The following is a 113,860-nucleotide window of genomic DNA, read 5'->3' as shown; positions in this document are numbered from 1 at the left end:
ATAGCCCAGGCGCTAGCACAGTCGCAGGCGCTGGCCCGAACCCAGGCGCTGGCCCGCGGCGGTCCAGCCGCCGACCCCGTCGTGCATGAGGCGTACGCGTTCGCGTGCATGCGGTGCGGGTACGGCTGGGAGCAGGCGTACGACATCGAACACCACGTGGATGCCCTGGGGCGGGCGTACGTCACGTACCACGCGAACGGTGAACGCGTGCCCTCCCCACTCACCCACCCCACCTGCCTCAACTGCGACGCGCACCTGGTCCGCATCATGCGCTCGGGTCAGGTCTCCTCGGTCTCCTCGGCATGGGACGACATGCGGCGGCCGCGCCAGGACCGGCACCCGCCCAAGCAGCGCACCGGGGCGACCCGCGAGCCCGCCGAGTCCTCCGGGCAGCCCGCGCCCAGCGCCGGTACGGCGGCCGGTACGGAGCCAGGGCCGCTGACCGAGCCCCCCGCCGGGCCGCCCACCAAGGGGCACGGACACCACTGGCACCTCGCCGACCTGCTGCATCCGTTCCACCGCAAGTGAGCGAGCCCGCCGCAGCCGGTCACCGCCCAGCCCGTACGTCGTCCGTACGTCGCCCGTACGTCGTCCATGGCGGTGCTTCCTGGAATCGTGGCTTCCTTAGAATCATGGCCATGGCGGCAAAGGCAGGAACCACCGGCGGCAACGACGCGTCCGGCACTCCCGGCGGCAACGGGAAGCAGAGCGGCGCGCAGTCCAAGGACGCGCCGCCGCCGCTCCCCGAGCCGCTGCGGGGGCCCGTCGCCGATTCGCACACCCACCTGGACATGCAGCAGGGCACGGTCGAAGACGCGCTCGCCAAGGCGGCCTCCGTCGGCGTGCGGACCGTCATCCAGGTCGGCTGCGACCTGGCGGGCTCGCGCTGGGCCGCGCGCACGGCGGCCGCCCACGAGAACGTGTGGGCCACCGTCGCCCTGCACCCCAACGAGGCGCCGCGCATCGTGCTCGGCGACCCCGGAGGGGACCGGTCACGGCACGGGGCGCGCGAACCGGGCGGCGACGCCGCGCTGGACGCCGCGCTCGCCGAGATCGACGAGCTCGCGGCGCTCCCCGAGGTGCGCGGCGTCGGCGAGACCGGCCTGGACTACTTCCGTACGGGCCCCGAGGGCATCGCCGCGCAGGAGCGGTCCTTCCGCCGCCATATCGACATCGCCAAGCGGCACGGCAAGGCGCTGGTCATCCACGACCGGGAGGCGCACGACGACGTGCTGCGGGTGCTGGACGAGGAGGGCGCCCCGGACACCGTCGTCTTCCACTGCTACTCCGGCGACGCCGCCATGGCCAAGGTCTGCGCCGAGCAGGGCTACTACATGTCGTTCGCGGGCAACATCACCTTCAAGAACGCCCAGCCACTGCGCGACGCCCTGGCCATCGCCCCGCTCGACCTGGTCCTGGTCGAGACGGACGCCCCGTTCCTGACGCCGATGCCGCACCGGGGGCGGCCGAACGCGCCGTACCTGATCCCGCTCACGCTGCGGGCGATGGCCGCCGTACGCGGTATCGACGAGGACACCCTGGCCACCGCCATCGCGGCGAACACGGCACGCGTCTTCGCTTACTGAGCCCGAGCCCGAGCCTGAGCCCGCTGACCTCCCGTCGGCGTTCTCCCGTCGGCGCGTTCTCCCGCTGCTGCCTCCTCACCTCCTGACGCGTCCGCCTCCCCGCCCGCGCCGGCACCGTATCCTCCGCACGCGCGCGGGCGCGTACGCGTGCCTCGGGCAGCCGCGTACGAGCGCCTCGGTGTGCCAGGTGAGGCGCTGCCGCCGGGCGCTTCGGTGACGCGGCGCGACCCTATGACTTTGGAGAGTGACCGTCCGCTCCGCTACAGTCCCGCCCCGACCGACTGTGAAGTGGTGGGAGCGTCGTGAGTCATGCGCAAGGCAGTCACCGCACAGCACCGGACGACGGCTGCCCACCCGGCACCGCGCAGCCGCACCTCGCGCACACGCCGCCCGCCCATGCTCCCGAGGGCTCGTCGTATGGCTCGTACGGCTCATGGGACGCCTATGGCTCGTACGACGCGTATGGCTCGTGCGCGTCGTTCGTTTCCCATGAGCCCTACGGGTCACATCAGCCGTACGTGTCGTCGCAGGGGTCCTTCGGGTCGCCTGGGTCCACCGAGACGCACCAGGCGCATCAGCCGCATCAGGCGGCTTGGGTGCCTCAGCCGTATGCGCCGTATGCGCCGTATGCGCCGCGCGCACCCTACGCGCCGTCGTCCGTGCCGTACGGGGCCGACGCGCCGTCCGATGTGCATGAGGGGCGGCGGCCTGAGGCGGGGCAGGAGTACGAGCCGTACGCGCCGTTCTCGTCGTATGAGACCGGGTACGGGCACGCATACGGGCCGCCGCCTTCTTCGTGCGAGGCGTATGGGCCGTCCGGGCCGACCCAGGGTTATGAGGCGTACGAGTCGTACGCGTCGTACGGCGCGTCCGGGTACGGCGAGGGCTACGAGCACGACGCGTCCGGCGGGATCGTGCCCGCGCCGCGCCCCGCACCGGCCGCGTCAGTCGCGCCATCGGGCGAGAACGGCGGCCTGGCCGCCGCGCCACCACCCGGCCAGGGCGGCCAGGGCGGCCAGGGTGAGCAGTGCGGGGAATCCGGGGAGTGCGGGCCGCTCGCGCAGCCCGGGCGGCGCCACCGTGCGCGGCCCGTGGTGCGGCGCGCGGCGCCGGTGCGCAGGCTGCTGCCGCAAGCGCTGGTCGTCGCCTTCCTCGCGGGCGGCACCTCCGCCTTCGTGGCCAATGACAAGATCGTCATGCTGAACGTCGACGGCCGGTCGCGGACCCTCCACACGTTCGCCGACGACGTCGGCGAACTGCTGGCCGACGAGGGCGTGCCCCTCGGCGAGCACGACGTCGTCTCCCGGGACCCCCGGGCGGAACTCGACAGCGGCGACGAGATCGACGTCGACTACGGCCGCCTCCTCCATCTCACGCTCGATGGGGAAAAGCGCCGCGTGTGGACGACGGCCCGCACCGTCGAGGAGGCCCTGCGGAAACTCGGGGTGCGCACCGAGGGGGCGTATCTGTCGTCCGCCCGGTCCGCCGCGATCGCGCGCGAGGGCCTGACCCTGGACGTACGGACCGAACGCGCGGTCACCTTCATGGCCGACGGCCGCGAACGCACCGTCCGCACGAACGCGGCGACCATCAGCGAAGCCCTGGAGCAGGCCGGGATCACCTTGCGTGGCGAGGACGCCACCTCGCTGCCGCTGGGGCACTTCCCGCGCGACGGGCAGACGATCTCGGTGCTGCGGATCACCGGCCGCGAGGAAGTACGCGAGTGGCTCATCCCGTACCAGACGGAGCGGCACGCGGACCCTTCCCTCTTCAAGGGCATCGAGACGGTCGAGCGCCAGGGCAGGCAGGGCGTACGGCGGACCACGTACACGATTCGCACGGTCAACGGGGTGAAGGGGCGGCCACGGCCGGTGCGCAGCGAGATCCTTCGGCAACCGGTGAACCAGATCGTGAAGGTCGGTACGAAGGACAGGCCCATGGCCGTGGCGGGGGCGGACGGGCTCAACTGGGAGGCGATGGCGCGCTGCGAGTCGGGAGGGCGGCCGAACGCGGTGGACCCATCGGGCATGTACGGCGGGCTCTACCAGTTCGACGCGGGCACCTGGCGGAGCCTCGGCGGCAGGGGGCGGCCGCAGGACGCGCCCCCCGAGGAGCAGACCTACCGGGCGAAGAAGCTCTACGTGCAACGGGGGGCAAGCCCGTGGCCGCACTGCGGCCGTAAACTTCAGCAGTGAGCTCCGCCCCTGAAGCCGATTCCCCCGCCTCCGACCCCGCCCCGGGCCCCGGCCCGCAGCCGGGTCCAGGCGCCGCCCCCCAGCCGGACCCCGGCACCGACGTGCCGCCCGCGCCGGGCACCGACGCGCCCTCCGGCGCCGGTCCCCGCGCCGCCGGTGACCCGTCGGCTGCCCTGCTCGGCCCCGCCGACATCCGCGAGCTGGCCACCGCGCTCGGGGTACGCCCCACGAAGCAGCGCGGCCAGAACTTCGTCATCGACGCCAACACGGTGCGCCGCATCGTCCGTACCGCCGGCGTCCGCGCCGACGACACGGTGGTCGAGATCGGCCCCGGGCTCGGCTCGCTGACACTTGCCCTGCTGGAGGCGGCGGACCGGGTCACGGCGGTGGAGATCGACGACGTGCTCGCCGCCGCGCTCCCGGCGACGGTCGCCGCGCGGCTGCCGGAGCGCGCCGACCGGTTCGCACTGGTCCACTCCGACGCGATGCGGGTCACCGAGCTGCCCGGCCCGGAGCCCACCGCCCTGGTCGCCAACCTGCCGTACAACGTCGCCGTGCCCGTCCTGCTGCACATGCTCGCGACGTTCCCCTCGATCGAGCGGACGCTGGTCATGGTGCAGGCCGAGGTCGCCGACCGGCTCGCGGCTCCGCCCGGGTCGAAGGTGTACGGGGTGCCCTCGGTGAAGGCGGCCTGGTACGCGGACGTGAAGCGGGCCGGGTCGATCGGCCGCACGGTCTTCTGGCCCGCGCCGAATGTCGACTCCGGCCTGGTCTCGCTCGTACGGCGCCGGGAACCGGTGCGGACGACGGCCACGAAGCAGCAGGTCTTCGCGGTGGTGGACGCGGCGTTCGCACAGCGCCGCAAGACGCTGCGCGCGGCGTTGGCCGGCTGGGCGGGGTCCGCGGCGGCGGCCGAGGCGGCGTTGGTCGGGGCGGGCATTTCGCCGCAGGCGCGGGGGGAGTCGTTGACGGTGGAGGAGTTCGCGGCGATCGCGGAGGCTCGCGGCGCGTGAGCCGATGGTGATGTCCCCTGGCCCGCCCCTTCCCGGGTTTGTCCTCAAGCGCCGGACGGGCTGGGTTTCGGCGGCGGGGTGGGCTGGGGTTCGTCCGCGAGGGTCAGGCGGGTGGGTGGTGTCCTCAAACGCCGGACGGGCTGGTTTTCAGCTGTCGGCGGGCTGGAGGCCCGGTCGGCGGGTCGGGAAGATCGTGCCGGGTCGGCCTGGGCTGGTCCGGTGGGCGAGACGCGTGATCCCGGCCGCGCGTCGGCAGTCCGTAAGGTGCGATCGGCGAAGCGCCAGCAAGCAGATCCGTAGAGCAGATCCGTAGAGCAGATCCGTAGAGCAGATCCGTAGAGCAGATCCGTAGAGCAGATCCGTAGAGCAGAGTTGTCCGGACACCGCGAGTCAGTTAACCGAGGAGACCAGAGCCCGTGACCGCCTCCATCGCCGTACGTGTCCCTGCCAAGGTCAACGCCCAGCTCGCGGTGGGCGGGCGCAGGCCGGACGGTTTCCATGACCTGGCCAATGTCTTTCTCGCCGTCGGGCTCTACGACGAGATCACGGTCACCCCGGCCGACGCGTTGCGCATCACCGTCGAGGGGCCCGACGCCCACCAGGTGCCGCTGGACCGTACGAACCTCGCGGCGCGCGCGGCCGAGCTGCTCGCCGCTCGGCGCGGCATCGAGCCACGGGTTCATATCCACATCAACAAGGACATCCCCGTCGCCGGCGGCATGGCGGGCGGCAGTGCGGACGGGGCCGGGGCGCTCGTCGCCTGCGACGCGCTGTGGAGCGCTGGGGCATCGCGTACGGAACTTCTGGAGATCTGCGCCGAATTGGGCAGCGACGTACCGTTCAGCCTGGTCGGCGGGGCAGCCCTCGGCCGGGGCCGGGGGGAACTGCTCACTCCGCTCACCGTCGGCGGCACCTTCCACTGGGTCTTCGCCGTGGCCGATGGCGGACTGTCCACCCCGGCCGTCTACGGCGAGTGCGACCGGCTGCGCGCCGAGCGGGGCGGCGGGGACACGACGGACGACGTGCCCGACCCCGAGCCGTCCCCCGCGCTCCTCGGCGCCCTGCGGGACGGCGAGGCGGCCGCTCTGGCCGCCTCGCTCATGGCGGGTGCGGACCGTTCGAGCAACGATCTCCAGGCGGCGGCGATCTCGCTGCGCCCGTCGCTGGCCGAAACGCTGCGGGCCGGTACGGACGCGGGCGCGCTCGCGGCGATTGTCTCGGGATCGGGCCCGACCTGCGCGTTCCTGGCCGGGGACGCGGCGGGCGCGGCGGATGTGGCGGCCAAGCTGCTGGCCTCGGGGACCTGCCGGGCGGCTCGTACGGCACAGGGCCCGGCGGCGGGGGCGACGGTGGTGCCGACCGCTCAGGCCTGAGCCGGGTCCGGCGGAGCGTGCTGGGGAGGGGGCCCTGTCCGCGCGTCGCGGAGTGTGGGGGCGCCGTGGCTGGTCGCGCGGTTCCCCGTGCCCTTGACGCGGCACTTCCTGTGCTGTCCGCCCGCCCGCTTCGCGCGTTTTCAAGATCACGGCACGGTGCGCGGGGTGGCCCGGCGGAGTGGTCGTACGGCTGCTCAGGCCGCCTCCTCAGCTCCCGCTCAAGCTCCCCGCTCAGCCGCCCGCTCAGGGCGCTGCGCGTGGCGACTACGCTGGAAGCCGATCGATCCGCGTCCCTGGAGTGAGATGGCAACGAACCTCGTCAATCTGGAAACCGTCAGCAAGGTGTACGGCACCCGTGCGCTGCTCGACGGCATCTCCCTCGGTGTGAATGAGGGCGACCGGATCGGCGTCGTCGGCCGTAACGGAGACGGCAAGACCACCCTTATCCGGATGCTCGCCAAGCTGGAGTCCCCCGACGAGGGGCGGGTCACACACTCCGGTGGGCTGCGGTTCGCCGTGCTCAGCCAGCAGGACGCGCTGGACCCCGCCGCCACCGTCCGGCATGAGGTCATCGGCGACCTCGCCGACCACGAGTGGGCGGGCGACGCCAAGATCCGCGATGTGCTGACGGGGCTGTTCGGCGGGCTCGACCTGCCGGCGTTCCCGCAGGGCCTCGACACCGTGATCGGCCCGCTGTCCGGTGGGGAGCGGCGGCGTATCGCGCTGGCCAAGCTGCTCATCGGCGAGCCCGAGCTGATCGTCCTCGATGAGCCGACCAACCACCTCGACGTGGAAGGCATCTCCTGGCTCGCCGCCCACCTGCGGGCGCGGCGGTCCGCGCTCGTCGTCGTCACCCACGACCGGTGGTTCCTCGACCAGGTCTGTACGCGGATGTGGGACGTGCAGCGCGGTGCGGTGCACGAGTACGAGGGCGGCTACAGCGACTACGTCTTCGCGCGCGCCGAGCGTGAGCGCATCGCGGCCACCGAGGAGAGCAAGCGGCAGAACCTGATGCGCAAGGAGCTGGCGTGGCTGCGGCGCGGTGCCCCGGCCCGTACGAGCAAGCCGCGCTTCCGCATCGAGGCGGCGAACGAGCTGATCGCCGACGTGCCGCCGCCGCGCGACTCGGCCGAGCTGATGAAGTTCGCGGGCTCCCGGCTGGGCAAGACCGTCTTCGATCTGGAGGACGTCACGGTCACCGCCGGGCCCAAGACCCTGGTCAAGCATCTGACGTGGCAGCTCGGCCCCGGTGACCGGATCGGCCTGGTCGGGGTGAACGGCTCCGGCAAGACGTCGCTGCTGCGCGCGATGGCGGAGGCTTCCCGTACGGACGGGGAGCGGCAGCCGGCGGAGGGCAAGGTCGTCGTCGGCAAGACGGTGCGGCTGGCCTACCTGTCGCAGGAGGTCGCCGAGCTGAACAAGAACCTGCGGGTGCTGGAGGCCGTGGAGCAGGTGCGCGGCCGGGTCGACCTCGGCACGGGCCGGGAGATGACGGCCTCGCAGCTGTGCGAGAAGTTCGGCTTCGCGAAGGAGAAGCAGTGGACGCCGGTCGGTGACCTGTCCGGTGGTGAGCGGCGGCGGCTTCAGATCCTGCGGCTGCTGATGGACGAGCCCAACGTGCTGTTCCTCGACGAGCCGACCAACGACCTCGACATCGAGACCCTGACCCAGCTGGAGGACCTGCTCGACGGCTGGCCCGGCTCGCTCGTGGTCATCAGCCACGACCGGTACTTCATCGAGCGGACCACGGACCGGGTGTTCGCGCTGCTCGGTGACGCGACGCTGCGGATGCTGCCGCGCGGCCTCGACGAGTACCTGGAGCGCCGTCAGCGCGCGCTGGCCGCCGAGTCCGCCGCCCCGGCCCAGGCGGCCAAGGGGCAGGCGGGTGACAAGCCGGGGGAGAAGGCCAAGGAGAAGCCCACCGGCGACACCCGGGCGGCGAAGAAGGAGCTCCAGCGCATCGAGCGGCGCCTGGACCGGATCAGCGAGCAGGAGACGAAGCTGCACGCGCAGATCGCCGAGCACGCGACGGACTTCGGGCGGGTCGCGGGTCTCGACGCCCAGCTGCGCGAACTGTCGGGCGAGCGGGACGAGCTGGAGATGCGCTGGCTGGAACTCGCCGAGGACGTCTGACCTGTTGGGGGCCGGTGGGGCGCTGACTGGCGGTCTCCGGACCCGCTGACGTGTTCAGGGACCGGCGGGGCCGCCGGAGCGGCCCGCCGGTGGTCTCCGGTGCAACAGTCTCGTCACGGGCCGGTATCAGCTGTCTGGTGCGGTTGCCACCGGTCCCTGTCATGACACGGCCGAGTGATACAAAGAACTCCCGCTCGCCTGCCGTTGGCCGGTGGAATTCATGTCCGATTCGCTCCTTCCTGGTGGGTTTTCAGCCACTGGGATCGCGGGGGAAGCCGGTCGAGCCATGGACCCGCACGAGAAGGAACTCTGATGTCGCAGCCGCCCCAGCCCCCCAATCAGCCTCCCCCTGGCTCCGCCGGGGGCGGCTTTGGCGCACCCCAGGACGGGACACCCGCCGCAGGCCCCGGTGGCGCTACGCCGCCAGGCTTCGGTGAGGCCCCCAGCGGCTATCCGCAGCAGCCCCCGACTCAGCCGGGTCACGGCTACCCGCAGCAGCCGCCCGCCCAGGCAGGTGGCTACGGCTACCCGCAGCAGCCGGCCCAGCCTGGCGGGTACGGCTCTCCGCCGCCGCCTCCCGGTCCCCCCGGTCCTCCCGGGGGTACTCCGCCGCCTCCGCAGAGCTCGCCGCCCGCCGCGGGCGCCCCCGCGGCCCCGCAGGGCTACGGCTACCCGACGCAGCCCGCCGGGCAGCAGGCATACGGGCAGCAGGCGTACGGGCAGCAGCCCGGGGCCTATCCGCCGCCCGGCCAGTTCCCCGGCGGCACCCCGGCCGGAGGTGCCGGAGGCGGCAACCGGCCGGGCAGGCAGCGGACGATGATCATCGTCAGCGCTGTCGCCGCCATCGCGCTGATCGTCGCCGGTGGCATCTTCCTCGCCACCAAGGGCGACGACGGCGACTCCGAGGCCAAGAAGAAGGACGACGGCGCCAGCCAGGGCAGCACGGGCGACAAGGGTGGCAAGGACGGCGTCAAGAAGCGGCCCAAGCCGAAGGTCTCCGGCGCCACGGTCGTGGGCAAGGTCCCGATGCCGAAGGTCAAGGAGCAGGTGAACGCTCCGGGCATCTGGGCCACCGACAAGGTGTGGGCCAAGGCCGGCATCGACAAGATCTCCGGCTTCCCGCTGAACAGCAGCTCCCCGCAGTGGGAGGTCCCGCTGGACGGCGAGGTGTGCGCGTCGAGCCGTCAGGTCACCAAGGACGGCATGACCGCCGTGATCTTCGAGGACGGCAAGCCGACCAAGGAGAACAAGTACCCGCGGTGCTCCGAGATCGGCCTGGTGGACCTGAACAACGGCAAGCTGGTCTGGCAGCGGAGCGTCAAGGAAGCCGACCAGAAGATCGACTACGAGTCGGTGACCGTCGGCGGCGGAACCGTCGCCGCGGGTGGCCTCGACGGCGGTGCGGCCTGGTCGCTCAAGGGCAAGGAGCTGTGGAAGCCGAAGCCGAACGACTCCTGTACCGACTACGGCTACGGCGGTGGCGAGAAGCTGGTCGCTGTGCGCGGTTGCGGCGAGTACGGCGAGGCCCGGATGTCGGTCCAGACGCTCAACCCCGCGACGGGCGCGATCCGTTCGGAGTACAAGCTCACCGACGGCATCGACAGCGTCTACGTGGCGTCCACCAGCCCGCTGGTCATCGCCGTCGACGCGGGCGCCTCCGCCTCCTCGGTGTCCGACTTCATGGCGGTCGACGACTCGAAGCGCAAGGGCACGCTGATCAGCAAGATCGCGACGAGCAACGGCAAGTACACGCCGGACTGCTCGACGAGTGAAGTCGAGTCGTGCGCGCAGTTCGCCGTCACCAAGGACAAGCTGTTCATGGCGTCCAAGGAGCGGTACAGCAGCTCGGACACCCTGCCGGAGAACGAGGTCGTCGCCTTCTCGCTGAAGACCGGCAAGATGGTGGGCAAGACCGACGGGGTGGCGAAGGCGAGCATGACGCCGCTCCAGTTGGACGAGGACGGTTACCTCATCGCCTACCAGGAGCCCACGTACGACCAGGGCGGCGCGGTCTGGCAGATCGACCCGGAGACGTACGAGAAGTCGAAGCTGCTCCAGAACGCGACGGCCACCATGGAGACCGAGTCGAACTTCAGCCCCGATCACGAGTGGGTCGTCTACAAGAACAAGCAGCTGTACATGGGCGACATCTACATCACCGAGCCGCGTGACTACGGGCGCGGTGAGGACCTGCTCGCGATGGTCTTCGGGGCAGGCAGCTGACCTTCACCCCCCGATGCACCTACAGTGGCCCCGTCCGTACTCTCCGTACGGACGGGGCCGTTGTTGTGCCGGGACGATCCGATTGCGCCGCGAAGTAAGCGCTATTGGATGGATTTCGGCATTCCAGGACGCTTCTTCCCACTAAGGGGCGCGCGATGTCGAACAAGCGTGTAGCTTCCGGGGGCAAGAGACTCAAGGGCTGTGGTGGTGCAAGGGGGGCTTGCGTACCCGCGGCGGATGCACATGGGGGTCACGAAGGCCCGGGACGTCGTTCCCAGGGCGAATGGGGGGGAGTTCATGGGCGTGCGACTCATGGTGGTCGATGACCACCGGCTGCTCGCCGAGGCGCTCGCCTCGGCGTTGAAGTTACGCGGGCACCGCGTGCTCGCCGCTGCCGCGCCGAGCGCGGGCGCCGCGGAACTTGTGGTGAGCCGGGTGCCGGAAGTGTGCCTGCTGGGCACGGGAACGCCCGCTGAGCCAGGGGCCTTCGACCCGGTCGTGCGCATCAAGAAGGAGCGGCCCCAGGTCGCGGTCGTGGTGCTGGGCCCGGTGCCGAGTCCGCGCGGCATCGCCGCGGCGTTCGCCGCCGGAGCGTCGGGCTATGTGCGTCACGACGAACGCATCGAGGGTGTCGAACGAGCCATGATCAAGGCTCGCGCGGGCGACGCGGCGGTGTCCCCGCAACTCCTCCAGGGAGCCTTCGCCGAACTGCTCAACCCGGCCGCCCAGCCGGACGACGAGGGCGCCCGGCTGCTGCAACTGCTCACCCCGCGCGAGGTGGAGGTGCTGGTGCGGGTCGCCGAGGGCGAGGACACCCGGCTGATCGCCGCGGGCATGGCCATCGCGCCGAGCACCGCGCGTACGCATGTGCAGCGTGTGCTGATGAAACTGGGCGTCGGCTCCCGGCTGGAGGCGGCCGCGCTGGCCGCCCGCACCGGCCTGCTGGACCGTGCGGCGGCGAGCAGGCGCGCCGCCGTGTCCCTGCCGGGTCCGGGCCCGGCAGGCCAAGTCCTGGGCGGTGGCCGGGCCGACGTCGTGCCGGGCGGCGGCAGCCAGGCCGGCCCGCCGGGCGGCACCCCCAACGGCGGAACCGGCAGTCCGGGCGGGCCGGGCGGCCCCGGCGGGTCGAGCGCACGGCCGGAGCTGCGCAGTTGAGACAGGACCCGGTCGTACGGAAGTGAGCCGGGGCGAGCGGCCCCGAACCCACGGCCCACAGCCGCGTGTTACGGCTTCGGCTCCTCCTGCGGCGTGGGTGGGACGATGGGGCGGAGCCAGAGCCAGGTCAGGAAGAAGAGGCCGAGGGCGAGCATGCCGAGGCCCGTCCACAGGTTGATGTTGATGTTCTCGGCCTTCTTCAGGTCGGCGTCCGACGCGGTGATCCCGGCGATCGTGACGATGACGCCGTAGACGACGAACAGGCCGCCGATGATGCGGCGGATGTCGAAGAGCCGGGCCGCGGTCGCCGACTTGCGCGTCAGTTCCTCGACCTCGTGCTGGTAGTCGCTCATGCGGGGTGCTTCCTTCGCGTGAGATGGGCGCGCGGGATGGGGCGCGGGAGAGGTGCGCGTACGAGTGCCGTGCGGGCTGGAGCTCCGGTCGTCGCGGGCGGTCGTGCCCTGGGCATCATGCCCAGGACGACGCGCCTCGGTCGCCCGGGTCAGAACGAGAACGGGATGTAGCACAGCGCGGCGAGCACGACCGCGCCCCAGCCGAGCAGGGCGGGCTTGCGGTACCACGCGTCGTCGCCCTCGGCCGGGGGTTCCTCGGCGCCGGGGGACCTGGTGCCGTAGACCAGTCCCGCGAGTGCTTCCACCGGCTTGGGCCTGGTGACCAGGGTGACCACGAACATCACGACCGCGCCGACCACGAACGCCACGATCGCGGACACGAAGTTGGCGCCCTGCTCGCTCGGGATGTCGATGACGCCCTGCTTGTAGAACCAGAAGTAGTTGATCATCGCGGCCACCGTGCCGGAGAGCAGTCCCCAGAAGCCCGCCGCCGGTGAGGTGCGCTTCCAGAACATGCCGATGATGAAGACCACGAACAGCGGCACGTTGAAGAAGGAGAACAGGGTCTGGAGGTAGTTCATGATGTTGCTGAAGCTGGAGGCGATGAACGCCGTGCCCATGCCGATGATCACGCCGATGGCGGTGACCCAGCGGCCGGTCGCCAGGTAGTACGCGTCCTCGCGGCCCTTCTTCACATACGCGCCCCAGATGTCGTTGGTGAAGACCGTGTTGAACGACGAGACGTTGGCGGCCATACCCGCCATGAAGGCGGCCAGCAGACCGGTCACCGCGATGCCGAGCACACCGTTGGGCAGCAGGTCGCGCATCAGCACCGGGATGGCGTCGTTGTAGTCGAGACCGCTGCCCTCCTTGCCCAGCGTCGGCTCCATCACCAGGGCGATCAGGCCCGGCACGATGACGACCATCGGAATCAGGATCTTCGGGAAGGCGGCGATCAGCGGGGTGCGCTTGGCGGCCGAGAGGTTCTTGGCCGACAGCGCGCGCTGCACCTCGGCGAAGTTGGTGGTCCAGTAGCCGAAGCTGAGCACGAAGCCGAGGCCGAGGACGATGGTCAGCCAGTTGGCGCCCAGCGGGTTGGCCTCGCCGATGCCGGTGCCGCCCCACGCGCTGAGGAAGTCGTCCCCGTGTGAACCCTGGCTGTGGGCGTCGCCTGTGAGCGAGTCGGTCAGGCCGCCCCAGCCGCCGACGCGCTTGAGGCCGACGATCGTCAGCGGAATGAGCGCGGCGAGGATGACGAAGAACTGGAGGACCTCGTTGTAGATCGCCGAGGAGAGCCCGCCGAGGGTGATGTAGCCGAGCACGAAGAACCCGGCGACGACGATGGCGACCCACTGGGGCCAGCCGAGCAGCGCCTCCAGCACGATCGCCATCGCGTACAGGTTGACGCCCGCGATGAGCACCGACGAGAGCGCGAAGATGACGGAGCTGAGCAGGTGCGAGGACGGCCCGAAGCGGTGCAGCAGGAACTCCGGCACGGACCTGACCTTGGACCCGTAATAGAACGGCATCATCACCAGGCCGAGGAAGACCATGGCGGGGATGGCGCCGATCCAGTACCAGTGCACGGTGTACGCGCCGTATTGCGCGCCGTTGGCCGCCATGCCCAGGATCTCCGTCGCACCGAGGTTGGCGGCGACGAAGGCAAGACCGGTGACCCAGGCGGGCAGCGACCGGCCGGACAGGAAGAAGTCCAGGCTGGTCTTCACGCTGCGCCGGGCGGCGAAGCCGATGCCCAGCACCACGACGAAGTAGATGCCCAGGATCGAGTAGTCGAGCCAGTTGGTGGAGAGCCGGAGTCCTTCGGCTAGCTGATGCATGGGCTTCCCGCTTCTTCGCGCGACCAGAACGCAAAAAACGTACGCGCTATTGTTGGAATCTGAAAGCTTATGTTGGAATGTTTTCGGATCGTGACAGGGGTGCCAGGGTGAAGAAGACGACGGGCAGACTCGCCGACGGCCGCGAGCTGATCTATTACGACTCCCGTGACGACGCCGTACGCGACGACGTGGACCAGCGCCCGCTGGAGCCTGTCTCGACCGCCGCCGAGATCCGCGCCGACCCGCTCCTCGGCGACGCCGTCGCCATCGCCTCCCACCGGCAGACACGCACCTACCACCCGCCCGCCGACGCGTGCCCGCTGTGCCCCTCCAGCCCGGGGCGGTACAGCGAGATCCCCGCCGCCGACTACGACGTCGTCGTCTTCGAGAACCGCTTCCCCTCCCTGGTGGGCGACTCAGGGCGGTGCGAGGTGGTCTGCTTCACCTCCGACCACGACGCCTCCTTCGCCGACCTCACCGAGGGGCAGGCCGCGCTCGTCCTCGACGCGTGGACCGACCGCACCGCCGAGCTCGCCGGGCTGGCCGCCGTCGAGCAGGTCTTCTGCTTCGAGAACCGGGGTGCGGAGATCGGCGTCACCCTCGGCCACCCGCACGGCCAGATCTACGCGTACCCCTTCGTCACACCCCGCACCGAGCGCATGCTGCACTCGGCCGCCGGGCACCGCGAGCGCACCGGCCGCAACCTCTTCGACGACGTGGTCGCCGACGAGACCGCCGACGGGCGGCGGATCGTCCTGGCGGGGGAGCACTGGACGGCCTTCGTGCCGTACGCCGCGCACTGGCCCTACGAGGTGCACCTCTACCCCAAGCGCCGGGTGCCCGACCTGCGGGCGCTCGACGAGGCCGCGCGCGCCGAGTTCCCCCGCGTCTATCTGGAGTTGCTGCGCCGTTTCGACCGGATCTTCGGCCCCGGCGAGCCGCCCACGCCCTACATCGCCGCCTGGCACCAGGCGCCCTTCCGCGCGCCTGACCGGGACGATTTCGGGCTCCACCTTGAGCTTTTCACCATTCGCCGCACTGCCGGCAAGCTGAAGTTTCTCGCGGGTTCCGAATCCGGCATGAATGTGTTCATCAACGATGTGCCGCCGGAGGCGGCGGCGCGGCGACTGCGAGAGGTAGCGACCACGTGAGCAATGGACAGAAGTACCTGGTGACCGGTGGAGCGGGTTACGTCGGGAGCGTCGTCGCCACGCACCTGCTGGCGGCGGGCCACCGGGTGACCGTCCTCGACGACCTCTCGACCGGCCACCGGACGGGCGTCCCCGAGGGCGCCGAGTTCATCGAGGGACGCGTTCAGGACGCCGCGCGCTGGCTGGATTCCTCCTACGACGCGGTGCTGCACTTCGCCGCCTCCTCCCAGGTCGGCGAGTCGGTCGTCAACCCCGAGAAGTACTGGCTCAACAACGTCGGCGGGTCCACCGCGCTGCTCGCCGCGATGCGCGACGCGGGCGTGCGCACCCTGGTGTTCTCCTCCACCGCCGCCACCTACGGCGAGCCCGCGGCGAGCCCCATCACCGAGGACGCGGCGACCGCGCCGACGAGCCCGTACGGTGCCACGAAGCTCGCCGTCGATCACATGATCAGCGGCGAGTGCGCGGCGCACGGGCTGGCCGCGGTCTCGCTGCGCTACTTCAACGTCGCCGGGGCGTGGGGCAGCGCCGGTGAGCGGCACGAGCCCGAGTCACACCTCATCCCGCTCGTCCTCCAGGTCGCCCAGGGCAGGCGCGAGGCGATCTCCATCTACGGTGACGACTACCCGACCCCGGACGGCACGTGCGTACGCGACTACATCCACGTCGCCGACCTCGCCGAGGCCCACCTGCTCGCGCTCACCGCCGCCACCAGCGGCGAGCACCTGATCTGCAACCTCGGCAACGGCAACGGCTTCTCGGTCCGCGAGGTCATCGAGACCGTACGCAAGGTCACCGGGCACCCGGTGCCCGAGGTGGTGGCGCCGCGCCGGGGCGGTGACCCGGCGGTGCTCGTCGCCTCGGCGGAGCGCGCCAAGGACCGGCTCGGCTGGCAGCCGAGCCGGTCGGGGCTGGCCGGAATCGTCGAAGACGCCTGGGAGTTCGCCAGGCTGTGTGAACGGGAGAGCGTGTGACACAAGAGCGCGTGACTGGCGAGCCGGCGAACGGGGCGGGGACCGGCGCGGACCGGGAGTCCCCCGTGGCTCGGGAGCGGGCTGGCGGGGCCGGGGAGCACGGGGACGTCGCGGGAGCCGTCGCCGGATTCCGCGAGGTGTACGGCGCCGCGCCCACCGGGGTGTGGGCGGCGCCGGGCCGGGTCAACCTGATCGGCGAGCACACCGACATCAGCGAGGGCTTCGTGATGCCGCTGGCGCTGCCGCACCTCACCCTCGCCGCCGCCTCGGCCCGCCACGACGGGGTGCTGCGGCTGCACTCGGGCGACATGCCGGGCGGCGTCGTGGAGCTGGGCACCGATGAGCTGACGCCTCGGCCCGACGGCGGCTGGGCCGCTTACCCGGCGGGTGTGGTGTGGGCGATGCGCGAGGCGGGGCTGCCCGTGGGCGGCGCCGAGCTGCACTTCCGGAGCACGGTGCCGACCGGCGCCGGGCTGTCCTCGTCGGCGGCGCTTGAGGTGGCGACGGCGAGCGCGCTCAGCGACCTGTACGGGCTCGGTCTCCCGGCCGAGCGGATCGCGCGGCTGGCCCAGCGTGCCGAGAACGCCTTCGTCGGGGTGCCTTGCGGGATCATGGACCAGATGGCGGCCGCCTGCTGCCGCGAGGGCCACGCCCTCCATCTCGACACCCGCGACCTGACCCAGCGGCATGTCCCGTTCGATTTGGCGGCCGAAGGGCTGCGGCTGCTGGTGGTCGACACCCGGGTCAAGCACGAACTGGGCGACGGCGCGTACGCGAACAGGCGCGCTGATTGCGAGCGCGGCGCGCGGGCGCTTGGAGTGCACGCCCTGCGTGATGTGCCGTACGCACTTCTGGACGCGGCTCTGGAAAAACTCACCGATGAGCCGGTCGTACGGTCCCGGGTGCGGCATGTCGTGTCCGAGAACCGGCGGGTCGAGGAGGTGATCCGGCTGCTGGAAGCGGGCGATACGCGGGCGATCGGCCCGGTCCTCACCGCCGGGCACGCCTCGCTCCGCGATGACTACGCCGTCTCCTGCGCCGAGCTCGACCTGGTGGTGGAGACGGCGAACGCGGCGGGCGCGCTGGGGTCCCGGATGACCGGCGGCGGTTTCGGCGGTTCGGCGATCGTCCTGGTCGGCGAGGCGGACGCGGACCGGGTGGCGGCGTCGGTCACGGAGGCGTTCGAGGCGGCCGGGCACCGGGCCCCGCGGATCTTCACCGCGGTTCCGGCCCAGGGGGCCCGGCGCCTTGTGATGGCCTAGTCAGCGGCTGGGCTGTGCCGTGCCCGGCACAACTCAGCCGGCCGTCGAGGGCCCGTCGGCGATGCGCTTGACCAGCAGATGGTCCTGCTCACCCGGCGGGTAGTCCTCAATCACGGCCACGATGCGGTAGCCCAACTTCTCGTAGAACCGGGGTGCTTGGAAGCCCCAGGTCTCCACTCGCGAGTGCACGCAGTCGAGTTCGTCGCGTGCGACGCGCTCGGCCTCGTTCATCAGCCGCGAGCCAAGCCCGGTGCCGCGCTGCCGCTCGGCGACCCAGAGCAGGTCCACGTGCAGCCAGTGGCCCCAGGCGTATCCGACGAGCCCGCCGATCAACTCGCCGGTGTCGTCCAGTGCGTACAGCTGGACAGGCCGCTCATCGTCCACGTCGGTGTCGCTGAGGGTCCGCATGACGGAGGAGCGAGCGGCGTTGCTCTCCTCCAGACGCTGCTCGATCAGGCTTTTACGTTCTTGATTGACTTCTGCCTCAATATGGAACACAAGCCTCAGCCTAAACAGTTGGGCGAGCCAGTTTTGCAAATTCGCTTCCGTTGCTGCACCCCAGTCGTAGTCTGATGCACAGTGCCGGTGGGGGCCGGCGCTTATCAGGGGGCGAGACAGTCAGGTACGACGCCTGGGACGGCGTCATCGTCACCGCACGGCGGCGGCCGTGGGGTCGACGGGCGTTTCCCCGGGGTCAGCCCGGGGGACTTGAGTTCCGGGCGCCGTACCCGCACTGTATTCACCGCTCGCACCGCTTCGTTCGCACCGCTTCGTTCGCACCGCTTCGTTCGCACCGCTTCGTTCGCACCGCTTCGTTCGCACCGCTTCGCTCGCGCTCCACTCGCTCGCGCTTCACTCGGTCTCGCTCGGCTCGAACCGCTTTCCGGAACTACCGGTTCAACGTTCTCCTTTCTTCGCACTCGTTTCTCGGTATCCGCGTCGCGCGGGACATGGGCAGTACATGGGGGTGGCTATGGCACGAATACGGGTATTGGTAGCCGACGACCATCGCATCTTCGCCGAGTCGCTCGCCGCCGCCCTCGCGGCGGAGCCGGACGTGGACGTCGCCGCGGCCGGGAGCGGCCCCGCCGCGATGCGCTGCCTGGAGCGCGCGTCAGCCGAGGGCCGCCGCTTCGATGTGCTGCTGGTGGACGCGGACTTGGGCGGCGCGATCAGCGACATCGCCCCATCGCGCCCCGAGCGGCTTCCCGAGGGCGCCGTGGAGCGCGCGGAGCGCCGCGTCGTGGACGGCATCTCGCTGGTCGGAGGGGTGCGCACGACCCAGCCCACGGTGCGGACCGTGGTGCTCGCCGAGCGTGACGACCCGCGCCGGGCGGCCGTCGCCCTCCAGGCCGGGGCCAGTGGCTGGGTCGCGAAGGACTGCTCGCTCTCGCGGCTGCTCGCCGTCATCCGGGGCGTGCTCAGAGACGAGACGCATCTGCCGCCCGCCCTGCTCACGGGGGTGCTGCGTGAGCTGACAGCGGCCCGTAAGCACCGCACGGAGAGCGAGCGGCTGGTCGAGTCGCTGACGCCCCGGGAGCGCGAGGTGCTGCGCTGCATGGTGGCCGGACTCGGGCGCAAGGCCGTCGCGGAACGGCTCTACCTGTCCCCGCATACGGTGCGTACGCATATGCAAAACGTCCTGGGCAAACTGGGCGTGCACTCCACACTTGCCGCGGTCGCCCTGGCCCGCCGCGCGGGGGTCGGCCCGGTCGACCTAGCCGGGGAGGTTGTCGAACGGGGCGGTCAGCTGGCGTAGGAGATCGGCCAGTTCACGGCGCTGCGCGCCGGACAGCTCGGCCAGAATGGCCCGCTCCTGAGCCAGCAGTCCGGCCAGTGCCTGATCGGCGCGGTCGCGCCCCTCCGGCGTGAGCCGGACCAGCACACCGCGCCGGTCGCTGGGGTCGGGCAGCCGCTCGACCAGGCTCTTCTTCGCGAGCCTGTCGATGCGATTGGTCATCGTCCCCGACGTGACCAGAGTCTGGGTGAGCAGTTGTCCAGGAGAGAGCTGATACGGGGCGCCCGCGCGACGCAGCGACGTCAGGACGTCGAACTCCCAGGGCTCCAGATGATGCTCGGAGAAGGCGATCCGCCGCGCCCTGTCCAGGTGTCTGGCGAGCCTGCTCACCCGGCTCAGCACCTCCAGCGGTTCCACGTCGAGGTCCGGGCGTTCCCGACGCCACGCCGCGACCAGCCGATCGACCTCGTCCTCCATGTCGATCAGTGTAGAGGGTCTGTCGATGTGAAGTCTCTTGACGTCGAGAGATATTTGCGAGGATGGTTGGGCATCGAAGGCGGGAAGCGTCGCTCCGCTTCGGAACCGTCTTGAACCTGCAAGGGGGCTCGAACATGCACGTCGCACCAAACTGGGACCCACAGCAATATCTCCGGCATGCCGGACATCGCACTCGCCCCTTCCTTGATCTCCTCGCCCGCATTCCCGAACTCCCGGCAACCCATGCACGAGCCGACACCGCCGCACAGGCTCCTCGGATAGCGGATCTGGGCTGCGGCCCGGGAAACGTCACCGCCCTGCTCGCCACCCGATGGCCCGACGCCCACATCACCGGATTCGACAACTCCGCCGACATGCTCCGCGAGGCCCGCGCCCACGCCGGACCGACCGGCGGCGGTGGCCGCCTCAGCTTCCGGCGCGCCGACGCCGCCGACTGGGTCCCCACCGAGACGTACGACCTGATCGTCTCCAACGCGGCCCTCCAGTGGGTGCCCAACCACCCGGAGTCCTTCGAGACATGGGTGAGCGCCCTGGCCCCGGGCGGCACCTTCGCGTTCCAGGTCCCGGGCAACTTCACCTCGCCCAGCCACGCGCTCCTCGGCGAACTCTGCGACACACCCCGCTGGCGCGACCGCCTCGACGGCCACGGCAGGCGCTTCGTGCACATCCTCAACCCCGCCGACTACCTCGAACGGCTCGCCGGACTCGGCTGCGAGGTGGATGCCTGGGAGACCACCTACGTCCAGCTCCTGACCGGCCCCGACCCGGTGCTCGACTGGGTCAAGGGCACCGCGCTGCGCCCCGTCCTGACCACCCTCGCGGGCGACCCCGAGGCGACCGAGGACTTCCTCGCCGAGTACCGGGACCTGCTGCGCAAGGCCTACCCACAGGGCCCGCACGGCACGGTCTTCCCCTTCCGCCGGATCTTCGCCGTAGCCCGCAGGACGGACACATGACCCCCACCACCGGCCACGGACCCCGCCCCGCCGGTCGGCCCGCCCCACGCCGACGGCTAGGTCACCCGTTCGGCTGACAGACCGCCATCAGCCCGCGCGGGCGCCCGGCGGCCCCATAGCGTCCCCGTGTCGCTTGTGCCGCAGTGGCGCCCGCGCCCACACTGACGGAGGAGGTGCTTCACGATGACCGCTCTCGCACACGAGGCGTGCCCCCCTGTCCCCGCTGACGACGGGGAACCCTGTGCCCTGGACGAGGTGCTGTGGCAGACGTGGAAGGCCATGGAGCTTCCCGAGGGATACCGGGCCGAGATCATCGAGGGGTCCATCGAGGTGTCACCTACAGGTCGCCGTCGCCATACGGTGCTGATCAACCGTCTTCGCCGCGCTCTGGAAGCCCACCTGGAGGGCGGTGATGACGCGGTCTACCACGACGGCAATGTCATCCACCGCCGCAAAGCCACGGTGCCGGATCTTTTCGTCGCTCCGCTCGACCTGGACGAGATTTCCGACGAGGAAGACCTCGGCGTGGACGCGGCCGGTGTCAAGGTGGTCATCGAGGTGGCCTCCCCCGGTTGGCGGAACCTGGAGCGCGACCGGGTCCGCAAGCGCCGCGAGTACGCCCGCGCGGGCATCCCGCTGTACATCCTCATCGACGACTTCGACGGTGCCGGGACCGTGGTCCTGCTGTCCGCGCCTGACGCCAAGAACGCCGCCTACGCCGACGAGCACTGCGTCTCCTACGGCACCGACGCGGTGGTCCCCAGCGGCCCCGCCAAGGGCTTCGTCATCGGCGAGGACATCGTCAGACACTGACAGCCGTGCGATGGCGAGCCCGCGGCACGGGTGGTGCGCGCGGCCTGCGTCGCGCGAGCCGGCCCACGCGACGCCGCCACGGTACGCCCCGGCGGTGCACCCTCGCCCGTTACGCGTCGAAGATCTTCCGCAGGTCGATCTCGGCAGGGAACGGGACTGTCGTGGCGAGCAGCCCGGTGTGAACGGGGCCGTCGGCGGCAGGCGCGTACACGCCGGTCCGTGAGTCGAGGTGGAACTCGTGGACGACCGGTGCGCTGTCCTCGCCGCGTTCGACGCGCCAGAAGTACGGCACGCCCGCCTCCGCGTACATCGCGGGCTTACGGAACCGGTCCTCGCGGCGCGAGCCCTGCGAGACGACCTCCACGATCAGCTTCACGGCCGCCACCGGTACGCACTCCAGGGTGAAGAAGTCCAGCCCCGTCCGGTCGAAGACGACCACGTCCGGCTTCGGCGGGTTGTACTCGTCGACCAGGACGCAACGCTCGGCGTTGACCGCGTACGGCGCCCGCTGTGCACCCCGCAGGGCGTAATACAGCTCGTCCCGCACCGTGTCGTGCCATTGACACGTCATCCCCCGGACCACGATCGCTCCGTCCACCAGTTCCCATTCGAAGGGCAGATCGAGATCTTTGACCTGCTCATAGGTCCAGCCTTGGGAGGGCGGATGCATCCAGTCGATCGACTCGGCGGTCATGGCCACCTCCTTCACTGTCGCTTCATTCCAGCCTAGTGGCGGCGTCTGCCGGAAGATTCGTTCCGGCAGCGGCCTCAACCCCGCGGCGAGAGCGCTGCCGGGCAGCGTCCGCAGGCTGAGGGCCAACGGCTGGCCTGATCCCGCACGCCCCGGAAGCCGGGCCGCTCCCTCTCGGAGCGATCCGGCTTCCCGCGCCGACGAGGGCGCCCGCGCCTAGTCCGGCGGAGCGTGCTGGGGGGAGCCCCTGTCCGTGCGTCGCGGACTGTGCGGGCGCGTCGTGGCCGGTCGCGCAGTTCCCCGCGCCCCTGACGGGGCACACCCGCTGCGCTGTGTCAGGGAAGGGGGCTGCTTGCCTGGGCCTGGCGGCCCGGGCACAGCCCTCCCGCCCGGTCTCAGTTTCTCCGGTGGCCGATCAGCCGGGGCTTCGGTTCCAGGCCGTCCAGGCCGTGCCAGGCCAGGTTCACCAGATGGGCGGCGACCTCCGCCTTCTTGGGTTTGCGGACGTCCAGCCACCACTGGCCGGTCAGCGCGACCATGCCGACCAGCGCCTGCGCGTACAGCGGGGCCAGCTTCGCGTCGAAGCCCCTTGCCTTGAACTCCAGGCCCAGGATGTCCTCCACCTGCGTGGCGATATCGCTGATCAGCGAGGCGAACGTGCCCGTCGACTGGGCGACGGGGGAGTCCCTGACCAAGATCCGGAAACCGTCCGTGTACTGGTCGATGTAGTCGAGCAGCGCGAAAGCGGCCTGCTCAAGCAGCTCGCGCGGATGCCCAGCGGTGAGGGCGCCCGTCACCATGTCGAGCAGCTGCCGCATCTCGCGGTCGACCACGACGGCGTACAGCCCCTCCTTGCCGCCGAAGTGTTCGTAGACCACCGGCTTGGAGACCCCGGCCTTCGCCGCGATCTCCTCCACCGACGTTCCCTCGAAGCCGCGCTCGGCGAAGAGCGTGCGGCCGATGTCCAGCAACTGCTCGCGGCGCTCCTTGCCGGTCATCCGGATACGGCGTGCCCGCCGACCCCCCGCGCCCCCGGACCGGTTTCTGCCGCCAGTTGTGTTGCTGTCGATCGCCACGTCCTCCATCATGCCGCGCTGGCGGCGTCTCCCACGCGCTCGGAGGTGGGCTCCTTGCGGCGGGCGTCGATGCGGGTCTTGTCCGGCCAGCGGACGTCATACGCCCAGCCCACCTTCTCGAACCAGCGGATGATCCGGGCACTGGAGTCCAGCTGCCCGCGCAGCACACCGTGCCGCGCCGATGTCGGGTCCGCGTGGTGCAGGTTGTGCCAGGACTCGCCACATGACAGGACGGCCAGCCACCACACGTTGCCTGAGCGGTCACGCGACTTGAACGGCCGCTTGCCCACCGCGTGGCAGATCGAGTTGATCGACCACGTCACGTGGTGCAGCAGCGCCACCCGGACCAGTGAGCCCCAGAAGAACGCGGTCGCCGCGCCCTGCCACGACCAGGTGGCCAGGCCGCCGATGACCGGCGGAATGGCGAGCGACACGATCGTCCAGAGCACGAACTGCCGGGACACCGCGCGCAGCGCACCGTCCTTGAGCAGATCCGGCGCGTACTTCTGCTGCGACGTCTGCTCCTCGTTGAACATCCAGCCGATGTGCGCCCACCACAGGCCCTTCATCAGCGCGGGGATCGTCTCGCCGAACCGCCACGGCGAATGCGGGTCGCCCTCGGCGTCGGAGAACTTGTGGTGCTTGCGGTGGTCGGCGACCCAGCGCACCAGCGGGCCCTCCACGGCGAGCGAACCCGCGACGGCCAGCGCGATCCGCAACGGCCGCTTCGCCTTGAAGGCGCCATGCGTGAAGTAGCGGTGGAACCCGATCGTGATGCCATGGCAGCCGATGTAATACATCGCGACCATCAGCCCGAGATCAAGCCAGCTGACCCCCCATCCCCAGGCGAGCGGGACCGCCGCGAGCAGGGCGATGAAGGGGACGACGATGAAGGCCAGCAGCGTGATCTGCTCGATCGAGCGCTTGTTGTCTCCACCCAGAGTGGCGGGTGGAAGCGAGGGGTCAGATGTCTTCGGGGCGTCATCGATCACATTGGGGCCTGCATTCATGTGATGCCTCAGGGGACTCGGGGCATGGCTACGCATACGTAACCTACGGCAACGTAAGTATGGCAGGGGCGCGCCCGAGGACGCGAGCGCTGTGGATAACCGGGAGTCGGTGTCTCCCACCAGGGGGTCCTATCCTGGTGCCGTCGGACAGCGCGGTCCGCAACCCGCCCGAAGTGCTCGTACTCGCGAGGAGCCGCACCTGTGAGCAGTGCCGACAACGCCAGCGACACCAGCGTGGTCACCGACCACGCGAACACCGACGACGAGGCGCGCCGCGCCACCGCCCTCCGCGCCGACATCCGCCGCCTGGGCGACCTGCTCGGCGAGACCCTCGTCAGGCAGGAAGGCAGCGACCTCCTCGACCTGGTCGAAAAGGTCCGCGCCCTGACCCGCGCCGCCCCGGCCGAGGGCGCCACCCCCGCTGAGGTCGGCGAGCCCGCCGCCCAGCTCCTGGCCGCCACCGACCTGCAGACCGCCGCCAAGCTCGTACGGGCCTTCTCGACCTACTTCCACCTCGCGAACGTCACCGAGCAGGTGCACCGGGGCCGCGAGCTGCGCGCCCGGCGCGACGCCGAGGGCAGCATCCTCGCCCGCACCGCCGACCAGCTCAAGGACGCCGACCCCGAGCACGTACGGCAGACCGTCGAGCACCTCAACGTGCGCCCCGTCTTCACCGCGCACCCCACAGAGGCCGCCCGCCGCAGCGTCCTGAACAAGCTCCGGCGCATCGCCGGGCTCCTCGACACGCTCGCCGTCGAGGGCGACAACCGCCGCGACCACCTGCGGCTCGCCGAGAACATCGACCTGCTGTGGCAGACCGACGAGCTCCGCGTCGCCCGCCCCGAGCCCGCCGACGAGGCACGCAACGCCATCTACTACCTCGACGAGCTGCACGCGGGCGCCGTCGGCGACGTCCTCGAAGACCTCGCCGCCGAGCTGGACCGCGTCGGCGTCGAGCTGCCCGCCCACACCCGGCCCCTCACCTTCGGCACCTGGATCGGCGGCGACCGCGACGGCAACCCCAACGTCACCCCCGACGTCACCTGGGACGTGCTGATCCTCCAGCACGAGCACGGCATCACCGACGCCCTCACCGTCATCGACGACCTGCGCGCCGCCCTGTCGAACTCCATCCGCAACTGCGGCGCCACCGACGAGCTGCTGACCTCCCTCCAGGAAGACCTCGACCGGCTTCCCGAGATCAGCCCCCGCTACAAGCGCCTGAACGCCGAAGAGCCGTACCGCCTCAAGGCCACCTGCGTACGCCAGAAGCTCATCAACACCCGCGAGCGGCTCGCCGTCGGCACCCCCCACCAGCCCGGCCGGGACTACCTCGGCACCGCCGGGCTCCTCGCCGACCTCCAGCTCATCCAGCAGTCACTGCGCGAGCACCGGGGCCAGCTCATCGCCGACGGACGCCTTGAGCGCACCATCCGCACCCTCGCCGCCTTCGGCCTCCAGCTCGCCGTCATGGACGTACGCGAACACGCCGACGCCCACCACCACGCCCTCGGCCAGCTCTTCGACCGGCTCGGTGAGGAATCCTGGCGCTACGCGGACATGCCCCGCGACTACCGGCGCAAGCTGCTCGCCAAGGAACTCCGCTCGCGCCGCCCCCTCGCCCCCTCCCCGGCGCCGCTGGACGCCGCGGGGACCAAGACCCTCGGCGTGTTCGGCACCATAAGGGAAGCGTTCGGCCGCTTCGGGCCCGAGGTCATCGAGTCGTACATCATCTCGATGTGCCAGGGAGCCGACGACGTCTTCGCCGCCGCCGTCCTCGCCCGCGAAGCCGGGCTGATCGACCTCCACGCGGGCTGGGCGAAGATCGGCATCGTCCCGCTGCTGGAGACCACCGACGAGCTCAAGGAAGCCGACCGCATCCTCGACGACATGCTCGCCGACCCCTCCTACCGGCGGCTGGTCGCACTGCGCGGCGACGTGCAAGAGGTCATGCTCGGCTACTCCGACTCCTCCAAGTTCGGCGGCATCACCACCAGCCAGTGGGAAATCCACCGCGCCCAGCGCCGACTGCGTGACGTCGCCCACCGGTACGGGGTGCGACTGCGCCTCTTCCACGGCCGGGGCGGCACCGTCGGCCGAGGCGGCGGCCCCACCCACGACGCGATCCTCGCCCAGCCCTGGGGCACCCTGGAAGGCGAGATCAAGGTGACCGAGCAGGGCGAGGTCATCTCCGACAAGTACCTGGTGCCGTCCCTCGCCAGGGAGAACCTGGAGCTGACGGTCGCCGCCACCCTCCAGGCGTCCGCGCTGCACACCTCGCCGCGCCAGTCGGACGAAGCGCTCGCCCGCTGGGACGCCACCATGGACACCGTCTCCGACGCCGCCCACGACGCCTACCGGGCCCTCGTGGACGACCCCGACCTGCCCGCGTACTTCTTCGCCGCCACCCCCGTCGACCAGCTCGCCGAACTCCACCTCGGCTCGCGCCCCTCCCGCCGCCCCGACAGCGGCGCGGGACTCGACGGACTCCGGGCCATCCCGTGGGTCTTCGGCTGGACCCAGTCCCGCCAGATCGTGCCCGGCTGGTACGGCGTCGGCTCAGGGCTGAAGGCGGCCCGCGAGGCCGGGCTCGACACGGTCATCGACGAGATGAGCGAGCACTGGCACTTCTTCCGGAACTTCCTGTCCAACGTCGAGATGACGCTCGCCAAGACCGACCTGCGCATCGCCAGGCACTACGTCAACACGCTCGTCCCCGACGAGCTGAAGCACGTCTTCGAGACCATCGAAGCCGAGCACGCGCTCACCGTCCGTGAAGTACTCCGCATCACCGGCGGCACCGAGCTGCTGGACTCCAACCCGGCCCTGAAGCGGACCTTCCACGTACGCGACGCCTACCTCGACCCGATCTCCTACCTCCAGGTCACCCTCCTGCACCGGCAGCGCGAAGCCGCCGCCCGCGGCGAGGACCCCGACCCGCTGCTGGCCAGGGCACTGCTGCTCACGGTCAACGGGGTGGCGGCGGGACTGCGCAACACCGGCTGACCGCACGCCTGCGACGCCGGGCGGACTGAGCCTCAGCCCGCCCGGCGTCGGGCATCCCGCCCCGACCGGCGCACGCCTTACAGCGTCGCGAACGCCGCCCCCAGCAGCGCCGCCCCCGCCAGACCCAGCGCCCACGCCGTACGGCGCAACCGCAGACCGCCCGCGACCAGCAACGACGCCAGCAGAAGCGCTCCGCCGAAGGGCACCCAGGAGTACAGCACCCCGGCCGTACCGGCCCGTACCGCCTCGCGTGTGCCCGGCTTCAGGATGGCCGGCACGCGTTCGCCCTTGCCGTCGGTGACCGAGGCGTCGATCCGTACGGAACGGTGATCGGTGCCCCCGGCGTCCCGGGCGGTGAACGGGCCCGTGCACCAGTCGTCATGGCAGGACGCGACCTCGACCGTGCCCTGCTCGCGGCCCTTGGTGAACATGGCGTGCTGGGCGGTGCCCCACGAGGTCCACACCCCGGCGGCGACGATGAGCAGCACGATCAGCGCCACCGTCAGATGCCGGCCGAGCAGCAGCAACCCGAACGCGCTCTCCCCGGTCCTGCGCCACCAGCCGCGCCGCCGCACGGGTCCGCCGGGTGACCCGTCGCCGGAGGCGGCTTCGCCGTCAGGCCAGGAGTCGCTGGGGGAGGGGCTGTGCGTCGTGCTGTGGGATCTCGCGCCGGTCCGCACCATGGCGGCGATCCTTGGCCATGAAAGCGCGTTCGGTCAACCTCCGGGTTACGCTTCGGTAGCGTCGTCACCGGATGTCCGCTTTGGCGGGGAGCACACTGCCACCGGCGTGCCCGCGACGCCGGTGCGCGTCAGGAGTTGTACGTGCTCTGGGCGCGGTCGAGACCGTCGAGGATCAGCGACTCCACCGCGTCGGCGGCCCGGTCCACGAGGTAGCCGAGCTCCTTGCGCTCGGTGGACGAGAAGTCCTTGAGCACGAACGCCGCCACGTCCATCCGGCCCGGCGGACGCCCGATGCCGAACCGCACCCGGAAGTAGTCGGGGCCGAGCGACTTGGTGATCGACTTCAGACCGTTGTGCCCGTTGTCGCCACCGCCGCACTTCAGCCGTAGCGCGCCGTAGTCGATGTCCAGCTCGTCATGGACGGCGATGATCCGGCCCACCGGCACCTTGTAGAAGTCGCTCAGCGCCGCCGTCGGTCCCCCCGAGAGGTTCATGTACGTCATCGGCTTCGCCAGCACCACACGACGGCTGCCGCTCCCCGGCGGGCCTACACGCCCCTCGACGACCTGCGCGCGGGACTTGTGCGCCTTGAACCGGCCGCGCATCCGCTCAGCGAGAAGGTCGGCCACCATGAAGCCCACGTTGTGCCGGTTGGCGGCGTACTCGGGCCCGGGGTTGCCCAGGCCGGCCACGAGCCAGGGGCTGTCGCTGTCTGCGTCGCTCATCTGCTGCACTCCGGTGCGTGGCGGTCGGTGGTATGGGGCGGTGGGAGGTGCGCGGTCGCGTCCGGGCGGGATGTATCCGGTCACCAGGCCGGGCCCGCGCCCGGGCCCGGGTCGAGCGCGCCGCCGCCGTCCCGCTCCTGCGGGAGGAGTGGAACGGCGGCGGCGGAAAGACAGGCTGAGCCCGTGGCTCAGGCCTCGGCGCCCTCGGACTCGCCTTCGCCCTCGGCCGGGGCCTCGGCCTGCGCGGAGACGACCTGCAGCACGACGGCGTCTTCGTCGACGGCCAGCGTGGTGCCGGCCGGGAGGGTGATGTCCTTGGCCAGCACGGAGTGACCGGCGTCCAGACCCGCGATGGAGACGGTGACCGACTCCGGGATGTGGGTGGCCTCGGTCTCGACCGGCAGCGCGTTGAGCACGTGCTCCAGCAGGTTGCCGCCCGGGGCCAGCTCGCCCTCGGTGTGGACGCGGATGTCGACGGTGACCTTCTCGCCGCTCTTGACGGTCAGCAGGTCCACGTGGACCAGGAAGCCACGGATGGCCTCACGCTGGACCGCCTTGGGGATGACGAGCTCCTTCTTGCCGTTCAGGTCAAGAGCGATGAGCACGTTCGGGGTCTTGAGCGCCATCATCAGCTCGTGGCCCGGCAGCGCGACGTGCACCGGGTCGGCGCCGTGGCCGTAGATGACACCGGGGACCTGCTCCGCGCGGCGGAGACGGCGGGCGGCGCCCTTGCCGAACTCGCTGCGGATCTCGACGGGAACCTTGACCTCAGCCATGACTGCACTCCTCGTATCGCGAAAAGACCTGGAAGCCGTCACTCGGCCTACAACAGACCTGCTACGAAGAGCGCGTCGATAACGGATGGGCTGTGTGGACACAGCCTCCCTCGCCGAGCAACTCGGCCATCGTACCCGCCGCTGCCGGGGCCACCAATTCGGGCACGGTACCTCAAAGATCACCACGTGGCGGCCAGGGTCGGCGGAAGGGCGCGAAAGGGCGCGCGTGGCAGGTGCGTACGAGGCACGTACGAGGGTCACGTGGCAGGCACGAGCGAAGGGCCGCTCCCCCGTGGGGAAGCGGCCCTTCAGCGACCGTGCGACGAGCCGGCGGCGCGGGAGCCGGCTCGGGGCGTCAGGCCTGCTCGTCGAAGAGGCTCGTGACGGAGCCGTCCTCGAACACCTCGCGTACCGCGCGGGCGATCGTCGGCGCCATCGACAGCACCGTGATCTTGTCCAGCTCCAGCTCGCCCGGAGTGGGCAGCGTGTCCGTGAAGATGAACTCGCTGACCTTGGAGTTCTTCAGCCGGTCGGCGGCGGGACCGGACAGCACACCATGCGTGGCCGTCACGATCACGTCCTCCGCGCCGTTGGCGAACAGCGCGTCCGCCGCGGCGCAGATCGTGCCACCAGTGTCGATCATGTCGTCGACCAGGACGCAGACCCGGCCGCGGACGTCACCGACGACCTCGTGCACGGTGACCTGGTTGGCGACGTCCGGGTCACGCCGCTTGTGCACGATGGCCAGCGGCGCGCCGAGCCGGTCACACCAGCGGTCCGCGACCCGCACACGGCCGGCGTCCGGCGAGACGACGGTCAGCTTCGACCGGTCCACCTTGGCGCCCACGTAGTCGGCGAGGATCGGCAGCGCGAACAGATGGTCCACCGGGCCGTCGAAGAAACCCTGGATCTGGTCGGTGTGGAGATCGACCGTGAGGATGCGGTCGGCGCCGGAGCACTTCAGCAGGTCGGCGATCAGACGGGCCGAGATCGGCTCCCGGCCGCGGTGCTTCTTGTCCTGACGGGCGTAACCGTAGAAGGGCACGATGACGGTGATGCTGCGCGCGGAGGCCCGCTTCAGCGCGTCGATCATGATGAGCTGTTCCATGATCCACTTATTGATCGGAGCCGTGTGGCTCTGGATCAAAAAGCAGTCCCCGCCGCGCGCGGACTCCTGGAAACGGACGTAGATCTCGCCGTTGGCGAAGTCGAATGCCTTAGTCGGGACCAGGCCGACGCCCAACGCGTGGGCGACCTCCTCGGCCAGCTCGGGGTGGGCGCGGCCGGAGAAGAGCATCAGCTTCTTCTCGCCGGTCGTCTTGATCCCGGTCACAGCAAATCTCCTTGGATTTCACTTCGCGTGCGCATCCCCACCGTACGCCCCGCATGGCGCACCCTTCGCACGCTCACTGATCGGTCGCAGGCTCCTGATCGGCGGCCTGAGCAGCTTGGGCGGCAGCGCTTCCCGGGCGCTTTCGAGCCACCCAACCCTCGATATTCCGCTGCTGGCCACGGGCGACAGCGAGCGAACCCGGGGGCACGTTCTTGGTGATGACGGAGCCTGCGGCGGTGTAAGCACCGTCCCCAATGGTGACGGGAGCCACAAACATGTTGTCCGAGCCGGTCTTGCAGTGCGAGCCGACGGTGGTGTGGTGCTTGGCCTCTCCGTCGTAGTTCACGAAAACGCTTGCGGCCCCGATATTGGAGTATTCGCCAATCGTCGCGTCGCCGACATACGACAGATGCGGAACCTTGGTGCCCTCACCGATCTGGGCGTTCTTCATCTCCACGTACGTACCCGCCTTGGCCTTCTTGCCCAGGACGGTGCCGGGACGCAGATACGCGTACGGGCCGACCGAGGCGCCCTCGCCGATCCGTGCGCCATCGGCCACGGTGTTGCTCACGGTGGCGCCGTCGCCGACCACCGTGTCGGTCAGCCGCGCGTTCGGGCCGACCTCGGCGTGCGCGGCGATGTGAGTGGCCCCCATGAGCTGGGTGTTGGGGTGTACGAGCGCGTCCGGCTCGAAGGTGACCGTCACATCCACCCAGGTGCTGGCCGGGTCGATGACGGTGACGCCGCTGAGCATCGCCGCGCGCAGCAGCCGCTCGTTGAGCAGCTTGCGGGCCTCGGCCAGCTGGACGCGGTTGTTGATGCCGACGATCTCGTGGTGGTCGGCGGCGATGGCGGCGCCCACCCGGTGCCCCGCCTCGCGCAGGATGCCGAGGACGTCGGTCAGGTACTCCTCGCCCTGGCTGTTGTCCGTACGGACCTTGCCGAGGGCGTCGGTGAGCAGCTGCGCGTCGAAGGCGAAGACGCCCGAGTTGATCTCACGGATCGCACGCTCGCTGTCGGTGGCGTCCTTGTGCTCGACGATGCCGGTGACGGCGCCGCTGGCGGCGTCGCGCACGATGCGCCCGTAGCCCGTGGAGTCCGGCACCTCGGCGGTGAGCACGGTCACCGCGTTGCCGTCGGTGGCGTGGGTGGCCGCGAGTGCCTGCAGGGTCTCGCCGGTGAGCAGGGGGGTGTCACCGCAGACGACGACGACCGTGCCGTCGAGCGCGACTCCGCTGTCCCGCAGCTTCTCCAGGCCCATCCGCACGGCGTGGCCGGTGCCGTTCTGCTCGTGCTGGACGGCGGTCCGCGTGCCCGGGTCGATCTCGGCGAGGTGCGCTTCGACCTGGTCGCGGGCGTGACCCACGACGACGACGAGGTTTTCGGGCTCCAGGTCGCGGGAGGCGGCGACGACATGCCCGATGAGGGAGCGGCCGCACATCGGATGCAGGACCTTGGGCGTCGCCGACTTCATGCGGGTGCCCTCGCCCGCTGCGAGAACGATGACGGCTGCCAGCGGGGTCTCCCCCGTCCGGGCGGAGCCGACAACTCGGGGAAGGTTGGCGCTCACGGGGGTACCCTTCGGCTTCTTCGGGTGGTGGACACCCGAAGGATACCGGTGCGTATAGCAGCCGAAACACGGACGGGTCCTGACTGGTTCGCCAGGACCCGAACTGAGCTTTGCTCCCCTGCCAGGACTCGAACCTGGAACAAGTTATCCAAAGTAACCCGTGTTGCCCATTACACCACAGGGGATAGCATATGCGACCAAAACGGACAATCTTCTAGATCGCCGATCTGGCCCCCACTACTATGCCGTACCACCAGCCCTCGATGCGACGGTACAGGTCTGCGCACTGCAGGACGCGGACTACCAGGCAGCCGCGGTAGCTGTCGCCCACGTTCTTCCGCACGGTTTGGGGATTGTGCTTCTTGAGCGTGGTCTTGCTGAGCCTCGAGACGTCCACGCCAACCTGATCCGCCCAGTAGCGCTCCGCGGCCCGCACGTCGGCGGACTCGTGGATCATCACCCGGTACCCGATTCGCTCTGGTACGACTTCCAGTAGCCGCAGCCACGCGAGGTAGACCTCGATCATATGAGGGTCGCTGTTGATGAACACGACAGTTTCGTTGCGTCGGTACGGCTTGCTCTTTGTCCCCTCGGACCAGTAGAGCCCGACACCGACCAGGAACAGCTCCCGCTTGGTCATTCCGTTGATCTCTTGCGCGGCTGTGAACTTCGTCTGCTGCCGTTCGACCTCCCTTCTGCGCAGCGTCGCCTCCCAGCCGCGCTTGGCGATCGCCGATGCCTCCTCCGGGGTTCGCTGACGCTCCGGCTTCGGCAGATCCCGCACCCACAACGAGATCGAGCTCTTCGAACATCCCAGCTTCAGTTGGATCTGGTCGTAGGTCATCCCCGCTGACCGCAGCTCGCGCGCCTGGGCACGCAGGTCGTCCTTCGCGTTCGGCCGCTGTGTCCACGCGGGCGGTGGCTCGCCCTCCAGTAAGCGGTTGAGTACGTCGTTGTTGCTGACCTTGAGCCGGTCGCGGATCTGTCTGCGGCTCAGCCCCTCTCTGCGGAGGCTGATCGCCTGTTCCCGCAGTTCCTCGAAGGTGGTCGAGCCGTCCCGTAGGCCGCCCCAGCCGTCGCCGTCCCTGCGGCGTTGCGTTTCGCTCATGGCGGCAGTCTTGTTCGTACGGGGAGGCCGCGTGTCGAATGCTTGAGCGATTCAACAGTTCGAGTGATCCGGTGACGTTCCGTGCCTGTTTGGACGCGTCGCATGCTGTGCGCTCCAGCGGAAAATCTGTGGCATGCCCCCGTACGCTGGCTTGCATGACGATGACGGGGGAAACAGCGGAAACGGAGGCGCGGGGCGCGCCGGGCGGGCCGTGGTGGTGGCCGCGGCGGCGGAGCATGGTGTTCGACGTATTCATCGCCCTCGCTTCGATGGCGGAGTGCGCGGCTGAGGGCATCGGCTTCGCCGATGAGGCACGGATTCCGACGGTGGCCGGAGTGACCATCGGGCTGGTCGTCGGATCGCTGCTGCTGCTACGGCGCCGCTGGCCCATAACGGTGGTGCTGGTGTCCATCGCGGCGACCCCGGCGGAGATGGGCTTCCTGCTGACCGTGGTCGGCCTGTACACGCTCGCCGCTTCGGCACTGCCCCGCCGGATCACCGCGGTGCTGGCCGGGATGTCCGTCACCGGCACGTTGATCATCTCGCTGATCCGCTTCCAGCAGGACATGGCCAGTGACGGCTACGACCCGCCGTTCTGGGTGTCGCCGCTGGTGGCCACGCTGATGTCGGTGGGCATCACGGTGCCGCCGGTGCTGCTCGGGCTGTACAACGGCGCGCGGCGGCGGCTGGTGGAGAGCTTGCGGGAGCGGGCTGACGGGCTGGAGCGGGAGCTTTCGCTGCTGGCCGACCGGGCGGAGGAACGTGCCGAATGGGCGCGTAATGAGGAGCGCACGCGGATCGCGCGGGAGATGCACGACGTGGTGGCGCACCGGGTGAGCCTGATGGTGGTGCATGCGGCGGCGTTGCAGGCGGTGGCGCTCAAGGACCCGCAGAAGGCGTCGAGGAACGCCGCGCTCGTCGGTGACATGGGCAGGCAAGCGCTGTCGGAGCTGCGGCAGATGCTGGGTGTGCTGCGGTCCGATGAGGGAAAGCAGCAGGCCGGCCGTGGGGCGGAGCCCGCGCCGCTGGCGTCGGTGGCTGCCGCCGCGTCGGCGGCGTCGGCGGCTTCGTCCGCGTCGGCGCCCGCAGCGGGGCGGCCGGTGACCGCGGACGAGAGCGGAGGGCCGTGCCTGGATGAGCTTGAGGCGTTGATCGAGCAGTCGCGGGCGGCGGGGATGGCCGTGGACTTGTCGGTGGAGGTCGAGGGGGATGAGCGGGATTACGCGGCGCCGGTGGAGGCGACGGCGTACCGCGTGGTGCAGGAGGGGCTGACGAACGTGCACAAGCACGCGCCGGGGGCGAAGACCCGGGTGCGGCTGGCGCGGCGGCAGCATGAGCTGGCCGTGCTGGTGGAGAACGGGCCCTCGGACCGGGCCGCCGCCGACGCGGGGCTGCCGAGCGGTGGCAACGGCCTGGTGGGGATGCGGGAGCGGGTGGCGACGCTCGGTGGTGGTTTTGTGTCGGGGCCGACGGACGCCGGGGGTTTCCGGGTGTCGGCGGTGCTGCCGGACCGGATGGTCCGGCAGCCGGTGGACGCGGTGGGGGAGCGGGCCGAGAAGCAGAGCTGAGCTGTCCCGGACCGCCGCGGCGCGCGGTCGGCGGCGGTCCGCGGTCGGGGCTCGCGGTGCGCGGTTCGACGTGCGGGGTGCGCGGTGCGCGGTTCGCGTGAGTTCGGCGCGAAGGGCCGGGGTGGGGCTCGGGTTCGCGGGTTCGGCGCGTACCGGCCGCCGGGCGCGGGGTCTCAGCCCGCCTCGACCGCCAGGCGGGCCGGGCGGCTGCCGGTCACGAGGGTGGCCAGGGCCCGGTCTATGTCTCCGCCGAGGAACCAGTCGCCGGTGTGGTCGAGGCTGTAGACGCGGCCTTCTGTGTCGATCGTCAGCAGCGCCTGGCCGTCGGCTTCCTCGCCCAGCGGGCATATGGCGGTTTCGAGCGCGCGGCCCAGGTCGGTCAGGGTGCGGGCGAGATGCAGCCCGTGGAGCGGGTCCACCCGGAAGGGGGTCGGCGCGATGTGCCGCCCCGGGCCGGGGGGCTGGATGAGCAGTCCGCCGAACTCGGCCCACGCTTCGACGGCCGCCGGGAAGATCGTGTGCCGGTGTCCGCCGGGGGAGACGTGGTTGCGGAGCGCGTCGGCCCAGGTTTCGGCCTGCCGGATGTCCCAGCGGCCCGGGGTCCAGCCCGCTTCGCGCAGGGCGGCGTCCACGGCGACGGGGAAGCGGGTGGCCGCTGTCCGGTCGAAGGCGCGCATGTCAGCCTCTCTTCCTGAGCGAGCTGGTCGGTGCTGGGGCGGACGGGTCGACCGCGCGTACGCCGAACTGGCCCAGCAGCGCGTCGCAGGACCGGCAGGGCGGGGCGTAGCTGCCGTGCGCCGGGTCGCCGTCCTCGCGGATGCGGCGGGCGGTGATCTTCGACTGCTTGAGGGCGCGGCGTGCCTCACCGGGGGTGAGGGGTTTGCGACTGGCACGTTTGCTGCGGGTCGCCTCCACGCCTGTGAGGTACCGGGAGAGCAGGATCGCCTCCGGACATCGGCCGGTGAACCGCTCACGCTGGGCGTTGCCGAGCGTGTCGAGGAAGTCCTGGATCAGCGGGTGCAGCGGTGGTGGCTGGTCGGCTTTGCCCGCGGTGCACGTGAGCGTCTCTCCTCGTACGGAGAGTGCGGCGGCGACCGCGGGCAGGATGCCGTCGCGGCGGTGGAGTAAGGCGGGTGGCTGGTCCTTGCCGTCGGTACTGCTCCAGCTGAGCCGGGGGTCGCCCGGCGTGCCCGCGGCGTCGCCACGGTCCTGTGTGGTGTGCATCGTGGTGCTTCCCTCCCGTGCAATCCCCCTGTTGCGGGGTTCAGACTGCCAAATGGGACGCGTGGTGCGGAAGTCAGGTAGGCGTCTCGCGCGCGTCACCTGGCTGTGGGTGCCTGTGTTACCCGGTGTCACGCGCGGTACGTAACCGTCGCGTGACGGGTGCTGGCCATCGTGGCGGCCGCTGATGCGTTTTCGGCCCGTGGCTGGGAAGGTGCGCTGCATGCGTAAACACATCAAGCGATCGGTGATCGCCGCTCTCGTCGCACCCGTACTGGCCCTGTCGGCCGCGTGTTCCGGCGGTTCCGGCGATGACGGCGGCGGGAACGGCGGGGGCAAGGAGCAGTCGTCCGGGGGTGGTGACTCCGGCGGTAAATCGGGAGGAAATTCGGAAGGTGGTTCCGGGGACTCCGGTGACTCGGGTCATTCCGGAGGTTCAGGGGACTCGGGTGGTTCAGGCGGTGACTCGGGTGGCGGCTCGTCGGATTCGGGGGCCAAGCCGCTCGCGAAGGCGGGCCTGGAGTCCGCGTTGCTCAAGCAGGGTGACGTGCCCGGCTACAAGGCGCAGCGCAACCCGAGCGACGCGTTGCCCGCCGACGCCACGGTCGCCTCGGACCGGTCCGAGTGCCGTCCGATCGCGGACGCCCTCGGCTCCCGGCCCAAGTACCCGCGTACGGCGTACACGGCGGGCAGCCTGATGAAGGGTGACCTTCAGGGGAAGGGCGGCGGGACACTGAGCCAACTGCTGCTCGCCGCCTACAAGGACGGGGACGCCGAGAAGTGGGTGAGCGAGCTGCGTGCCGCGGTCAAGGACTGTCAGGGTTTTACGGCGATCAGCGGTAAGGGTGACAAGGAGCCGCTGGCGATCTCGCCCGGTGAGGAGGTGTCCGTGGGTGACGCGTCCGTGAGCTTCATCATGCGGGACAAGGCCGAGAAGGACGCGCCGGTGGCGATCACGGTGGTGCGTACGGGTGGCAACACAGCGACGTTCATCTCCGGCGGTACGAGCGGGAAGGCCGAGCCGGTGGGCCGTGAGGTGGCCGCCAAGCAGCACGCCAAGCTGGTCGCGGCGGCGAAGAGCTGAGGCGGAGGCGGTGCGGTTACCCCTGTTGCGCCACCGCATAGGCTGTCCGTAGTAGCCAGCAGCAGCAGGGGGCAACCGCCATGACGACAGGTCGGCTCGGGCAAGCCGCGCCACCGAACACGGCCTACGCCGGGCAGGTCGTGCACTTCCCGGACCCGGTCCGCGCTGCCCGGCACCCGAAGGGTGTACGGGTGGATGAAGACGGGTATCCGGACTTTTCGCCCTACGCGAGAGCGGCCGTGGAAATCGCCGAACCCCCCGAGGGTTTCGGCGTCGACGAGCTGCGGCTGACCGACTTCGTGTCGGCCAACGCCGTACTGCACGCTGAGGGCCATGAGCTGTGGGACGACGGTTCGTCCGTCGCGACGCCGCACGGCTGGACGTGGCATCACGTCGCCGGGACGCGGCGGATGCAGCTGATCCCCGTCGAGGTGAAGGCGCTGCTGCGGCACCATGGTGGGCTCGCGACGGCCGCCGTCGACCAGGACAAGCGCGGCACGCGCCCCCTTCAGGAGACCCGCCCAGTGCACTTCGGGCTGCCCAAGCGCGGCCTGTCGGTCACGGAGGACGCGGTGCTGGGCGTGGAGGAGGACCTCGGCTACCGGCTGCCCGACGCCTACCGCGCGTTCCTGAAGGCCGCGGGCGGCTGCGCGCCGGTCGGCGCCGCCCTCGATCCCGAACTGGGCCTGCTGGTCGACCAGCCGTTCTTCACCGTGCGGGACGAGGCAGCGGTCAACGACCTCGTCTACGTCAACAAGTGCCTGCGGGACCACTTCACCAAGGACTACCTCGGCGTCGGGTTCGTCCAGGGCGGGGTGATCGCCGTGAAGGTGAAGGGCGACGCGATCGGCTCGGTCTGGTTCTGTGCGTACGACGACGCGCGTGACCATGACGACTGGCCCGTGGCGGACCGGGCAGCGGAGCTGATGCTTCCCTGCGGTGACGACTTCGACGCCTTTCTGCTGCGGCTCGCGGGCAACCCCCCGGAGCTGGAGACGGTGGCGAACCTGATGGTGGACGGCGGCTTCGCGTACGTCGTCCCGGTGGAGGGATGAGCGCGATGGTGACCTTCGCGCAGGCGCAGGAGCGCGCGGAGCAGTGGATCAACGGTGAGGTCCCCCGCTACCAGCAGCGCGAGGTGCGGGTACGGGAGTTCGACCTGGGTTTCGTCGCGTGGGCTGAGGACCGGGCGGACGGCCCGACCTCGGCCGCCGGCTCCGAGGGGCGAGCGGCGGGTTCGAGCGGCGCCCGGCTGGTCATCGCCCGCGACAGCGGCGAGACCACGCTGTGGCCGGGTCTCCCGGTGGGCGAGGTCATCCGGCGGTACGAGGAGGAGTACGGCACACCCGGCGAGGCCCCGGCCCCCGAGGCGCCGCCGCAGCGTATCGACCTGGGGGCGACCTCCTTCCTGCTGACGCCGCCGGAGTGGCTTCAGGAGGCGGCGGACTCGATCGGCCTCGCGGACCGCAAGTCGTCGGGCGGTACGTCGGACGGCGCCGCACCGGTCGGTGGCGCGTCGGTCGGCGGTGGACCGGGTGACCGCGCGCCGGACGGGTCGGCGAGCGGCGGGCCCGGCGGATCGTCCGGCCGCGGCGAGCACGGCGGCTTCCCGGCCGCCGCCGCGTCGGGTGGCTCTGGCGCCGACGGTGGCGCCGGCGGCGCTGGTGGCTCCGGCGGTGGTGCCGGTTCCGGTGGTTTGTCGGACAGCGCGCTGGACCGGTCGCTGGACCACTCGTTCAACGGCGCGTACGACAGCTCGACGGGCAACGCCTCGGATGCCTCGGCGGGCGGCTCTTCGGGTGATGCGGTGGGTGGTTCGTCCGGCCACAAGTCGTTTGAGGGCGGCTCGCAAAGCTTCCCCGAACCGGCCGCCGCGCCCACTCCCGCCCCGCCGCCCCCGCCTGCCCCGTCGTCCACTTCGTCATCCCCGTCGTCCCCACCGTCTCCTTCGTCCCCGGCTCCGGCTTTCCCGGCGGCGCCGGGATCGTCCAGTGGCACGCCCTGGGAGGGCGCCGACACCAACCCGAAGGGCGACGATGGCGACCGCTCGGTCGCCCCGCCCGCCACCGTCTTCGCGCCGCCCCTCGCGGGCTTCGACGACGATGACACCCCGGTGCCGGGCGTCGCGGCCGAGGCCAAGACCGAGCTGATGTCGGCGGGCAGCGTCCTGCCGCCCACGGCCATCGCGCCCGCTCTCGACGGCTACTTCCTCCAGGCAGCCCCTGGCGCCTCGCAGCCCCCCGGCGGCCCGCAGGGTCCCGGCGGCGCGCAAGGTCCCGGTGTCCCGCAGGCCGGTGGGCCGCAGGCTCCTGGCGGTCCGCACGCCGGTGGCGGTGTGGCGCCCGCGCCTGCCATGCCGCCCGGCCCGCCGCCCGGCCAACCGGCGCCTCCCGCCGGACACGCCTCCGGTGGAACCGGTGGCCCGGGCAGCGTCGGCGCTCCCGGCGGCTCGCCGGAGTCCGCCGCGGCCGACATCGCGGACGCCGCCACCAGCAAGGCGTCGCGCGGCAGCGGCCCCTCGACGCCGCCGCCTCCCGGCGTCCCCGGCACGCCCGGGGCCCGCTCCGGGGACGCGGTCGGCACGCCACCGCCGTCAGGCCCGGGAGCCCCCGGCGCGCCGGCTGGTGGGTACGTACCGACTCAGCTCGTCTCCCAGCTCGACCCGGAGAGCATGGGCGCGGGTGTTCCCGGCGGCCCGAACACGCCGCCGCCCGCCGCCCCTGGTGCCCCCGGCGGCGCGCACGGCAGCGTTCCGGGTCAGCCGGGCCAGCCGGGTCAGCCCGGTGGCGTGCATGCCGTCGCGACGATGCTGGCCGGTCCTGGGGTGCCCGGGGTTCCGGGTGCGCCCGGCGCCCCTGGTGCGCCAGGCCAGCCCGGTGCCGGTGCCGGTGGCCCGCAGCCTCCCGGCCCGCCGGGAGTGCCCGGTGCCGGTGGCCCGCACACCCCGCCGCCGCCCGGCCTCCCTGGCGCCCCGGGCCAGCCCGGTTATCCGAACCAGCCGGGTCAGCCCGGTCAGCCCGGTGGGGTGCATGCCGCCGCGACGATGCTCGCGGGTCCGGGCGCGCCGGGTATGCCGGGCGCTCCGGGCGCCCCCATGGTTCCGGGTCAGCCCGGCGCCGGGGCACCGCACATGGCGCCGCCGCCCGGCCCGGGCCAGCCCGGCATGGCTCCGCCGCCGCCCGGCCCTGGGATGTCTGGTGGTCCTGTCGCTCCTGGCATGCACGGGGCGCCCGGGATGACTGGTGCTCCCGGGATGCCCGGCGGGCCCGGCGCGCCCGGCATGGCCCCGCCCCCGCAGGCGTACGGCTATCCGCAGGCGCCCTCCGGACTGCCCACGGTCGGGCCCGGCTACATGGCCGTCCTCCGCTACCGGGCGCAGGACGGTTCCGAGCAGCAGCTCATCCGTCGCTCGGCGCCCGGCACGCCGCACCCCGAGTGGCAGATCCTGCACGAGCTGCGTGCGATGAACGTGCCGCCGCAGCAGGTGCTTGAGCTGCACACCGAGCTGGAGTCCTGCGATCTGCCCGGCGGCTACTGCGCCCGGATGATCCGCGAGACCTGGCCGCAGGTGCGCATCAGCCACACCGCCCCGTACGGCCGCGACCACGCCACGCGTCAGCAGGGCGTACGCCATCTCATCGAGCACCAGGGCGAGTTGCACCAGGTCGCGGACGGCCCGGCCAGGCCCGCGCCGAACCGGGTGCCGCTGCCGCACCCCAACCAGGTGCAGCGCGCGCCGGCCATCCCGCCGGAGGGCATCGCGCAGGAGCTGCTGAACGCCTTCGGTCCGCAGGGCGTCTTCCGCTTCGACCAGCGCGCGGTCTCCAGGCAGGGCGTGCCGGACATCGTGGCGCAGACGCTGGTGTGGGCGGGGCTGCCCGTGGACTTCGGGCCGTTCTTCTGGGCCCAGGCGCAGCCCGGCCGCCCGGTTCCCACGCTCGCCGAGCTGGCCGCCGAGCGTCAGGTGCAGCCCGCTTCTGACGCGGGCTCCTATCTGGTCATGGGCAATGACTTCGGCCGTCAGCTGTGTGTGCAGTACGGCACGGCGCACATCGTGGCCGTCCCTGTCGAAGGTGGTCCCGGTGGCCAGCCCGCGCCCCCGCAGTTCGTGAACACCGGGCTTCCGGAGTTCGTACGCTGCATGGGTCTGTTGGGGTGGATGTGGCGGTTGCGAGCCACGTTGACGCCGGAGCAGGCGGGCCGGTGGACGGTGGACTTCCAGACCCAGCTGGCCGCGCTCGACCCGGCGGCGCTCGCCTCACCGGAGAACTGGTGGGCGGTGCTGCTTGAGCAGATGTGGGACGGCCTGCTCTGATCCCGATCGCCCGCGGGACGCCCTGACCGCGTCCCGCACCTCGGCCCCGGCCACCCAGCCGCGCCCGCCTGCGGGCCGGAGCCGCGCAGCGCGTCTGTCTTGGCGCCCGTCCCCGTCGCACGGGGCCGGGCGCCAGGTTTTTGTCAGGCGCGCGCCGCCCCATGAAGCCCCATGGGCCCACTTCGCCGCCTCTCCAGTGCCCTCTTGGGCGCTTCTCGGCCCTTCTCGGCCCCTCTCATCCCTCCTTCGGCTCTTCCGGTGCTTCCTCGCTTTCTGCGGATTGGGCTACGTTTCACAAGATTCGGAGAGATTGCGACTTCTCACGCCAATTGCCGCATCCTTGGCTGAGGCGTCCGAGGCGGAGTGTCGCGTTATGGGCATTTCGCTCTCATCCACAAAGATGTTCGTCGGATACCACCGGATAGAGGGGCTTTAAGGATGAGTGCATCGGTATCACCCCATGGCTTCACTGCTGGGCGGGGCCGCGGCTACCGTCCGGCGCAGGTGGACCAGTACCTGGTGGACCTGTCCGCGAGCCGCGACACGGTATGGGAACGCGCCGCACGTCTGACGGTGCTCGCCAACGAGATGACCGCTGAGCTGGAGCGGCTGCGCGCGGTCGTCGCCGAGCTGCCGCCGCAGACGTACGAGACGCTGGGTGAGGGTGCGCAGCTCATCCTGGCCACCGCCGAGCAGGAAGCCGCGCGGCTGCGTTCCGACGCTGAGGCGGAGGCCAAGCAGGCGTGGGAAGCCGCCGCTTCGGACGCTGACACCGCGCGCGAGTCGGCGCAGGCCGCCGCCACCGCCGTACGCGCCGAGGCCGAGGCCTGGGCGGCCCGCACCATCGATTCGGCGCGGGAGACCGCCGTCGAACTCCGTAGCACGGCACACCACGACGCCAAGCTGTGGCGGTGCGAGGCCGTCGCCGAGCTGAAGCACACCCAGCAGCGGGCGGAAGCGATCCTGGCGGCGCAGGACAAGGACCACGCGGAACGCTGGGACGCGGCGTCGCGCGACATCGCCGAGCACGAGGCCGCGCTGGAAGCGCGCGTCGCGGAGCTTGAGCTCCAGGGCGGGAGTTCCAAGGCGGAGGCGCGGCGCGCCTACGCGGAAGCGGAGGAGGCGGCTCGGCACGGCCAGGAGGACGCGGAGGCACAGGCCGCGGAGCTGGTGGCGCGCGCCCGGGTGTACGCGGAGCGTACGGAGCGCGAGACGGAGCAGGCCCTACGGGACCACGCGCAGCAGTACGACGAGGTCAGGTCGCACATGGACCACGTACGCAACAGCCTGGCGACGCTGATGGGGCGGCCGTCCGAGCCCGTCGGCCCAACGGAGCCGGACGAGTCGGCCGAGCCGTCGGCCGGGGCGGGCCCCTCGGCGGGCGCCGGAACGGGGCCGGGCGGCGGCGACGGCGCGGGGAGCGCGTCGGGCGCGGCTGACGCGGGTGGCACGGCGGAGAGCGCCGACGGCGGGAACCGTACGACCAGCGTGAACGGCACGTACAGCGCGAACGGCACGCACAGCGGTATCCGTGCGACCAGCGCGAACCGTACGACCAGCGCGAACGGCACCTACAGCGCGAACGGCAAGAGTGGCGTGCCGGGCGTGGCCGTGCCGAAGCCCGCTGCCGGGTCGCATCGCGTGAGCGACGAGGAGGACACGATCGAGGTTCAGCTGCCTACGCATCCGTCAGCGGAGTCACCGGCCCAGTGACGGCCTCGTCCGCCTGACGGCCCCGCCGGCTCAAGCGGACTCACCCTCTCCGCGACCGCCCCCGTCGCCGTCGTCAGCCCCGCTCGCCGTCGGGGTGTCCTCCGTGTGGGTGGGGAAGACGCGAGGGGCGAGCAGCAGCAGGATCAGCAGGGAGAGGGCGGCGGCCGCGGCGGCGCCGAGATACACGTAGTCCACTGCCGTGTCGACCGACCGCCGGAGATAGTCGGCGGCCTCCGCCGACAGTTCACCGGGGTGTTCGAGGGCCCGGGAGACGGAGTCGAGGTCGTCCGGCAGGTCGCCGCTGATGGAGTCGGGGGCGTCGGCGAGGCGGGCGGCCAGCGTGGCGTTGGCGACCGCGCCGAACAGCGCCGCCCCCACGCTCTGGCCGACCTGCCGGCAGAACAGTATGGAACCGGTCGCCGTGCCGCGCTCGGCCCAGCCGACGGACGACTGCACGCCGACGATCAGGGGCAGTTGGAAGAGGCCCAGCGCCCCGCCGAGCAGCAGCATGATCAGGGCGGGCTGCCAGGGCGAGCCGGGGTAGGGGAGGAACGGGAAGGCGAGCAGGATCAGCGCGGCCAGGCCGATCCCCGTCATCGCGCTCTGCCGGAAGCCGATCCGCTGGTAGACGCGGCTGCTGAGGGCCGCTGATATCGGCCAGCTCAGCGTCATCACGGACAGCACGAACCCGGCGGCGGTGGGGGAGAGGCCGAGGACGGACTGCGCGTAGGTGGGGAGGAAGACGGTCGGGGCGATCATCAGCAGGCCGAGGCCGCCGAGGGCGAGGTTGACGGCGGCGATGGTGCGGCGGCGCCAGACCCAGCCGGGGATGATCGGTTCGGCGGCGCGCCGCTCGATGATGACGGTGATCACCGCGCAGAGCGCGCTCGCTCCCAGCAGGGACAGCGACGGGAGCGACAGCCATGGCCAGGCCACCCCGCCCTGCACCAGGGCCATCAGCAGCAGGCTGCCGCAGACGAAGACGCCGAGCGCTCCCGCCCAGTCCACGCGGGGCCGCGAGCGGGTGGGCCGTACGGGTTCTCGCAGGTGGCGGGCGATGAGCAGCAGCGCGACGACGCCCACCGGCAGGTTGATGAGGAAGATCCAGCGCCAGTCCGCGTACGTCGCGATCAGCCCGCCGAAGGCGGGCCCGGCCACCGCCGACGTGGCCCAGACCGTGGAGAGCCTGGCCTGGATCTTGGGCCGTTCCTTGTGGGGGTAGAGGTCGGCGGCGATGGTCTGCACGGTGCCCTGGAGCGCGCCGCCGCCCAGGCCCTGGACGACGCGGAAGGCGATGAGGCTGGCCATGTTCCAGGCGGCCGCGCACAGCAGCGAGCCGACGAGGAACAGGACGATGCCCACGATCAGGACCGGCTTGCGGCCGAAGGTGTCCGACAGCTTGCCGTACACCGGCAGTGTCACCGTCACGGCGAGCAGATAGCCGGAGAAGAGCCACGAGAAGACGGAGAAGCCGCCCAGGTCGCCGACGATCTGCGGGATCGCGGTGGAGATGATCGTGGAGTCGAGGGCGGCGAGGGCCATCGCGAGCATGAGCGCGGCGACCACCGGACCCCGGCGGTCGGCGGGTGGCGGACCGGCGGCTCCAGGCGCCGGATTCGCTTCGGTACCCCGTGCGGTGCCGCCCACCGTGCTCCCCCATCGCTCGTTGTACGGTCCACCTTTCCATGCGGTCAGGGGCTGCGGAACCAGTCGTCCGGAACCTGTCCTCCGGCGGGGGAGCGCCGGGGGAGCGGCAGGGGAGCCCGCCGGGAAAACAACCGCCCGCGCGCGAACCCATGGGCCGGTACGCGCCCTTGGCGCCCTGTAAGCGCCGGTACGCCGCACACGGACGCGCCGACCCGGGCGCCACGGTCCGTAAGGGACGGCTGGGCGAGGGACGCCCCTACGCCACGGCCCGTACGCCACGGCTCGGACGGCGCTCAGGTGGCGTACGGCTCCCGGTGGCGCCTGGCGCCCGGCTCCTGGCTTCCGGGCGAGGGCGGCGACCCTGACGGCGGCGGACGCCGGACGTCGCCTCCCCTAGGGGGAGTTGGGTACTTCCCCCTACCCGCCGTTCGTCCCGGCGGAGGACGAGGCCGCTGACCTGCGCTCCCTAGGCTTGCTACGGGCGGCACGACCACGAGGGTGGGGTTATCCCCAGGTCGGATACGGCGCTGAGCACCATCGCGGCGGCTCTTCCGCTCCAGCAAGCTTAGGTACGCGGTCAAGAACCGTGGCGGACACCGACTTAGGAGACATACCGTGACAACGGCTGTATCAATTCCCAGGACCGGGGGCAGCGGAGGGCATACGGCCGTTGCCGCGCGAGCACGTCAGGTCGTCAAGGCGTACGGGGCGGGCGAGACCAGGGTCGTCGCCCTGGACCACGTCGATGTGGACATAGCCCGCGGGCAGTTCACGGCGATCATGGGCCCGTCCGGGTCCGGCAAGTCCACGCTGATGCACTGCCTCGCCGGTCTGGACACCGTGACCTCGGGCAACATCTTCATCAACGAGACCGAGATCACCGGGCTCAAGGACAAGAAGCTCACCCAACTCCGCAGGGACCGGATCGGGTTCATCTTCCAGGCGTTCAACCTGCTGCCGACGCTCAACGCGCTGGAGAACATCACGCTGCCGATGGACATCGCGGGCCGCAAGCCCGACAGGCAGTGGCTCGACATGGTCGTGCAGACCGTGGGCCTCGCCGGGCGGCTCAAGCACCGGCCGAACCAGCTCTCCGGCGGCCAGCAGCAGCGCGTCGCCGTGGCCCGGGCGCTCGCCGCCCGCCCCGAGATCATCTTCGGTGACGAGCCGACCGGAAACCTCGACTCGCGCGCCGGTGCCGAGGTGCTCGGCTTCCTGCGCAGGTCCGTGGACGAACTGGGCCAGACCATCGTGATGGTCACCCACGACCCGGTGGCCGCCTCGTACGCGAACCGGGTGCTGTACCTCGCCGACGGCCGGATGGTCGACGAGATGTACGACCCGACAGCGGAACTCGTCCTTGAGCGCATGAAGCACTTCGACGCACGCGGGCGGGTGTCATGACCGTCTTCAGGACCTCGATGCGCAACTTCCTCGCGCACAAGGGACGCATGGCGCTGTCCGCCATCGCGGTGCTGCTGTCGGTGGCGTTCGTCTGCGGCACGCTCGTCTTCACCGACACCATGAACTCCACGTTCGACAAGATCTTCTCGGCCACCGCCCCGGACGTCAGCGTCAGCCCGAAGAACGCCCCCACCGGCGACGACGCGCAGAAGACGCGGAAGCCGCCGACGGTCCCCGCCTCGCGGATCGCGGAACTGGAGAAGGTCGACGGCGTCAAGGCGGCCGTCGGTGACACGGTCAGCACCTCCATCACCGCTGTCGACAAGAACAACAAGAAGATCAGCCTGGCCGACGGCGCGCCGTCCATCGCCACCAACTGGGACTCCAGCGAGCTGAAGTCGACGGAGATCACCTCGGGCCATGAGCCGCGCGGCCCCACCGAGGTGATGGTCGACGCCGACACGGCCAAGAAGAAGAACCTGAAGCTCGGCGACACGGTGCGGATCATCGCCTCGCCCGGCGACTTCACCGTGAAGATCACCGGCATCGCGACCTTCCAGGTCACCAACCCCGGCTCGTCCGCGTTCTACCTGGACGACCAGACCGCGCAGCGCCGACTGCTCGGCGCGACCGGCGAGTACACCTCGATCGCTCTGACCGCCGCATCCGGTGTCAGCAACGACGAGCTGAAGAAGACCGTCATCGCCGAACTCGGCGCCGACAGCGGGCTCAAGGTCCAGACGAAGGCCGAGACGAAGGCCGAGAACAAGGACGAGCTGGGCTCGTTCCTGGACGTCATGAAGTACGCGATGCTCGGCTTCGCCGGAATCGCCGTCCTCGTGGGCATCTTCCTCATCGTCAACACCTTCTCGATGCTGGTCGCCCAGCGCACCCGCGAGATCGGCCTGATGCGGGCCATCGGCTCCAGCCGCCGCCAGATCAACCGCTCCGTGCTCTTCGAGGCGCTGCTCCTCGGCGTGCTCGGCTCGATCCTCGGCGTCGCGGGCGGCGTCGGCCTCGCGGTCGGCCTGATGAAGCTCATGGGCACCATGGGCATGAACCTCGACACCTCCGAACTGACGCTCAAGCCCGCCACGCCGGTCATCGGCCTGGTCATCGGCGTCATCACCACTGTGGTCGCCGCGTACATCCCCGCCCGGCGGGCCGGGAAGATCTCCCCGATGGCGGCGCTGCGGGACGCCGGTACCCCGGCGGACGGCAAGTCCGGCAAGATACGGGCCGTGATCGGCCTGCTGCTGACGGGCGGTGGCGCCGCGGGCCTGGCCATGGCGGCGAACGCCGACAAGGCCGCTGACGGCTCGATGTTCCTCGGCCTCGGCGTCCTGCTGACCCTGATCGGCTTCATCGTCATCGGCCCGCTGCTCGCGGCGTTCGTGGTGCGGGTGCTCAGCGCGGTCCTGCTGCGGATGTTCGGCTCGGTCGGCCGGATGGCGGAGCGCAACGCGCTGCGCAACCCGCGCCGTACGGGTGCCACCGGCGCGGCCCTGATGATCGGCCTCGCCCTGGTCGCCGCCCTCTCGGTGGTCGGCTCCTCCATGGTCGCCTCGGCCAGCGACGAGCTCGACAAGTCGGTCGGTGCCGACTTCATCATCGAACCCGACAACGGGCTGATCAAGCCGCAGGTCGAGCGCGCCATCAAGCGGGCCAAGGGCCTGGACCACGTCAGCGACTACAAGTACCTGGAAGACACCAGGATCACCACCCCGGCCGGCAAGACGGTCAAGGAGGACGTGGACGCCGCCAGCCCCACCTACGTGGAGGACCTGCGGTCCCCGGTCGTCGAGGGCAAGCTGATCGACGCGTACGCGAAGAACGCCATCTCCGTACCGGAGGGCTTCGCCAAGGACCACAAGGTCACGATGGGCGACGTGCTGACGGTCGACTTCAAGGACGGCAGGACCGCCAAGCTCACCATCCGCACCATCACCTCGGACGACACCGCGTTCAACAAGGGCGCGCTGTACACGAGCGTGGCGACCGCGCGGAAGTACATCCCGGCCGACAAGATGCCGGACAACCTGATGATGTTCGCGGTGGCCAAGGACGGCCAGGACCGCGAGGCGTACGCGTCGATCAAGTCCCACCTGGAGAAGTACCCGGACGTCACGGTCCGCGACCAGGCCGACTACAAGAAGCTCCTTGAGGACCAGATCGGCCAGATGCTCAACCTGGTCTACGGTCTGCTGGGACTGGCCATCATCGTCGCCATCCTCGGCGTGGTGAACACCCTGGCCCTGTCGGTCGTCGAACGCACCCGCGAGATCGGCCTCATGCGCGCCATCGGCCTCTCCCGCCGCCAGATGCGCCGCATGATCCGCCTGGAGTCGGTGGTCATCGCCCTCTTCGGCGCCCTCCTCGGCCTCGGCCTGGGCATGGCCTGGGGCACAACAGCCCAGAAGCTCCTGGCCCTTGAGGGCCTGAAGACCCTGGAGATCCCCTGGCCGACGATCATCACGGTCTTCATCGGAGCGGCAGCGGTCGGCCTCCTGGCAGCCCTGGTCCCGGCATTCCGGGCGGGCCGCATGAACGTCCTGAACGCGATCGCGACGGACTAGGCGGGCTGCCGGCCTGGCCTTGCGTCGAGCCCCGGGTCCCGCCCCCACAAGGGCGGGACCCACCGGCAGGACCCGGCTCGGCTCGGTGCACCCTCGGGGGTGTGCGTCGGGCCCTTCCTTACCAGCAGGGCTGGCAAAAGCACCGCTGCACTTGACGGCGATGCGAGGAGAGACGGCACGGTCAGTCATGCCCGTCGAGTTCGGGGCGCCACAACGACGCGATTCTGAGGGCGGTTCGGGGCCCGGCGCTTGTTTCAGGGCGAGTTACGGCTCCACTCGTCCTGTTTCTGTCTTCGAGCGCACTCCACGGCCTACCGTTCGCCTATGGCAAACACCCTTTCCGTAGCGGTGCTCGGCACCGGAATCATGGGCTTCGCGATGGCCCGCAATCTCGCTGGAGCGGCTGGCCTCGACGTCCGCGTCTGGAACCGTACGCGTGCGAAGGCCGAGCCCCTCGCGGCCGCCGGGGCACGGGTCGTGGACACCCCGGCCGAGGCGGTGGACGGCGCCGATCTCGTGGTGACGATGCTGCACGACGGGCCCGCCGCCTTGCAGAGCATGCGTGACGCTGGGCCCGCGCTGCGCTCCGGCGCCGCGTGGCTCCAGATGAGCACCGTGGGCGCCGAGGCGGTGGGGGAGCTGGCCGAGTTCGCCGCCGAGCGCGGGCTGAGCTTCGTGGACGCGCCGGTCCTCGGCACCAAGCAGCCCGCCGAGAAGGGGCTGCTGACCATCTTGGCGGCAGGTCCCGCCGACGTACGCGAGGTCGCCGAGCAGGTGTTCTCCGTCGTCGGGCAACGCACGCTGTGGGTAGGCGAGGACGGCGCCGCCGGCACGGCCAGCAGGCTCAAGCTCGTCGTCAACAGCTGGGTGCTCACGCTCATCAACGGCACCGGCGAGGCGCTGGCCCTCGCCGAAGGGCTTGGTGTGAACCCGCGTGCGCTGCTGGACGCGGTGGCGGGTGGGCCGCTGGACTCCCCGTATCTGCGGATGAAGTCGGAACTGATCCTCGCCGGGGACTATCCCGCGAGCTTCACCGTCTCCGCCGCCCGCAAGGACGCCCAGCTCATCGCGGACGCCGCCGGACTGGCAGGCGTACGGATGGACCTGGCGGCGGCAGCGGCCGAGCGCTTCCGCCGTGCGGAGGAGCAGGGGCACGGCGAGGACGACGGGGCGGCGGCGTACTTCGCGAGCTTCGAGGCGAAGCCGGGGGAGTGAGTGGCCGCCGGGCCCTGGCCCTGGCCCGGGCCCCCGGCACCTGGCCCTGGCCCCGGGCGGGGCTTGGCGGGCTCCCCCTCGCCGCGCCGTCGCCTCGTCGTGTCTCGGGGTCCGCCCTCGCCCGCCGCCCTCACTGTCTCGCTGTCTCGTTGATTCGCCCGTCTTGTCCGTTTCGCTTGCTCGTTGACGCGGTACTTCGTTGACGTTCCGCTTGGCCGCAGTCATTATGAACGCGGGTTCATGAACGTGTGTTCATCGAGCCGTGTTCCGTACGTGATGGGTGACCGGCAAGGAGGACCGCGATGAGCGGCATCGTCAACACCGCACAGGCCGAGGCGTGGAACGGATACGAGGGCGAGCACTGGGCTGGCCACGACGACCGCTATGACGCCGTGAACGGCGGCTTCAACGTGCACCTGCTCGAAGCGGCGGCGATCGGCGACGGGGACCGGGTGCTCGACGTCGGCTGCGGCAACGGTCAGCTGACCCGGCTGGCCGCCCGCCGGTCCGGGCGGGGGCGGGCACTCGGTGTTGATCTCTCCCGTCCCATGCTGGGCACGGCGCGCGCCCGGGCCGCCTCGGAGGGCGTCTCCAATGTGACCTTCGAGCAGGGCGACGCCCAGGTGTACGCGTTCCCGGAGGGCGGTTTCGATGTGGCTCTCAGCCGGTTCGGGATCATGTTCTTCGCCGACCCCGTCGCCGCGTTCGCCAACATCGGCCGGGCCCTGCGGCCGGGAGGGCGGCTGGCCTTCCTGTGCATGACGGAGCTGGACGGCACCGACCTGGGGCATGTCTTCGGCGCCCTGGCCCCGTATCTGCCGCGCCCCACGGGCGCCGACGGCACCGGCCCGACGTCGTTCGCCGATCCGGCGCGGGTCCGTACGGTGCTGACCGGCGCCGGGTTCCAGGACGTCGACTGCGTCCGCGTCGAGGCCGACCAGGTGTGGGGCCGGGACGTCGCGGACGCGGCCGGGTTCCTCGGCGGCTGGGGGCCGGTCAAGTTCCACATGGATCAGGCCGGGCCCGAGGCGGCGGACGGCGCCCGGGAGGCGCTGGCGGCGGCGCTGCGGCCGTTCGAGCAGCCGGACGCGGTGCGGATGCGCGGTACGGCATGGCTGGTGACCGCCGCCCGGCCGGTGGTGGCCTGACGCGGCCTGAGGCGCGATCGGACGGCCCATTACGATGCCGGGTGATGTCACCCAGAAAAGCGGCGGTGCTGCGCCATGGCGATGGCGAGCGGAGTCTGCGCCAGCACCTGATCGCCACCGCCGAACGCATGGTCGCCGAGCGCGGCACGGCCGGGCTCACGGTGCGCGCGATCGCCCGCGAGGCCGGGGTGGCCGATGGCGTCCTCTACAACCACTTCGCGGACAAGGAAGAACTGCTGGCGCATGCCCTGCGTGCGCATGTACGGACCGTCGAGCGCGGCCTGAGCTGCCTTCCCGTGCCGGGCGTCGGCGCGATCGAGGACAACCTGCGCGCCCACATCACGTACGGCATGGCTCTGCACCGGGCGATCCTGCCCGCCCTCGCCGGGTTGCTCGCCCAGCCCAGGGTGCTCGCGAAGTTCGGCGGCCTGAGCGAGCCCGGTGAGGACTGGCGCGACCGGCTGACCGGCTATCTGCGCGCCGAACGCGATCTGGGGCGGCTCGCGCCCGGCGCCCGCGTGGACGCCGCCGCCTCGATGATCGTCGGCGTCTGCCACGAGACGGTGCTCGCGCTGCTGTTTCGCGGTGAGACGGTTGCCGGGGCCGCTGCCCCGCCTGCGCCGGAAGCGGTTGATGACCTTGTCGGCGCCGTGCTCGATGGCATTGGTGGCGGTGGTACGGGCGATAGCGGGGGCTGAGGCGGCGCGCGCCGAAGCGGGTACGCGTGCGCGGCGTCAGCTGGTCGTGAAGCGGTCGAGCTCGCCCGCTTTGACGCTGCGTATGAAGCGGCGCAGTGACGCGGTTGTGGTGGTGAGGACGACTCCGGGGTGCTCGCTCTCGCGCAGGTTGATGGTGTCAGTGCCGTCTGCGGCGACGTTGAGGCAGGAGGCGGACTCCTGGCAGTTGGAGGACTTCTGCCACGTGTGGTGGAGCATGTTCAGTCCTCCGTCACATTTCGGTGCGAGGTTGTGCAGGGTCGGCGGCCGGGCGGACATGCGGGGCGTCAGCTGTTCGTGAGGTGGTCGAGCTCGCCCGCCTTCACACTGCGGAGGAGCTGGCGCAGCGTGGCGGGGCTGGTGGTGAGGATGATCTCGGGGTGCTCGCTCTCGCGCAGCCTGATGGTGTGGGTGGCGTCTGCGGCGACGTAGAGGCAGTTGCCCGCAGTCCCGCTGTAGGACGACTTCCGCCAGGTCTGGTGGAGCATGTTCGATCCTTTGTTAGATGTTCTGTGCGATGTTGTACAACGGGCGGGTGAGCCGGGTTTGCGCGGTGTCAGCTCGTTGTGAAGTGGTCGAGTTCGCCCGCTTTGACGCTGCGTATGAAGCGGCGCAGTGACGTGGTCGTGGTGGTGAGGATGACTCCGGGGTTGTCGCTCTCGCGCAGCTTGATGGTGTGGGTGGCGTCTGCGGCGACGTGGAGGCAGTTGCCCGCGTTGCCGCTGTAAGACGACTTCTGCCAGTTGGGGGCGGACACGGACGTTCCTTCGTTAGATGTCAGATGTTCTGTGCGATGCGGTGAATCATGTCGCACGACTCTGCTGGCTTCAGCGCGAGGGCTTCCATACGGTCCAACGTGCTGCGGTACCTCGTCAGTTGAGGCTGGGTGTCCAGAAACTCGGAACCATGGTCTGTATCGAGCTGCACGGTGTCCAGCTGTGTGACATCCGCGCTGAGATAGATAATTCCCTGCCCGGAGTTGGGGAAGGCTCCTGATCCGAAGGGGATGACCAACACGGTGATGTGCTCATGCTCGTTCATCGTGAGCAAGTACTCCAGCTGCGCGCGAGCCACGCTCGGACCGCCGAAGTCCATCCGCAAGGCGGCCTCGTGGATGGTCGCGATCAACGGCGTCGGCTGCTCTCCGTACAGAACTGCCTGGCGCTTGATCCGATGCGAGACTCGGTGCTCCACCTCGTGTGCCGCGAGGGAGGGTTCGACGGCTTCGGTGATCGCCCGCGCGTGGTCCCTGGTCTGGAGCACCCCGGGCATGTGAATGACGGATGCGATCCGCATGGATTGAGCGTGGTGCTCCAACTCGGCCATGTCGAGCATGCTCGCCGGGAGGATGCCGCGGTACTCGTCCCACCAGCCTCGGGTGCGGCCGCCCGTCATCTCCGCGAGCGCTTCGATCAGTGCCTGATGCCCGCAGCCGTAGGCGCGCGCCATCGCTCGCACCCGCTCCGCGCTCACCGCGTAGCCCCCGGACTCGATGCTGCTGACGCGTGACTGGGAGGAGCCGAGGAGGGCGCCGGCCTGGGTGGCGCTGAGATCCGCTTGTTCGCGTAGCCGACGTAGCTCAGAACCCAACCGTCGCTGCCGGATGGTCGGCGGAAGCTTGGCTCGGGCCATCGCGCGTTCCCCTCTCCCACTTGGGATGTGGTGCCGTCACCCACACGGGTGCGTTATGACGTATCGCATCATTTTGATGGGCTGAATCATAGCTCAAGGCTATGGTGTACATCACAGGCCGATACGGGGTGCCGCTCCGTCGAGGTGCGTTTCCCCTGGCCAACTCCTCCTCCCGACAGGAGACTTCCATGGTCACCGTATCCCCGCAGGGCCCCGACTCCGAGCCCTCTGGCTCCGAGCGTCCCGGCTCCGAGCCCCCCGACTTCGACGCAGAGGTGTGTGAGCTCGTCGCCGACACCGCGCCGCGGCTGTTCGCCGTCGTGCGGGAGTACGAGGTGGAGGCGGGCGAGCGAGACGCCGAGGTCGCCGCCTGGGGTGTCGCGTACGAGGACGGCAGCGCGCGTGTCGTCGGCGCCGATGGCGGTGGCGGGCTGTGGCTGAGCCTCGCCACGCCTGAGCGGGCCGCGTGGTTCTTCGGGCTGCGCCGCGGCGTCACCGCGCGGCTGGTGTGGCTCGGGCTGACCGGGAGGGCCACGCTCGATCGAGCCGATGCCGCATAGTGGTGGTTACGCCGCGTGTTCGGGCCGCCCCGTCTCGGGGCGGCCCGAACAGCGATCAAGGGCGGCCACGGCGGCCTCCCCGCTTCCGTCGGCGGCTGTCAGTGGCCCGTCGTACTCTGAAAGCAACCCGGCTCGTTTGACGTGCCGGGCCGTTCGCGTTGTCCAGCCCTGGGACGGAAGCCTTCATGAGCCTGCACGGTCTGCTCGATGCCGTCGTCAAAGATCCCGCGCTCGCCGAGGCGGTGCGCGCGGCTTCGGACGGTCACCGCATGCATCTCGACCTCGTCGGGCCGCCCGCCGCGCGGCCCTTCGCGCTGGCCGCGCTCGCGCGCTCGGCTGGGCGTCCGGTGCTCGCCGTCACCGCAACAGGGCGGGAGGCGGAGGACCTGGCGGCCGCGCTGCGTTCGCTGATGCCCGCGGGCCAGGAGAACACCGTCGCGGAGTATCCGTCGTGGGAGACGCTGCCGCACGAGCGGCTCTCGCCGCGTTCCGACACGGTGGGGCGGCGGCTGGCCGTGCTGCGGCGGCTTACGCACCCGCGCGAGGACGACCCCTCGGCCGGTCCGGTCAGCATCGTCGTCGCGCCCATCCGCTCGGTGCTCCAGCCGCAGGTCAAGGGGCTCGGCGAGCTGGAGCCCGTGGCGCTGCGCGGCGGGCAGACCGCCGACCTGGGCGCGGTGGTGGACGGGCTGGCGGCCGCCGCGTACGCGCGGGTGGAACTGGTGGAGAAGCGTGGCGAGTTCGCCGTGCGCGGCGGGATTCTGGATGTGTTCCCGCCCACCGAGGAGCATCCCCTCCGGGTGGAGTTCTGGGGCGATGACGTCGAGGAGATCCGCTACTTCAAGGTCGCTGACCAGCGCTCCCTTGAGGTCGCCGAGCACGGGCTGTGGGCGCCGCCGTGCCGTGAGCTGCTGCTCACCGCCGATGTGCGGGAGAAGGCCGCCGCCCTCGCGCAGGCGCACCCCGAGCTGGGCGAGCTGCTCGGCAAGATCGCCGAGGGGATCGCCGTCGAGGGGATGGAGTCCCTGGCCCCGGTGCTGGTGGACGACATGGAGCTGCTGCTCGACGTGCTGCCCAAGGGCTCGATGGCCGTGGTCTGCGACCCGGAGCGAGTACGGACCCGGGCCGCCGACCTGGTGGCCACCAGCCAGGAGTTCCTGCAAGCCTCGTGGGCCGCGTCCGCCGGGGGCGGGGAGGCGCCGATCGATCTGGGCGCGGCCTCCCTGTGGGGCATCGCCGACGTCCGGGACCGGGCGCGCGAGCTGGGCATGATGTGGTGGTCGGTGAGCCCGTTCGCCGCCGACGAGGAGGAGGTGGACGGCGACACGCTCGTGCTGGGCATGCACGCCCCCGAGGTCTACCGGGGCGACACGGCCCGCGCCCTCGCCGACACCAAGGGCTGGCTGGCCGACGGCTGGCGCGCGGTCTTCCTCACCGAGGGCCACGGACCCGCCGCGCGGACCGTGGAGGTGCTGGGCGGTGAGGGCATCGCGGCCCGCCTCGATGCCGAGCTCGCCACGATCTCCCCGTCGCTCGTCCACGTCTCCTGCGGGTCCGTCGAGCACGGTTTCGTCGACCCGGCGCTGAAGCTCGCCGTCCTCACCGAGACCGACCTCACCGGCCAGAAGTCGGCGGGCAAGGACGGCACGCGGATGCCCGCCCGCCGCCGCAAGACCATCGACCCGCTGACCCTCCAGGCCGGGGACTTCATCGTCCACGAGCAGCACGGCGTCGGCCGCTACATCGAGATGGTGCAGCGAACCGTCCAGGGCGCCACCCGCGAGTACCTGCTCGTGGAGTACGCCCCCGCCAAGCGCGGCCAGCCCGGCGACCGCCTCTTCGTGCCCACCGACCAGCTGGAACAGGTCACGAAGTACGTCGGCGGCGAGGCCCCCACCCTGCACCGGCTCGGCGGCGCCGACTGGACGAAGACCAAGGCGCGCGCCAAGAAGGCGGTCAAGGAGATCGCCGCCGACTTGATCAAGCTGTACTCGGCCCGGATGGCCGCCCCCGGGTACACCTTCGGCCCCGACACCCCCTGGCAGCGCGAGCTGGAGGACGCCTTCCCCTACGTGGAGACGCCCGACCAGCTCACCACCATCGCCGAGGTCAAGGAGGACATGGAGAAGTCCGTCCCCATGGACCGGCTGATCTGCGGCGACGTCGGATACGGCAAGACGGAGATCGCCGTCCGCGCCGCCTTCAAGGCCGTGCAGGACGGCAAGCAGGTCGCGGTCCTGGTGCCGACGACCCTGCTCGTCCAGCAGCACTTCGGCACCTTCGGCGAGCGCTACGCCCAGTTCCCCGTCGTCGTCAAGGCGCTGTCCCGGTTCCAGACCGACACCGAGGCGAAGGCCGTCCTTGAGGGACTGAAGGACGGCTCGGTGGACATCGTCATCGGCACCCACCGCCTCTTCTCCTCCGACACCAAGTTCAAGGACCTCGGCTTGGTCATCGTCGACGAGGAGCAGCGCTTCGGCGTCGAGCACAAGGAGCAGCTGAAGAAGCTCCGCGCCAACGTGGACGTGCTGACGATGTCGGCGACGCCCATCCCGCGCACGCTGGAGATGGCCGTCACCGGCATCCGCGAGATGTCCACCATCACCACCCCGCCGGAGGAGCGGCACCCGGTGCTGACCTTCGTCGGCCCGTACGAGCAGAAGCAGATCGGCGCGGCCATCCGCCGCGAACTTCTGCGCGAGGGCCAGGTCTTCTACATCCACAACCGCGTCGAGTCGATCGACCGGGCCGCCGCCCGGCTGCGCGAGATCGTCCCCGAGGCGCGCATCCGCACCGCGCACGGGCAGATGGGCGAGACCGCGCTCGAACAGGTCGTCGTCGACTTCTGGGAGAAGCAGTTCGACGTGCTGGTCTCCACGACCATCGTCGAGTCCGGCATCGACATCTCCAACGCCAACACCCTCATCGTCGAGCGCGGCGACAACTTCGGCCTCTCCCAGCTGCACCAGCTGCGCGGCCGGGTGGGCCGCGGCCGCGACCGCGGCTACGCCTACTTCCTCTACCCGCCGGAGAAGCCGCTCACCGAGACCGCCCACGAACGGCTCGCCACCATCGCCCAGCACACCGAGATGGGCGCGGGCATGTACGTCGCGATGAAGGACCTGGAGATCCGCGGCGCGGGCAACCTGCTCGGCGGCGAACAGTCCGGCCACATCGCGGGCGTCGGCTTCGACCTGTACGTACGCATGGTCGGCGAGGCCGTCGCCGACTACCGGGCGTCCATGGACGGCAGCGTCGAGGAGGAGGCCCCCCTCGACGTCAAGATCGAGCTGCCGGTCGACGCGCACGTCCCGCACGACTACGCGCCCGGCGAGCGGCTGCGCCTCCAGGCGTACCGGTCCATCGCCTCCGCCAACAGCGAGGCCGACATCGCCGCCGTCCGGGAGGAGCTGACCGACCGCTACGGGCCGCTGCCCGAGCCCGTCGAGAACCTGCTGCTCGTCGCCGGGCTGCGGCTGCTGGCACGCTCCTGCGGGGTCAGCGACATCACGCTGCAGGGCACCAATGTGCGGTTCGGCCCCGTCGAGCTGCGTGAGTCGCAGGAGCTGCGGCTGAGGCGGCTCCACCCGCGTACGGTCTTCAAGCCCGCCACCCGCCAGATCCTGGTGCCCCGCCCGACGGCGGGCCGCATCGGTGGAAAGCCAGTGGTCGGACGGGAACTTCTCGCGTGGACGGGGGAGTTCCTGGCCACGATCCTCGCGTCGTGAGGGAAGCGCCGGGAAGCTGTGGGGGAGTTGACCCGCTGACCGCAGAGCCGTCGCGTTGGCCTGCGGTCCGGGTCGGGGGGTCAGGGGATCAAGGGGCCAGGACCAGGCGGAAGCTGATGCGGTCGTGACCCGGGCCGTCGTAGTCCCGGTGGACGAGGACGCCGTCGCTCTCGTAGTCGCCGCCCTCGGGCTCGAAGCCCATCGCGCGGTGGAAGGCGATGGACGGCTTGTTCGCCGGGGACACGATCGCACGCACCTCCTGGCGCCCCGCCTGCCTGGCCCGTGCGAAGAACCGCTCGTACAACTGCCGGGCGACGCCGTGGTGCCGCAACGTCGGATGCACGCCGATGAAGTGGATGTACGCGGTCCCCGGCCGGTCGGGGGAGTGGAATCCCACGAGGAAGCCCGCGAGGCCGCCGGCCCGCCCGTCGCCTTCGACGGTTCGCGCGGCTTCTCCCGCGGCTTCCCGCGCGACGTCCGCAGGGCCGTCTTCCGCGCCGTCCATCGCCCTGCCGTCGGGGGCTTCTTCAAGGATCAGGCTCGTAGCGGCGAAGTGCTGAAGGAACAACCGGGGGAGCAGCAGGGACAGTTCACGCGCCTCTTCCGGCGTCCGGGTCTCGCCCCACCATGCCTGGACAGCCGCCACGATCGCCGCGTGATCTTCCTCGCGGGCCTGCCGAACGGTGAGCTGTGACATGCCACCTCTCTCGTACGCCTCGCACTGTTCTTGTACGTTCCGTCTGGTTACGCGCCGCCTGGTACGTACCGTTCTGGTATGTGCCCTTCTGGTACGTGCCGTTCTGCTCCGTCCCTCTCTGGTGCGTCCGGGCCGGGGTCCGTGATCGGGGTCCGTGATCGGAGGGCGTGCGGAAGCGAGGAGCGGCGGCACATCATAGGGGTGGGGCTAGACGGCGTTGGGGTACGGCCCTGTGCACCAGCCCACGGTCATGCGGGCCGTCACGAGCGCCGCGGCCAGTGGGCCGAGCAGCCCGCGCAGCCGGTCCACCGGGGCCCCCGGGCGTACGGCCCACGTCAATCCGTCCCCGGCCACCGCCACCGCCGCGGCGGGCCCAGGGACGGAGATGCTCGCGCCCTCGCCGTGGTACTCCACGTCGCGTACCCCTGGCAGGGCGCCGAACCATGGGTCGGAACCGGGTGGGACCAGCAGTCCCACGCGGCCCCGGCCGCTGTCTATGAGTGCCGGGAACAGCCCGTCGCGCAGCGGGGCCTTCCGGGGAGCGACGGCCGCGGTGGCGGCGTCGTCCATGGCGGCACGCGCACCGAGGGGCGTCACGGTGGCTATGCGGAAGCCGGTGGTCCGGCTCGTGTCATATCGGGCGGGGGACCCCGTGCCGCCGTCCGGCCGGACCCGAGGGCCGGGGGCGGCGCCGACGCCAGGGGCGTCGCTCGTCCGGAGCGTCGCGCTCGTCCCCAGCCTCCTTCCCGTACGGGCGGCGGGGTACGAGCCGCGTACCGTACGCGCGTCGTACCGCAGCAGGTCCACCACTTCCATGCCGGTCCGCAGGTCGACCGTCACGGCGTCGAAGGTGCGGCCCGTGGCGAGCCGGACGGAGCGGTGCGGGTCGTCACGCCACATCGCACGGACCACACCGGGATCGTCCGCGGCGGCCGCGACCCAGCGAGGGGTACGGGCCGCCGCGGGCGTGGGGCGCCGGATCACCGCCCGGCCTTCGGCGGTGCCAGGTAGGGGAAGTCGGCGCGCAGCACCCCCGTGGCCGCGCCTGCGTCCAGCCCCAGCCGGATCGGCACTCCCAGCACAAGCTCGAACATCACCTCGGGTGCGCAGTCGGTGAGACCGCGCCCATTGCGCCGGTCGACGCCGAAACGTGCTTCGGTGCCCACCTCGTAGCGAAGGATGTCGGGCAGCAACTGGTCGCGCACGCGTGCGGCGTGCGCGGCCGGGTCGGGGACCGCGCCGACCGCGGCAGCGCCGCGTTCGGTCGCGGCCAGGATCTCCGGCCCGTAACGCTCACGGTCCTCGGCGGGGAGCGTGGCGTTGAAGTCGATGTGCTGGTCGGGGTCTTCGAGGTCGAAGAGCGTGTTGACCAGCGGGTTCGCACAGCGGTTGATCTGCCGCCAGCCGCCCGCGTCAGTGGCGAGTACCGACACCGCCCAGAAGCCGATCACCGGGGCGCCACCCAGGTCCGCGTCGGGCACCTCCAGCACGATCGCGTGCACATCGGTGTCGGAGAACAGATTCGTGGCCGTCTCCGGGTCGAAACCCGCCAGGTCCGGTGCCGTGCCCTGGGAGATGGCTGTCTTGACGGCGGTGACGACCGTTCCCTCGATCCAGAACGGGTCACCGGCCGGTCCTGCCCAGGCCCGCAGCCCGCCGGGCGCCGACTCGGTGGCGAGGCCGGTGGCGGGCATCGCGCCGATGCCGCCGGAGTCTTCGGCGATGGTGTCGGTGGTGATGGTGTCCGTGCCGGAGGCGTCCGTGCTGGGGGTGTCCGTGCCGGTGCCCGCGCTGACCGGTTGGACGCGGGTGCCCGCTCGCCTGTTCCCGCTGGGCGGCAGCACGAGTTCGGCGGGCTCGCCGGTGACGCCGCGGAGCAGCACGGTGCCCTCGGCGTCGCGGTCGCGTGCCGCCTCGCCGTCGAACCTGCGGAGCTCCCAGCGCTGGACGCCGCGGGACGAGAAGGGGGCGAAGGTCATGGGAGAGAAGGTGAAGCGGTAGGTGATGTCCTCGACCGCGTCGCCGTCCGTGTCGATCTTGATCTCGTAGAGGCTCTCGTCATCGTGGAAACCACCGCCACCGGACAGCGGGTTGACGTTGACGACGAAGACAGTGCCTCGGGTGCCCTGGAAGACGTAGGCATCGCTGATGTCGAGCCGAGGGTCCTGGCGAGCGAGAAGCGAGTCGTGGTGATGACTCATCAGCGGTCCTGTTCTGCCGTGGGGGGCACGGCATGATGCCGGTCGGGCCCGGACGGTCTGTGGGCGGCGGGCGCCCGGCGGGCCTGCGGTAGCGGTGGCCGCACGGGTGAAAGGGGGGTATCCCCGTGCGACGTCTCAGGGAGGTTGAGAGGTGCTTCCGGTCCGGCCCGCCGGGGCCTTGACTGGGACAGTAGGCGGGTCGTTGAGACAAGGCGAGGAACAGAGTGCACAGTCAGGCCGCTCGCCGGTTGTCCCGCGAATGGTGATTGAACGGCGAACGGCTGAGCGCGCCATAGCGCCGTGCGTTTCCCGTGACGCGGCGAGGTGGTGGGCGGGGGAGTATCCGTTCCCGGCAATCTTCAATCAGTTTCCCGGCGGCGGCCAGACGCATGGTGGGGCGTGAGCGCGCGCGTGAGGAGGCGCGCGGGGAAGGAGCGGCGCGGAGGAAGCGGACGAGGCGCGGGAGAGAGAGCGGGAGAGTGCGAGGGAGACAGCGGGGGAGAGTGCGCGGGCGAGGCAGGTGGCGGGAGTGGTCCGGTGCGGCCCAGGCGTGAGGACGTGCCGGGGCTCAGAGCATGCCGAGTGCCCGCATCGACAGCCACAGTTCGTACTTCGCGCTCGGCGCGTGCAGCAGTGAACGCCCCAGCGCCTCCTCGGCCTTGGTGAGCCGCTTGCGCGCGCCCGGCAGGGAGATCCCCAGCGCGGCGGCCGCGGCCGGAAGCCGGGCGTCGGCCTGTAGCCAGACCCGTACGGTCTCGGTTCCCGACGCCAGGTTCGCGCGCTCCAGGGGCCTCAACTGGGCATGTGCCCACACCTCCGCGGCCGGTATGGCGAGCAGCGCGTCGAGTGTCACGGGCGGGTCGGTCGCTGAAAGCGGCACGTGCGGGGTCTGCAACCGCAGGGCCAGCCAGGCCGCTGACTGGTCGGGGAGGCGGCTGAGGTCGAGCCCCAGCAGCTCGTCGATGAGGCGTACGCGCGCTGCCAGCGTGTTGCGGTGCATCTTGAGGTGGCGGCTCGCCGCGCTGCCGAAGGTGAGCCACGAGCCGAGTGTGCCCAGCAGCTCGTCACCGCCGGGGTCGGCCCGGCGCGGAGGCGTGTAGTGCAGGCAGGGAGCCAGCAGCCGCTGCGCCCAGCGGCGCGTTTCGGGGAGCGCGAGCGGCGAGAGGTCGGACTGCCGACTGAAGCTGGCCCGGCCGCTCGGGGCGGCCCTGGCCACCGCCAGCGCGTGGAACGCCTGCTCGTAACCGACCGGGGTCTCGCGTAGCGCCACCTCCGCGCTCACCCCGATCAGGCACTCGGGAACCCGCTCGGAGATCAACTGGTCGAGTCGCCCCAACCGCACCTCCTGGTGTTGTTCCTCGGCGGCCCGAGAGCCCTCGTGCCGCGTACGGCGGCGCTCGGGCGGCGTCTCCGGCTGTGCCCCGTACGCATGCCCGTCGTCCGGCTGCGTCGCGCACCGCGGTCCGTCCGGCTGCTGCTCGGGGCGTGTCCCCGGCGGACCGTGCCGCGCCAGGCCTGGGGGCGGCGTCCCGGGTACGCGGTCGCCGTACGGTCCGGAGCGCGAGCCGCCGGACCCGTCGCCGAGTTGGTCTTCAGCAGGACCATCGGGACGAGCAGCACCAGCAGCACCAGCACGTGCGTCAGATCCGGCAGGTTCGGCAGGTTCGGCAGCTCCCGCGCGTTCGTTTGCGGGTCCCCCCGCAGGTGCCTCGGGCGCGCCGGGGGACTGCGCCGGGTCGCCGGGGGCGCCCCGGAACGGCTCGCGCCGTACCGTGCCGGACGTGGTGCTGCCGACCACGGGCTCGACGGCGGAGTCGGGATGGGGCGACGCCGCCTCCGCGTCGCCACCGGCTTCTTCCGCGGCGGTGGTGACCGGGACGAGGGCGATGAGGTGATTGGGGCGTACGGGGCAGGGCACGATCCAGGCTTTGCCCCGCGCCGCGTACGCGATGCGGTCGGCGATTTCGTAGCGGCGCTGCCCAGGGCACTCGATGACGTACACATGGGCGAGTTGGGGGAGCGGCGGCTGGAGGGCGGCAGCGATGCGGTGCGCCGCCGGCACGCTGCCGACCATCAGCAAGTGCAGCACCGCTTCGCGGCTGTGGGCCTCCGCCGCTTCCACGCGGTGCCGGTTGCGCTCGGATTCCTCCAGGCGCCAGCACAGCGCGAGCGTCCGCGCGACATCGGCCAGCAGTACGTTGTACCGCTGCGGGCGTTTGCCGGGATGGTCGGCGCCGCCGGATACGATGAGGACGAGGTACGGAGGCTGCCGCGCGGAGTCCGGGTCGGCGTGGACCACGCCCGAACCGGCGGACAGCGACACGAGCAGGACCGTGGTGTCACCGCCACCGACGGCGTCTCCGCTGATGATCGCGGAAGGGGTGCCGCGCTGGTGCAGCCTGGTGGCCGCGTTGGCGGCGGCGCGCAGCGCGGCGCTGGGCGGTGGGGCCGGTGAGGTGAGAGGGACGCCCTCGGTGCTGAGCAGGGTGGCGACCCCGCCGGTGCGGCGGGCAAGCCAGTCGAGGATGGCGCGCACCGCACCGCGTTTCGTGGCCAGCCTGGCGAGAGCGAGCACATCGTCAGCCCGCTCGACGCGCGGCCCGTCCGGGCCTGGCCGCTCCCCCACGTGGGTCCCCGACGACGCTGATCCCATAGATCAACAGATTAGTCCGTCATCGTCCCGCGCGCGGGGGAAGAGGGGGAGTCGGGCGAGCGGACGGACGCGCTTGTCGTGGATGTGGTGGCGATGGTGTCCGACGGGGCCGCGGCGCATTACCTGGCGGGTAATCGACGGAGACCGCGCGGGGCGGAAGGGTTGGCCATGGCTCAGACAAGACACCGGCACTGGCGCGGCGAGCGACCGGGACAACGCCCAACACCCGTGCCATCCACCGACCTGGAGGAATCATGCCCGCCTATGGACTCGGCCACCTTCGTGTTCGCCAGCCGCACGCCGACATCGCCGAGTACGTCGAGCGGATTCAGGCGACGCTCGACCCGTACGCCGGTCGGTTCCTCGTACACGGTGGTGACATCGAGGTGATGGAGGGAACATGGCCCGGCTACGTGGTGGTGATCGAGTTCCCCGGGATGACCGAGGCACGTGACTGGTACCGGTCACCCGCGTACCAGGAGATCCTGCCGCTGCGTACGGATCACATCGACGGGGACGTGATCCTGGTCGAGGGAGTGGGAGCCGACTACGACCCGACGGGACGCGCCGCCGGGCATCGCCGTAACGCCGCGTCCGCCGACCGCACGGCCGCGTCCGCCGATCGCGCGTCCGCCGATCGCGCCGCTTCCTAGGCGACAAGCGGCAGGGGGCGGCTCCTCACGCGCGCGCCGCCGACGCCGTGTTCCGCCGCTGCTGCGACTGCCGTGCTACCACTGCCGTCCCCACGCGAGGTTCCGCTGTGCCGAGGCCGGTTGTCCCGAGGCCGGTTGTGCCGAGGCCGGTTGTCCCGAGGCCGGTTGTGCCGAGGCCGGTTGTGCCGAGTCGGTGTTCCTGCGGGCTCACGCCGCGCACGCGCTTGAACGCGGCGCTGAGGGCGAACGAGCTGCCGTAGCCCACCTGCCGGGCCACCGCACCCACCGTCACGTCCGGCTCACGCAGCAGGTCGGCGGCCAGGGCCAGCCGCCAGTTCGTCAGGTACGTCATCGGCGCCTCGCCGACCAGGGCGGTGAAACGGCGTGCCAGGGACGCCCGGGAGACGCCGGTCTTGGCGGCAAGGCCGGCCACGGTCCACGGGTGGGCGGGGTCGCTGTGGATGAGGCGAAGCGCACGCCCCACCACGGCGTCGCTCTGGGCCAGGTACCACGGCGGGGCGTCGGCCTCCGGGCGGGAGAACCAGGCCCGCAGTACGGCGATGAGCAGCAGATCGAGCAGCCGGTCAAGGACGACCTCCTGGCCGGGCTCGTCCTTGACGATCTCGGTGGCGAGCAGGTCGAGGAGCGGCGAGTCCCAGGCGTCACCAGGCAGGAACAGGAGCGGGGGCAAGGCCCGTAGCAGCCGCTGGGTGATCTCGCCGTGCATCTGGTACGTGCCGCTGATCATGATTGCCGAGCCGTCCGGGCTGTCGCCCCAGCTGCGGACGCCCAGGTCCATCACCGCGCACAGCTCGTCCCCCTCCGGAGTGGTGGAGCGCTCGCCAGGGTGGATCACGGCCTGCGGCGGGGTGGCCGGGTCATCGGCGACGACGTACGGATCGGGGCCTCGCAGCACCGCCACATCCCCGGCGCGCAGCCGCACCGCCTCGCCCTGGTCAGGGACCACCCAGGCGCCGCCGCGCACCATGGTGACCAACGTGAGGGGCGCCCGGTCCTCGATACGTACCGACCACGGCGGATTCATGATCGACCGCATCAGGAACGCGCCTCGCGCCCTGGGCCCGTCCAGCAGATCCGCGAGTGCGTCCATGGCCTCAGCGTAGACGAACGCGTATGGAGATGAGCTGGTCGGTCATGGTCTTGTACGACGCGCTGAACTTGACTGTGAGCAGGGGAGAACGACGGCCCCGAGGCGACGCGGACCATGCGTCGCCGTCTCAGCGAACGGCAGTGAAACGGTAGTGATGAGCGATGTCTGACATGTTCCGGGTGTCCGCGTTGGTCGCGGCGACACTGACGACGGGCCTGATGGCCGGGCTGTTCTTCGCCTTCTCCTGCGCCGTCATGCCCGGCTTGGCGAAGACCGGGGACCGGACGTTCATCGAGGCGATGCAGCGGATCAACGTGGCCATTCTCCATGGCTGGTTCGCCGTGTGCTTCGTCGGCGCGCTGCTGCTGACCGTCCTGGCTGCTGTGCTCACCTCGCGGAGCGAAGGCCGTCCCGCCCTGCTGTGGATCGTGGCGGCGGCGGTTTTGTATCTGGCCGTCATCGGTATCACCGTCGCCATCAACATCCCGCTCAACGACGAACTCGACGCGGCCGGGGACCCCGGCGCGATCGAGCGTCTCGCGGCGGTACGGGAACGCTTCGAGAGCCGGTGGGTCCGTTGGAACATCGCCCGCACCCTCACCAACACCGCCGCCCTCGGCTGCCTGGCCTGGGCCTTGCGGCTGAGCCACGCTTCGGGGAAGTCGTGACCGGCGGTTCCGCGCACCGCGCGCTCCCGCCAAGGCGTAGGCCGCGCTAGGCCATTGGGGCGAGGAAAAGAAGGCCTCGGGCCTTAGGTCGGAATGCCGATGGTGTGCGCCGGTGTGCCGAAATACTGTCGTCGGTGTCAGCAAACGATGCCGCAGGGGGCTGTGCACCATGTCCATCGAACTGAACCACACGATCGTCCACGCCCACGACAAGAAGGCGTCCGCCACCTTCCTCGCCGACCTGCTCGGGCTGCAAGTCGGCGCGCCCTACGGGCCATTCCTTCCCGTAGAGGCCGACAACCGCGTCACTCTCGACTACATGGAAGCCGAGGAAGGGCCGATCTCCTCGCAGCACTACGCCTTCCTGATCTCCGAGGAGGAGTTCGACGCGATCTTCGGCCGGATCAAGGCGGCGGGGATCACGCACTACGCCGACCCGGGGCACCAGCGCGTCAACGAGATCAACACGAACGACGGTGGCCGCGGGACGTACTTCCGGGACCCCAACGGCCACAACATGGAGATCTTCACCCGGCCCTACGGCAGCGGCGCCTGACCGGAGGCGACGCCCGGCCGCCACAGAGCTGGGCTGGGATCGGGCCGGGGCCGCTCGCCGACGGGCTTCAGCCGGCTACCGGCACACCCGGTCACCGGCACCCGGCTATCGGTGCCCGTGCGGCTGAAGGACCGTGGCTGGCCCTCCAGCCGCACGGGAAATGCCGCTCAGGGCATTCCGCATTCCGCCGCGCTGTACGCGCGCTGTACGCCGGTCAGGGCTTCGGACACTGCTTCCAGGCGAGCCGGTAGATGGTGTTGATATCACCATCCGTGGAGTCCATGGTCATGAAGCTGGTCGTCTTCGGGTCCGAGGTGCCCGCGCTGACGCGCAGCTCGGTGTTGATGTTGAAGTTCCGCCGTACGCCACACGGCGCCCAGACCAGCTGTCCCCAGTCGGTCTTGTCCGTGGCCTGCCAGTTGTTGTCGTACGGGCCCTTGAACGGATGGGTGCGGGACGCCGTGTCCGGCGACCCCTGGAAGTAGTACGAGGCCTTCTGCTGGCTGGTGGCACCGGGCTGCAGGGACGCGAAGCCGCGGTAGTCAGCGCTGGCGACCGCGTAGGTGAAGCCGCTCGGGACGTACACGATGAGGTTGAGCTGGCAGTTCTTTCTGAAGTCGGTCGGGTCGGACTGACCGCCGACTCTCGCCAGGTAGTGGCTGTACGTGACGGTGAACGCGGTGTTGTCGGGGGCGACGGCCACCTGGGCCGTTCCTCGGGGGCATCCCGACCCGTTGACCGTCGCGACCTCGATCACGATCTTGTCGGTGGGCGGGTCGTTGATCGTGGAAGGGCTTTGGGGGGAGAGCGTGGCGGCGAAGAGTCCGACTGCCGCGGTGGTGGCGAGTATGCCGGTGTACATGGGTCTCCCATCGCTTGCCTTGGAGTTCGGGCGGTTCGGGGGAACGCAGGGGTCGCCGAGGTGCGGGGAAGTGCCTCGTGCGTGCGGCGACCGCCGGAATCCGTGAACGGTGGAGCGGTGACGCAAAGGGCGCGCCTGCGACGTGGGAGCATGCGCATGCCAATCGACCGAGATGGTAAGGACCCGCGGAGCACTCGACTAGGGCGAACTCCGGCCATTGCGGGGCCCCCGCCCCTTGGCCTGATCGGGACGTCACTGGCTGGGCTGGGGTGGCGCTATCGGAGGGCGGTGATCGGGGCCGAGCGCTCGGGGTGCCGTGCACTTCGATACGGACGGCGTGCCGCTGTACGGAGATGGCCGGATGGATGGCACACGACTCGGAACAACCGTGCGTGTGAGCACTTCCCCGGAGGCGCTCACCCTCGCGACAGCCGGAGCCGATCACGCGCTCGGCGCGGACATCATGGCCAGCATGAGCCACCTGGCTCTCCTTACCGGATGTCCGGAAGAAGCCGCTGCGCTCGCACGGGCAGCCCGCGAACAGGCGCCGTACGAGCCCCACTTGCCGACGCTCGCCGCGTGGCTTTACGCCATGGAGGCGCGAGCGCTCGCACGGCTGGGGGACGGAACGCCACCCGCCGAACTCGAAGAAGCGGCAAGCCCGCTCCCACCGCGAACCCGGCGCCGCACCGCGCAAGCCTCGCGCGCACTCGATGTGGGCACGCCCCGCTTTCTGGAGCGGGGCGCCTGAGCGCGCCGATCCGCGCGCCGCAGGCGCGATTTCGCCCCAGGCAGAACGCTGGTCCCTTCCAGGGGAGCGCAACGCTTCTACCCTGAAGAGGTGAGCAGCCACGCGCCGAACCAAGCCCGCGTCATCCCCCTGCGCCCGGTTGCAGCGGCTGCTGCGCCGGACCCGACCGTCACCCCGGTGCGGCGGCCTGCGGCCGCGCCGCCCCCCGCGGCCAAGGAACCCCTGTGGCGGGACGTCGTCGGTGACGTCCTGCGCCGCGAACGCCTCGCCCAGGGACGCACGCTCAAGGATGTGGCCGAAGCGGCGCGCATCTCGATGCCGTATCTCTCGGAGCTGGAGCGCGGACGCAAGGAGGCTTCGTCCGAGGTCCTGGCCGCGGCCGCCCGCGCCCTCGGCCTCGGGTTGGCCGACCTCCTCGCCCTGGGACACGGTGAGGTGGCCCGCCTCGCTCAGGGGCGCCCGACTCGGAGCAGCATCGCCCCCGCTCCGGCCGCGCCGAAGCGCGAACTCGGCTCCACGCGCCCCGTCCGCGTGCGCGGCGACGAGGCGAACGACGACGACGGCACGGCAACGGCCGTCGCGGAGCTGAGCGACCGGCGCACCGGCACGCGCGTGGCCTCGGCCCAGGGCGAAGTGCGGCTCGCCGCCTGACGGCCCCCGGCTGACCCGTACGACCGCGCCCCCTGGCCTGAGCGGCGAAAACCAGGGGGCGCGACCGCCGGATGACGTCAGGCGCATACGTCAGACGAACAGGTGACGTCAGGCAGCCGCGGTCCGTCGGCTGATGACCTCGTCGGCGAGCCCGTAGGCCACTGCCTCCTGCGCCGTGAAGACCTTGTCCCGGTCCATGTCGGCGCGGAGGGTCGCGACATCGTGGCGCGTGTGCCGGGACAGGACCTCCTCGACCTGGGACCGGATGCGCAGCATCTCCTTGGCCTGGAGGGCGAGGTCGGAGACCGTGCCCTGCTGGCCGCCGCTCGCCGGCTGGCCCAGAAGCACCCGGGAGTGCTCAAGGACCAGCCGCCGCCCGGGGTCACCACCGGCGAGGAGTACCGCGGCGGTCGAGGCGGCCTGCCCGACGCAGAACGTCGAGATCGGCGCGCGGATGAAGGTCATCGTGTCGTAGATCGCCATGAGCGACGTGAAGGAGCCGCCTGGCGAGTTGATGTAGATCGAGATCTCGGTGTCGGGGCTCGATGACTCAAGGTGGAGCAGCTGGGCGATGACGACGTTGGCGACGCCGTCGTCGATCTCGGTACCGAGGAAGATGATGCGCTCGGACAGCAGACGGCTGTAGATGTCGTACGCCCGCTCCCCCATCGGGGTGCGCTCGATGACGGTCGGGATTGTGTACTGGGCCATGTCAGATCCCCACCCGTCGACGCGAACCAGCCGGTCGGACGTCTTCAAGCGACTGGACGACGTGATCGACGATGCCGTACTCCTTCGCCTGCTCGGCCGTGAAGAACCGGTCGCGGTCGCCGTCGCGGGAGATCGTCTCCGTCGTCTGGCCGGTGTGCTCCGCGGTGATCCGCTCGATGGTCTTCTTGGTGAAGTCCAGATTCTCGGCCTGGATCTCGATGTCGGCGGCGGTCCCGCCGATGCCGGCGGACGGCTGGTGCATCATGATCCGCGCGTTGGGCAGCGCGAAGCGCTTGCCCGGCGTGCCGACCGAGAGGAGGAACTGCCCCATGCTCGCGGCGAACCCCATGGCGAGCGTCGAGACGTCGTTGGGGATCAGCTGCATCGTGTCGTAGATCGCCAGCCCGGCCGTCACCGACCCGCCCGGGCTGTTGATGTAGAGGCTGATGTCGGTCCGCGAGTCCTCCGCCGACAGCAGGAGCAGCTGGGTGCAGATCCGGTTCGCGGAGACCTCGTCCACCTGGGTGCCGAGGAAGACGATGCGCTGGGTGAGGAGTTGGGCGGCCAGGTGGTCGTCGAACCGCGACGGAGGCGTGTCCCCGTCTTCGGCTCGCGGGGTCAGGACTGGGTCCCAGCCTGTGATGGGTCGTGACATCGGGCCTCCTTCTCGTGGCGCGCGGCTGCCGTCGCCGCGATCACTCCACTCTTGGCCCACCCGCCCTCCTGCGTCAGGTTTCTTGGCCCGCAGCAGATTCGCTGACGGCAGAGCGGACGGGCCGATGCGTCGCTTGGGCGGGCCTCGAATCGCACCTGGACCGCCGGTTTTTGGGAAGACGCCTGTCCCGCCGATTGCCGTCGGCGCCCAGCGGCTTGTGTAGGTACCGCTTGGGGAACGGCATCGGGGCTACTCGCGTGGTCGTGCTGTGAACTCGGCCCAGAGATCCACAGCCTGTTGGAGGTTCAGTGCGGCGACCTCCTCACGGGCCATGCCGACTGTGTGCACGAGCCGCGCGGCCAGCCAGTCAGGGACGGGTTCCTCAGCTGGTGGGACTGGCAGGGAGATCTGACCGGCCAGGCGCCCGAGCCGGTCGATGACCTCGGCGAGGCGGTGGAACTCGGGTCGGCGGCTTCCCGCATGCCGTGCCCTGGTCGTGGCTTCCTCGTAGATCTCTGCGTCGGCCCGCGCTCCGACAGCCCACACTTCGCAGATCTCCACTGCTTTGTCATCGGTGATCCGATAGACGACGCGCCAGGTGTTCTTGCCGGCAACGAGCTTCCGGTAACCAGTTAGTTCACCGCCCAGCGGGTATCCCGCGGCAGGGTCCTCAATCAGGAGCAGCACCTTCTTGAGAACTTTCGGAACCGCTTCCGGGCCGATCCGCCTGAGATCGTCGATTGCCGCATCGGTGAAGGTAACCTCTGCCATCGATCAGTCGTCGTCCGGCAGCGCTGCGAGTGAGTCGCGGGTGTGCCCGAACGCGTCGAGAACATCATCGAGAGTGGTGCGTCGTCCTGTGTCAGTCGCGGTGCGCGCCAGTACCAACGCCAGGTCGCGGAGATCGGCAGCAACCTCTTCGAGTTCAGTGAGGCGGCTCATGCTGACAACGGCTGCCACGCTTTCGTGGCGACGGGTGACGATCAGGTCGGCACCCTTCTCCGCGTCGGAGACCAAGCCGGCGACGCCGCGCCGGGCAGCCTCCGTCACACTCAGCTCGCGTGCATCCTTCAGTATCGTCATGGTGAAACTGTACAGACATCTATACAGATTCGCCAGTGAGGGCTTTCGTCAGCAGCCGTCAGCCGTCAGCCGGGGCGACTCCGATCGGACAGGAGACGCCCGTACCGCCGATCCCGCAGTAGCCCGCCGGGTGCTTGTCCAGGTACTGCTGGTGGTCCGCCTCGGCCGGGTAGAACGGTCCGGCGGGCAGCAGCTCCGTGGTGATCTCGCCGTAGCCGGAGCGCTGGAGCACCGACTGGTATGCGGCGCGTGAGGCTTCCGCCGCTGTCTGCTGGGCCTCGGAATGGGTGTAGATCGCCGAGCGGTACTGCGTGCCGACGTCGTTGCCCTGGCGGAAGCCCTGCGTCGGGTTGTGGGACTCCCAGAAGAACTTCAGCAGTGCGTCATACGAGGTCACGGACGGGTCGTAGACGACGCGCACGGCTTCCGTGTGACCGGTCATGCCGCTGCAAACCTCGTCGTAGGTGGGGTTCACCGTGTGGCCGCCCTGGTAGCCGACGAGGGTGGTCCACACGCCTGGCGCCTGCCAGAACTTCCGCTCCGCGCCCCAGAAGCAGCCGAGGCCGAAGTCGGCCACGAGCAGGCCTTCCGGATACGGGCCCATGAGCGGATTGCCGAGGACGGTATGCCGTTCGGGGACGGAGAACTGCGGTTCGGCGCGGCCCTTGAGTGCTTCCTCGGCGGACGGGAGGTGGTTCTTGTGGCGGCTGAACAGCATCGGAACTCCAAGCGCGGACGGGCGGGGTGCCGCTCGTACAACGCGCGGGGGCGGGCGGGGAATTCCATCCGGGTCTCAGGCCGGGTGACCAGCCTGGTGTCCGGCCGGGTGGCCAACCCGTGTCCGGGGCCAGCGCGAGGCGCACCCGCGCACCCCTGTGCCGTCGCCCAGGGCGCGACGACGGCACGGGGCGGTACGCGGCCGGTCACCGCGCCAGCGTCACTGCGGCAGCGTCGCCGGGGTGCCTCCTGAGGCTTCCCAGCCCTTCACGGCGATGGCCCGGTACGTCGCGTACGTGGCCGCCGGGTCCGCCCCGTACGACCACGGCACGGCGCCCACATGCCCATCGACCAGCCGCAGCTGCGCCATCGCCTCCGCGTAGCGCTCCGCGCGGACCAGGAACCACACCAGCAGGTGGCGGACGTGCGGCAGCATCGGGTGGTCGGCGGGGGCCTGGCGTACCGCGTACTGGGCGCCCTCGATGGCCCGGGTGACCACCGCGCTGCGGTACAGGCCCTGGACCATGTTGGCCTCGGGCAGGTGGTCGAAGACCGCGAACAGCGGCAGCGCGGGCAGCAGGCTCTTCTCCGTCGCCGAGGCCGCCGCCTCATGGCTGAAGTCGTCCGCGAGATCCTGCGAACCGTGCCACTTCTCGCACCAGTACTGGAGGCCCGCCAGATGCGCCCCCATGTGCTGCGGGGCCCGCTCGCGCACCTTCGCCCACAGTTCCTCGAAGTCGGCCTGCCGGTAGCCGAGGCCGCGGCCGATGCCCAGCTCGATGATGTACGGGACGGGGTCGCCCGGCGCCAGCAGTGCCGCCTCCTGGCACACCGTACGAGCCTCCTCCAAGATCATCTGGTAGTCCTCGGAGCTGGTGTCCCGCATCGCCTGGCGGACCAGGAACTCAGCCTGTACCGCGGCGCCGCCCGCGTCCTTCGGGGCCTCCACCCGCCAGGTGCGCAGCCAGACGCCGCCCTGCCCGGGGGACTGCGCCAGCTCGAAGACCGCGGCGCCCGCCAACGTCCGCACGCGCTGCCAGCGCAGCTCCGAAGAGGCGCTGGTGTGCGCGAGCAGCCGCGAGACGGGCTTCCAGTCCTGGGTGCGCGCCACCTCGGCGAGGGTGTCCGACAGCTCCTCGTCGGGCCCGGGCAGCCGTACGTCGAGCTGCTCGACGGGCACGAAGCCGTACCGCCCCGGGTCGGAGGCCCGCAGGGCACTGGTCATGGCCGCACGGTCGCCCCGCCGCCGCCGCAGAGCCGGCACGATCAGCACCCCGCCGATCATGACGAGGCCGATGAGGATGAACAGAAACTCCATAATGCTTGTCCCGGTGAGATCTCGTCGGGGTCCGTGCCGTCGTCGGCACAGTCCATGGACTTGCGGTGTGCCCCGCAACGCGGCCCCTGCAATGCCCCTGCAATACAGCGTAAGCGCGCTCCGCACCGGCGAAGCCGGGAGAACCCGGGAGAACCCGAGAGATGCCCGGTGCGGAGCATTACGCTCGGGTCCCATGACTGACCAGCACCCTGAGCCGCACGCATCCCAGAGCTTCGAGACCCTCGCCATCCACGCGGGACAGGAGGCGGACCCGCTTACCGGCGCCGTTGTCCCGCCGATCTACCAGGTCTCCACCTTCAAGCAGGACGGGGTGGGAGGTCTGCGCAACGGTTACGAGTACAGCCGGTCCGCCAACCCGACCCGGACCGCCCTCGAACAGAACCTGGCAGCCCTTGAGGGCGGTAGCCGCGGCCTCGCCTTCGCCTCCGGCCTGGCGGCCGAGGACTGCCTGCTGCGCGCCCTCCTCACCCCCGGTGACCACATCGTCATCCCGAACGACGCGTACGGCGGAACGTTCCGCCTGATCTCCAAGGTCGTGGAGCGCTGGGGTGTCCAGTGGTCGGTCGCCGACAGCTCCGACCCGGAGGCGGTACGGGCCGAGATCCGCCCCAACACGAAGCTGATCTGGGTCGAGACTCCCACCAACCCGCTCCTCGGCATCACCGACATCGCCGTGATCGCCGACGTCGCACGCTCGGCCGGGGTGCGGCTCGTCGTGGACAACACGTTCGCGAGCCCGTACCTCCAGCAGCCGCTGGCGCTGGGCGCGGACATCGTCGTGCACTCGACCACGAAGTACATGGGCGGCCACTCCGACGTCATCGGCGGTGCGCTGATCACCTCCGACGACGGCCTCGCCGAGGAGCTGGCGTACCACCAGAACGCGATGGGCGCCGTCGCCGGGCCCTTCGACGCCTGGCTGGTCATGCGCGGCACCAAGACCCTGGCCGTGCGCATGGACCGGCACTGCGAGAACGCCTCCCGGCTGGCCGAGCTGCTCACCTCCCACCCGAAGGTCGCCCAGGTCTACTACCCGGGGCTGCCCGAACACCCGGGTCACGAGATCGCCGTCAAGCAGATGCGCGCCTTCGGCGGCATGGTGTCCTTCCGCGTCGCGGGCGGCGAGCAGGCGGCGATCGACGTCTGCAACCGCGCCGAACTCTTCACGCTGGGCGAGTCGTTGGGTGGCGTCGAGTCGCTGATCGAGCACCCGGGACGGATGACGCACGCCTCGGTCGCCGGTTCGGCGCTTGAGGTGCCCGCCGACCTGATCCGGCTGTCCGTGGGCATCGAGTCCGCCGACGACCTCGCCGCCGACCTCACGCAGGCGCTGGGCTGATCCCCCTTCCCCTCCGTACGTCCGTACGCGCGCACGTGCGTGTGTGTGCCGTGCGGACGCCTGCGGACACCCGCGTACGGCATCGCACCCGGGTGCCGTACGCGGGTGCCGTGCGCGCCGTGCGGGCGGTCCCTACGCGCGCGCCCGTACGGGTGCCCCGCACGGGTGCGGGATTCCCACGCCCGTGCTCGCACCTGTCCTCGGCACTGCACCTGTACCCGTACGCGTATTCGTACGCGTACGGGTGGGTGGAGAGGATGGCGGCAGGCAGGCCAGGGGCCCTGCCTGCCGCCACCGGTGAACCGCTCCCGTAAGCGCTCTCGGGGCCTGCCTCCTACAAGCCCTCCAAGGGCGGCGTGGTCTTCATCGGCGGGGTGGCCCACGGTTCGGTGACCGCCGCCCACACCACGAAGACGATGAGCGCGGTGATCAGCAGCGTCCACGTCACCGCCCGCACAGCCCGGCGCCTGCGCAGACTCCTGTGTCCGCGTGCCGCGGCCCGCTCCGCCAGATCCACCGGCACCAGGGGCTGCGGTTGCGCGTCCAGCATCCGGCGGACCTCGTCCTCCTTGCGGTCCAGCGGGCTCATGACGCCGCCGGTCCCGGCCCGGTAAGCCGTTCCGGTTCCGTACGCGATCCCTGGCCGGTGGGTGATCCCTGACCGGTACGTGATGGCGGTCCCGTAGACGGTGCCTGGCCGGTACGCGGGTCCTGCGCCGTACGTGATGGCGCCTCCCGGGCGGCGGCCGCGGCCTCGTACGGGGCGCGGCCGCGCATCGTCGAGATGGCTCGCGCGCAGATCGCGCGGACCCGGTCGGTGGGCAGCCCGAGCGTGGCGGCCGTCTGCTCCTCGGCGACCCCCTCGTGCAGCCGCAGCACGAGCACCAGCCGTTCCTGCGGGGTGAGGCGCGCCAGCAGCCCGCCGGCCGGCTCCGCCCCGGCGGTCGTACCCGTACGCGCAGTGGTCGCACCCGTAGTCGCCGGGGCAGTGGTGGGGGGAGGCTCCGGACGCCGATCGCGGGACCGGTGGCCGCCCCAGGGGACGTACCAGTGGCCGTACCAGTGCGCGGGGCGGCTCCGGTCCGGGTGCCGGTGCCGCCAGGCGTTGTGCGCGAAACGGGCGGCCAGCTCCTGGCGGGTGCGCTCGTACGGGTCCTCGCCGCGCAACTGGTCCCACTGGGCGTACGTGCCCGCCAGGGCGGCGGTCAGCAGCCGCTCGGCGGCCTCGCAGTCGTCCGGCGGTTCGCCGGTGAGCAGCGTGGCGGCATGCAGCAGCCGACCGCCCGCCCCCGCGACGAATGCCTCGAATTCCCGGGCCCGGCGGCTGTCTCGTGCTGCTCGCCGCTTGCGCACAGTGCCTCCCGTGTCCGTGAGAACACGTCCCCTTCAGGACACGCCAGCGAGGCCGCCCGGTCAAGGGTCCGGCACACTCGGCGGCTGCGGGCGCGGCTGCGGCGCACTGGGGCACCGGACTGCGGCAGGCGCGACCGGCGGCTTCCTCGGCACCGGGCCGCGTTGCGGGGGCGCTGCGCCGCCGCCCGCCGCTGTGGCACCTGTCCAGGACCGGCCGCCGGGCCGGGCAGCCGGGTCGGCCGGGGCGCGACCTCGCGAGGGCTGCCGGGGTCAGGAGGTCCTGGGAGCCACCTCGGGCCCGGAGGCTCCGTGGACGACGGAGAGCGCGTCGTTGAAGCGGGTCAGGAGCGTGCAGAAAGCTTCACGCTCGTCCGCTGTCCAGTCGTCGGTCACCAGCGCCATCAGCTCGCGCCGTGATGACCGGACCTCCTCCAGGCGGGCCTTGCCGCGCGGGGAGAGCTGGAGGACGACCGCGCGGCCGTCCTCGGGGTGCGAGGTGCGTTTGACCATGCCGGTGTCGACGAGGGGCGCGACCTGCCGGGTGACGGTGGAGGAGTCGATGCCCATGCTGAGGGCGAGTTTCTTCACACCCATCTCGCCTTCTTGATCAAGGCGGTTGAGGAGGAGGTAGGCGGCGCGGTCCATGGAGTTGCGGGCCTGTCCGACGCCACCGAGGCGCGTCTGTTCCGCGCGTCGGGCGAAGACCGCCACCTGATGTTGGAGAGAGTCGAGAACGCCGGTCTCTTCCGGCGCCGGGCCGGGGGTTGTCCCCCGGGCCGCTGTGGCAGTCGTCATGTCCGAATGGCTGGGCATGGCCTGGGGCTCACTTCGTGCGGTGGTCTGAAGGATGGGGGACAGAGTACGCGGCCCAGCCGCTGCCCGTACCTGTGCTGCGTAAAGCAGTGCGAATGGGGCTGCTGAGCTGGGTGCGGGCGCCGCTGCTGGGACGAACTGGGAGACTTGGGGCCATGGCTCCACGAGTTGATGACGAGGACGGGCCCACGGCCGCGTCCCGGCCCGATATCACCCAGGTGACCGGTCCCGCGAGCGGTCCCGGGGTTGCTACGGGTGGTCACGGAGGTGCTGCGGGCGGTCACGAGGGCCCCGTGGGCGGCCAGGGAGCAGGGGAGGCGGTGACCCTGGACTCGGTACGGGAGGCGCAGAAGATCCTGTCCGGAGTCGCCCGGGCCACCGCGCTGGAAGGCAGCCGCTTCCTGACCGGACTGATCGGCTCACCGGTGCATCTGAAGTGCGAGAACCTTCAGCGCACCGGATCATTCAAGGTGCGCGGCGCGTACGTGCGCATCGCCGGACTCTCCCCGGAGGAGCGGGCGGCGGGCGTCGTCGCGGCGAGTGCGGGCAACCACGCGCAGGGCGTCGCACTGGCCGCGTCGCTGCTGGGTGTGCGCTCGACCGTGTTCATGCCGGAGGGCGCGCCACTGCCGAAGGTCGCCGCGACCCGGGAGTACGGCGCTGAGGTGCGGTCACGCGGCCAGGTCGTGGACGAGACGCTCCGCGCGGCGCAGGAGTACGCGCGGGAGACGGGTGCGGTCTTCATCCACCCCTTCGACCACCCCGACATCATCGCGGGTCAGGGCACCGTGGGTCTGGAGATCCTGGAGCAGTGCCCCGAGGTGCGCACCATCGTGGTCGGCGTCGGAGGTGGCGGCCTGGCGGCGGGGATCGCCGTGGCCGTGAAGGCGGTGCGGCCCGACGTACGGATCGTGGGCGTGCAGGCGGCGGGCGCGGCCTCGTTCCCGCCGTCGCTGGCCGCCGGGCACCCGGTGTCACTCGATCAGCAGTCCACGATGGCGGACGGCATCAAGGTCGGGCGGCCGGGTGAGGTGACGTTCAAAATCATTGGCGATCTTGTCGACGAGATTCGTACGGTGTCTGAAGACGCGCTGTCGAGTGCCCTGCTGCTGTGCCTGGAGCGGGCGAAGCTCGTGGTGGAGCCGGCCGGGGCGAGCCCCGTCGCAGCCCTGCTGTCGGAACCGGAGGCGTTCGAGGGGCCGGTGGTCGCTGTGTTGTCGGGCGGCAATGTGGACCCGCTGCTCCTCCAGCGGATTCTGCGCCACGGCATGGCGGCGGCGGGCCGGTATCTCTCGTTGCGGGTGCGGCTCACCGACCGTCCCGGGGCGCTGGCTTCGCTCCTCGGGGTGTTGTCAGTGGCCGACGCTAACGTGCTTGACATCAGCCACGTCAGGACCGATCCACGCCTTGGCCTCACCGAAGCGGAAGTGGAGCTGCACCTGGAGACGAAGGGGCCTGGGCATTGCGCCGAGGTGGCGGCGGCGCTACGCGAAGCGGGTTACACCGTCATGCCGTGAGCCGGGCCGTTCTCACCAGGCGCGTTGATCGCGGCGAACCTAAAATTCGTACATCAGCACGTGAACCCCTGGGAGAACATCCATGCCAGGTGCCATATACGCCGAAAGTCTGGTCAAGACCTTCGGCGACGTAAGGGCTCTGGACGGCGTCGATCTCGACGTTCCGGAAGGAACCGTACTTGGCCTGCTCGGCCCCAACGGCGCGGGCAAGACGACTGCGGTACGGGTGCTCACCACCCTGCTGCGCCCCGACAGCGGCAAAGCCGTCGTCGCGGGCATCGACGTACTCAAACGCCCCAACGACGTACGCCATGTCATCGGCCTGTCCGGGCAGTTCGCCGCCGTGGACGAGTATTTGACAGGCCGTGAGAACTTGCAGATGGTCGGCCAGCTCTACCAGCTGAGCGGTCGTGACGCCAAGAAGCGCGCGACCGAGCTGCTGGAGCGGTTCAACCTCGCCGACGCGGGTGACCGCACAGCCAAGACCTACTCGGGCGGCATGCGGCGCCGCCTCGACCTCGCGGCGGCCCTGGTCGTGAGCCCGCCCGTGATGTTCATGGACGAGCCGACCACGGGCCTCGACCCGCGCAACCGGCAGGCGCTGTGGGGAATCATGCAGGAGCTGGTCGCCGGTGGCACCACGCTGCTGCTCACCACGCAGTATCTGGAAGAGGCCGACCAACTGGCGCACGACATCTGCGTCGTTGACCACGGCAAGGTCATCGCGCGCGGCACCTCCGACCAGCTCAAGGCCCAGACAGGCGGTGAGCGCGTCGAGGTCGTCGTCCACGACCGCGAGCATCTGACCACCGCGACCGAGGTGCTGCGCGGCTTCGGCAAGGGCGACACGAGCGTCGAGGACCACACCCGCAGGATCACCGTTCCGGTCACCGGCGGCGCCAAGCTGCTGGCCGAGGTGATCCGCGAGCTGGACGCGCGGGGCATCGAGATCGACGACATCGGCCTCCGCCGCCCTACCCTCGACGACGTCTTCATCTCGCTCACCGGCCACGCGGCCGAGAGGGATGACGGCAACGGAGACGAGGACGGGGCCGGGAACGCGGAAGCGCGGATAGCGGACGGGAACGCGGACGCGCGTGAAGACGCGCGCGAGGACCGGCCAGGGGCCGACGCCAGGGCCGGGGCCGGGGCCAAGGTCAGGGCCGGGCGCGAAGACGGAGCCGTGCGAGACAGCGCCCTGGAAGACGCGGGCCGGGGCAGCAGCCAGGACGCGAGCGAGGAGACCGCCACGTGAGTACCACCACCAGCGCCATCCCCAAGGCGGCGCCGATCCCCTCACGCGGGGGCATAGCCCAGCCGGTCCGTGACTCCCTCGTGGTCGCCAAGCGCAACCTCATCCGGATGGTGCGCATCCCCGAGGTGGTGATCTTCGGGCTGATCCAGCCGATCATGTTCGTGGTGCTGTTCGCCTACGTCTTCGGCGGCGCCATCCCCGTCCCCGGCGAGCCGGGCAACGATCCCGCCGTCTACCGCGAGTACCTGATGGCGGGCATCTTCGCGCAGACGGTCACGTTCGCCACGGCGGGCGCGGGCGCGGGCATCGCGGAGGACATGCACAAGGGCCTCATCGACCGGTTCCGGTCGCTGCCCATGTCGCGCGGCGCCGTACTGACAGGCCGGACGCTCGCCGACCTGGTGCAGACCACACTCACCATGGTGGTGCTGGTCAGCGTCGCGCTGATCATCGGCTGGCGGGCACACGACGGCATCCCGAAGGCCCTCGCGGGCATCGGCCTGCTGCTGCTCCTCGGCTACGCGTTCTCGTGGATAGGCGCCCTGATCGGACTGACCGTACGGACCCCGGAGGCGGCGACCTCGGGCGGACTGATCTGGCTCTTCCCGCTGACGTTCGTCTCGAACGCCTTCGTGCCGACCAAGAACATGCCGACGTTCCTGCAGCATGTCGCCGACTGGAACCCCTTCAGTGCGACCGTGCTGGCCTGCCGTCGGCTGTTCGGCAACCCTGGCGGGCTGCCGTCCGACGCCTGGCCGATGCAGCATCCGGTGTGGGCCTCGGTGCTCTGGTCGATCCTGATCATCGTGCTCTTCCGGACCCTGGCAGTCCGCAAGTACCGCTCGGCCACCGCCTGACACTCCCCGCCGCCCTCTCTGGCCACAGAGAGGCCCTCCGGACCCAGAGGCTGCCTCCGGCCGCAGGAGGCCCCTCCGGGCCCGGAGGGGCCCTCCAGCAGGCGGGAAGCCGGGGAACGGGCCCGGTGCCTCCTGGGTCCTCACAGCCCCGGAGACGGGGGCTCGCGGCCCGGAGCGGGCGTCGCCGTGGAGAGGTGGGGGTGTGCGGGGTGCGCTCACCTCGCGGGGGACGGCTCCGTACCGAGAGGCGCCGCAGCCCCGAAACGCAGCCCCGAAACAGTGGAACCCCCGACGTGGGACGTCGGGGGTTCCACTGTTTCCCGCGTGTTCCCGCGTGTTCCCGCGTTCCTACGCGTTCCTGCGTGAGGGCTTCTCTGCCGTGCGTACGACCCGGTTTCGCCGTGGAGCGCCGAAGCCGGGCGGCCGCCGCATACACGGCTGGCCGACGTACGCAAGGGCTCTCTGAGCCGTCTACGCCGCCTGCACCGCCTACGCCGTCGGCGCGGTCTACGCGGACGTAGGCCGCGCGTCGTAGTAGCCGAGGGCCTTCACTCGGGCCTCAGGGCAGCAGACTGCCCTGAGGCCCGACTGCCGGGGGCGCGGCGAGCGCGCTACCGGAGTCGGGAACGCGCGGCTGCGAGCCGGGCGCGCGGCTGTGCGGGGCCGGGTGTCGCGCTCAGCCCCGCCGGGCTCGCGTGCGGGAGCTCAGGCCTTGTACGGCTTGGCCTCAAGAATCTTCACCGAGGCCGTGCGGCCGTTGGGCAGCTCGTACTGCGCCTGCTCGCCCACCTTCTTGCCGGTCACACCCTTGCCAAGGGGAGACTGCGGCGAATACGTCTCGACGTCCGCGCTCGCGTACTCGCGGGAGGCCATCAGGAAGGTGAGCGTGTCGTTGGGGTCGTCGTCGAAAGCGATGGTCACGACCATGCCGGGCTCGACGACACCGTCGTCCGCAGGGGCCTCGCCGACCTTCGCCTTCTGAAGCAGCTGGGTCAGCTGGCGCACACGGAGCTCCTGCTTGCCCTGCTCTTCCTTGGCGGCGTGGTACCCGCCGTTCTCCCGCAGGTCACCCTCTTCGCGGGCAGCCTCGATCTTCTTCGCGATCTCGACACGTGCGGGACCCGACAGGTACTCCAGCTCGGCCTTGAGCTGGTTGTACGCCTCCTGGGTCAGCCAGGTGACGTTGTCGCTGGTCTGGGTCACAGGTGCTCCTCGTCGGTGCTGGGGGGCAAATGAACGCCCTCCTCAGAAGGGTGCGCCTTCAAAGGTGGGCGAAACCACGAGCCTAACAATTCCGTCCGGAAACGGGGAGGAGTGAAGGGCGCTTATGCGTAGGATTCGCGTCAATGAGGGGTGTCTACGCGGTCACGTGGGCCCGCCCGGGCGTGTCAGGAGCCGGTGGGCCGGGGCTCGGCTCAGTTGCCGGACGCCTCTTTGCACTCCACCAGTTCCGCGTTGGTCGCGAGGTTCGTCGTGCGGAGCGTCACGACCTCGTCGATCTGCTTCTTCCGCTGGTCGAAGGTGAAGTCCTTGCGGCCGACCTCGGCACCGTCCTCGGACTGCGACCGCACGGTGCACACCGCCGTCATGCCCTCGCCCTTGTGTACCTCCAGGTGCACCTCGACGGCGTCGGGCGAGATGACCTTGAAGGCGACCACCCGGCCGTTGACGTCCTGGTCGGTGACGTAGCCGTAACCGATCCAGGCGATAACACCGAGTAGTGCTGCCCCGAGCACCGCACCGATGATCTTCAGCTTCCGGTCCGCACGCTCGTCAGCGGAGCGCCCGTAGCGTCCGTCTGGCCGCGCGTCGCGCACCGTAGCCATGATCACTCCTCCTGGTCGGATCGCTGGCTGGATATCGGAATTATTCCAGCCCAGCTTCGGTCACTATAGGAGGCGTTGACTTTGACCAAGGACTGAGGATCGAGTCTTGACTGAGCAGCTGCGACTGATGGCCGTGCATGCCCACCCCGACGATGAGTCGAGCAAGGGTGCGGCCACCATGGCCAAGTACGTGTCCGAGGGGGTGGACGTGCTGGTCGCCACCTGCACGGGTGGTGAACGAGGCTCCATCCTCAATCCCAAGCTCCAGGGTGACCCTTACATCGAGGCGAACATCCACGAGGTGCGCGCCAAGGAGATGGACGAGGCGCGCGAGATTCTGGGCGTCAAGCAGGAATGGCTTGGCTTCGTCGACTCCGGGCTGCCCGAGGGCGACCCGCTGCCGCCGTTGCCTGAGGGCTGCTTCGCGTTGCAGGACGTCGATGAGGCCGCCGGGGCGCTGGTGAAGCTGATCCGTTCGTTCAAGCCGCAAGTGATCACCACGTACGACGAGAACGGTGGCTACCCGCACCCCGACCACATCATGACCCACAAGATCAGCATGGTGGCGTTCGACGCTGCGGGGGACCCGTCGAAGTACCCGGAGGCGGGCGAGCCGTGGCAGCCGCTGAAGCTCTACTACAACCAGGGCTTCAACCGGCCGCGCACGGTCGCGCTGCACGAGGCACTGCTTGAGCGCGGCCTTGACTCTCCGTACGGGGAGTGGCTGGAGCGCTGGAAGCAGTTCCAGAAGCGCGAGCGTGAGCTGACGACGTATGTGCCGTGTGCCGAGTTCTTCGAGATCAGGGACAAGGCGCTGATCGCGCACCGGACGCAGATCGACCCCGACGGCGGCTGGTTCCGGGTCCCGATGGACATCCAGCGGGAGGTCTGGCCGACCGAGGAGTACGAGCTGGCGAAGTCGCGCGTGGGCACCTCCCTCCCCGAGGACGACCTCTTCGCGGGCATCCGCCACAATTGAGCCCATGATGACCGCGACTAGCACCCTCGCCATGACTCACGCGTCTCCGGTGTTCGAGCTCGCCAAGGAAGTGGACGACAACAAGGTCACTCCTGGCGTTCTCGGCTTCATCGTGTTCGCGGTCATCGGCGCTGCCGTGTGGCTGCTGATGAAGTCGATGACCAAGCACATGAAGATGGTCGACTTCGACGAGGGCCCGGCCGACGGCGATGCCGCCGCCGGGACCGACGCGAAGGCCGGCCGCAATGCTGCCGACGCGTCGGAGGACCAGGCCCCGGCCGCCGCGGGTGGCACCAAGGGCGAACGCAAGTCCTGAGCGTCCTGAGCCGCGCGCCGAGCGGGTAACCAGCCCGGCCGGGTTTGGTGGGTACCGGGCCGGCCCGCCCTGGCCCGGTTTGGCCTGGCGTGGTCCGGGCCGAGCTTGTCTTCTTCCCCTCGCGTGGTCCGGGCCGACCTGGCCTGGCGTGGTCCAGCCCGGTCCGCCCTGGCCGAAGCAGGGCGGGTGCCGGCACCCGCCCGGTGGGCGCGGGGGCCGGCCCCGGCCTGATCTGACTCCGGGTGAGAGAGCCGACTCGGCGCTGCCCCGCGCGCTGGTGCCTGCCTTGACCGCCCGCGGAGTGTGGGCGGCGGGGTGCCGGGGGCTCCGACTTGGGCCCGGACGGTGGGGCGAGAGGCCGCCGTCCGGGGCTACGGCTTGTCCGGCTGTATTCGGCGGGGCAGCACCGACATGACCTCGCGGGCGTGGCGGCTCGGCACCATACCAAGCCGCCACGCCTGCCAGCCGGTCTCCGGTTCCACGCCACGCTGGAGCACCAGCGCGAACGCCTCCGCGTAGCCCTCCAGTGACGGGTCGCTGGCCCAGTCCGCTTCGCGGAGCTCCGTCAGAAGTCGCGCCAGCTCCTCCTGCGCGACCGCCACGCCGATCACCGAACCGCCCGCCGAGGCGAACGGGAGCAGGGTGCAGCGCAGGAACCGTGCCCAGCTGTCGCCCCGCCGGTCGCCGAAGCCCGCGAACAGCTGCGCCGCCTCGTCGGCCAGCTCCAGGGCCTGCTGGGCGCGTCCGTTCCCGCCGTCTATCACTGCCAGCTCAAGGCACGACCACGCCTCCCCATGCGGCACCTCGACGCGGCGGAAGTCCTGCCGGGCGTCTTGCAGCAGCTGTCGGGCGAAGCCGCTGTTGCGCAAGGAGCCGGTCTGCGTGGCCCGCAGGTCGCGCGTCACCCGCGCCGAATGATGCCGTGCGCACGCCAGCCCGTACACGTCCCGCATCCGGCTGAACATGCTCCGCGCGCGCTCCAGGTCCCGTAGCGCCGCGTCCTGATCGCCGCGCTCTTCCAGAGCCTGCCCCAGGTAGTACAGGGTCCAGGCCTCGCCTCGCGCGTCCTCGTTCTCCCGGTGCCGGGACAGCGCCTGGCGCAGCTGGCCGACGGCCGATGCCGGATCGCGGTCGACCAGCCGGGCGCGGGCCAGCTGGGTGAGCGCCCAGGCCTCCCCTCGGTTGTCGCGGGTGCGCCCGTACGCCCCGAGGGCTTCCCGCAGCTCCCGCTCGGCTCCCTCGACATCGCCCATCCGCAGGCACACCTGGCCCAGCTGGAAGTGCGCCCACGCCTGGCCGTGCACGCTCTCGCCCTCGCGGTGCAGTTCCAGGGACTCGTGCAGCAGCTCAAGGGCCTTCGCGATGCGGGCCCGGTCGCGCTCGACCGCCGCGAGCGCGTGCAGCGTCCAGGCGCGGTCCGCCCGGAACTCGGAGCCAGTCTGCAGCGCCAGCGCCTCATGCAGCTTGGCCGCCGCGTCCGGCAGATTGCCCTGCTGCTGCAGCGTGATCCCCAGGTCGCGCAGCGCGCGAGCGGCGCCCGCCGGATGCTGCGCCTCGAAATAGAGATTGACCACCGAGGACAGGGTCGTGCGCGCCTTGTCCAGCTCACCGAGCTGGCGGGCGGCGACACCCGTACGCCACTGCACCGACCGCACGAGCAGCCCCTGGTTGGCTGCCTTCGTCAGCTCGCTCAGCTCACCCAGCCGGTACAGATCACCGCGCAGCAGGCAGTAGTCGCACAGCGCGCCCAGCAGATGCAGGACCGCTGCCTGGTCCACGCCCTCGTCGGCGTGGCGCAGCGCCGCCGTGATGAAGCTGGACTCGTCGTCCAGCCAGCGCAGCGCGGCATCCAGCGAGCTGAAGCCATGGCCCGCCGCCGCTCCCGAGGTGAAGGCGTGGTCGGCACGGGTGGAGGTGTTGCCGTCCACGAGACGGATCACGGAGTCCGCCAGCTCCGCGTAGCTGCGGATCAGCCGTTCCTGGGCGGCGCTGCGCTCGGCGGGTTCCTCCTCGTCGAGCAGGCGCGCGTGGGCGAAGGCACGCACCTGGTCATGCAGGCGGTAGCGGTTGCCGCGCACGTACTGGAGGAGACCGGCGCGGGCGAGGGCGTCCAGCTGACGCCCGGCTGCCCGCTCGTCCGTCGCCAGCAGCGCGGCGGCAGCGGCGGCGCCCAGGCTTGCCCGCCCGGCCAGGGCCAGCCGCCGCAGCAGTAGTCGGGCGCCCTCCGGCAAGTCGGTGTAGCGCAGCCGCAGCACGCGCTCCACGGGGTCCACCGGGCCGTACGCCTCCAGGTCGGCGACGAGTGCGTCGGGTGTGCGCGAGCCCAGCGCGGACCCCGTGACGCGCAGCGCGAGCGGCAGTCCGCCGCACAGCTCCCCGAGCCGCTCCATGGACAGCGCGTCATATGGGCCAGGTCCCTTGCCCGGCTCCGCCTCGGGGGCCTGCTCGGCGGCGGCCCGCAGCAGTTCCTCAGCCCCCGAAGTGTCCAGCGGGCCCACCGGAAGCTCATGCACCCAGGCCGCCACGTCGGGCGGCAGAGCGAGCGGGGCGCGTGAGGTCACCAGAACGAGGCTGTCGGACCGCTCGGGGATGAGGGTGCGGACCTGCTCCGCGTCGGACGCGTCATCGAGAACGATGGTGACCGGCACCGCGGTGAGGTGCTTGTGATACAGCTCGATGAGCCGCTTGAGGTGCTGCTCCTGTGTGCTCCGCTCGCGGAAGAGCAGCTGGTCACGGGGCGCGCCGAGCCGGTTGAGCAAATGCAGCAGGGCGTCGCGCGTCGGCAGCGGGGACTCGCCTCCGGCGTCGGGCATGACAGGGCGCGGGCTGTCTCCCCGCAGGTCCACCACGCACGCCCCACGGAACTGGTCCCGCAGCTGATGCGCCGCGCGCACAGCGAGGGTGGTCCGGCCCGCGCCGGGCGGACCGTGGAGCAGCACGACTGTGGGCTTGGTCTCTGTGCTCGCCCGCGCCTGGTGCACCCATTGCGCGATCTGGGTGAGCTGGGCCCGCCGCCCCGTGAACGGGCCGTCAGCCTCGGGCAGGTGGTGGAAGGACTGCTCCAGGACGCTGCGGCGACGGGCGGCCGCGCTGCGGTCCGCGCCGCGCAGCTGGGGCGCGCGCGAACCAGGGTCGGGGCGGCGCTGACCGCTGACCCGGTCCCCGACCCGGCTGCCGCCTCGGGACGCGGCGGTAGTCATCCGGTGCTGGTCGAGGAACGGCCGGATGCCGCGCACCTCAAGCGTCGTCAGCCACTGGAGTCTCAACTGCTCGGGGCCTCCTGGCTGGTTGCGCGTCCCGGCCCGCCGGTGCGAAGCGGGCCAGTGGCCGGCGGTGAGCTTGGCGACGGTGGCCGCTGACCCTGCCACAGCGACGGACACGCCGACACCGAGCGCTGTCCCCGCCGATGTGCCGTATCCGAGGTCCATACCGAAGGCTGTGGCCGCTGCCACCACGGTGACCAGCGCTGGAGTGCCCAATCGCTGCCGGGAGAGCCGACGGGACAGCGGGATCTGACCGGCGTCCGCCTCGTCCAGGGCACGGGCGTAAGCGCCGTACTCCTCGGCCGCTGTCGCCGCGATGTCGTCCAGCGCGGCCCGCGCCCGGCTGAGCAGCACCGAGCCGTCCGTCCGCCCTCCCGAGCGCCGCACCTCTTCCTCGACAGCGCGCGCCAACAGCCGCTCCGCTTCCGTACGGTGGCTGTCGCGCAGCACGGCCAGTGAGCCCGGCATGTGTTCCCCCTTCAGCAGAGACCGCTCCCTGCGTCACGTGGTGTTCAGTGCTGTATCCCGCGTTGTGTCCGTGTCCCGTCCGTCTCGTGCCTCGGCCGCGTTCCGATGAGCGTTCTAAGTCTTCCCCGTCTTCGGCATATCCGTTAGACCTGTGGATAACTCCAGACGGCTCGGCCTGTGGATAACTTCCGGATCGGCCAGGGTGAGGGAGTATGGGCCCTATGCCGAACCGCCTGGCGAACGAGACGTCCCCGTACCTCCTTCAGCACGCCGACAACCCGGTCGATTGGTGGCCGTGGTCCGACGCCGCGTTCGAAGAAGCGCGCCGTCGTGAGGTGCCCGTCCTGCTGAGCGTCGGATATTCAAGCTGTCACTGGTGCCATGTGATGGCTCATGAGTCCTTCGCGGACGACAAGCTCGCCGAATTCCTCAACGCGCATTTCGTATCGGTGAAGGTGGACCGCGAGGAGCGGCCCGACGTCGACGCCGTATACATGGAAGCGGTGCAGGCCGCCACCGGCCACGGCGGCTGGCCGATGACGGTCTTCCTCACACCCGAGGCCGAGCCGTTCTACTTCGGCACCTACTTCCCGCCCCAGCCCCGGCACGGTATGCCGAGCTTCCAGCAGGTGCTTGAGGGTGTCAGGAGCGCCTGGACGGACCGCCGCGAGGAGGTCGGAGAGGTCGCCGGGCGGATCGTGCGCGAGCTCGCCGGGCGCTCCCTCGCCTACGACGCGCCCCGGCCGCCCGCCGAGGCCGAGCTGCACGCCGCGCTCATGGGCCTGACGCGCGAATTCGACTCGGTGCACGGGGGATTCGGCGGCGCCCCCAAGTTCCCGCCGTCCATGGCGCTGGAGTTCCTGCTGCGGCACCACGCCCGCACAGGCTCCGAGGCCGCGTTGCAGATGGTGCGGGCCACCTGCGAAGCCATGGCCCGTGGCGGCATCTACGACCAGCTGGGCGGTGGCTTCGCCCGGTACTCCGTCGACGCCAGCTGGACCGTGCCGCATTTCGAGAAAATGCTGTACGACAACGCGCTGCTCTGCCGCGTCTACGCCCACCTGTGGCGGGCCACCGGGTCCGGCCTCGCCCGCCGCGTCGCCCTGGAGACGGCGGACTTCCTCGTCCGCGAGCTGCGCACCGAGCAGGGCGGCTTCGCGTCCGCCCTCGACGCGGACAGCGCCGTCCCCGACGGGCGGAAGGACCCGCAGGCGGAGGGCTCTGGGGGAGAGAGCGCTGGGGGAGAGGGCGGCAAGCACGTCGAGGGCGCCTTCTACGTGTGGACACCCGAGCAGCTCCGCGAGGTACTGGGGGAAGCGGACGCGGCGCTCGCCGCCGGCTACTTCGGAGTGACACGGGAAGGCACCTTCGAGGAAGGCGCGTCCGTGCTGCAACTGCCCGACGGGCAGCCTCCGCTGGACGCCGACACGGTCGTCTCCGTGCGGCGCCGCCTGCTCGCCGCCCGCGAGGAGCGCCCGCGCCCCGAGCGCGACGACAAGATCGTGGCCGCGTGGAACGGCCTGGCCATCGCCGCCCTCGCCGAAACTGGCGCCTACTTCGAGCGGCCGGATCTGACAGAGGCGGCGGTGGAGGCCGCCGACCTGCTGGTACGTCTGCACATGGACTACCAAGGCCGCCTTGCCCGCACATCGCGCGACGGCGTGGCGGGCCCCAGCGCGGGCGTCCTGGAGGACTACGCCGACGTCGCCGAGGGATTCCTGGCCCTCTCATCGGTGACCGGCGAGGGCGTATGGGTGGAGTTCGCCGGTCTGCTCCTCGACACGGTGCTGCGGCACTTCACCGGCGCGCAAGGCACGCTGTTCGACACGGCCGACGACGCCGAGTCGCTGATCCGGCGCCCCCAGGACCCCACCGACAACGCCGTCCCCTCCGGCTGGACGGCAGCCGCCAACGCGCTCCTCTCCTACGCGGCCGTCACAGGGAGCAGCGAGCACCGCGAAGCGGCCGAGCGCGCGCTGGGGGTCGTCACGGCGCTGGCGGCTCGCGCTCCCCGGTTCATCGGCTGGGGGCTGGCCACCGGAGAGGCGATGCTCGACGGGCCACGCGAGGTGGCCATCGTCGGCCCGTACGACGACCCGGCGACGCGGGCCCTGCACCGTGCCGCCTTGCTGGGAACCTCACCCGGCGCGGTCGTCGCGGTCGGCGAACCCGGCGGGGACGAGGTGCCCCTGCTGGTGGACCGGCCGCTGCTGGACGGCCAACCGGTGGCGTATGTCTGCCGGAACTTCACCTGCGACGTGCCGACGGCCGACCCGCAGGCGCTCGCGGCCTCCCTGGGAAGCGGACACCACGACTCGCACGAAGATCACCCAGAGCCCGGGGAATGAGGGGAGGACAAAGCTCGGGGGGCGAGGTGCGTCAGGAGCGGGGCGTGGTGCCTCGTGCAGGAGCCGTCGGCTGGACGCGTGGCACCGTCAGTCCGCGCACGAGGACGTCCAGGGTGCGGTCGAGGAGTTCTTCGAGGTTGCCGGTCTGGCCCTGGTCCACCCAGTACATGACGGTCTCCTGAAGCGAGGAGAGGACGGCCACGGTGATCACGCGGAGTTCGAGATCGTCGGTGGGCTTGCCGGAGCGCTCGGACAGGACGCTGCGGATGATCCGGCTGGACTCCGCCTGTGACTCCGCCATCCGGCCGCGGATCGCCGGGACGTCCCGAATGAGCCGGGTCCGCAGGGCGAGGTCGTCTCCCTCGGTCGCCATGAGTTCGTGCAGCGCGCCGACGAGAACCTGGCGGATGGACTCCACCGGTGGTTCGTCGATGGGGCGTCGCCGTAGCGCTTCTTCGATCAGCGGGTCGTACTCGTCGGTCAGGACGATGTCTTCCTTGGTGGGGAAGTAACGGAAGACAGTGCTGGGCGAGACGTCGGCGGCGTCGGCGATCTGGTCGATGGGGGTCGCGTCGTACCCCTGCTCAGCAAAGAGCCGGTAGGCGGCGTGGCGGATGGCCTGCCGGGTCTGGATCTTCTTCCGCTCGCGGAGCCCGAGCTTGGGGGCGGGCCCGGCTCCCAGTGTGGGGACGGTCTCGCGCTCCGCGGCGGATGAGGTACGTGCTGAAGCCATGACCCTTATTGTCGGCCATCGTCCTGGGAGCTGGCCACGATGCCGCGCGCGTCACCACTGCTCCCGGGCGGTTCGGCCCCGCCTCGGTCCCGTGGGCCCTCGGCTCCCGACGGTTCGGCCTGTGCCGGGGACGGCTCGTTCGCCCGTGCGGCCGGTGCGGCTCCGGTGGTCGGCGCGCCACCGTTCGCCCCGGCCAGGCCCTCGAGGGTCGTCGCTCCCGTGGCCACGCTCGTCTGCGCGGTCGGGTTCGGGGACGAGTTCGGGGACGGGGGCAATGATGAGGACGGGTCCGTAGGCGGGTCCGGGGTCCGGGACGGGGTCGGGTGCGAGCGGTCGCCGCGCGGGTTCGGCAGGAAGAAAGCGACCAGTACGGCGGTGGCCAGGGCCATGCAGCCGCAGGTCAGGAGGGTGAGGTCCATGCCGTGGACATACGCGGCGTTCGCCGACTCAGCCAGCTGTGGGTCGCTGAGCTTGTCGGCGACCATGTGGGCGGCGACGACGGAGTCCCCGGCGGCGTCGGCGGCCTGGTCGGGCAGGCCGTCGGTGTCCAGGCGTTCTCCGTAAGCGTCGGCGAGCAGGCTGCCGAGCAGCGCCACCCCGATCGCGCCGCCGAACTGGCGCAGCGTCATGAGGAGCCCGGAGCCGCTGCCCGCGCGTTCACGGGGAAGGGCGCCCAGGGCCGCGTCCATGGCGGGCACGATGGCGAAGCCGAAACCGAAGCCGACGATGCCCAGCCACAAGGCGGTGTGGCCGTAGCCGTCGTGGACATCGGTGGTGCTGCCGAGGAAGGCGGCGAGGGCGAGCACCGTCATCCCGGCAGTGACGACCGGCCGAGGACCGAACCGCTGGACGAGCGGGGCGCTGCCCCGCGCGGAGAAGATCAGCCCGGCCATCATCGGGAGCAGGCGTACCCCGGTGCCGAGCGCGTCGTGGCCGAGTACGGCCTGCAGGTACTGGGGGAGGATGAACAGCAGGCCGGACAGGACGAGGGTCACCAGCGTGGCGGTGACCGCGTTCCACAGGAACCCGCGGTCACGCAGAAGTCCGAGGTCGAGCATGGGTCGGGTCATCCGCCCCTCGCGCGCGACGAGTCCAGCGATCATGGCGACCGACCCGAACAGCGACAGCAGGACGAGTGGGTCGCTCCAGCCGCGTTCGGGCCCTTCGATGATGCCGAAGACGAGCCCGCCAAGACCGATGGCGGTGAGCCCGGTGCTGAGGGCGTCCACGACTGGCGCGGCGGGGTCGCGGGTCTCGGGGAGCAGCAGGGCGCACGAGATGATCCCGATCGCGGCAAGCGGCACATTGACGAAGAAGACCGAGCCCCACCAGTAGTGGTCGAGCAGCCACCCGCCGATGATCGGGCCGAGCGGCATGCCGAGCGCCGAGGCGGCGGAGATGGCTCCGACGGCTTTGGCGCGCTCATCGGAGCCGAAGAGCGAGGGCACGACGGATATCGCCAGCGGCATGATCAGCGCCGCGCCGAGCCCCATCACCGTACGGGCGGCGATGACCAGTTCCGGGGTGTCGGCGAGGGTGCCGAGCAATGAGCCGACCAGAAAGACGCCCAGGCCGGTGATGAGCATCTTGCGGCGGCCGAACCGGTCGCCGAGTAGTCCGGCCGGGAGCATCGCGGCAGCGAACACCACGATGTACGCGTCGGCTATCCACTGCTGTTCGCCGGTGTCGGCGCCGAGCTGCGAAGCCATGGCCGGCAGCGCCACGTTGAGGATCGTCATGTCGAAGCCGAGGACGAGCATGCAGGCGACCAGGGCGCCCAGAGCCCACCAGCGGCGGGGGTCGGGTCGGTCGGTCACGTAAACCTCCGGGAGTTAGCTTCAAATGAAAGTAACTCCCAAAAGATTGGCTCTGTCAATCTGTGGTGGTGGCATGCTCCTGTTCTGGGGCTCCGAGGGGAGGGAAGGGGGGCGGGGAGGGGGCTTCGGGTGCCATTGGTGGCTGCTTCCTGCAAGCGCCCGGAGTGGCGGAAGCCGCCGAAGCGGCGAGGTCTCCGGTCTGGCGGAGGTCTCCGGGGCGGCGGAAATGACCGGTGCGCGGCAGGGGTGCCGGGAGTGCTTGGCGTCGCGGCCGGTATGGCCGGGGGATGGTCCAGGCGGCCGCCACGGTCAGGTGGCTGGAGCGGACACAGTCGCCAGGGCGGCGCGGACATCGTCACCAGTGCGGCGGGAACTCAGGCGTCATCGCGGCGGCGAGCGCGGGCGTCAGGATGGCGCGATCGCAGCGCCCCGCCGCTCGGTGTCTGTGAGAGGGCGGGGCGGGGCGGTTTGGGACACGGATGGGCTAATGCGGGCCGAGTCTTGTTATCCGTGCTGGTAGGCCACCAGCGAGATGCCGACGTAGTGCACGATGAAGGCCGCCAGGGTCAGGGAGTGGAAGACCTCGTGGAAGCCGAAATAGCGCGGTGACGGGTTGGGGCGCTTGATTCCGTAGATCACGCCGCCCGCGCTGTAGAGGAGGCCGCCGACGATGACGCAGACCATGACGGCGATGCCGCCGGTGCGCATGAAGTCGGGGAGGAAGAACACGGCCGCCCAGCCCATCGCGATGTAGCAGGGCGTGTAGAGCCAGCGTGGGGCGCCGACCCAGAAGACGCGGAAGACGATGCCCGCGAGCGCGGCGGCCCAGATCGCCCAGAGCAGGACCTGCCCTCGGCTGCCGTCGACCAGGAGGAGGGTCAGCGGCGTGTAGGTGCCCGCGATGATCAGGAAGATGTTGGCGTGGTCGAGGCGGCGCAGCACGCCCTCGGCGCGCGGGCCCCAGGTGCCCCGGTGGTAAATGGCGCTCACTCCGAAGAGCAGGCACGCCGTCAGGGTGTAGATCCCGCAGGAGATTCGGCCGCGGGTGCTGTCGGCGAGGGCGGTGAGGACGACCCCGGAGATCAGCACGGCTGGGAACATCCCGGCGTGCAGCCAGCCGCGCAGATGCGGCTTCAGCGGCGGAGGGACCACTTGCTTCCCCCGGTTGTCGGTGTCGACGGCGTCGGGCGCGGCGGCAGTCATAGCGCAATGCTACCTACGACACCGTAAGTTACGGCGTCGTGTCGAGTGGTGATGGTCACGGGAGTGCCCTCTGGACAGAATGCTCATAGGATCGGATGATCAAATGAGCGCGGTCGGCACCGGATGAGCTGAGCATCCGGGTCGCAGCCCCCAAGGGGTAGCTGTCTCCCTACCGGATATGCGAATGAACGTATTCGTATCCGTCAAAATCCCTCAATATGTCGCCGGGACAGTCGGGTTCCGGCGGAACGGAGCGATCGTGGCGCGCAGCGCTGACTCCTCTGGGGCCAACAGCCCCGTGGCTCAGAACACCACTCCCACGAACCACCAGGGGCTTATCGCCTGGGTCAACGAGATCGCCGCCCTCACTGAGCCCGCCGCGATCGTGTGGTGCGACGGCTCAGAGGCGGAGTACGAGCGGCTGGCCCGCGAACTCGTCGAGAAGGGCACGTTCAAGAAGCTCGACCCGATCAAGCGGCCCAACTCCTACTACGCGGCCTCCGACCCCAGTGACGTGGCACGTGTCGAGGACCGTACGTTCATCTGCTCCGAGAAGGAGGAGGACGCGGGCCCGACGAACCACTGGAAGCACCCCGAGGAGATGCGCGAGATCTTCACGGGGGAGCAGGGCGTCTTCCGTGGCTCCATGCGCGGTCGCACCATGTACGTCGTCCCGTTCTGCATGGGACCGGTCGGCTCGCCGCTGTCCGCCATCGGCGTGGAGATCACCGACTCGGCGTATGTCGCCGTCTCGATGCGCACCATGACCCGCATGGGCCAGCGCGTTCTCGACGAGCTGGGCGATGACGGGTTCTTCGTCAAGGCCGTGCACACCCTCGGCGCCCCGCTCGCCGAGGGCGAGAGGGACGTGCCGTGGCCGTGCAACTCCACGAAGTACATCTCGCACTTCCCCGAGGCGCGCGAGATCTGGTCGTACGGCTCCGGCTACGGCGGCAACGCGCTGCTCGGCAAGAAGTGCTACGCGCTGCGCATCGCTTCCGTCATGGCGCGTGACGAGGGCTGGCTCGCCGAGCACATGCTGATCCTCAAGCTCACCCCGCCGCAGGGTGAGTCGAAGTACGTCGCCGCCGCCTTCCCGTCGGCGTGCGGCAAGACCAACCTCGCCATGCTGGAGCCGACGATCTCCGGCTGGACGGTCGAGACCATCGGCGACGACATCGCCTGGATGCGCTTCGGCGAGGACGGCCGCCTCTACGCGATCAACCCGGAGGCGGGTTTCTTCGGCGTCGCCCCCGGCACCGGCGAGGACACCAACGCCAACGCCATGAAGACCCTTTGGGGCAACTCGGTCTTCACCAACGTCGCGCTCGCCGACGACGGTGACGTGTGGTGGGAGGGCATGACCGAGAAGGCGCCCGCGCACCTCACGGACTGGAAGGGCAACGACTGGACGCCCGAGTCCGGGACCCCGGCCGCCCACCCGAACGCCCGCTTCACCGTGCCCGCCGGGCAGTGCCCGATCATCGCGCCCGAGTGGGAGGACCCCAAGGGCGTGCCGATCTCGGCGATCCTCTTCGGTGGCCGCCGGGCCAGCGCCGTCCCGCTGGTGACCGAGTCCTTCAACTGGCAGCACGGTGTCTTCCTCGGCGCGAACGTGGCGTCGGAGAAGACCGCTGCCGCCGAGGGCAAGGTCGGTGAGCTGCGCCGCGACCCGTTCGCCATGCTGCCGTTCTGCGGCTACAACATGGGCGACTACATGGGCCACTGGATCAAGGTCGGCAAGAACGCCGACCAGGCGAAGCTGCCGAAGATCTACTACGTGAACTGGTTCCGCAAGAACGAGGCGGGCAAGTTCGTGTGGCCGGGCTTCGGTGAGAACAGCCGCGTCCTGAAGTGGATCGTCGAGCGTCTGGAGGGCAAGGCCGAGGGCGTCGAGACCCCCATCGGCGTGCTCCCGGCCAAGGGAGCGCTCGACACGAAGGGGCTCGCGCTCGGCGAGGCGGACCTGGACTTCCTGCTCACCGTCGACAAGGACGTGTGGCGTGAGGAAGCCGGTCTGATCCCGGAGCACCTCAACACCTTCGGTGACCACACGCCGACGGAGCTGTGGGACGAGTACCGGGCGCTGGTTGAGCGGTTGGGCTGACCGCCCGGGGAAGCCGGGTTCTGGGCTGGGCCCAGGGCTGGGTTTGAGGCTCGTCGCAGGCGTCGGTGGGCGCCTGCGACGAGCCTTTCGTGTGCCCGCTCTTCTTGAGGTGAGGTTCCCGGCCTGGGGTTGCCCGGTCCTCAAGCGCCGGACGGGCTTCACGTGTCCTCAATCGCCGGACGGGCTTGTAGTGGTCCTCAAGCGCCGGACGGGCTCCTAAGGTCGGAGGGCTGGTCTGGCGCATGAAGGTGAAGCCCTTGGGCTGGAAGAAGACGACCTTCCACTTGCCCTCGCGAGGCTTTGGGTGTCCTCGAACACCGTGCCGACTGGGTTCCAAGGATGCCCTCAATCGCCGGACGGGCTTGTATGGGGGCCTTATACGTCCGTGGGGGCGGTGTGCTCGCTGCCTCTTCGGTTTCCGGGGGTGGTCTCCGGGGTGCTGTAGAACTGCCGGGCCCAGCGTCTGTACTTGGTGATCGGGCCGTCTCCCGCGGTCAGCCGGGGGCGTTCCAGGTAGGTCTTGTTCGACCAGATGGGGAAGTCCTTACTCATATCGTGCCAGGTCAGCCAGTTGAGCGGGCGGGAGGCGAGGGCGGCCAGGGTTTCGGCGATTCTTCCGTGGCCGGGGTTGGTGGGCCGCGTCGTTGTGGTCATGCGTACGACGACGTGGACGGGGTCCACGGGGGTCGGGCACACCAGGACGCGCAGTACGCAGCCGACCTTGGCGATCTCGACCTCGGTCTGGATGACACCGAGCCCGTGGACCGTGACCTTCACCGTCGGCACGAACGAGGCGTTCAAAGCCGACTGGGTATTGGCCCGGTGGAGCCGGAACGTCGTGTCGAAGCGGGGCCCCTCGAATCGCGGCTCGGCGAGGATCTCGCCGACTGTTCCGTGGACCGGGGTGAAGTGCCCGAAGTCGACGATGTTCTCGACGACGTCCTGCGGGTGGTCGACCAGCGTGCGCTGGGAGCAGAACGGCGGGGGGTAGCCCTCCGGGGGCAGCGCCTCGACCTCCCAGGTGGGAGCCTCGCCGAGGGCGTGTCGCCAGACGAGGAGGAGGCCGTTGGTCTCCCGGCACTCAAGGGACGAGAGCCGTGCCTTCGGCGGGGCGGTGCCGTAACCGGTCTTGACGCAGATGCCATTCGGGTCGTACGTGAAGTGGTGGAAGGGGCAGACGATGTTCTCTCCCCGTACCGTCCCGCCGTGGCCGAGGTGTGCCCCCAGGTGCGGGCAGTGGGGCCGGACCGCGCATACCCGTCCGCTCTCCGTGCGGTAGAGCACCACGTCCTCGCCCATCAGCTGGCGCGTGAGGACCGAGCCCGGGCTCAGCTCGCTACTGGTCGCCAGTGCGAACCACCCGTCCGGGTAGGGCAGCAGTGGTTCGGGTGCCTTCGGGGGCGGTGTGGCGGTCGCCTGGCGGTGGCCGGTGCGCAGCAGTCTCCATGCCTGCATCATGTGCCCTTCTTGCGAAATCTGCCGTTGTGGCTCGGTTACTCCACTGTCCCCCACCCTGGGCCTGGCGCGAACCGGAGCGTGAAGAGGGCAAAGGGGTGAGCGGGGGCGCATGGGTGTATGAGGGGCTAGGGAAGGGCTGCGTCACGTGGTGGCCCGTGGACGGGCGTGCGGGCCCGTTCACCTGATTGGCTCACCGCCCGTGTGGTGCGCGGCCGTCTGGCTGCCGGGTTTGGGGCCAGGCGCGGCAGCTGTCCTGTTCCACCTGTGCTGACACTCGGGTGAAGGTGCGCGGACACGACGTCACCCCGAGGTGGCAGCCCCCGTTGTCCTCGTATGCCGACCGAACCACGGGCGGCTCGAAGTGTGAGGACCAGGCATGATGCGAGGTATGACAGGCGCTGCCCTCGTCGCGGCGGCGCTGGCGTGCACCCTGACCCCGGCCGAGGCGCGGGAAGAGACCACCCCGATCAACGGCGAGGCACAACTCTGTCTGCGGCATAAGGCGTTCAACCGGCTGGCTGACGCCGGCATCTCCATGGAAGCGACGGGCAGGGCGCGGCGGACCGGCGAATGGCGCGAGTGCGTGACGCTTCCCTTCACCGAGGGCACCAGGAACAGCGCGAAGCTCGCCGGCGGCATCACCTTCCGCCACCGCAAGACCACGCTGGACCTGACCCGGCTGAAGAACCACCTCAACGAACCCCCGCGCACCCTGGCGCGAGCCGCGATCAACGGGCGCACCGTCGCCGAACGGGCCACGTTCCTGCGCTTCGACCTGCGACGCGAGAACATCGGGTTCACCAAGACCCGCATCCGCGTCATCAACGCTCCCCTGAAGCTGACCAGCCAGGGCGAGAAGCTGTTCCGGCGGGCGTTCCGCGCCGCGCCGCTGCGCGCGGGCGAGGAGATGTTCGTCATGAACAACACCGCCGACCTGACGAAGGACACCTCCACAGACGTCGACAGCTGGGTCACCCCGATCCGCTGAGCGCCGCCCCCGAGCAGCGCGGACTGGCCGCCCGTTCCCGCCGGGAGCGGGCGCGGACCGCCGCGTCAGGCCCGGTGACCGGCGGTTGTCGGCCGCTCCCGCTCGGGCCGCCGTACGGCGCCACCGGCGGCCGGGCTCGCCACGGTCGTACCGTCGCCCATCACACCGACCGCCCCGCGACGCCGCCGACCTGCTGCGCGTTACCGTCCGCTACTGCGCGTAGCCCTCCAGGAATCCGCCGATGCGCGTCACCGCGTCGGCGAGGTCCTTCGCGTTCGGCAGGGTGACCAGCCGGAAGTGGTCAGGGTCGGGCCAGTTGAAGCCCGTGCCGTGCACGATCATGATTTTCTCGGCGCGCAGCAGATCGAGCACCATCCGCCGGTCGTCCTTGATCTTGTAGACCTTGGGGTCGAGGCGGGGGAAGGCGTACAGCGCGCCCTTGGGCTTCACGCAGGTCACGCCGGGGATCTGGGTGAGCATCTCGTACGCCACATCGCGTTGCTCCAGCAGTCGGCCACCCGGCTGTACGAGTTCGTTGACCGACTGGCGGCCCCCGAGGGCGGTGGCCACGGCGTGCTGCACGGGCATGTTCGCGCACAGCCGCATGTTGGCGAGGATGGTCAGGCCCTCGATGTAGCTGGCGGCGTGTGCCTTCGGGCCGCAGACCGCCATCCAGCCGCTGCGGTAGCCCGCGACGCGGTAGTTCTTGGAGAGCCCGTTGAAGGTGAGCGTCAGCAGGTCGGGGGCGATAGCGGCGGTCGGGGTGTGGATGACGCCGTCGTAGACGATCCTGTCGTAGATCTCGTCCGAGCAGACGATCAGGTTGTGGCGGCGGGCGATCTCGGTCAGGCCGCGCAGCATCCCGTCGTCGTAGACCGCGCCCGTGGGATTGTTCGGGTTGATGATCACCAGGGCCTTGGTGCGGTCGGTGATCTTGCGCTCGATGTCGGCGAGGTCAGGCATCCAGTCCGCCTGCTCGTCGCAGCGGTAGTGCACGGCCGTGCCGCCCGCCAGCGAGACGGCAGCCGTCCACAGCGGATAGTCGGGCGCGGGGACCAGCACCTCGTCGCCGTCGTCGAGCAGTGCCTGCATGGACATCTGGATCAGCTCGGAAACACCGTTGCCGAGGTAGACGTCCTCGACGTCGAGCTCCACGCCCTTGGTCTCGTAGTGCTGTACGACCGCGCGCCGGGCCGACAGCAGCCCCTTCGCGTCACCGTAGCCATGCGCGCCGCCGAGGGAGCGCAGCATGTCCTCAAGGATCTCGGGAGGGCACTCGAAGCCGAACAGCGCCGGGTTGCCGGTGTTGAGCTTGAGGATGCGGTGACCTGCTGCCTCCAGCCGCATTGCCTCCTCCAGCACCGGGCCACGGATCTCGTAGCAGACATTTGCGAGCTTGGTTGACTGGATCACCTGCATGTCCGCCACCCTACGGGCGCGTTTCGAGGGTCGCGCGGTGTTTATCACCACGTCGGAGGCGTCCGGAGGGGCGCGGGCAGCGCGCGGCGGGCGCAGGTCAGCCGGTGCGCGGCGGGCGGACCGAGCGGCCGGCGAGCACGTCTGTCCGGCGGCCGTCTTCGATGACGAAGCGACCGTCGATCAGGACATGCGGAATGCCGGTAGGAAGGCGGCGAGGGGCTTCGAAAGTTGCGCCGGGGGCGACCGTCTCGGGATCGAAGAGCACGAGATCGGCCCGGTACCCGGTGCGTACGAGGCCCCGGTCCAGCAGCCTCAGCCGGGCCGCGGGGCGTGAGGTGAGATGCGCCACGCACTCCTCCAGAGAGAGGACACCGAGCTCGCGGGCGTACCGCCCCAGGTACTGGGGGAAGGTGCCGTAGGCGCGCGGATGCGGCTTGTCGCCCTGGAGGATGCCGTCGCTGCCGCCGGTATGCACCCGGTGCCGCATGATCGCCCGTACGTTCTCCTCATGGCCGACGTGCTGGAGGATCGTGGAGCCCAGCCGGTCCTCGATCATCAGCCGCCGGCCGGTGGCGAACGGCTCCTCGCCGCGTTCGGCGGCGGCGCGGGCAACGGTCTTGCCGACCACGCCCGCCAGCGCCGGGTCGGTGACGCCGGAGATCTCGATGGTGTCCCACTCGATCGGCACCCCGTGGCAGCCGTCGGCGCCCTCGACCTCCATGACGTACCGGACGCGCTCGGCCACCGCGTCATCCCGCAGCCGGGCGAGGACCGCCTCAGGACCGCCCTCACCCGCCCAGCTCGGCAGCATCGCGACGAGCGTCGTGCAGCCGGGCGTGTACGGATACGTGTCGAGGGTGATGTCGGCGCCGTCGTCCAGCGCCCGGTCGAGGAGGGCCAGCAGCTCGGGGGCGCGGCCCTTGTTCACCCCGAAGTTCATGGTCGCGTGCGCCAGGTGCAGGGCGCAGCCCGCTTCCCGGGTGAGGGCGATCATCTCCTCGTACGCCTGGAGGGCGCCCGCCCCGTACGAGCGGTGGTGCGGGCAGTAGTAGCCGCCGTGCGCGGCGACGACCCGGCACAGCTCGGTCAGCTCGGCGTCCGAGGCGTACATCCCCGGCGTGTACGTCAGCCCGGAGGAGAGCCCGGCCGCACCCTCCCGCATGCCCTGCGCGACCAGCTCCCGCATCCGCGCCGTCTCCTCCGCCGTCGCGGGCCGGTCGTCCCAGCCCACGGCGAGCATCCGCACCGTGCCCTGGGGGATGAGGTAGGCGGCGTTGACCGCGATCCCCTGGCCGCCGAAGCCGTGGTCGAGCCGGTCCAGATACTCGCCGACGCTCCGCCAGTCGAAGGCGAAGTCGAGGTCCGTCGTGCCGGGCCCGCCGCCGTTCCAGCCCGCGATCTGCGCCCGCACCTCGGCGAGCGTGCGGTCGTCCACGGGCGCGTACGACAGGCCGTCCTGGCCGATGACCTCCAGGGTGACGCCCTGCGCGGCCTTCGCCTCGTGCGCGGGGTCGCGCAGCAGTGCGAGGTCGCTGTGCGCGTGCATGTCGATGAAACCGGGGGCCAGGGCGAGGCCGTGGGCCTCGACGACCCGGCGGCCGCCCGGTCGCGGGCCGCTGTCCGTCTCCCGCCGGAGCTCGGCGATCCGGCCGTCCGATACGGCCACGTCGGCCCGGAAGGAGGCGCCACCGGTGCCGTCGATGACACGGACGTCGCGGATGACCAGGTCCTGTTCCATGGTGGCGCTTCCTTCGCGTAGGGGTGGGCCCGTTCGGGTGTCCTGGCCGCCGGACGGGTGGTCCGGTCGCGCGCCCGGGCCTGCCCGGGTGGTGGGATGCCGGGGCCCGTCGGTTCCGGGATTCGGCCGTCGGTTCGGCCCCTGTGCGGCCAGTGCGCCGTTCGGCTCAGAAGAAGGTGCGGATGTAGTCGGTGACCGTGCCGTCCGCCGTGACCAGGGGAATCAGCTGCCACTTGTCGAAGGACGTACACGGGTGGGAAAGGCCGAGCCCGACCCAGTCGCCGACCTCAAGCCGGGCTCCCTCTTCCGTACGCAGCCAGCCGTGCTGGTCGGACAGGCCGGTGACGGTGATGCCGTCCGCCGGGCGGATCTCGCCGGTACGGGCGTCCCTGACGACCTGGGCCATCGGCAGGTGGAGGTCGTACGCCGCGTCGCGCTTGCCCGCGTTGACGAACGCCTGCCCGGGGGTGGGCCGGGAGACGACCTGTGTCCACAGCCGGAAAGCGGGCTGGAGCGCGCCCTCCTCCGGCACCCGGTTGAAGGGGGTCAGGCGGCGGTAGTGACCGTCGTCGTGGGAGACGTACGCGCCGGAGCGCAGCAGCTTCAGCACCGGCCCCGACAACGCGGGCAGTTCGGCGAACACCTCGGCCACCGTGTCGAACCAGGCGCTGCCGCCCGCGCTGACCACGATCTCGGCCGGGTCAGCCCCGAAACGCCCCGCTCGGTCGAACTCGACGGCCAGCGCGGTCAGCCGACGCAGCCAGGCACGGACGGACGCGTCGTCCGCCTGCGGCACCTCGCCCTCGTATCCGGCGACGCCCACGAGCCGCAGCGTCGCTACGGCGGCCACGGCGTCGGCGACGGCGGCGCAGTCGGCCTCCGTACGCGCGCCCGTGCGCGCGTCGGCGCCCGCCGCCAACTCGACCACGACCTCCATGGGGCGGGCCGCCCCGGCCTCCCGGAGCGCGGCGTCCATCAGCTCGACGCCCCGCACCGAGTCCACGTAACACAGGAGGCGGAAGTCCGGATCGGCGGTCAGCTCGGCGGCCAGCCAGCGCAACGCGGGGGCGTCGACGACCTCGTTGGCCAGGAAGATCCGCTGAACGCCGAAGGCGCGGTACGCCCGCACATGAGCGGGGAGGGCGGCGGTGATGCCCCACGCGCCGTGGGCGAGCTGCTGCTCGAAGAGGCGAGGGGCCATCGAGGTCTTGCCGTGCGGGGCGAACGCCAGGCTGTGCCGGTGGGCGTAGGTCTCCATGAGAGCCACGTTGTGCTCAACGGACTCGGCGGAGAGCGCGAGCACCGGCGTGGTGAAACCGCCGGTGAACAAGGACCGGCGCTCGGCGGCGAGCTCTCCCACGGTGCGGCCGTCGGCGTCCGGGGGCAGCCCCTTGAACCGGTAGTCGACCCGCTCGTCGGCGAGTCGCGCTACGGCGCCTGACGCGATGCCAGGAACGCTGGAGGCGGAGGCGGAGGCGGAGGCGGAGGCGGCGGAGGCGGAGGCAGTGGGGGCGCTGCGGGCGTCAGGGCTGCTGGAGACGCTGGGGGCGGTGTCGCCTGACGTGCCGTTCGCGCTCCCGTCCCTGCTCCCGTCCGCGCTCCGGTCCGTGGTGCCGCTCGCAGGGCTGTTGTCGGTGGCCATGGCGCCCCCCAAAGAGGTCCTGTTGCATAAGCTGCAACACTCATTGCGTATATCGCTTACAGCTGTCTAACATCCCGGCAAGCACCGGGTCAACGGTGTGACCACCCCCAGGATCAGCCGCGCGACAGGAGCGAGAGCGATCGTGACCGCAGCCCCGAGCAGCCCGCACGCCGACGTCGTGTGCCTCGGTGAATCCATGGTCACGTTCCTGCCCGAACGGCCCGGCCGACTCGCCGACGTTCCCTCCTTCACCCGCGGAATCGGTGGCGCCGAATCAAACGTCGCCTGCTGCCTCGCCCGCTTCGGGCACTCGGCGCGCTGGGTCAGCCGGGTCGGCGCCGACGGCTTCGGCGACCACCTGGTGGACGCCATCGCCGCCACCGGCGTGGACACCTCAGCCGTCCAGCGCGACCCGCACCGGCCCACCGGGATCTACTTCCGTACCGCCGGAGAGCGCGCCGTCCACGCGGCCGCACCCGCCGACGGTGCCGAGGTCGTCTACTACCGGGCGGGCTCCGCGGCCGCCGCGATGGCGCCGGGCCTGATGGACCTCGCGACGCTGTGGAGCGGCCAGGTCCTGCACCTGTCCGGCATCACCGCCGCCCTCTCCGCCGACTGCCTGGCCCTGCTGCGCCGGCTCACCGCCCCGGCCCCGGGCCGCCCGCTGATCTCCTTCGACGTCAACTACCGGGTCGGGCTGTGGAAGGGGCGGGCCCGTGGCCTCCGCGCCGACGCTCGTTCCAGCACCGGTGGCCGGTCGGGCGGCGGGCACGCGAGTCCCGCCGTGCTCGCCGAACTCGCGCGCGGCTGCGACCTCGTCTTCGTCGGCGAGGACGAGGCGGAGGCCGCCTGGGGGCTGCGCGGCGCCTCCGCGATCAGGGCCGCGCTGCCCGAGCCGCCGGTGCTGGTCGTCAAGCATGGTGCGGATGGGGCGACGGTGTACGTACGAGACGGGAATGAGGGCTGCCCTGCGCCAGCCACTTCCCCTGCCCCCGCTGCTCCGCCTTGTGGGTCTGCTGAGGGTGCCGGGGCTCGGGCGACGAGCGGGGCTGATGAGGTGACATACGCGCCCGCGCTACACGTCGATGTCGTCGCCTCCGTAGGCGCGGGAGACGCGTTCGCCGCCGGTTTTCTCTCCGCCACCTTGCGCGGCCTGCCCGCCTTCGCCCGCCTGCGGCACGGCCATCTGATGGCCGCCGCCGCACTCACGGTTCCCGGCGACCTCGGTAGGCCACCCAGCCGGCAGCAGGCCGACCGGCTGGCCGCCCTCGGCCCCGAAGCCTGGGCCGCGCTGCGCCTCGGCCCCGGCTGGGCGGCCCCCGGCGCGGACCCGGGCCCCGGAGGCGACCACGGCGCGGCACAAGGGGCGGAACAAGGGGCGGACCATGGCGGGGCGGGGACGGTGCCGTCGCCACGAGCGCGCGGTGCGGGGCGGGACGAGGCGCGCCCGGCGGTACCTACCGTAGAGGCAACCAACGCGGAGGTACGTAACCGATGAGCCAAACCGTCGACCGAGCGCTGAGCATCCTTCCCCTGCTCGCGGAGGGCCCAGCCAATCTCGAACAGGTCGCGACCCGGCTTGGCGTACACAAGTCGACCGCACTGCGGCTGCTCCGCACCCTGCACGAACACGGCATGGTCTACCGCCAGCAGGACCAGCGGTACCGGCTCGGGGCGCGGCTGTTCGCCCTCGCGCAGGAAGCCGTCGAGAACCTGGACGTGCGCGAGATCGCCCACCCCCACCTCGTCGCGCTCAACGAGAAGTGCGGGCACACCGTGCACCTCGCGGTCTACGAGGAGAACGAGGTGCTCTACATCGACAAGGTGGAGAGCCGCTACCCGGTCCGTATGTACTCCCGGATCGGCAAGCCGGTGGCCATCACCGTCGCCGCCGTGGCGAAGCTGCTCCTGGCCGACCTGCCCGAGCAGGAGCGGCGCGCCGTCGCCGACCGGCTCGAATACCCCATGTACACGTCCCGCTCGACCTCGGGCCCGGCCGCCTTCCTCGCGGAGCTGGCCAAGGTGCGCGAGCAGGGCTGGGCCTCCGACCTCGGCGGCCACGAGGAGTCCATCAACTGCGTCGGCGCCCCCATTCGCGGGGCTGACGGACGCGTCGTCGCCGCGTGCTCGGTCTCCGCCCCGAATGTCGTCGTCACCGCCGACGAACTGCTCACCCTGCTCCCGCTGGTGCGCCGCACCGCCGAAACCATCAGCCGTGAGTACTCGGGGAAGAACCACTGAACCACCCATCCGGCAAGCCCCGTCAGGCACCACACGTAAGGAAGTCCCGGCATGAGCGACAAGCTGCAGAAGACGGCGATCACCCCGGCCACGCACACCGCGCCGCCCGCGAAGTTCTCGCACGGCGTGCGGAAGGGCAACATCCTCCAGGTCGCCGGCCAGGTCGGCTTCCTTCCGGCGACCGAGGGGCAGGCCCCGACTCCGGCCGGTCCGACGCTGCGTGAGCAGACCCTCCAGACGCTCGCCAACGTGCGGGCCATCCTCGAAGAGGGCGGCGCCAGTTGGGAGGACGTGATGATGCTCCGCGTCTACCTCACCGACGTCGACCACTTCGCCGAGATGAACGAGATCTACAACGACTACTTCGCCGACCTGAAGGAGGCGCCCGCGGCCCGCACGACCGTGTACGTCGGCCTGCCCGCCGGGCTCCTCATCGAGATCGACGCGCTCGCCGTCCTCGGCTGACCCAGCCCCTCCAGCAGCAGACTCCGGCCCACGGCCCACGGCCCACGGCCCTGGGCCGGAGTTGGCTCGGCCCCCGGCCCCGGCCCCGGCCCCGGCTCGGGCGGCCGGGTGTCCCCACTCCCGTGGTGGGCGGGGCGCGGCACGCATCCCCCGTGCGTGGACCGCCCAGCCCTGCCCGCCACGGGCCGTACACCCAACCTCTCGTCTCACATCTCCAGGCACGTGACTCACCACACCCCTACGCGTCTCCCCACCCCCCTCCGCCCGGCACGCGGCGCGCAGCCGCCGTGCCGCGCTCCTCCATGCCCCGATCCGCCGTAGACCCACGGAGATCCCATGCTGCTCACAGCCGCCCCCGCCGCGGAGACGCCACCCCACACCGGTGGTCTCCTGCTGCTGATCGACGGCACCGCCGGTCTGCTGACCGTCGCCGCCCTCGGCATCGCGCTCCTGCTCTTCCTGATCATCAAGGTGCGGCTGCAGCCGTTCGTCGCGTTGCTCGCCGTGTCCATCGCGGTGGGCCTGGCCGCCGGGCTGTCCGTGACCGAACTCTTCGGCACCGTGCAGAGATCCGAAGCCGTCTCGCTGATCGAATCCGGCATGGGCGGCATCCTCGGCCACATAGCGATCATCATCGGCCTCGGCACCATGCTCGGCGCGATACTCGAAGTGTCCGGCGGCGCAGAGGCGTTGAGCTCCCGGCTGCTCGGCCTCTTCGGCGAACGCCGGGCGCCGCTCGCCATGGGCCTGACCGGCCTGATCTTCGGCATCCCGGTCTTCTTCGACGTCGGCATCTTCGTCCTCGCGCCGATCGTCTACGCGGCCGCCAAGCGCAGCGGCAAGTCGATCCTGCTGTTCTGCATGCCGCTGCTCGCCGGGCTGTCCATGACGCACGCCTTCCTGCCGCCGCACCCGGGTCCGGTGGCCGCGGCCGGGCTGCTCCACGTGGATCTCGGGTGGGTCATCCTGATGGGCGTCGTCTGCGGAATGCCCGCGGTGCTCGCCGCGTGGGCGTACGCCGCCTGGATCGGTCAGCGCGTCTTCGTCGCCGTGCCGCAGGACATGGTGGAGGCGGCCGAGGAGGCCAGGGCGGCGGTGAAGGCCGAACAACTCGCGACGCGCGGCACCAAGGACGTACCGCCGACCGGAACAGCGACCGGGACGGGGACCGGAACAGCGACGGGAGCGGCGACCGGGACGGCGACCGGCCCTGCGGCCGGGACCGTGGCCGGAAGGGCCGGTGGCCCGGCAGCGGGCGGAGGGGTTGGCGGCTCGGCGGCGGGGGAGCAGCCGGTGGCGGTGGGTACCGTCCTCGCCATCATCGGTACGCCGCTGCTGCTCATCCTCTGTGCGACGTTCTCCTCCATCGCCCTGGACCCGAGCACCCTCCGCTCGGTCATCGAGTTCTTCGGCCACCCCTTTGTCGCGCTGACCATCGCGCTGCTGCTCGCCTACTACCTGCTGGGGCTGCGCCGGGGCTGGTCTCGTAAGTCCCTGGAGACCGTGTCCACCGCCTCGCTCAAGCCGGTCGGCAACATCCTGCTCGTGGTCGGCGCGGGCGGGGTGTTCGGTGCTGTGCTCAAGGGCAGCGGCGTCGCGCAGGCCCTGGCCGACGCGTTCGGCAACGCCGGGCTGCCGGTCATCGTGCTGGCCTGGCTGATCTCACTGGTGCTGCGGGTCGCGCAGGGGTCGGCGACGGTCGCGATCGTCACGACGGCGGGCATCGTCTCCCCGCTGCTCGCTGACGGCGACTACACCCAGGCGCACCTGGCGCTGGTGATCGTGGCGATCTCGGCGGGTTCGATCTTCGCCTCGCATGTGAACGACGGGGGATTCTGGATGGTCTCCAAGTACTTCGGCATCTCCGAGCGCGACACCCTCAAGTCGTGGACGGTGCTTGAGTCGGTGCTGTCGGTCGCGGGCTTCGCGGTCGCCGCGCTGCTGAGCCTGGTGATCTGACCCCTCTGTTCCTCTCTGTTCCCCTCTCGCATCCTCTGATTTCCCTTGATTCCTCTGATTCCGTCCTGCGGGCTCACGCGCGTGGGCGCCCCGTACGTCACGTACACCACGTATGCCGCATGCATCGCGTGCGTCGCGTATTCGTGTACGCCACGGACAGGGCGCCCCGGCAAGGCAGCGGCCGACCGCCATTCACCGACGGCCGGCCACCGCACACCGCCCAGTCGCCCGAGCGAGTGCCGCACACCGCTCAGCTGCCCGAGCGGGTGCCCCTCACCGCTCAGCTACCGGTGCAGTACTGCTGCTCCTTGCCGATGGACCGGTACATGCAGTCGGAGTTCTCCAGCAGCTGGAGCACCGCGTCGCGGTTGCGGCTGGTTTCCCGCTCGATGACCTCGTCGGGCGGGTAGAAGCCGCCGCCACCGGCGGACGACGGGTACATCTCGAAGGTGTAGCCGAAGATCTTCTGGTTGCCCCACAGCCAGTCGTCGATCGACCCGTCGGTGATGTAGAGGTCGCTGGACTGCTCGGGGGTGTAGCCGTTGCTGGCGGCCATCTTGCGGCCGACGGTGGCGAACGCGTCGCGGTCGTCCTGGGTCAGCCCTGGCGCCGTGTCGGCGTACGTGTAGCCGTACGGCCACAGCACCAGTTCGCTGTACGTGTGGAAGTCGATGCCCGTCTTGATCTGCTGCTTGCCGCCGACGATCCGGCTGCGGACGAAGTCGGCGACGACCTTCACCTCGGGTGTCGACTCGGCGGAGGTGCCGCGGTAGGTCTCGGAGCCGGTGTTGCCGGAGGAGCCGCCGCAGCAGCCCCACTTGAAGTTCCAGTTGCGGTTCTCGTCGGTGCCGACGTTGGAGGAGCCCGAGTTGGGCTGCCGGTTCTTGCGCCAACTGCGGTAGGAGCCGGTCGCGATGTCGTACTCGCCGCCGTCCGGGTTGACGTCGGGCACGATCCAGATCTCGCGGCTGTCGACCATCTTCTTGATGCGGGCGTCGGTGCCGTAGTCCTCACCGAACTCGCGCAGCAGGTAGAGGGCCATCTCCACGGTCAGGTGCTCGCGGGCGTGCTGGTGGTGCGTGAACAGCACCTCGGGCTCGGCTTCGTCCGTGCCGACGTTGTCGCTGATCTTGATAGCGACGATGTCCCGGCCCTGGTACGACTTGCCGATCACCTTCTTGCTCATGATGTTCGGGTACTTGGCGACCTTGGCGTTGATGTCCGCCGTGGCCTCCGCGTAGTTGTGGTAGCGCGAGTCGGCGGGCGGGAAGTCGAACGGCTTGGCGTCCTTGCCGCCGGTCCGGGCGGGAGGCGCTGGCATCGCCTGCGGCTTGAAGCCGAGCGCCCGGACGCGTTTGAGCTCACGGGAGTCCGCGGTGATCACCACGGAGTCCCCGCGTACGGCGTCGATGGCGGCGCCGGTGGCGGCGAGTGAGGTGCGCTGGCCGACGGTGGTGTGGCCCGGTATCTCGTACTGGCGGGCCACGTCGGCGTCGTCGGCCGCTTCGGTCGCGGGCTGCCGTGACGCGGAGCCGGAGTCATCGGCGCTGGCGACGAGGGGTGCGGACAGGGCGAGGGTGAGCAGGGCGGCGAGGACGGTGGTCCGTCTGCCCCGGGTGCGAAGTCGCATGTGGTCTCCTGGGTGGGGGTGTGTCCAGTCGTGCGACGTGCGGGATCGGAGCCCGCTCAGGGGTTGCGCGCGGGCGCCGGGGACAGTCTTGGGTTGTGGCATGGCCCGGTCAATATCTGGGGGTGACGTGAACGCGCCATTTTCCCGATGTGCTGATTCCTTGATTGCTCAAGTGCGTCGCGGCCTCAAGAATGCGCATGTCAATTCGTCAGCACATGCGACTGGGAAGGACCCCCCACGTGAACCGAACCGTCATAGGTGCGCTCTCCGCCCTGGCCCTGAGTGGCGCCACATTCGCCGGCCTCGGCGTCTCCTCCGCGTCGGCGGCGGACAGCGGACCGGCGAAGAAGCACCCAAGAGCCGTCACTTACGAGGGAACAGTGGCCCTCAGCAACTGCTCGGGCTCGGTAGTGAAGATGCCCAACTCCACCGACCAGGACCCCGCCCTCGTGCTCTCCAACGGGCACTGCCTCGAAGGCGGCATGCCAGGCCCCGGCGACGTCATCGTGGACAAGCCGTCCAGCCGTAACTTCACGCTGCTCACCGCGAACGCGGGCACCGCGGGCACGGTGAAGGCGACGAAGGTCGCGTACGCGACGATGACCGACACCGATGTCTCGCTGTACGAGGTCAACGCCACCTACGCGCAGATCAAGGAGCGGTTCGGCGTCAAGGCGCTGGACCTGTCCGCCCAGCGGCCCTCCCAGGGCACCGCCATCAAGGTGGTCTCCGGCTACTGGAAGAAGACGTACAGCTGCAATGTGAGCGGCTTCGCCCACCAGCTCAAGGAGGGGAACTGGACCTGGAAGGACTCGGTCCGCTACACCTCGCCCTGCAACGTGATCGGCGGCACTTCCGGCTCTCCCGTGGTGGACGTCGCCTCGGGCAAGGTCGTGGCCGTGAACAACACGATCAACGAGTCCGGCCAGCGGTGCACGGTCAACAACCCGTGTGAGGTCGACCAGAACGGCAAGGTCACCGTCCGCCGGGGCATCGGCTACGCCCAGCAGACGTACCAGGTCACCAAGTGCGTCGGCACCGGCAACAAGATCGACCTCGGTCTGCCGGGCTGCACGCTGCCGCAGCCGCGCGCCGAGCTCGACGCCGAGGTCAGCCAGAAGTCCACCGTCATCCCGGGCCTGCCCGCGGCCGCGGCCAAGTAAGCAGGTCCCACGCGGGGTCTCGGCCGCGACTACGGCCCCGCTGAAGGCCCTCGCCCACGGCCTCGTTCACGCACCCGCCCCCGCTCATGGTGTCGCTCGCACAGCGCCGGACGGGCTCGAACCTGAGCCCGTCCGGCGCTGGGAAGCTGAACCACTCGGCTTACGCGTCACTCACGCTCAGCTCTTGCAGTACTCCTCTTCCTTGCCGATCGCCCGGTACATGCAGTCCGAGTTCTCCACGAGCTTCAGCACGGCCTCGCGGTTGCGGCTGGTCTCCTTCTCGATGACCTCGTCGGGCGGGTAGAAGCCGTCCGAGCCGTTCTCGCCCGGGTACATCTCGAAGGTGTACGCGAAGATCTTCTGGTCGCCCCACAGCCAGTCGTCGACCGAACCGTCGGTGACGTACAGGTCGCTGGACTGCTGCGGCGTGTAACCGTTGCTCTGCGCCATGTCCTTGCCGACAGTCGCGAAGACGTCGTGGTCGTCCTGGGTCATGCCCTCGGCGGTGTCGTCACTGGTGTAGCCGTAGGGCCACAACACCAGTTCGCTGTACGTGTGGAAGTCGACGGCCGCCTTGATCTGCTGCTTGCCGTCCACGACACGGCTGCGGACGAAGTCGGCGACGACCTTCACCTCGGGTGCCGACTCGGCGGCCGGACCACGGTAGGTCTCCCCGCCCGGGCTGCCATCGGAGCCACCGCAGCAGCCCCACTTGTGACCCCAGTTGCGGTTCTGGTCGGTGCCGATCTCCTCGGAGCCCTCGTTGGGCTGCCGGTTCTTGCGCCAGCTCTGGTACTCGCCGGTGGAGATGTCGTACTCGCCACCGTCCGGGTTCACGTCGGGGACGATCCAGATCTCGCGCCCGTCGACCGCCTTGGTGACGCGGTCGTCGCTGCCGTACTTGTCGCCGAACTCGCGCACCAGGTAGAGCGCCATCTCCACGGTCAGGTGCTCGCGGGCGTGCTGGTGGTGGGTGAACAGCACCTCCGGCTCGGCCTCGTCCGTGCCGACCTTGTCGCTGATCTTGACTGCGACGATGTCCCGGCCCTCGTGGGACGTGCCGATCACCTTCTTGCTCATGATCTCGGAGTGCTTGGAGACGGCGCTGTCGATCTCCGCGAGCGCCTCCTTGTAGTGGTGATAGCCGGAGTCATCGGACGGGAAGTCCTTGACGCCGGTCTTCTTGCCCGAGCTGTTCCGCTTCGGCGGCGCGGGCAACTCCTCGGTCTTGTGCCCCAACGCGTGGACGCGGCGGAGCTGAGCGGCGTTCGCCGTGATCACCACGGAGCGGGCGCGGACCGCGTCGATGGAGGCGCCGGTCCGCGCGATCAGGGTGCGCTGGGCGACCGAGTCGGGGCCGCTCACCTCGTACTGCCGCGATCGCTCCGCGGCTAGGGGCCCATCGGAGGGCGAAGCGGCGGATGTGGCGGATGCGGGGGAGGAGTTGCCGGACGAGTCCGTCTCATGGGCCTGGGCCGCGATGGGGGCGGCGAGAGCCATGGCTATGAGCGCGGCGACGGCGGCTGGCCGTCGACCGCGTGTGCGCAGTCGCATGTCTTCTCCTGGATGTTCCAGTGCGACGGGTGGGGGGTTTGACGCGCGCGTAGCTCACGTGGGCATCGCGTCTATCGTTGATCTCCGCCATGTCACGGTCAAGAGGGCGAGGCGGGGCGGAGGGTGGCGACGAGGGGGCGGCTGGCGGCTACCCGCCGATCCGTCCGTTCCGGCCGTATGCACCATTGCCTGCCAGGCGGCACGCCATGAGAATGCGGACGTCAAATCCGAAAGTATTTCGGTATGGAGGAACCCCCCACATGAACAGAACCTTCATCGGCGCGCTGTCGGCCCTGGCGCTGAGCGGTGCCGCCGTCGCCGGGTTCGGCGCGTCCCCGGCCGCGGCGGCGGACAGCGGCGCGGCGAAGCACAAGCCCAAGGCCGTGACCTTCGAGGGAGCGGTGGCGCTGAGTAACTGCTCGGGCTCGGTCGTGAAGATGCCCAACTCCACCGATCAGGACCCCGCGCTCGTGATGTCCAACGGGCACTGCCTGCAGGAGGGCTTCCCAGGGCCGGGCGAGGTCATCGTGGACAAGCCGTCGAGCCGCGGCTTCACGCTGCTGGACGCGAAGGCCAACAACGCGGGCAAGGTCAAGGCGACCAAGATCTCGTACGCGACGATGACGGACACCGACGTCTCGCTGTACGAGGTGGACGCGACCTACGCGGAGATCCAGAAGAAGTTCGGCGTCAAGGCCCTCGACCTGTCGGGCGAGCGCCCCGAGCAGGGCGCGAGCATCACCGTGGTGTCCGGCTACTGGAAGAAGACCTACAGCTGTTCCATCGACGCATTCGTGCACGAGCTGCGCGAGGGCCAGTGGACCTGGAAGGACTCCGTCCGCTACACCCGGGACTGCCAGACCATCGGCGGCACCTCGGGCTCGCCCGTCATCGACACCTCCACCGGCAAGGTCGTGGCCGTGAACAACACGGGCAACGAGTCGGGTGAGAAGTGCACGGACAACAACCCGTGCGAGGTGGACGAGAACGGCGACATCACCGTCCACAAGGGCATCAACTACGGCCAGCAGTCGTACCAGATCACGCAGTGCGTCGGCACCGGAAACAAGATCGACCTGAGCCTGCCGGAGTGCGCGCTCCCCAAGCCCGCGGGAGCGAAGCAGCTGACGAACGCCGGCTGACACCCTGCTCGGCGAGGACTCGGCGCGCCAGGCCCCTCCGTGGCGGAGGGACCTGGCGCGCGGTGCCGTCCAAGGTGCGGTTTGTCCCCGCCCGTCAGCGGTTGACGGCCTGCGCCTCCTGGACCGTGATGTCGGTCGTGGTACCGAAGGTGCCGTCCGGCAGGTCGCCGCCGCTGCCGTCCGAGCCCTCCCAGTTGACCTTCCAGGTGACGGTGGCCTTGAAGTGGAAGGGCCCCGAGCCGTTGGTCGACCGCAGGTAGTTCACCCCGCACGGCGGCGTCTCGTCTTCCTTGCCCTTCGCGTACGGAGTGCCGATGCTGCCGTCCTCGTTGATGGGACACTCACCGGAGGCCGGGTACACCTCGGCGTCCGCCATGCCAGGCTCGATCCTGAGGCCGACCGGGGTGGCGGTGGTGGTGGCCGAGAGGTCGATCTCGGGGACGCTCGCTGTCACCGACACCTTCTTGAAGGTGGCCTTGTCCAGCCAGGCCCACGTGGGCAGGTCGTCGGTCTGCTTGCCGTCGGCGGAGGGGTTGAGCGTGATCTCGGTGTCAGGCACGCGGAGCTGCGCGTACGCGAGCGCGGACGTGTTCTCGAAGGTCAGCTTGAGGTCGGCAGGCAGCTTGATCGTCGGACGGCCTGGGCGAGCGCTGTCCGAGTCGTCACCGGAAGCGGACGGCTTGGGCGAAGCCGACTCCGACTCCGCCCCTTGATCTCGTCCTTGCTGTCCTTGCTGTCCTTGTCGTCCGAGCCGCTGTCGCCCCCGCACGCGGTCAGCAGGAGCGCCGCGCTCGCGACGGCCAGGTGGCGGTGAGGGTCTTCTTCACGAGGCGCGCATCTCCGGTATCTCTGTTGGCAAGGATGGCCAGCTGACTCAAAGGCCAGCGTTTCCACCACCATTTTCCCAGAGAGCAAGAGACGTCAAGGGGCTTCAAACCGGGTGTATGTGGCTTTGTGTCCACGAGGGGGCCGCCACCGTTCTGTCACGGTGACGGCCACGGCACTCGGTCGTACGGGTTACGGCAGCCCGTGCACGTGCTTGCCGACCTGGCCGGAGAATTCGTCGCCGTTGACGGCGTCCCAGTTCGTGGACCACGCCATGGCGCCGCGCAGCCCCGGGTAGGTCCTGGACGGCTTGAAAAAGCCGCAGTCGGTGCCCTGGGTGAGGCAGTCCAGGGCGGCGTTGACCACGC

The 113,860-nt window shown here is 70.6% G+C and carries 92 protein-coding genes, 1 tRNA gene and 4 pseudogenes (2 of these 97 only partly in view); 47 read left to right on the top strand and 50 right to left on the bottom strand.

The features are described 5' to 3' along the window. The 8 genes and pseudogenes from AC5P1B_RS18490 to AC5P1B_RS18455 all read left to right on the top strand — a co-directional run. Positions 1 to 528, top strand: partial view of a hypothetical protein gene (locus tag AC5P1B_RS18490; RefSeq protein WP_493888376.1) — the 3' portion only. Its footprint begins 39 nt before the window's first position; the window shows 528 of its 567 coding nt (coding positions 40–567); its start codon lies off the left edge, out of view; the stop codon is at positions 526 to 528. A 110-nt stretch (positions 529 to 638) separates the two neighbouring features. Next, positions 639 to 1,586, top strand: coding sequence for a TatD family hydrolase (locus AC5P1B_RS18485; protein ID WP_493888375.1), 948 nt, complete (start codon positions 639 to 641; stop codon positions 1,584 to 1,586). A gap of 659 nt (positions 1,587 to 2,245) precedes the next feature. After that, positions 2,246 to 3,781 carry a resuscitation-promoting factor gene (locus AC5P1B_RS18480; RefSeq protein ID WP_493888374.1) on the top strand — a complete coding sequence of 512 codons (1,536 nt, stop codon included), beginning with the start codon at positions 2,246 to 2,248 and terminating at the stop codon, positions 3,779 to 3,781. A gap of 173 nt (positions 3,782 to 3,954) precedes the next feature. Continuing rightward, a complete protein-coding gene (gene rsmA / locus AC5P1B_RS18475; RefSeq protein WP_493888434.1) occupies positions 3,955 to 4,794 on the top strand; it encodes a 16S rRNA (adenine(1518)-N(6)/adenine(1519)-N(6))-dimethyltransferase RsmA in 840 nt (279 codons plus the stop codon). A gap of 416 nt (positions 4,795 to 5,210) precedes the next feature. Next, on the top strand, positions 5,211 to 6,167 hold the full coding sequence (locus tag AC5P1B_RS18470) for a 4-(cytidine 5'-diphospho)-2-C-methyl-D-erythritol kinase (RefSeq protein WP_493888373.1): 957 nt from the start codon (positions 5,211 to 5,213) through the stop codon (positions 6,165 to 6,167). A gap of 303 nt (positions 6,168 to 6,470) precedes the next feature. After that, positions 6,471 to 8,300, top strand: coding sequence for an ABC-F family ATP-binding cassette domain-containing protein (locus AC5P1B_RS18465; RefSeq protein WP_493888372.1), 1,830 nt, complete (start codon positions 6,471 to 6,473; stop codon positions 8,298 to 8,300). 312 nt (positions 8,301 to 8,612) lie between these two features. Continuing rightward, entirely contained in the window at positions 8,613 to 10,523 is a 1,911-nt protein-coding gene (locus AC5P1B_RS18460) for a proline-rich domain-containing protein (protein ID WP_493888371.1), read from the top strand. 297 nt (positions 10,524 to 10,820) lie between these two features. Continuing rightward, positions 10,821 to 11,510 (top strand): annotated as a pseudogene (locus AC5P1B_RS18455) (response regulator transcription factor); the annotation flags it as partial. A 236-nt stretch (positions 11,511 to 11,746) separates the two neighbouring features. Here the strand turns inward: AC5P1B_RS18455 and AC5P1B_RS18450 are convergent. Both AC5P1B_RS18450 and AC5P1B_RS18445 read right to left on the bottom strand, forming a co-directional pair. Beyond that, positions 11,747 to 12,031, bottom strand: coding sequence for a hypothetical protein (locus tag AC5P1B_RS18450; protein ID WP_493888370.1), 285 nt, complete (start codon positions 12,029 to 12,031; stop codon positions 11,747 to 11,749). 149 nt (positions 12,032 to 12,180) lie between these two features. Beyond that, positions 12,181 to 13,869 (bottom strand): sodium:solute symporter family protein, encoded by a 1,689-nt coding sequence (locus AC5P1B_RS18445; protein WP_493888369.1) that lies wholly within the window; start codon positions 13,867 to 13,869, stop codon positions 12,181 to 12,183. Positions 13,870 to 13,976: 107 nt separating this feature from the next. Here AC5P1B_RS18445 and galT point away from each other — a divergent pair, with 107 nt between their 5' ends. The 3 genes from galT to galK all read left to right on the top strand — a co-directional run bounded on the left by galT (position 13,977) and on the right by galK (position 17,256). Then, positions 13,977 to 15,020: a galactose-1-phosphate uridylyltransferase gene (gene galT, locus AC5P1B_RS18440; RefSeq protein ID WP_493888368.1), complete on the top strand. Its 1,044-nt coding sequence runs from the start codon at positions 13,977 to 13,979 to the stop codon at positions 15,018 to 15,020. After that, positions 15,017 to 15,994, top strand: coding sequence for a UDP-glucose 4-epimerase GalE (galE, locus tag AC5P1B_RS18435; RefSeq protein ID WP_493888367.1), 978 nt, complete (start codon positions 15,017 to 15,019; stop codon positions 15,992 to 15,994). The genes galT and galE overlap by 4 nt, the downstream gene beginning before the upstream one ends. Before the next feature lie 65 nt (positions 15,995 to 16,059). Continuing rightward, on the top strand, positions 16,060 to 17,256 hold the full coding sequence (galK, locus tag AC5P1B_RS18430) for a galactokinase (protein ID WP_493888433.1): 1,197 nt from the start codon (positions 16,060 to 16,062) through the stop codon (positions 17,254 to 17,256). Between the two features lie 33 nt (positions 17,257 to 17,289). On the opposite strand, the gene AC5P1B_RS18425 is transcribed toward galK, so the two are convergent. Continuing rightward, a complete protein-coding gene (locus AC5P1B_RS18425) occupies positions 17,290 to 17,754 on the bottom strand; it encodes a GNAT family N-acetyltransferase (protein ID WP_493888366.1) in 465 nt (154 codons plus the stop codon). A 475-nt stretch (positions 17,755 to 18,229) separates the two neighbouring features. Between AC5P1B_RS18425 and AC5P1B_RS18420 the strand changes: the two genes are divergently transcribed. Next, positions 18,230 to 19,015 (top strand): LuxR C-terminal-related transcriptional regulator, encoded by a 786-nt coding sequence (locus AC5P1B_RS18420; protein WP_493888365.1) that lies wholly within the window; start codon positions 18,230 to 18,232, stop codon positions 19,013 to 19,015. Here the strand turns inward: AC5P1B_RS18420 and AC5P1B_RS18415 are convergent. Beyond that, positions 18,974 to 19,471, bottom strand: coding sequence for a MarR family winged helix-turn-helix transcriptional regulator (locus AC5P1B_RS18415; RefSeq protein ID WP_493888364.1), 498 nt, complete (start codon positions 19,469 to 19,471; stop codon positions 18,974 to 18,976). The two genes, AC5P1B_RS18420 and AC5P1B_RS18415, sit on opposite strands and share 42 nt — an antisense overlap. 134 nt (positions 19,472 to 19,605) lie before the next feature. On the opposite strand from AC5P1B_RS18415, the gene AC5P1B_RS18410 reads away from it, so the two are divergent. Continuing rightward, positions 19,606 to 20,448 carry a trans-aconitate 2-methyltransferase gene (locus tag AC5P1B_RS18410; protein WP_493888363.1) on the top strand — a complete coding sequence of 281 codons (843 nt, stop codon included), beginning with the start codon at positions 19,606 to 19,608 and terminating at the stop codon, positions 20,446 to 20,448. A 183-nt stretch (positions 20,449 to 20,631) separates the two neighbouring features. Further along, positions 20,632 to 21,261 carry a Uma2 family endonuclease gene (locus AC5P1B_RS18405; RefSeq protein WP_493888362.1) on the top strand — a complete coding sequence of 210 codons (630 nt, stop codon included), beginning with the start codon at positions 20,632 to 20,634 and terminating at the stop codon, positions 21,259 to 21,261. Between the two features lie 109 nt (positions 21,262 to 21,370). On the opposite strand, the gene AC5P1B_RS18400 is transcribed toward AC5P1B_RS18405, so the two are convergent. From AC5P1B_RS18400 to AC5P1B_RS18390, 3 genes are all read right to left on the bottom strand, one after another. Then, complete coding sequence (locus tag AC5P1B_RS18400) at positions 21,371 to 21,955, bottom strand: Uma2 family endonuclease (RefSeq protein WP_493888361.1); 585 nt, start codon at positions 21,953 to 21,955, stop codon at positions 21,371 to 21,373. 392 nt (positions 21,956 to 22,347) lie between these two features. Next, positions 22,348 to 23,037 (bottom strand): TetR/AcrR family transcriptional regulator, encoded by a 690-nt coding sequence (locus AC5P1B_RS18395; RefSeq protein ID WP_493888432.1) that lies wholly within the window; start codon positions 23,035 to 23,037, stop codon positions 22,348 to 22,350. Further along, positions 23,037 to 24,038, bottom strand: a complete 1,002-nt coding sequence (locus tag AC5P1B_RS18390) for an acyl-CoA desaturase (RefSeq protein WP_493888360.1) — start codon at positions 24,036 to 24,038, stop codon at positions 23,037 to 23,039. The genes AC5P1B_RS18395 and AC5P1B_RS18390 overlap by 1 nt, the downstream gene beginning before the upstream one ends. Before the next feature lie 234 nt (positions 24,039 to 24,272). On the opposite strand from AC5P1B_RS18390, the gene ppc reads away from it, so the two are divergent. Then, positions 24,273 to 27,044, top strand: coding sequence for a phosphoenolpyruvate carboxylase (ppc, locus tag AC5P1B_RS18385; protein ID WP_493888431.1), 2,772 nt, complete (start codon positions 24,273 to 24,275; stop codon positions 27,042 to 27,044). 77 nt (positions 27,045 to 27,121) lie between these two features. Here ppc and AC5P1B_RS18380 read toward each other — a convergent pair whose 3' ends face one another. The 7 genes from AC5P1B_RS18380 to AC5P1B_RS18350 all read right to left on the bottom strand — a co-directional run bounded on the left by AC5P1B_RS18380 (position 27,122) and on the right by AC5P1B_RS18350 (position 33,239). Beyond that, on the bottom strand, positions 27,122 to 27,727 hold the full coding sequence (locus AC5P1B_RS18380; protein WP_493888359.1) for a hypothetical protein: 606 nt from the start codon (positions 27,725 to 27,727) through the stop codon (positions 27,122 to 27,124). A gap of 128 nt (positions 27,728 to 27,855) precedes the next feature. Further along, positions 27,856 to 28,452 carry an aminoacyl-tRNA hydrolase gene (gene pth / locus AC5P1B_RS18375; protein WP_493888358.1) on the bottom strand — a complete coding sequence of 199 codons (597 nt, stop codon included), beginning with the start codon at positions 28,450 to 28,452 and terminating at the stop codon, positions 27,856 to 27,858. Between the two features lie 188 nt (positions 28,453 to 28,640). Continuing rightward, the gene (locus AC5P1B_RS18370; protein WP_493888357.1) at positions 28,641 to 29,228 is read right to left on the bottom strand and encodes a 50S ribosomal protein L25/general stress protein Ctc; all 588 of its coding nucleotides are present in this window, start codon (positions 29,226 to 29,228) and stop codon (positions 28,641 to 28,643) included. A 355-nt stretch (positions 29,229 to 29,583) separates the two neighbouring features. Next, positions 29,584 to 30,561, bottom strand: coding sequence for a ribose-phosphate diphosphokinase (locus AC5P1B_RS18365; RefSeq protein ID WP_493888356.1), 978 nt, complete (start codon positions 30,559 to 30,561; stop codon positions 29,584 to 29,586). 73 nt (positions 30,562 to 30,634) lie between these two features. Further along, positions 30,635 to 32,131 (bottom strand): bifunctional UDP-N-acetylglucosamine diphosphorylase/glucosamine-1-phosphate N-acetyltransferase GlmU, encoded by a 1,497-nt coding sequence (glmU, locus tag AC5P1B_RS18360; protein WP_493888355.1) that lies wholly within the window; start codon positions 32,129 to 32,131, stop codon positions 30,635 to 30,637. Positions 32,132 to 32,244: 113 nt separating this feature from the next. Next, positions 32,245 to 32,316 (bottom strand) — tRNA-Gln (locus AC5P1B_RS18355). Positions 32,317 to 32,345: 29 nt separating this feature from the next. Further along, positions 32,346 to 33,239 (bottom strand): hypothetical protein, encoded by an 894-nt coding sequence (locus AC5P1B_RS18350; protein WP_493888354.1) that lies wholly within the window; start codon positions 33,237 to 33,239, stop codon positions 32,346 to 32,348. Between the two features lie 155 nt (positions 33,240 to 33,394). On the opposite strand from AC5P1B_RS18350, the gene AC5P1B_RS18345 reads away from it, so the two are divergent. After that, complete coding sequence (locus tag AC5P1B_RS18345; RefSeq protein WP_493888353.1) at positions 33,395 to 34,807, top strand: sensor histidine kinase; 1,413 nt, start codon at positions 33,395 to 33,397, stop codon at positions 34,805 to 34,807. A 173-nt stretch (positions 34,808 to 34,980) separates the two neighbouring features. Here AC5P1B_RS18345 and AC5P1B_RS18340 read toward each other — a convergent pair whose 3' ends face one another. Both AC5P1B_RS18340 and AC5P1B_RS18335 read right to left on the bottom strand, forming a co-directional pair. After that, complete coding sequence (locus tag AC5P1B_RS18340) at positions 34,981 to 35,484, bottom strand: SUKH-3 domain-containing protein (protein ID WP_493888352.1); 504 nt, start codon at positions 35,482 to 35,484, stop codon at positions 34,981 to 34,983. Between the two features lies 1 nt (position 35,485). Then, the gene (locus AC5P1B_RS18335) at positions 35,486 to 36,031 is read right to left on the bottom strand and encodes a YwqJ-related putative deaminase (protein ID WP_493888351.1); all 546 of its coding nucleotides are present in this window, start codon (positions 36,029 to 36,031) and stop codon (positions 35,486 to 35,488) included. A gap of 220 nt (positions 36,032 to 36,251) precedes the next feature. On the opposite strand from AC5P1B_RS18335, the gene AC5P1B_RS18330 reads away from it, so the two are divergent. From AC5P1B_RS18330 to AC5P1B_RS18315, 4 genes are all read left to right on the top strand, one after another. Continuing rightward, the gene (locus AC5P1B_RS18330) at positions 36,252 to 37,112 is read left to right on the top strand and encodes a hypothetical protein (protein ID WP_493888349.1); all 861 of its coding nucleotides are present in this window, start codon (positions 36,252 to 36,254) and stop codon (positions 37,110 to 37,112) included. A gap of 80 nt (positions 37,113 to 37,192) precedes the next feature. Next, positions 37,193 to 38,167 (top strand): SMI1/KNR4 family protein, encoded by a 975-nt coding sequence (locus AC5P1B_RS18325; protein ID WP_493888348.1) that lies wholly within the window; start codon positions 37,193 to 37,195, stop codon positions 38,165 to 38,167. Positions 38,168 to 38,172: 5 nt separating this feature from the next. Beyond that, complete coding sequence (locus tag AC5P1B_RS18320) at positions 38,173 to 41,427, top strand: SUKH-4 family immunity protein (protein WP_493888430.1); 3,255 nt, start codon at positions 38,173 to 38,175, stop codon at positions 41,425 to 41,427. Between the two features lie 504 nt (positions 41,428 to 41,931). Next, complete coding sequence (locus tag AC5P1B_RS18315) at positions 41,932 to 43,140, top strand: cellulose-binding protein (protein ID WP_493888347.1); 1,209 nt, start codon at positions 41,932 to 41,934, stop codon at positions 43,138 to 43,140. A 30-nt stretch (positions 43,141 to 43,170) separates the two neighbouring features. Here AC5P1B_RS18315 and AC5P1B_RS18310 read toward each other — a convergent pair whose 3' ends face one another. Further along, positions 43,171 to 44,691, bottom strand: a complete 1,521-nt coding sequence (locus AC5P1B_RS18310) for an MFS transporter (RefSeq protein WP_493888346.1) — start codon at positions 44,689 to 44,691, stop codon at positions 43,171 to 43,173. Between the two features lie 711 nt (positions 44,692 to 45,402). On the opposite strand from AC5P1B_RS18310, the gene AC5P1B_RS18305 reads away from it, so the two are divergent. From AC5P1B_RS18305 to AC5P1B_RS18285, 5 genes are all read left to right on the top strand, one after another. Beyond that, the gene (locus AC5P1B_RS18305) at positions 45,403 to 46,191 is read left to right on the top strand and encodes an ABC transporter ATP-binding protein (RefSeq protein WP_493888345.1); all 789 of its coding nucleotides are present in this window, start codon (positions 45,403 to 45,405) and stop codon (positions 46,189 to 46,191) included. Then, positions 46,188 to 48,767: an ABC transporter permease gene (locus AC5P1B_RS18300; protein ID WP_493888344.1), complete on the top strand. Its 2,580-nt coding sequence runs from the start codon at positions 46,188 to 46,190 to the stop codon at positions 48,765 to 48,767. The genes AC5P1B_RS18305 and AC5P1B_RS18300 overlap by 4 nt, the downstream gene beginning before the upstream one ends. Before the next feature lie 324 nt (positions 48,768 to 49,091). Continuing rightward, positions 49,092 to 49,982: an NAD(P)-dependent oxidoreductase gene (locus AC5P1B_RS18295; RefSeq protein WP_493888343.1), complete on the top strand. Its 891-nt coding sequence runs from the start codon at positions 49,092 to 49,094 to the stop codon at positions 49,980 to 49,982. A 302-nt stretch (positions 49,983 to 50,284) separates the two neighbouring features. Beyond that, the gene (locus tag AC5P1B_RS18290; RefSeq protein ID WP_493888342.1) at positions 50,285 to 51,130 is read left to right on the top strand and encodes a class I SAM-dependent methyltransferase; all 846 of its coding nucleotides are present in this window, start codon (positions 50,285 to 50,287) and stop codon (positions 51,128 to 51,130) included. Positions 51,131 to 51,174: 44 nt separating this feature from the next. Further along, entirely contained in the window at positions 51,175 to 51,828 is a 654-nt protein-coding gene (locus AC5P1B_RS18285) for a TetR/AcrR family transcriptional regulator (protein WP_493888341.1), read from the top strand. Positions 51,829 to 51,864: 36 nt separating this feature from the next. Here the strand turns inward: AC5P1B_RS18285 and AC5P1B_RS18280 are convergent, their stop codons facing one another. The 4 genes from AC5P1B_RS18280 to AC5P1B_RS18265 all read right to left on the bottom strand — a co-directional run bounded on the left by AC5P1B_RS18280 (position 51,865) and on the right by AC5P1B_RS18265 (position 53,478). Further along, entirely contained in the window at positions 51,865 to 52,065 is a 201-nt protein-coding gene (locus tag AC5P1B_RS18280; protein ID WP_493888340.1) for a DUF397 domain-containing protein, read from the bottom strand. A gap of 68 nt (positions 52,066 to 52,133) precedes the next feature. Continuing rightward, a complete protein-coding gene (locus AC5P1B_RS18275; protein ID WP_493888339.1) occupies positions 52,134 to 52,334 on the bottom strand; it encodes a DUF397 domain-containing protein in 201 nt (66 codons plus the stop codon). A 68-nt stretch (positions 52,335 to 52,402) separates the two neighbouring features. Next, positions 52,403 to 52,603 carry a DUF397 domain-containing protein gene (locus AC5P1B_RS18270; RefSeq protein WP_493888338.1) on the bottom strand — a complete coding sequence of 67 codons (201 nt, stop codon included), beginning with the start codon at positions 52,601 to 52,603 and terminating at the stop codon, positions 52,403 to 52,405. A gap of 20 nt (positions 52,604 to 52,623) precedes the next feature. After that, positions 52,624 to 53,478 carry a helix-turn-helix domain-containing protein gene (locus AC5P1B_RS18265; protein ID WP_493888337.1) on the bottom strand — a complete coding sequence of 285 codons (855 nt, stop codon included), beginning with the start codon at positions 53,476 to 53,478 and terminating at the stop codon, positions 52,624 to 52,626. Positions 53,479 to 53,666: 188 nt separating this feature from the next. Here AC5P1B_RS18265 and AC5P1B_RS18260 point away from each other — a divergent pair, with 188 nt between their 5' ends. Both AC5P1B_RS18260 and mfd read left to right on the top strand, forming a co-directional pair. Continuing rightward, complete coding sequence (locus AC5P1B_RS18260; protein ID WP_493888336.1) at positions 53,667 to 54,038, top strand: hypothetical protein; 372 nt, start codon at positions 53,667 to 53,669, stop codon at positions 54,036 to 54,038. A 185-nt stretch (positions 54,039 to 54,223) separates the two neighbouring features. Beyond that, positions 54,224 to 57,766: a transcription-repair coupling factor gene (gene mfd, locus AC5P1B_RS18255; protein ID WP_493888335.1), complete on the top strand. Its 3,543-nt coding sequence runs from the start codon at positions 54,224 to 54,226 to the stop codon at positions 57,764 to 57,766. Positions 57,767 to 57,854: 88 nt separating this feature from the next. Here mfd and AC5P1B_RS18250 read toward each other — a convergent pair whose 3' ends face one another. The 4 genes from AC5P1B_RS18250 to AC5P1B_RS18235 form a co-directional block, all read right to left on the bottom strand. Then, positions 57,855 to 58,463: a GNAT family N-acetyltransferase gene (locus AC5P1B_RS18250; RefSeq protein WP_493888333.1), complete on the bottom strand. Its 609-nt coding sequence runs from the start codon at positions 58,461 to 58,463 to the stop codon at positions 57,855 to 57,857. Positions 58,464 to 58,670: 207 nt separating this feature from the next. Then, the gene (locus AC5P1B_RS18245; RefSeq protein ID WP_493888331.1) at positions 58,671 to 59,375 is read right to left on the bottom strand and encodes a hypothetical protein; all 705 of its coding nucleotides are present in this window, start codon (positions 59,373 to 59,375) and stop codon (positions 58,671 to 58,673) included. 68 nt (positions 59,376 to 59,443) lie between these two features. Continuing rightward, a complete protein-coding gene (locus AC5P1B_RS18240) occupies positions 59,444 to 60,664 on the bottom strand; it encodes a DUF4331 family protein (protein WP_493888330.1) in 1,221 nt (406 codons plus the stop codon). 568 nt (positions 60,665 to 61,232) lie between these two features. Further along, positions 61,233 to 63,317 carry a helix-turn-helix domain-containing protein gene (locus AC5P1B_RS18235; protein ID WP_493888328.1) on the bottom strand — a complete coding sequence of 695 codons (2,085 nt, stop codon included), beginning with the start codon at positions 63,315 to 63,317 and terminating at the stop codon, positions 61,233 to 61,235. A gap of 254 nt (positions 63,318 to 63,571) precedes the next feature. On the opposite strand from AC5P1B_RS18235, the gene AC5P1B_RS18230 reads away from it, so the two are divergent. Beyond that, complete coding sequence (locus AC5P1B_RS18230) at positions 63,572 to 63,970, top strand: DUF1330 domain-containing protein (protein ID WP_493888326.1); 399 nt, start codon at positions 63,572 to 63,574, stop codon at positions 63,968 to 63,970. A 190-nt stretch (positions 63,971 to 64,160) separates the two neighbouring features. On the opposite strand, the pseudogene AC5P1B_RS18225 reads toward AC5P1B_RS18230, so the two are convergent. Further along, a pseudogene (locus AC5P1B_RS18225) lies at positions 64,161 to 65,081 on the bottom strand (AraC family transcriptional regulator); the annotation flags it as partial. Between the two features lie 161 nt (positions 65,082 to 65,242). Between AC5P1B_RS18225 and AC5P1B_RS18220 the strand changes: the two are divergent. Both AC5P1B_RS18220 and AC5P1B_RS18215 read left to right on the top strand, forming a co-directional pair. Beyond that, positions 65,243 to 65,749 (top strand): anthrone oxygenase family protein, encoded by a 507-nt coding sequence (locus AC5P1B_RS18220; RefSeq protein WP_493888325.1) that lies wholly within the window; start codon positions 65,243 to 65,245, stop codon positions 65,747 to 65,749. 169 nt (positions 65,750 to 65,918) lie between these two features. Then, the gene (locus AC5P1B_RS18215; protein WP_493888324.1) at positions 65,919 to 66,305 is read left to right on the top strand and encodes a VOC family protein; all 387 of its coding nucleotides are present in this window, start codon (positions 65,919 to 65,921) and stop codon (positions 66,303 to 66,305) included. Positions 66,306 to 66,519: 214 nt separating this feature from the next. On the opposite strand, the gene AC5P1B_RS18210 is transcribed toward AC5P1B_RS18215, so the two are convergent. Continuing rightward, on the bottom strand, positions 66,520 to 67,167 hold the full coding sequence (locus AC5P1B_RS18210; protein ID WP_493888323.1) for a DUF4360 domain-containing protein: 648 nt from the start codon (positions 67,165 to 67,167) through the stop codon (positions 66,520 to 66,522). A gap of 394 nt (positions 67,168 to 67,561) precedes the next feature. Here AC5P1B_RS18210 and AC5P1B_RS18205 point away from each other — a divergent pair, with 394 nt between their 5' ends. Together AC5P1B_RS18205 and AC5P1B_RS18200 are read left to right on the top strand one after the other, a co-directional pair. Further along, entirely contained in the window at positions 67,562 to 67,918 is a 357-nt protein-coding gene (locus tag AC5P1B_RS18205; RefSeq protein ID WP_493888321.1) for a hypothetical protein, read from the top strand. A 90-nt stretch (positions 67,919 to 68,008) separates the two neighbouring features. Then, positions 68,009 to 68,362, top strand: a pseudogene (locus AC5P1B_RS18200) (helix-turn-helix domain-containing protein); the annotation flags it as partial. Between the two features lie 315 nt (positions 68,363 to 68,677). Here AC5P1B_RS18200 and AC5P1B_RS18195 read toward each other — a convergent pair. The 6 genes from AC5P1B_RS18195 to AC5P1B_RS18170 all read right to left on the bottom strand — a co-directional run bounded on the left by AC5P1B_RS18195 (position 68,678) and on the right by AC5P1B_RS18170 (position 73,053). Beyond that, a complete protein-coding gene (locus AC5P1B_RS18195; RefSeq protein WP_493888320.1) occupies positions 68,678 to 69,280 on the bottom strand; it encodes a ClpP family protease in 603 nt (200 codons plus the stop codon). A gap of 1 nt (position 69,281) precedes the next feature. After that, positions 69,282 to 69,935, bottom strand: coding sequence for a ClpP family protease (locus tag AC5P1B_RS18190; RefSeq protein ID WP_493888318.1), 654 nt, complete (start codon positions 69,933 to 69,935; stop codon positions 69,282 to 69,284). 249 nt (positions 69,936 to 70,184) lie between these two features. Next, a complete protein-coding gene (locus AC5P1B_RS18185) occupies positions 70,185 to 70,706 on the bottom strand; it encodes a type II toxin-antitoxin system RelE family toxin (protein WP_493888316.1) in 522 nt (173 codons plus the stop codon). 3 nt (positions 70,707 to 70,709) lie between these two features. Beyond that, positions 70,710 to 71,018, bottom strand: coding sequence for a prevent-host-death family protein (locus AC5P1B_RS18180; RefSeq protein WP_493888314.1), 309 nt, complete (start codon positions 71,016 to 71,018; stop codon positions 70,710 to 70,712). Positions 71,019 to 71,076: 58 nt separating this feature from the next. Next, on the bottom strand, positions 71,077 to 71,736 hold the full coding sequence (gene msrA / locus AC5P1B_RS18175; RefSeq protein ID WP_493888313.1) for a peptide-methionine (S)-S-oxide reductase MsrA: 660 nt from the start codon (positions 71,734 to 71,736) through the stop codon (positions 71,077 to 71,079). Positions 71,737 to 71,955: 219 nt separating this feature from the next. Then, positions 71,956 to 73,053: a hypothetical protein gene (locus tag AC5P1B_RS18170; RefSeq protein ID WP_493888312.1), complete on the bottom strand. Its 1,098-nt coding sequence runs from the start codon at positions 73,051 to 73,053 to the stop codon at positions 71,956 to 71,958. A 193-nt stretch (positions 73,054 to 73,246) separates the two neighbouring features. On the opposite strand from AC5P1B_RS18170, the gene AC5P1B_RS18165 reads away from it, so the two are divergent. Next, positions 73,247 to 74,413, top strand: a complete 1,167-nt coding sequence (locus tag AC5P1B_RS18165; protein WP_493888310.1) for a cystathionine gamma-synthase — start codon at positions 73,247 to 73,249, stop codon at positions 74,411 to 74,413. Between the two features lie 334 nt (positions 74,414 to 74,747). On the opposite strand, the gene AC5P1B_RS18160 is transcribed toward AC5P1B_RS18165, so the two are convergent. The 3 genes from AC5P1B_RS18160 to AC5P1B_RS18150 all read right to left on the bottom strand — a co-directional run bounded on the left by AC5P1B_RS18160 (position 74,748) and on the right by AC5P1B_RS18150 (position 76,561). Further along, positions 74,748 to 75,002, bottom strand: a complete 255-nt coding sequence (locus tag AC5P1B_RS18160) for a hypothetical protein (protein WP_493888309.1) — start codon at positions 75,000 to 75,002, stop codon at positions 74,748 to 74,750. After that, on the bottom strand, positions 74,999 to 75,766 hold the full coding sequence (locus tag AC5P1B_RS18155) for a sigma factor-like helix-turn-helix DNA-binding protein (protein ID WP_493888308.1): 768 nt from the start codon (positions 75,764 to 75,766) through the stop codon (positions 74,999 to 75,001). The genes AC5P1B_RS18160 and AC5P1B_RS18155 overlap by 4 nt, the downstream gene beginning before the upstream one ends. Before the next feature lie 270 nt (positions 75,767 to 76,036). Continuing rightward, positions 76,037 to 76,561 (bottom strand): MarR family winged helix-turn-helix transcriptional regulator, encoded by a 525-nt coding sequence (locus AC5P1B_RS18150; protein WP_493888307.1) that lies wholly within the window; start codon positions 76,559 to 76,561, stop codon positions 76,037 to 76,039. A gap of 173 nt (positions 76,562 to 76,734) precedes the next feature. On the opposite strand from AC5P1B_RS18150, the gene ilvA reads away from it, so the two are divergent. The 3 genes from ilvA to AC5P1B_RS18135 all read left to right on the top strand — a co-directional run bounded on the left by ilvA (position 76,735) and on the right by AC5P1B_RS18135 (position 80,208). Beyond that, positions 76,735 to 78,096 (top strand): threonine ammonia-lyase, encoded by a 1,362-nt coding sequence (ilvA, locus tag AC5P1B_RS18145; RefSeq protein WP_493888306.1) that lies wholly within the window; start codon positions 76,735 to 76,737, stop codon positions 78,094 to 78,096. 82 nt (positions 78,097 to 78,178) lie between these two features. Then, a complete protein-coding gene (locus AC5P1B_RS18140; RefSeq protein ID WP_493888305.1) occupies positions 78,179 to 79,351 on the top strand; it encodes an ATP-binding cassette domain-containing protein in 1,173 nt (390 codons plus the stop codon). Then, positions 79,348 to 80,208, top strand: coding sequence for an ABC transporter permease (locus AC5P1B_RS18135; RefSeq protein WP_493888304.1), 861 nt, complete (start codon positions 79,348 to 79,350; stop codon positions 80,206 to 80,208). The genes AC5P1B_RS18140 and AC5P1B_RS18135 overlap by 4 nt, the downstream gene beginning before the upstream one ends. Positions 80,209 to 80,913: 705 nt before the next feature. Here AC5P1B_RS18135 and greA read toward each other — a convergent pair. Both greA and AC5P1B_RS18125 read right to left on the bottom strand, forming a co-directional pair. Further along, positions 80,914 to 81,411 (bottom strand): transcription elongation factor GreA, encoded by a 498-nt coding sequence (gene greA / locus AC5P1B_RS18130; RefSeq protein ID WP_493888303.1) that lies wholly within the window; start codon positions 81,409 to 81,411, stop codon positions 80,914 to 80,916. Between the two features lie 212 nt (positions 81,412 to 81,623). Beyond that, entirely contained in the window at positions 81,624 to 82,034 is a 411-nt protein-coding gene (locus AC5P1B_RS18125) for a DUF4307 domain-containing protein (RefSeq protein WP_493888302.1), read from the bottom strand. Between the two features lie 106 nt (positions 82,035 to 82,140). Here AC5P1B_RS18125 and mca point away from each other — a divergent pair, with 106 nt between their 5' ends. Continuing rightward, positions 82,141 to 83,013 (top strand): mycothiol conjugate amidase Mca, encoded by an 873-nt coding sequence (gene mca / locus AC5P1B_RS18120; protein WP_493888301.1) that lies wholly within the window; start codon positions 82,141 to 82,143, stop codon positions 83,011 to 83,013. A gap of 7 nt (positions 83,014 to 83,020) precedes the next feature. Beyond that, the gene (locus tag AC5P1B_RS18115) at positions 83,021 to 83,329 is read left to right on the top strand and encodes an RAMP4 family protein (protein WP_493888429.1); all 309 of its coding nucleotides are present in this window, start codon (positions 83,021 to 83,023) and stop codon (positions 83,327 to 83,329) included. Positions 83,330 to 83,700: 371 nt separating this feature from the next. On the opposite strand, the gene AC5P1B_RS18110 is transcribed toward AC5P1B_RS18115, so the two are convergent. Then, positions 83,701 to 87,060 carry a tetratricopeptide repeat protein gene (locus AC5P1B_RS18110; RefSeq protein WP_493888300.1) on the bottom strand — a complete coding sequence of 1,120 codons (3,360 nt, stop codon included), beginning with the start codon at positions 87,058 to 87,060 and terminating at the stop codon, positions 83,701 to 83,703. A 221-nt stretch (positions 87,061 to 87,281) separates the two neighbouring features. Between AC5P1B_RS18110 and AC5P1B_RS18105 the strand changes: the two genes are divergently transcribed. After that, positions 87,282 to 89,408 carry a thioredoxin domain-containing protein gene (locus AC5P1B_RS18105; RefSeq protein ID WP_493888299.1) on the top strand — a complete coding sequence of 709 codons (2,127 nt, stop codon included), beginning with the start codon at positions 87,282 to 87,284 and terminating at the stop codon, positions 89,406 to 89,408. A 31-nt stretch (positions 89,409 to 89,439) separates the two neighbouring features. Here AC5P1B_RS18105 and AC5P1B_RS18100 read toward each other — a convergent pair whose 3' ends face one another. From AC5P1B_RS18100 to trhA, 3 genes and pseudogenes are all read right to left on the bottom strand, one after another. After that, positions 89,440 to 90,141, bottom strand: coding sequence for a TetR/AcrR family transcriptional regulator (locus tag AC5P1B_RS18100; RefSeq protein WP_493888298.1), 702 nt, complete (start codon positions 90,139 to 90,141; stop codon positions 89,440 to 89,442). 287 nt (positions 90,142 to 90,428) lie between these two features. Beyond that, positions 90,429 to 91,958 (bottom strand): annotated as a pseudogene (locus AC5P1B_RS18095) (MFS transporter); the annotation flags it as partial. A gap of 504 nt (positions 91,959 to 92,462) precedes the next feature. After that, on the bottom strand, positions 92,463 to 93,161 hold the full coding sequence (trhA, locus tag AC5P1B_RS18090; RefSeq protein WP_493888297.1) for a PAQR family membrane homeostasis protein TrhA: 699 nt from the start codon (positions 93,159 to 93,161) through the stop codon (positions 92,463 to 92,465). 298 nt (positions 93,162 to 93,459) lie between these two features. On the opposite strand from trhA, the gene AC5P1B_RS18085 reads away from it, so the two are divergent. Further along, positions 93,460 to 95,268: a phosphoenolpyruvate carboxykinase (GTP) gene (locus tag AC5P1B_RS18085; RefSeq protein WP_493888428.1), complete on the top strand. Its 1,809-nt coding sequence runs from the start codon at positions 93,460 to 93,462 to the stop codon at positions 95,266 to 95,268. 375 nt (positions 95,269 to 95,643) lie between these two features. On the opposite strand, the gene AC5P1B_RS18080 is transcribed toward AC5P1B_RS18085, so the two are convergent. Beyond that, the gene (locus AC5P1B_RS18080; protein WP_493888296.1) at positions 95,644 to 96,726 is read right to left on the bottom strand and encodes a Rieske 2Fe-2S domain-containing protein; all 1,083 of its coding nucleotides are present in this window, start codon (positions 96,724 to 96,726) and stop codon (positions 95,644 to 95,646) included. Between the two features lie 388 nt (positions 96,727 to 97,114). Here AC5P1B_RS18080 and AC5P1B_RS18075 point away from each other — a divergent pair, with 388 nt between their 5' ends. Continuing rightward, on the top strand, positions 97,115 to 97,714 hold the full coding sequence (locus AC5P1B_RS18075; RefSeq protein WP_493888295.1) for a hypothetical protein: 600 nt from the start codon (positions 97,115 to 97,117) through the stop codon (positions 97,712 to 97,714). A gap of 210 nt (positions 97,715 to 97,924) precedes the next feature. Here the strand turns inward: AC5P1B_RS18075 and AC5P1B_RS18070 are convergent, their stop codons facing one another. The 3 genes from AC5P1B_RS18070 to AC5P1B_RS18060 all read right to left on the bottom strand — a co-directional run bounded on the left by AC5P1B_RS18070 (position 97,925) and on the right by AC5P1B_RS18060 (position 102,513). Beyond that, positions 97,925 to 99,133, bottom strand: a complete 1,209-nt coding sequence (locus tag AC5P1B_RS18070) for a pyridoxal phosphate-dependent aminotransferase (RefSeq protein ID WP_493888294.1) — start codon at positions 99,131 to 99,133, stop codon at positions 97,925 to 97,927. 97 nt (positions 99,134 to 99,230) lie between these two features. Continuing rightward, positions 99,231 to 100,871, bottom strand: coding sequence for an N-acyl-D-amino-acid deacylase family protein (locus AC5P1B_RS18065; protein WP_493888293.1), 1,641 nt, complete (start codon positions 100,869 to 100,871; stop codon positions 99,231 to 99,233). A 166-nt stretch (positions 100,872 to 101,037) separates the two neighbouring features. Beyond that, positions 101,038 to 102,513, bottom strand: a complete 1,476-nt coding sequence (locus AC5P1B_RS18060) for an alanine racemase (RefSeq protein ID WP_493888292.1) — start codon at positions 102,511 to 102,513, stop codon at positions 101,038 to 101,040. A 142-nt stretch (positions 102,514 to 102,655) separates the two neighbouring features. Between AC5P1B_RS18060 and AC5P1B_RS18055 the strand changes: the two genes are divergently transcribed. The 4 genes from AC5P1B_RS18055 to AC5P1B_RS18040 all read left to right on the top strand — a co-directional run bounded on the left by AC5P1B_RS18055 (position 102,656) and on the right by AC5P1B_RS18040 (position 107,178). Next, positions 102,656 to 104,011: a sugar kinase gene (locus AC5P1B_RS18055; RefSeq protein ID WP_493888291.1), complete on the top strand. Its 1,356-nt coding sequence runs from the start codon at positions 102,656 to 102,658 to the stop codon at positions 104,009 to 104,011. Continuing rightward, a complete protein-coding gene (locus AC5P1B_RS18050) occupies positions 104,008 to 104,754 on the top strand; it encodes an IclR family transcriptional regulator (RefSeq protein ID WP_493888290.1) in 747 nt (248 codons plus the stop codon). The genes AC5P1B_RS18055 and AC5P1B_RS18050 overlap by 4 nt, the downstream gene beginning before the upstream one ends. Positions 104,755 to 104,805: 51 nt before the next feature. Beyond that, positions 104,806 to 105,219: a RidA family protein gene (locus tag AC5P1B_RS18045; protein ID WP_493888289.1), complete on the top strand. Its 414-nt coding sequence runs from the start codon at positions 104,806 to 104,808 to the stop codon at positions 105,217 to 105,219. 336 nt (positions 105,220 to 105,555) lie between these two features. Then, the gene (locus AC5P1B_RS18040; protein ID WP_493888288.1) at positions 105,556 to 107,178 is read left to right on the top strand and encodes a GntP family permease; all 1,623 of its coding nucleotides are present in this window, start codon (positions 105,556 to 105,558) and stop codon (positions 107,176 to 107,178) included. A 280-nt stretch (positions 107,179 to 107,458) separates the two neighbouring features. Here AC5P1B_RS18040 and AC5P1B_RS18035 read toward each other — a convergent pair whose 3' ends face one another. After that, complete coding sequence (locus AC5P1B_RS18035) at positions 107,459 to 108,808, bottom strand: M14 family metallopeptidase (RefSeq protein ID WP_493888287.1); 1,350 nt, start codon at positions 108,806 to 108,808, stop codon at positions 107,459 to 107,461. 239 nt (positions 108,809 to 109,047) lie between these two features. Here AC5P1B_RS18035 and AC5P1B_RS18030 point away from each other — a divergent pair, with 239 nt between their 5' ends. Continuing rightward, positions 109,048 to 109,971, top strand: coding sequence for a S1 family peptidase (locus AC5P1B_RS18030; RefSeq protein WP_493888286.1), 924 nt, complete (start codon positions 109,048 to 109,050; stop codon positions 109,969 to 109,971). Positions 109,972 to 110,148: 177 nt separating this feature from the next. Here the strand turns inward: AC5P1B_RS18030 and AC5P1B_RS18025 are convergent, their stop codons facing one another. After that, positions 110,149 to 111,525 carry a M14 family metallopeptidase gene (locus tag AC5P1B_RS18025; protein WP_493888285.1) on the bottom strand — a complete coding sequence of 459 codons (1,377 nt, stop codon included), beginning with the start codon at positions 111,523 to 111,525 and terminating at the stop codon, positions 110,149 to 110,151. Positions 111,526 to 111,785: 260 nt separating this feature from the next. Between AC5P1B_RS18025 and AC5P1B_RS18020 the strand changes: the two genes are divergently transcribed. Beyond that, positions 111,786 to 112,667 (top strand): S1 family peptidase, encoded by an 882-nt coding sequence (locus AC5P1B_RS18020; RefSeq protein WP_493888284.1) that lies wholly within the window; start codon positions 111,786 to 111,788, stop codon positions 112,665 to 112,667. Between the two features lie 94 nt (positions 112,668 to 112,761). Here the strand turns inward: AC5P1B_RS18020 and AC5P1B_RS18015 are convergent, their stop codons facing one another. Both AC5P1B_RS18015 and AC5P1B_RS18010 read right to left on the bottom strand, forming a co-directional pair. After that, on the bottom strand, positions 112,762 to 113,436 hold the full coding sequence (locus AC5P1B_RS18015) for a hypothetical protein (protein WP_493888283.1): 675 nt from the start codon (positions 113,434 to 113,436) through the stop codon (positions 112,762 to 112,764). Positions 113,437 to 113,684: 248 nt separating this feature from the next. Then, on the bottom strand, positions 113,685 to 113,860 hold the 3' portion of the coding sequence (locus AC5P1B_RS18010; RefSeq protein WP_493888282.1) for a chitinase. The gene runs 865 nt beyond the window's last position; the window shows 176 of its 1,041 coding nt (coding positions 866–1,041); its start codon lies beyond the right edge, outside the window; it ends in the stop codon at positions 113,685 to 113,687.

This window comes from Streptomyces sp. A01, from assembly GCF_059026195.1.
Note: the sequence above shows the minus strand (reverse complement) of the source record. Positions and strands in the feature narration are given on the sequence as shown.

What these genes read in the sequence shown, in the direction of transcription:
- AC5P1B_RS18370 (WP_493888357.1), bottom strand. Translation starts at nt 29,228, where the DNA reads ATGGCTGAGGTCAAGGTTCCCGTCGAGATCCGCAGCGAGTTCGGCAAG.
- AC5P1B_RS18350 (WP_493888354.1), bottom strand. Translation starts at nt 33,239, where the DNA reads ATGAGCGAAACGCAACGCCGCAGGGACGGCGACGGCTGGGGCGGCCTA.
- AC5P1B_RS18275 (WP_493888339.1), bottom strand. Translation starts at nt 52,334, where the DNA reads ATGCTCCACCAGACCTGGCGGAAGTCGTCCTACAGCGGGACTGCGGGC.
- AC5P1B_RS18215 (WP_493888324.1), top strand. Translation starts at nt 65,919, where the DNA reads ATGTCCATCGAACTGAACCACACGATCGTCCACGCCCACGACAAGAAG.
- AC5P1B_RS18170 (WP_493888312.1), bottom strand. Translation starts at nt 73,053, where the DNA reads ATGGAGTTTCTGTTCATCCTCATCGGCCTCGTCATGATCGGCGGGGTG.
- AC5P1B_RS18420 (WP_493888365.1), top strand. Translation starts at nt 18,230, where the DNA reads ATGGCACGAATACGGGTATTGGTAGCCGACGACCATCGCATCTTCGCC.
- mfd (WP_493888335.1), top strand. Translation starts at nt 54,224, where the DNA reads ATGAGCCTGCACGGTCTGCTCGATGCCGTCGTCAAAGATCCCGCGCTC.
- AC5P1B_RS18460 (WP_493888371.1), top strand. Translation starts at nt 8,613, where the DNA reads ATGTCGCAGCCGCCCCAGCCCCCCAATCAGCCTCCCCCTGGCTCCGCC.
- AC5P1B_RS18185 (WP_493888316.1), bottom strand. Translation starts at nt 70,706, where the DNA reads ATGGCAGAGGTTACCTTCACCGATGCGGCAATCGACGATCTCAGGCGG.
- AC5P1B_RS18260 (WP_493888336.1), top strand. Translation starts at nt 53,667, where the DNA reads ATGGTCACCGTATCCCCGCAGGGCCCCGACTCCGAGCCCTCTGGCTCC.
- AC5P1B_RS18020 (WP_493888284.1), top strand. Translation starts at nt 111,786, where the DNA reads ATGAACAGAACCTTCATCGGCGCGCTGTCGGCCCTGGCGCTGAGCGGT.
- AC5P1B_RS18080 (WP_493888296.1), bottom strand. Translation starts at nt 96,726, where the DNA reads ATGATGCAGGCATGGAGACTGCTGCGCACCGGCCACCGCCAGGCGACC.
- AC5P1B_RS18465 (WP_493888372.1), top strand. Translation starts at nt 6,471, where the DNA reads ATGGCAACGAACCTCGTCAATCTGGAAACCGTCAGCAAGGTGTACGGC.
- AC5P1B_RS18290 (WP_493888342.1), top strand. Translation starts at nt 50,285, where the DNA reads ATGAGCGGCATCGTCAACACCGCACAGGCCGAGGCGTGGAACGGATAC.
- AC5P1B_RS18035 (WP_493888287.1), bottom strand. Translation starts at nt 108,808, where the DNA reads ATGCGACTTCGCACCCGGGGCAGACGGACCACCGTCCTCGCCGCCCTG.
- AC5P1B_RS18230 (WP_493888326.1), top strand. Translation starts at nt 63,572, where the DNA reads ATGCCCGCCTATGGACTCGGCCACCTTCGTGTTCGCCAGCCGCACGCC.
- AC5P1B_RS18100 (WP_493888298.1), bottom strand. Translation starts at nt 90,141, where the DNA reads ATGGCTTCAGCACGTACCTCATCCGCCGCGGAGCGCGAGACCGTCCCC.
- AC5P1B_RS18395 (WP_493888432.1), bottom strand. Translation starts at nt 23,037, where the DNA reads ATGGAGGACGTGGCGATCGACAGCAACACAACTGGCGGCAGAAACCGG.
- AC5P1B_RS18485 (WP_493888375.1), top strand. Translation starts at nt 639, where the DNA reads ATGGCGGCAAAGGCAGGAACCACCGGCGGCAACGACGCGTCCGGCACT.
- AC5P1B_RS18405 (WP_493888362.1), top strand. Translation starts at nt 20,632, where the DNA reads ATGACCGCTCTCGCACACGAGGCGTGCCCCCCTGTCCCCGCTGACGAC.
- AC5P1B_RS18040 (WP_493888288.1), top strand. Translation starts at nt 105,556, where the DNA reads ATGCTGCTCACAGCCGCCCCCGCCGCGGAGACGCCACCCCACACCGGT.
- AC5P1B_RS18150 (WP_493888307.1), bottom strand. Translation starts at nt 76,561, where the DNA reads ATGACGACTGCCACAGCGGCCCGGGGGACAACCCCCGGCCCGGCGCCG.
- AC5P1B_RS18110 (WP_493888300.1), bottom strand. Translation starts at nt 87,060, where the DNA reads ATGCCGGGCTCACTGGCCGTGCTGCGCGACAGCCACCGTACGGAAGCG.
- trhA (WP_493888297.1), bottom strand. Translation starts at nt 93,161, where the DNA reads ATGACTGCCGCCGCGCCCGACGCCGTCGACACCGACAACCGGGGGAAG.
- AC5P1B_RS18280 (WP_493888340.1), bottom strand. Translation starts at nt 52,065, where the DNA reads ATGCTCCACCACACGTGGCAGAAGTCCTCCAACTGCCAGGAGTCCGCC.
- AC5P1B_RS18045 (WP_493888289.1), top strand. Translation starts at nt 104,806, where the DNA reads ATGAGCGACAAGCTGCAGAAGACGGCGATCACCCCGGCCACGCACACC.
- AC5P1B_RS18380 (WP_493888359.1), bottom strand. Translation starts at nt 27,727, where the DNA reads ATGGTGCGGACCGGCGCGAGATCCCACAGCACGACGCACAGCCCCTCC.
- AC5P1B_RS18400 (WP_493888361.1), bottom strand. Translation starts at nt 21,955, where the DNA reads ATGACCGCCGAGTCGATCGACTGGATGCATCCGCCCTCCCAAGGCTGG.
- AC5P1B_RS18320 (WP_493888430.1), top strand. Translation starts at nt 38,173, where the DNA reads ATGGTGACCTTCGCGCAGGCGCAGGAGCGCGCGGAGCAGTGGATCAAC.
- AC5P1B_RS18165 (WP_493888310.1), top strand. Translation starts at nt 73,247, where the DNA reads ATGACTGACCAGCACCCTGAGCCGCACGCATCCCAGAGCTTCGAGACC.
- AC5P1B_RS18235 (WP_493888328.1), bottom strand. Translation starts at nt 63,317, where the DNA reads ATGGGATCAGCGTCGTCGGGGACCCACGTGGGGGAGCGGCCAGGCCCG.
- AC5P1B_RS18140 (WP_493888305.1), top strand. Translation starts at nt 78,179, where the DNA reads ATGCCAGGTGCCATATACGCCGAAAGTCTGGTCAAGACCTTCGGCGAC.
- AC5P1B_RS18325 (WP_493888348.1), top strand. Translation starts at nt 37,193, where the DNA reads ATGACGACAGGTCGGCTCGGGCAAGCCGCGCCACCGAACACGGCCTAC.
- AC5P1B_RS18220 (WP_493888325.1), top strand. Translation starts at nt 65,243, where the DNA reads ATGTCTGACATGTTCCGGGTGTCCGCGTTGGTCGCGGCGACACTGACG.
- AC5P1B_RS18060 (WP_493888292.1), bottom strand. Translation starts at nt 102,513, where the DNA reads ATGGCCACCGACAACAGCCCTGCGAGCGGCACCACGGACCGGAGCGCG.
- AC5P1B_RS18345 (WP_493888353.1), top strand. Translation starts at nt 33,395, where the DNA reads ATGACGATGACGGGGGAAACAGCGGAAACGGAGGCGCGGGGCGCGCCG.
- AC5P1B_RS18310 (WP_493888346.1), bottom strand. Translation starts at nt 44,691, where the DNA reads ATGCTCGCGATGGCCCTCGCCGCCCTCGACTCCACGATCATCTCCACC.
- AC5P1B_RS18180 (WP_493888314.1), bottom strand. Translation starts at nt 71,018, where the DNA reads ATGACGATACTGAAGGATGCACGCGAGCTGAGTGTGACGGAGGCTGCC.
- AC5P1B_RS18115 (WP_493888429.1), top strand. Translation starts at nt 83,021, where the DNA reads ATGACCGCGACTAGCACCCTCGCCATGACTCACGCGTCTCCGGTGTTC.
- AC5P1B_RS18295 (WP_493888343.1), top strand. Translation starts at nt 49,092, where the DNA reads ATGGCAAACACCCTTTCCGTAGCGGTGCTCGGCACCGGAATCATGGGC.
- AC5P1B_RS18250 (WP_493888333.1), bottom strand. Translation starts at nt 58,463, where the DNA reads ATGTCACAGCTCACCGTTCGGCAGGCCCGCGAGGAAGATCACGCGGCG.
- AC5P1B_RS18195 (WP_493888320.1), bottom strand. Translation starts at nt 69,280, where the DNA reads ATGGCCCAGTACACAATCCCGACCGTCATCGAGCGCACCCCGATGGGG.
- AC5P1B_RS18285 (WP_493888341.1), top strand. Translation starts at nt 51,175, where the DNA reads ATGTCACCCAGAAAAGCGGCGGTGCTGCGCCATGGCGATGGCGAGCGG.
- AC5P1B_RS18190 (WP_493888318.1), bottom strand. Translation starts at nt 69,935, where the DNA reads ATGTCACGACCCATCACAGGCTGGGACCCAGTCCTGACCCCGCGAGCC.
- AC5P1B_RS18335 (WP_493888351.1), bottom strand. Translation starts at nt 36,031, where the DNA reads ATGCACACCACACAGGACCGTGGCGACGCCGCGGGCACGCCGGGCGAC.
- AC5P1B_RS18445 (WP_493888369.1), bottom strand. Translation starts at nt 13,869, where the DNA reads ATGCATCAGCTAGCCGAAGGACTCCGGCTCTCCACCAACTGGCTCGAC.
- AC5P1B_RS18450 (WP_493888370.1), bottom strand. Translation starts at nt 12,031, where the DNA reads ATGAGCGACTACCAGCACGAGGTCGAGGAACTGACGCGCAAGTCGGCG.
- pth (WP_493888358.1), bottom strand. Translation starts at nt 28,452, where the DNA reads ATGAGCGACGCAGACAGCGACAGCCCCTGGCTCGTGGCCGGCCTGGGC.
- msrA (WP_493888313.1), bottom strand. Translation starts at nt 71,736, where the DNA reads ATGCTGTTCAGCCGCCACAAGAACCACCTCCCGTCCGCCGAGGAAGCA.
- AC5P1B_RS18050 (WP_493888290.1), top strand. Translation starts at nt 104,008, where the DNA reads ATGAGCCAAACCGTCGACCGAGCGCTGAGCATCCTTCCCCTGCTCGCG.
- AC5P1B_RS18240 (WP_493888330.1), bottom strand. Translation starts at nt 60,664, where the DNA reads ATGAGTCATCACCACGACTCGCTTCTCGCTCGCCAGGACCCTCGGCTC.
- AC5P1B_RS18390 (WP_493888360.1), bottom strand. Translation starts at nt 24,038, where the DNA reads ATGAATGCAGGCCCCAATGTGATCGATGACGCCCCGAAGACATCTGAC.
- AC5P1B_RS18265 (WP_493888337.1), bottom strand. Translation starts at nt 53,478, where the DNA reads ATGGCCCGAGCCAAGCTTCCGCCGACCATCCGGCAGCGACGGTTGGGT.
- ilvA (WP_493888306.1), top strand. Translation starts at nt 76,735, where the DNA reads ATGGCTCCACGAGTTGATGACGAGGACGGGCCCACGGCCGCGTCCCGG.
- AC5P1B_RS18300 (WP_493888344.1), top strand. Translation starts at nt 46,188, where the DNA reads ATGACCGTCTTCAGGACCTCGATGCGCAACTTCCTCGCGCACAAGGGA.
- AC5P1B_RS18210 (WP_493888323.1), bottom strand. Translation starts at nt 67,167, where the DNA reads ATGTACACCGGCATACTCGCCACCACCGCGGCAGTCGGACTCTTCGCC.
- AC5P1B_RS18125 (WP_493888302.1), bottom strand. Translation starts at nt 82,034, where the DNA reads ATGGCTACGGTGCGCGACGCGCGGCCAGACGGACGCTACGGGCGCTCC.
- AC5P1B_RS18105 (WP_493888299.1), top strand. Translation starts at nt 87,282, where the DNA reads ATGCCGAACCGCCTGGCGAACGAGACGTCCCCGTACCTCCTTCAGCAC.
- AC5P1B_RS18410 (WP_493888363.1), top strand. Translation starts at nt 19,606, where the DNA reads ATGCACGTCGCACCAAACTGGGACCCACAGCAATATCTCCGGCATGCC.
- AC5P1B_RS18160 (WP_493888309.1), bottom strand. Translation starts at nt 75,002, where the DNA reads ATGAGCCCGCTGGACCGCAAGGAGGACGAGGTCCGCCGGATGCTGGAC.
- AC5P1B_RS18330 (WP_493888349.1), top strand. Translation starts at nt 36,252, where the DNA reads ATGCGTAAACACATCAAGCGATCGGTGATCGCCGCTCTCGTCGCACCC.
- AC5P1B_RS18340 (WP_493888352.1), bottom strand. Translation starts at nt 35,484, where the DNA reads ATGCGCGCCTTCGACCGGACAGCGGCCACCCGCTTCCCCGTCGCCGTG.
- AC5P1B_RS18070 (WP_493888294.1), bottom strand. Translation starts at nt 99,133, where the DNA reads ATGCAGGTGATCCAGTCAACCAAGCTCGCAAATGTCTGCTACGAGATC.
- AC5P1B_RS18415 (WP_493888364.1), bottom strand. Translation starts at nt 19,471, where the DNA reads ATGGAGGACGAGGTCGATCGGCTGGTCGCGGCGTGGCGTCGGGAACGC.
- AC5P1B_RS18075 (WP_493888295.1), top strand. Translation starts at nt 97,115, where the DNA reads ATGACAGGCGCTGCCCTCGTCGCGGCGGCGCTGGCGTGCACCCTGACC.
- AC5P1B_RS18065 (WP_493888293.1), bottom strand. Translation starts at nt 100,871, where the DNA reads ATGGAACAGGACCTGGTCATCCGCGACGTCCGTGTCATCGACGGCACC.
- AC5P1B_RS18025 (WP_493888285.1), bottom strand. Translation starts at nt 111,525, where the DNA reads ATGCGACTGCGCACACGCGGTCGACGGCCAGCCGCCGTCGCCGCGCTC.